The sequence below is a fragment of the Rhodobacter sp. JA431 genome, from assembly GCF_900217725.1.
Taxonomy (GTDB): domain Bacteria; phylum Pseudomonadota; class Alphaproteobacteria; order Rhodobacterales; family Rhodobacteraceae; genus Rhodobacter; species Rhodobacter aestuarii.
This window is the reverse complement of record NZ_OBMP01000006.1, coordinates 113,773-226,963: the sequence shown is the minus strand read 5'-3', so window position 1 is coordinate 226,963 and position 113,191 is coordinate 113,773. Positions and strand designations below refer to the sequence as shown.

106 protein-coding genes and 1 tRNA gene (2 of these 107 running past the window's edge) are annotated in these 113,191 nt (G+C 61.3%); 42 read left to right on the top strand and 65 right to left on the bottom strand.

The window, feature by feature from the left end:
* From CRO18_RS13655 to CRO18_RS13635, 5 genes are all read right to left on the bottom strand, one after another.
* Positions 1–1,063 carry the 5' end (the start) of a DUF3772 domain-containing protein gene (locus tag CRO18_RS13655; RefSeq protein WP_170952674.1) on the bottom strand. Its footprint begins 1,409 nt before the window's first position, so the window shows 1,063 of its 2,472 coding nt (coding positions 1–1,063); it begins with the start codon at positions 1,061–1,063; the stop codon falls past the left edge of the window.
* The gene (locus CRO18_RS13650; protein WP_076485318.1) at positions 1,063–2,091 is read right to left on the bottom strand and encodes a cysteine synthase A; all 1,029 of its coding nucleotides are present in this window, start codon (positions 2,089–2,091) and stop codon (positions 1,063–1,065) included. Before CRO18_RS13650 ends, CRO18_RS13655 begins: the two co-directional genes overlap by 1 nt.
* Before the next feature lie 74 nt (positions 2,092–2,165).
* A complete protein-coding gene (locus CRO18_RS13645) occupies positions 2,166–3,305 on the bottom strand; it encodes an NUDIX domain-containing protein (RefSeq protein ID WP_097082538.1) in 1,140 nt (379 codons plus the stop codon).
* Between the two features lie 33 nt (positions 3,306–3,338).
* Positions 3,339–3,815, bottom strand: a complete 477-nt coding sequence (locus CRO18_RS13640; protein ID WP_076485320.1) for a TrgA family protein — start codon at positions 3,813–3,815, stop codon at positions 3,339–3,341.
* Between the two features lie 114 nt (positions 3,816–3,929).
* Positions 3,930–5,345: a deoxyribodipyrimidine photo-lyase gene (locus CRO18_RS13635; protein ID WP_097082537.1), complete on the bottom strand. Its 1,416-nt coding sequence runs from the start codon at positions 5,343–5,345 to the stop codon at positions 3,930–3,932.
* A gap of 158 nt (positions 5,346–5,503) precedes the next feature.
* Here CRO18_RS13635 and CRO18_RS13630 point away from each other — a divergent pair, with 158 nt between their 5' ends.
* Positions 5,504–6,556 (top strand): PotD/PotF family extracellular solute-binding protein, encoded by a 1,053-nt coding sequence (locus CRO18_RS13630; protein WP_097082536.1) that lies wholly within the window; start codon positions 5,504–5,506, stop codon positions 6,554–6,556.
* A gap of 71 nt (positions 6,557–6,627) precedes the next feature.
* Here CRO18_RS13630 and serS read toward each other — a convergent pair whose 3' ends face one another.
* Positions 6,628–7,917 (bottom strand): serine--tRNA ligase, encoded by a 1,290-nt coding sequence (serS, locus tag CRO18_RS13625; RefSeq protein WP_097082535.1) that lies wholly within the window; start codon positions 7,915–7,917, stop codon positions 6,628–6,630.
* A 226-nt stretch (positions 7,918–8,143) separates the two neighbouring features.
* Between serS and CRO18_RS13620 the strand changes: the two genes are divergently transcribed.
* From CRO18_RS13620 to CRO18_RS13610, 3 genes are all read left to right on the top strand, one after another.
* A complete protein-coding gene (locus CRO18_RS13620; protein ID WP_097082534.1) occupies positions 8,144–9,124 on the top strand; it encodes an efflux RND transporter periplasmic adaptor subunit in 981 nt (326 codons plus the stop codon).
* 46 nt (positions 9,125–9,170) lie between these two features.
* Entirely contained in the window at positions 9,171–12,377 is a 3,207-nt protein-coding gene (locus tag CRO18_RS13615) for an efflux RND transporter permease subunit (RefSeq protein WP_097082563.1), read from the top strand.
* A gap of 168 nt (positions 12,378–12,545) precedes the next feature.
* Positions 12,546–13,799, top strand: a complete 1,254-nt coding sequence (locus CRO18_RS13610) for a calcium-binding protein (RefSeq protein ID WP_097082533.1) — start codon at positions 12,546–12,548, stop codon at positions 13,797–13,799.
* A 73-nt stretch (positions 13,800–13,872) separates the two neighbouring features.
* Here the strand turns inward: CRO18_RS13610 and CRO18_RS13605 are convergent, their stop codons facing one another.
* Positions 13,873–14,274 (bottom strand): winged helix-turn-helix domain-containing protein, encoded by a 402-nt coding sequence (locus CRO18_RS13605; RefSeq protein WP_076485326.1) that lies wholly within the window; start codon positions 14,272–14,274, stop codon positions 13,873–13,875.
* 125 nt (positions 14,275–14,399) lie between these two features.
* Positions 14,400–14,531 (bottom strand): hypothetical protein, encoded by a 132-nt coding sequence (locus CRO18_RS19155; RefSeq protein ID WP_283234896.1) that lies wholly within the window; start codon positions 14,529–14,531, stop codon positions 14,400–14,402.
* Between the two features lie 158 nt (positions 14,532–14,689).
* Between CRO18_RS19155 and CRO18_RS13600 the strand changes: the two genes are divergently transcribed.
* Entirely contained in the window at positions 14,690–15,658 is a 969-nt protein-coding gene (locus CRO18_RS13600) for a magnesium transporter CorA family protein (protein WP_076485505.1), read from the top strand.
* Between the two features lie 24 nt (positions 15,659–15,682).
* Here the strand turns inward: CRO18_RS13600 and CRO18_RS13595 are convergent, their stop codons facing one another.
* From CRO18_RS13595 to CRO18_RS13585, 3 genes are all read right to left on the bottom strand, one after another.
* The gene (locus CRO18_RS13595) at positions 15,683–16,258 is read right to left on the bottom strand and encodes a TIGR02281 family clan AA aspartic protease (protein WP_097082532.1); all 576 of its coding nucleotides are present in this window, start codon (positions 16,256–16,258) and stop codon (positions 15,683–15,685) included.
* 84 nt (positions 16,259–16,342) lie between these two features.
* Positions 16,343–16,966 carry a MarC family protein gene (locus CRO18_RS13590; protein ID WP_097082531.1) on the bottom strand — a complete coding sequence of 208 codons (624 nt, stop codon included), beginning with the start codon at positions 16,964–16,966 and terminating at the stop codon, positions 16,343–16,345.
* Between the two features lie 9 nt (positions 16,967–16,975).
* On the bottom strand, positions 16,976–17,362 hold the full coding sequence (locus tag CRO18_RS13585; RefSeq protein WP_097082530.1) for a YafY family protein: 387 nt from the start codon (positions 17,360–17,362) through the stop codon (positions 16,976–16,978).
* Between the two features lie 170 nt (positions 17,363–17,532).
* Between CRO18_RS13585 and CRO18_RS13580 the strand changes: the two genes are divergently transcribed.
* The 4 genes from CRO18_RS13580 to CRO18_RS13565 are packed head-to-tail and all read left to right on the top strand — an operon-like array spanning position 17,533 to position 19,837.
* Positions 17,533–17,745, top strand: a complete 213-nt coding sequence (locus CRO18_RS13580; RefSeq protein WP_076485330.1) for a twin-arginine translocase TatA/TatE family subunit — start codon at positions 17,533–17,535, stop codon at positions 17,743–17,745.
* A gap of 15 nt (positions 17,746–17,760) precedes the next feature.
* Positions 17,761–18,183, top strand: a complete 423-nt coding sequence (gene tatB / locus CRO18_RS13575; protein WP_076485331.1) for a Sec-independent protein translocase protein TatB — start codon at positions 17,761–17,763, stop codon at positions 18,181–18,183.
* Positions 18,180–19,001, top strand: coding sequence for a twin-arginine translocase subunit TatC (gene tatC / locus CRO18_RS13570; protein WP_076485332.1), 822 nt, complete (start codon positions 18,180–18,182; stop codon positions 18,999–19,001). The genes tatB and tatC overlap by 4 nt, the downstream gene beginning before the upstream one ends.
* On the top strand, positions 18,998–19,837 hold the full coding sequence (locus CRO18_RS13565) for an ATP-binding protein (protein WP_097082529.1): 840 nt from the start codon (positions 18,998–19,000) through the stop codon (positions 19,835–19,837). The genes tatC and CRO18_RS13565 overlap by 4 nt, the downstream gene beginning before the upstream one ends.
* Positions 19,838–20,003: 166 nt before the next feature.
* On the opposite strand, the gene CRO18_RS13560 is transcribed toward CRO18_RS13565, so the two are convergent.
* From CRO18_RS13560 to gltX, 9 genes are all read right to left on the bottom strand, one after another.
* Positions 20,004–21,683: a putative transporter gene (locus CRO18_RS13560; RefSeq protein WP_097082528.1), complete on the bottom strand. Its 1,680-nt coding sequence runs from the start codon at positions 21,681–21,683 to the stop codon at positions 20,004–20,006.
* A 180-nt stretch (positions 21,684–21,863) separates the two neighbouring features.
* Complete coding sequence (locus CRO18_RS13555) at positions 21,864–23,039, bottom strand: peptidoglycan DD-metalloendopeptidase family protein (RefSeq protein WP_097082527.1); 1,176 nt, start codon at positions 23,037–23,039, stop codon at positions 21,864–21,866.
* Positions 23,040–23,120: 81 nt separating this feature from the next.
* A complete protein-coding gene (locus CRO18_RS13550; RefSeq protein ID WP_097082526.1) occupies positions 23,121–23,771 on the bottom strand; it encodes a protein-L-isoaspartate(D-aspartate) O-methyltransferase in 651 nt (216 codons plus the stop codon).
* Positions 23,768–24,556: a 5'/3'-nucleotidase SurE gene (gene surE, locus CRO18_RS13545; protein WP_076485335.1), complete on the bottom strand. Its 789-nt coding sequence runs from the start codon at positions 24,554–24,556 to the stop codon at positions 23,768–23,770. The genes CRO18_RS13550 and surE overlap by 4 nt, the downstream gene beginning before the upstream one ends.
* A gap of 109 nt (positions 24,557–24,665) precedes the next feature.
* A complete protein-coding gene (locus tag CRO18_RS13540) occupies positions 24,666–25,325 on the bottom strand; it encodes an SDR family oxidoreductase (protein ID WP_097082525.1) in 660 nt (219 codons plus the stop codon).
* Positions 25,326–25,420: 95 nt separating this feature from the next.
* Complete coding sequence (locus tag CRO18_RS13535) at positions 25,421–25,735, bottom strand: hypothetical protein (protein WP_076485337.1); 315 nt, start codon at positions 25,733–25,735, stop codon at positions 25,421–25,423.
* A gap of 89 nt (positions 25,736–25,824) precedes the next feature.
* Complete coding sequence (locus tag CRO18_RS13530; protein WP_097082524.1) at positions 25,825–26,268, bottom strand: SRPBCC family protein; 444 nt, start codon at positions 26,266–26,268, stop codon at positions 25,825–25,827.
* 143 nt (positions 26,269–26,411) lie between these two features.
* On the bottom strand, positions 26,412–27,707 hold the full coding sequence (gene gltA / locus CRO18_RS13525; protein WP_076485339.1) for a citrate synthase: 1,296 nt from the start codon (positions 27,705–27,707) through the stop codon (positions 26,412–26,414).
* Positions 27,708–27,779: 72 nt separating this feature from the next.
* A complete protein-coding gene (gene gltX / locus CRO18_RS13520) occupies positions 27,780–29,180 on the bottom strand; it encodes a glutamate--tRNA ligase (RefSeq protein WP_097082523.1) in 1,401 nt (466 codons plus the stop codon).
* Positions 29,181–29,289: 109 nt separating this feature from the next.
* Between gltX and CRO18_RS13515 the strand changes: the two genes are divergently transcribed.
* The gene (locus tag CRO18_RS13515; protein ID WP_249276067.1) at positions 29,290–31,422 is read left to right on the top strand and encodes a ComEC/Rec2 family competence protein; all 2,133 of its coding nucleotides are present in this window, start codon (positions 29,290–29,292) and stop codon (positions 31,420–31,422) included.
* Between the two features lie 46 nt (positions 31,423–31,468).
* On the opposite strand, the gene lexA is transcribed toward CRO18_RS13515, so the two are convergent.
* The 6 genes from lexA to CRO18_RS13485 form a co-directional block, all read right to left on the bottom strand.
* Positions 31,469–32,185: a transcriptional repressor LexA gene (gene lexA, locus CRO18_RS13510; protein WP_076485341.1), complete on the bottom strand. Its 717-nt coding sequence runs from the start codon at positions 32,183–32,185 to the stop codon at positions 31,469–31,471.
* Positions 32,186–32,290: 105 nt separating this feature from the next.
* Positions 32,291–33,469 carry a gephyrin-like molybdotransferase Glp gene (gene glp, locus CRO18_RS13505; protein ID WP_097082522.1) on the bottom strand — a complete coding sequence of 393 codons (1,179 nt, stop codon included), beginning with the start codon at positions 33,467–33,469 and terminating at the stop codon, positions 32,291–32,293.
* Entirely contained in the window at positions 33,466–33,939 is a 474-nt protein-coding gene (gene moaC, locus CRO18_RS13500; protein ID WP_097082521.1) for a cyclic pyranopterin monophosphate synthase MoaC, read from the bottom strand. The genes glp and moaC overlap by 4 nt, the downstream gene beginning before the upstream one ends.
* The gene (trpC, locus tag CRO18_RS13495) at positions 33,933–34,727 is read right to left on the bottom strand and encodes an indole-3-glycerol phosphate synthase TrpC (protein ID WP_097082520.1); all 795 of its coding nucleotides are present in this window, start codon (positions 34,725–34,727) and stop codon (positions 33,933–33,935) included. Before trpC ends, moaC begins: the two co-directional genes overlap by 7 nt.
* Positions 34,724–35,734, bottom strand: coding sequence for an anthranilate phosphoribosyltransferase (gene trpD / locus CRO18_RS13490; RefSeq protein ID WP_097082519.1), 1,011 nt, complete (start codon positions 35,732–35,734; stop codon positions 34,724–34,726). Before trpD ends, trpC begins: the two co-directional genes overlap by 4 nt.
* Entirely contained in the window at positions 35,731–36,318 is a 588-nt protein-coding gene (locus CRO18_RS13485) for an aminodeoxychorismate/anthranilate synthase component II (RefSeq protein WP_097082518.1), read from the bottom strand. The genes trpD and CRO18_RS13485 overlap by 4 nt, the downstream gene beginning before the upstream one ends.
* 142 nt (positions 36,319–36,460) lie before the next feature.
* On the opposite strand from CRO18_RS13485, the gene CRO18_RS13480 reads away from it, so the two are divergent.
* A complete protein-coding gene (locus CRO18_RS13480; protein ID WP_170952673.1) occupies positions 36,461–37,873 on the top strand; it encodes a divergent polysaccharide deacetylase family protein in 1,413 nt (470 codons plus the stop codon).
* Positions 37,874–37,907: 34 nt separating this feature from the next.
* Here the strand turns inward: CRO18_RS13480 and trpE are convergent, their stop codons facing one another.
* The 6 genes from trpE to fabI form a co-directional block, all read right to left on the bottom strand.
* On the bottom strand, positions 37,908–39,416 hold the full coding sequence (gene trpE / locus CRO18_RS13475; RefSeq protein WP_097082516.1) for an anthranilate synthase component I: 1,509 nt from the start codon (positions 39,414–39,416) through the stop codon (positions 37,908–37,910).
* A gap of 11 nt (positions 39,417–39,427) precedes the next feature.
* Complete coding sequence (locus tag CRO18_RS13470) at positions 39,428–41,281, bottom strand: SurA N-terminal domain-containing protein (RefSeq protein ID WP_097082515.1); 1,854 nt, start codon at positions 41,279–41,281, stop codon at positions 39,428–39,430.
* A gap of 79 nt (positions 41,282–41,360) precedes the next feature.
* Positions 41,361–42,542 carry an aminotransferase gene (locus CRO18_RS13465; RefSeq protein ID WP_097082514.1) on the bottom strand — a complete coding sequence of 394 codons (1,182 nt, stop codon included), beginning with the start codon at positions 42,540–42,542 and terminating at the stop codon, positions 41,361–41,363.
* A 184-nt stretch (positions 42,543–42,726) separates the two neighbouring features.
* On the bottom strand, positions 42,727–43,233 hold the full coding sequence (gene gpt, locus CRO18_RS13460; RefSeq protein ID WP_097082513.1) for a xanthine phosphoribosyltransferase: 507 nt from the start codon (positions 43,231–43,233) through the stop codon (positions 42,727–42,729).
* Between the two features lie 10 nt (positions 43,234–43,243).
* Positions 43,244–43,861 (bottom strand): LysE family translocator, encoded by a 618-nt coding sequence (locus tag CRO18_RS13455; RefSeq protein WP_076485352.1) that lies wholly within the window; start codon positions 43,859–43,861, stop codon positions 43,244–43,246.
* Between the two features lie 18 nt (positions 43,862–43,879).
* Positions 43,880–44,701 (bottom strand): enoyl-ACP reductase FabI, encoded by an 822-nt coding sequence (gene fabI / locus CRO18_RS13450; protein WP_097082512.1) that lies wholly within the window; start codon positions 44,699–44,701, stop codon positions 43,880–43,882.
* Between the two features lie 139 nt (positions 44,702–44,840).
* Here fabI and pdxH point away from each other — a divergent pair, with 139 nt between their 5' ends.
* The 6 genes from pdxH to CRO18_RS13420 all read left to right on the top strand — a co-directional run bounded on the left by pdxH (position 44,841) and on the right by CRO18_RS13420 (position 51,860).
* Positions 44,841–45,464 carry a pyridoxamine 5'-phosphate oxidase gene (gene pdxH / locus CRO18_RS13445; RefSeq protein WP_097082511.1) on the top strand — a complete coding sequence of 208 codons (624 nt, stop codon included), beginning with the start codon at positions 44,841–44,843 and terminating at the stop codon, positions 45,462–45,464.
* A gap of 179 nt (positions 45,465–45,643) precedes the next feature.
* Positions 45,644–46,174, top strand: coding sequence for a cold-shock protein (locus tag CRO18_RS13440; RefSeq protein WP_076485510.1), 531 nt, complete (start codon positions 45,644–45,646; stop codon positions 46,172–46,174).
* A gap of 23 nt (positions 46,175–46,197) precedes the next feature.
* Positions 46,198–46,641, top strand: a complete 444-nt coding sequence (locus tag CRO18_RS13435; RefSeq protein WP_097082510.1) for a DUF192 domain-containing protein — start codon at positions 46,198–46,200, stop codon at positions 46,639–46,641.
* Between the two features lie 48 nt (positions 46,642–46,689).
* Positions 46,690–46,766, top strand: a tRNA-Pro gene (locus CRO18_RS13430).
* A 679-nt stretch (positions 46,767–47,445) separates the two neighbouring features.
* Positions 47,446–51,135 (top strand): vitamin B12-dependent ribonucleotide reductase, encoded by a 3,690-nt coding sequence (locus CRO18_RS13425; protein WP_097082509.1) that lies wholly within the window; start codon positions 47,446–47,448, stop codon positions 51,133–51,135.
* A 467-nt stretch (positions 51,136–51,602) separates the two neighbouring features.
* Entirely contained in the window at positions 51,603–51,860 is a 258-nt protein-coding gene (locus CRO18_RS13420) for a hypothetical protein (RefSeq protein WP_097082508.1), read from the top strand.
* Positions 51,861–51,985: 125 nt separating this feature from the next.
* On the opposite strand, the gene CRO18_RS13415 is transcribed toward CRO18_RS13420, so the two are convergent.
* The 6 genes from CRO18_RS13415 to CRO18_RS13390 form a co-directional block, all read right to left on the bottom strand.
* Positions 51,986–52,345, bottom strand: coding sequence for a cyclophilin-like fold protein (locus CRO18_RS13415; protein WP_097082507.1), 360 nt, complete (start codon positions 52,343–52,345; stop codon positions 51,986–51,988).
* Between the two features lie 142 nt (positions 52,346–52,487).
* Positions 52,488–57,167, bottom strand: a complete 4,680-nt coding sequence (locus CRO18_RS13410) for a PAS domain-containing protein (protein WP_097082506.1) — start codon at positions 57,165–57,167, stop codon at positions 52,488–52,490.
* Positions 57,168–57,279: 112 nt separating this feature from the next.
* Entirely contained in the window at positions 57,280–57,615 is a 336-nt protein-coding gene (locus CRO18_RS13405) for a dihydroneopterin aldolase (protein WP_076485359.1), read from the bottom strand.
* Positions 57,608–58,378: an SDR family oxidoreductase gene (locus CRO18_RS13400; RefSeq protein ID WP_097082504.1), complete on the bottom strand. Its 771-nt coding sequence runs from the start codon at positions 58,376–58,378 to the stop codon at positions 57,608–57,610. Before CRO18_RS13400 ends, CRO18_RS13405 begins: the two co-directional genes overlap by 8 nt.
* Positions 58,379–58,471: 93 nt before the next feature.
* Positions 58,472–59,578, bottom strand: coding sequence for a TRAP transporter substrate-binding protein (locus CRO18_RS13395; RefSeq protein ID WP_097082503.1), 1,107 nt, complete (start codon positions 59,576–59,578; stop codon positions 58,472–58,474).
* A 182-nt stretch (positions 59,579–59,760) separates the two neighbouring features.
* Positions 59,761–60,975 (bottom strand): TMEM43 family protein, encoded by a 1,215-nt coding sequence (locus CRO18_RS13390; protein WP_097082502.1) that lies wholly within the window; start codon positions 60,973–60,975, stop codon positions 59,761–59,763.
* A 319-nt stretch (positions 60,976–61,294) separates the two neighbouring features.
* Here CRO18_RS13390 and CRO18_RS13385 point away from each other — a divergent pair, with 319 nt between their 5' ends.
* A complete protein-coding gene (locus CRO18_RS13385) occupies positions 61,295–62,302 on the top strand; it encodes a sensor histidine kinase (RefSeq protein WP_170952672.1) in 1,008 nt (335 codons plus the stop codon).
* Between the two features lie 18 nt (positions 62,303–62,320).
* Here the strand turns inward: CRO18_RS13385 and purF are convergent, their stop codons facing one another.
* The 11 genes from purF to pyrC all read right to left on the bottom strand — a co-directional run bounded on the left by purF (position 62,321) and on the right by pyrC (position 73,427).
* Positions 62,321–63,802: an amidophosphoribosyltransferase gene (gene purF / locus CRO18_RS13380; protein ID WP_076485364.1), complete on the bottom strand. Its 1,482-nt coding sequence runs from the start codon at positions 63,800–63,802 to the stop codon at positions 62,321–62,323.
* Positions 63,803–63,917: 115 nt separating this feature from the next.
* A complete protein-coding gene (locus CRO18_RS13375; RefSeq protein ID WP_097082500.1) occupies positions 63,918–64,496 on the bottom strand; it encodes a CvpA family protein in 579 nt (192 codons plus the stop codon).
* Between the two features lie 33 nt (positions 64,497–64,529).
* Positions 64,530–65,900 carry a DNA repair protein RadA gene (radA, locus tag CRO18_RS13370; protein ID WP_097082499.1) on the bottom strand — a complete coding sequence of 457 codons (1,371 nt, stop codon included), beginning with the start codon at positions 65,898–65,900 and terminating at the stop codon, positions 64,530–64,532.
* A 45-nt stretch (positions 65,901–65,945) separates the two neighbouring features.
* Positions 65,946–66,371: a paraquat-inducible protein A gene (locus CRO18_RS13365; protein WP_170952681.1), complete on the bottom strand. Its 426-nt coding sequence runs from the start codon at positions 66,369–66,371 to the stop codon at positions 65,946–65,948.
* A complete protein-coding gene (locus CRO18_RS13360; RefSeq protein WP_097082497.1) occupies positions 66,371–67,141 on the bottom strand; it encodes a DNA repair protein in 771 nt (256 codons plus the stop codon). Before CRO18_RS13360 ends, CRO18_RS13365 begins: the two co-directional genes overlap by 1 nt.
* Before the next feature lie 136 nt (positions 67,142–67,277).
* Positions 67,278–68,021 (bottom strand): ABC transporter ATP-binding protein, encoded by a 744-nt coding sequence (locus CRO18_RS13355; RefSeq protein WP_097082496.1) that lies wholly within the window; start codon positions 68,019–68,021, stop codon positions 67,278–67,280.
* Positions 68,018–68,794 (bottom strand): ABC transporter permease, encoded by a 777-nt coding sequence (locus CRO18_RS13350; RefSeq protein ID WP_170952680.1) that lies wholly within the window; start codon positions 68,792–68,794, stop codon positions 68,018–68,020. Before CRO18_RS13350 ends, CRO18_RS13355 begins: the two co-directional genes overlap by 4 nt.
* On the bottom strand, positions 68,794–69,843 hold the full coding sequence (gene alr, locus CRO18_RS13345) for an alanine racemase (RefSeq protein ID WP_097082494.1): 1,050 nt from the start codon (positions 69,841–69,843) through the stop codon (positions 68,794–68,796). The genes CRO18_RS13350 and alr overlap by 1 nt, the downstream gene beginning before the upstream one ends.
* 85 nt (positions 69,844–69,928) lie before the next feature.
* Entirely contained in the window at positions 69,929–71,419 is a 1,491-nt protein-coding gene (locus CRO18_RS13340; protein WP_097082493.1) for a replicative DNA helicase, read from the bottom strand.
* Between the two features lie 240 nt (positions 71,420–71,659).
* Positions 71,660–72,340, bottom strand: coding sequence for an orotate phosphoribosyltransferase (locus tag CRO18_RS13335; protein ID WP_076485371.1), 681 nt, complete (start codon positions 72,338–72,340; stop codon positions 71,660–71,662).
* A gap of 46 nt (positions 72,341–72,386) precedes the next feature.
* Complete coding sequence (pyrC, locus tag CRO18_RS13330) at positions 72,387–73,427, bottom strand: dihydroorotase (RefSeq protein ID WP_097082492.1); 1,041 nt, start codon at positions 73,425–73,427, stop codon at positions 72,387–72,389.
* A gap of 127 nt (positions 73,428–73,554) precedes the next feature.
* Here pyrC and CRO18_RS13325 point away from each other — a divergent pair, with 127 nt between their 5' ends.
* From CRO18_RS13325 to CRO18_RS13315, 3 genes are all read left to right on the top strand, one after another.
* Positions 73,555–73,857, top strand: a complete 303-nt coding sequence (locus CRO18_RS13325) for a hypothetical protein (protein WP_097082491.1) — start codon at positions 73,555–73,557, stop codon at positions 73,855–73,857.
* Positions 73,858–73,990: 133 nt separating this feature from the next.
* Positions 73,991–74,227 carry a DUF1127 domain-containing protein gene (locus CRO18_RS13320; RefSeq protein WP_076485374.1) on the top strand — a complete coding sequence of 79 codons (237 nt, stop codon included), beginning with the start codon at positions 73,991–73,993 and terminating at the stop codon, positions 74,225–74,227.
* Between the two features lie 106 nt (positions 74,228–74,333).
* The gene (locus CRO18_RS13315; RefSeq protein WP_097082490.1) at positions 74,334–74,660 is read left to right on the top strand and encodes a hypothetical protein; all 327 of its coding nucleotides are present in this window, start codon (positions 74,334–74,336) and stop codon (positions 74,658–74,660) included.
* 44 nt (positions 74,661–74,704) lie between these two features.
* Here CRO18_RS13315 and CRO18_RS13310 read toward each other — a convergent pair whose 3' ends face one another.
* Together CRO18_RS13310 and CRO18_RS13305 are read right to left on the bottom strand one after the other, a co-directional pair.
* On the bottom strand, positions 74,705–75,268 hold the full coding sequence (locus tag CRO18_RS13310) for a response regulator transcription factor (RefSeq protein ID WP_076485376.1): 564 nt from the start codon (positions 75,266–75,268) through the stop codon (positions 74,705–74,707).
* Positions 75,261–76,535 (bottom strand): ATP-binding protein, encoded by a 1,275-nt coding sequence (locus CRO18_RS13305; protein WP_170952671.1) that lies wholly within the window; start codon positions 76,533–76,535, stop codon positions 75,261–75,263. The genes CRO18_RS13310 and CRO18_RS13305 overlap by 8 nt, the downstream gene beginning before the upstream one ends.
* 159 nt (positions 76,536–76,694) lie before the next feature.
* Here CRO18_RS13305 and CRO18_RS13300 point away from each other — a divergent pair, with 159 nt between their 5' ends.
* The 3 genes from CRO18_RS13300 to ribD all read left to right on the top strand — a co-directional run bounded on the left by CRO18_RS13300 (position 76,695) and on the right by ribD (position 78,771).
* On the top strand, positions 76,695–77,054 hold the full coding sequence (locus CRO18_RS13300; protein WP_097082488.1) for a hypothetical protein: 360 nt from the start codon (positions 76,695–76,697) through the stop codon (positions 77,052–77,054).
* A gap of 158 nt (positions 77,055–77,212) precedes the next feature.
* Entirely contained in the window at positions 77,213–77,683 is a 471-nt protein-coding gene (gene nrdR, locus CRO18_RS13295) for a transcriptional regulator NrdR (protein ID WP_076485379.1), read from the top strand.
* A complete protein-coding gene (ribD, locus tag CRO18_RS13290) occupies positions 77,680–78,771 on the top strand; it encodes a bifunctional diaminohydroxyphosphoribosylaminopyrimidine deaminase/5-amino-6-(5-phosphoribosylamino)uracil reductase RibD (RefSeq protein ID WP_170952670.1) in 1,092 nt (363 codons plus the stop codon). The genes nrdR and ribD overlap by 4 nt, the downstream gene beginning before the upstream one ends.
* Here the strand turns inward: ribD and CRO18_RS13285 are convergent.
* From CRO18_RS13285 to CRO18_RS13275, 3 genes are all read right to left on the bottom strand, one after another.
* The gene (locus CRO18_RS13285) at positions 78,768–80,807 is read right to left on the bottom strand and encodes a capsular polysaccharide biosynthesis protein (protein WP_097082487.1); all 2,040 of its coding nucleotides are present in this window, start codon (positions 80,805–80,807) and stop codon (positions 78,768–78,770) included. The two genes, ribD and CRO18_RS13285, sit on opposite strands and share 4 nt — an antisense overlap.
* Positions 80,807–81,904, bottom strand: a complete 1,098-nt coding sequence (locus CRO18_RS13280; RefSeq protein WP_076485381.1) for a polysaccharide biosynthesis/export family protein — start codon at positions 81,902–81,904, stop codon at positions 80,807–80,809. The genes CRO18_RS13285 and CRO18_RS13280 overlap by 1 nt, the downstream gene beginning before the upstream one ends.
* Before the next feature lie 109 nt (positions 81,905–82,013).
* Positions 82,014–83,300: a capsule biosynthesis protein gene (locus tag CRO18_RS13275; protein ID WP_097082486.1), complete on the bottom strand. Its 1,287-nt coding sequence runs from the start codon at positions 83,298–83,300 to the stop codon at positions 82,014–82,016.
* 223 nt (positions 83,301–83,523) lie between these two features.
* Between CRO18_RS13275 and CRO18_RS13270 the strand changes: the two genes are divergently transcribed.
* The 5 genes from CRO18_RS13270 to CRO18_RS13250 all read left to right on the top strand — a co-directional run bounded on the left by CRO18_RS13270 (position 83,524) and on the right by CRO18_RS13250 (position 86,788).
* Complete coding sequence (locus CRO18_RS13270) at positions 83,524–84,114, top strand: riboflavin synthase (RefSeq protein ID WP_076485383.1); 591 nt, start codon at positions 83,524–83,526, stop codon at positions 84,112–84,114.
* Positions 84,111–85,244 (top strand): 3,4-dihydroxy-2-butanone-4-phosphate synthase, encoded by a 1,134-nt coding sequence (ribB, locus tag CRO18_RS13265; protein ID WP_097082485.1) that lies wholly within the window; start codon positions 84,111–84,113, stop codon positions 85,242–85,244. The genes CRO18_RS13270 and ribB overlap by 4 nt, the downstream gene beginning before the upstream one ends.
* Position 85,245: 1 nt before the next feature.
* Positions 85,246–85,797, top strand: coding sequence for a 6,7-dimethyl-8-ribityllumazine synthase (locus CRO18_RS13260; protein WP_097082484.1), 552 nt, complete (start codon positions 85,246–85,248; stop codon positions 85,795–85,797).
* Positions 85,794–86,303, top strand: coding sequence for a transcription antitermination factor NusB (gene nusB / locus CRO18_RS13255; RefSeq protein ID WP_076485386.1), 510 nt, complete (start codon positions 85,794–85,796; stop codon positions 86,301–86,303). The genes CRO18_RS13260 and nusB overlap by 4 nt, the downstream gene beginning before the upstream one ends.
* Positions 86,304–86,443: 140 nt before the next feature.
* Complete coding sequence (locus tag CRO18_RS13250; RefSeq protein WP_076485387.1) at positions 86,444–86,788, top strand: hypothetical protein; 345 nt, start codon at positions 86,444–86,446, stop codon at positions 86,786–86,788.
* Positions 86,789–86,934: 146 nt separating this feature from the next.
* Here CRO18_RS13250 and CRO18_RS13245 read toward each other — a convergent pair whose 3' ends face one another.
* The 8 genes from CRO18_RS13245 to CRO18_RS13210 form a co-directional block, all read right to left on the bottom strand.
* A complete protein-coding gene (locus tag CRO18_RS13245; protein WP_373455192.1) occupies positions 86,935–88,398 on the bottom strand; it encodes a DegQ family serine endoprotease in 1,464 nt (487 codons plus the stop codon).
* A gap of 164 nt (positions 88,399–88,562) precedes the next feature.
* Positions 88,563–88,754: a DUF2065 domain-containing protein gene (locus tag CRO18_RS13240; RefSeq protein WP_097082483.1), complete on the bottom strand. Its 192-nt coding sequence runs from the start codon at positions 88,752–88,754 to the stop codon at positions 88,563–88,565.
* Entirely contained in the window at positions 88,754–89,653 is a 900-nt protein-coding gene (hflC, locus tag CRO18_RS13235; protein ID WP_170952679.1) for a protease modulator HflC, read from the bottom strand. Before hflC ends, CRO18_RS13240 begins: the two co-directional genes overlap by 1 nt.
* On the bottom strand, positions 89,650–90,765 hold the full coding sequence (gene hflK, locus CRO18_RS13230; RefSeq protein ID WP_097082481.1) for an FtsH protease activity modulator HflK: 1,116 nt from the start codon (positions 90,763–90,765) through the stop codon (positions 89,650–89,652). Before hflK ends, hflC begins: the two co-directional genes overlap by 4 nt.
* An 81-nt stretch (positions 90,766–90,846) precedes the next feature.
* Positions 90,847–92,199 carry a glutathione-disulfide reductase gene (gorA, locus tag CRO18_RS13225; RefSeq protein ID WP_097082480.1) on the bottom strand — a complete coding sequence of 451 codons (1,353 nt, stop codon included), beginning with the start codon at positions 92,197–92,199 and terminating at the stop codon, positions 90,847–90,849.
* 104 nt (positions 92,200–92,303) lie between these two features.
* Positions 92,304–92,783, bottom strand: coding sequence for a hypothetical protein (locus CRO18_RS13220; RefSeq protein WP_076485393.1), 480 nt, complete (start codon positions 92,781–92,783; stop codon positions 92,304–92,306).
* Between the two features lie 23 nt (positions 92,784–92,806).
* Complete coding sequence (gene rpiA, locus CRO18_RS13215; RefSeq protein WP_076485394.1) at positions 92,807–93,592, bottom strand: ribose-5-phosphate isomerase RpiA; 786 nt, start codon at positions 93,590–93,592, stop codon at positions 92,807–92,809.
* Positions 93,593–93,705: 113 nt separating this feature from the next.
* Positions 93,706–94,659 carry a Hint domain-containing protein gene (locus CRO18_RS13210; RefSeq protein ID WP_170952669.1) on the bottom strand — a complete coding sequence of 318 codons (954 nt, stop codon included), beginning with the start codon at positions 94,657–94,659 and terminating at the stop codon, positions 93,706–93,708.
* 270 nt (positions 94,660–94,929) lie between these two features.
* On the opposite strand from CRO18_RS13210, the gene CRO18_RS13205 reads away from it, so the two are divergent.
* Entirely contained in the window at positions 94,930–96,309 is a 1,380-nt protein-coding gene (locus tag CRO18_RS13205; RefSeq protein WP_097082559.1) for an L-serine ammonia-lyase, read from the top strand.
* Positions 96,310–96,400: 91 nt separating this feature from the next.
* Here the strand turns inward: CRO18_RS13205 and purD are convergent, their stop codons facing one another.
* Positions 96,401–97,663, bottom strand: coding sequence for a phosphoribosylamine--glycine ligase (gene purD / locus CRO18_RS13200; protein ID WP_097082478.1), 1,263 nt, complete (start codon positions 97,661–97,663; stop codon positions 96,401–96,403).
* Between the two features lie 75 nt (positions 97,664–97,738).
* On the opposite strand from purD, the gene xseA reads away from it, so the two are divergent.
* On the top strand, positions 97,739–99,220 hold the full coding sequence (gene xseA / locus CRO18_RS13195) for an exodeoxyribonuclease VII large subunit (RefSeq protein WP_097082477.1): 1,482 nt from the start codon (positions 97,739–97,741) through the stop codon (positions 99,218–99,220).
* Positions 99,221–99,229: 9 nt separating this feature from the next.
* Here xseA and CRO18_RS13190 read toward each other — a convergent pair whose 3' ends face one another.
* Both CRO18_RS13190 and CRO18_RS13185 read right to left on the bottom strand, forming a co-directional pair.
* Positions 99,230–99,640, bottom strand: coding sequence for a hypothetical protein (locus CRO18_RS13190; protein ID WP_076485398.1), 411 nt, complete (start codon positions 99,638–99,640; stop codon positions 99,230–99,232).
* A 73-nt stretch (positions 99,641–99,713) separates the two neighbouring features.
* The gene (locus CRO18_RS13185) at positions 99,714–100,907 is read right to left on the bottom strand and encodes an alkane 1-monooxygenase (RefSeq protein WP_097082476.1); all 1,194 of its coding nucleotides are present in this window, start codon (positions 100,905–100,907) and stop codon (positions 99,714–99,716) included.
* Between the two features lie 113 nt (positions 100,908–101,020).
* Here CRO18_RS13185 and CRO18_RS13180 point away from each other — a divergent pair, with 113 nt between their 5' ends.
* The 11 genes from CRO18_RS13180 to CRO18_RS13130 form a co-directional block, all read left to right on the top strand.
* Positions 101,021–101,662, top strand: a complete 642-nt coding sequence (locus CRO18_RS13180) for a lysoplasmalogenase family protein (RefSeq protein ID WP_097082475.1) — start codon at positions 101,021–101,023, stop codon at positions 101,660–101,662.
* A gap of 63 nt (positions 101,663–101,725) precedes the next feature.
* Positions 101,726–103,246 carry a signal recognition particle-docking protein FtsY gene (gene ftsY, locus CRO18_RS13175; RefSeq protein ID WP_097082474.1) on the top strand — a complete coding sequence of 507 codons (1,521 nt, stop codon included), beginning with the start codon at positions 101,726–101,728 and terminating at the stop codon, positions 103,244–103,246.
* 104 nt (positions 103,247–103,350) lie between these two features.
* A complete protein-coding gene (locus tag CRO18_RS13170; RefSeq protein WP_097082473.1) occupies positions 103,351–104,256 on the top strand; it encodes an EamA family transporter in 906 nt (301 codons plus the stop codon).
* Positions 104,257–104,269: 13 nt separating this feature from the next.
* Positions 104,270–104,881 carry an inner membrane-spanning protein YciB gene (locus CRO18_RS13165; protein WP_097082472.1) on the top strand — a complete coding sequence of 204 codons (612 nt, stop codon included), beginning with the start codon at positions 104,270–104,272 and terminating at the stop codon, positions 104,879–104,881.
* A 431-nt stretch (positions 104,882–105,312) separates the two neighbouring features.
* On the top strand, positions 105,313–106,200 hold the full coding sequence (nifH, locus tag CRO18_RS13160) for a nitrogenase iron protein (protein ID WP_076485403.1): 888 nt from the start codon (positions 105,313–105,315) through the stop codon (positions 106,198–106,200).
* Positions 106,201–106,283: 83 nt separating this feature from the next.
* Entirely contained in the window at positions 106,284–107,789 is a 1,506-nt protein-coding gene (gene nifD / locus CRO18_RS13155; protein ID WP_097082471.1) for a nitrogenase molybdenum-iron protein alpha chain, read from the top strand.
* A 94-nt stretch (positions 107,790–107,883) separates the two neighbouring features.
* Positions 107,884–109,422 (top strand): nitrogenase molybdenum-iron protein subunit beta, encoded by a 1,539-nt coding sequence (gene nifK, locus CRO18_RS13150; protein WP_097082470.1) that lies wholly within the window; start codon positions 107,884–107,886, stop codon positions 109,420–109,422.
* A 213-nt stretch (positions 109,423–109,635) separates the two neighbouring features.
* Positions 109,636–111,213, top strand: a complete 1,578-nt coding sequence (nifE, locus tag CRO18_RS13145) for a nitrogenase iron-molybdenum cofactor biosynthesis protein NifE (protein WP_097082469.1) — start codon at positions 109,636–109,638, stop codon at positions 111,211–111,213.
* 1 nt (position 111,214) lies between these two features.
* Complete coding sequence (nifN, locus tag CRO18_RS13140; protein ID WP_097082468.1) at positions 111,215–112,600, top strand: nitrogenase iron-molybdenum cofactor biosynthesis protein NifN; 1,386 nt, start codon at positions 111,215–111,217, stop codon at positions 112,598–112,600.
* The gene (gene nifX, locus CRO18_RS13135; protein ID WP_076485408.1) at positions 112,575–113,060 is read left to right on the top strand and encodes a nitrogen fixation protein NifX; all 486 of its coding nucleotides are present in this window, start codon (positions 112,575–112,577) and stop codon (positions 113,058–113,060) included. Before nifN ends, nifX begins: the two co-directional genes overlap by 26 nt.
* Positions 113,060–113,191, top strand: the start of a protein-coding gene (locus tag CRO18_RS13130) for a NifX-associated nitrogen fixation protein (protein ID WP_076485409.1). Its footprint extends 339 nt past the window's final position; the window shows 132 of its 471 coding nt (coding positions 1–132); its start codon is at positions 113,060–113,062; the stop codon falls past the right edge of the window. The genes nifX and CRO18_RS13130 overlap by 1 nt, the downstream gene beginning before the upstream one ends.

The following is a 113,191-nucleotide window of genomic DNA, read 5'->3' as shown; positions in this document are numbered from 1 at the left end:
GCGCTTTGTCAGCGGCCACATTGCCTGCGCCACCAAGGAAATTTTCAGCACGGGGGGCCACCCACAGCAACACCAACTGATGCGTGGCAAGGGCAAGCCCAAGCGACAGCGCGTGAATGCGCCCCTCGGCGCGGCCTTCCTCGCCCAATTTGAGCGCGCTTTCAACACCGCCCCGCATCGGGAAGATGCGGGTGCCGAGCCACCAAGCCATCATCACCGTAAAAAGAAGGGTGGGCGCAATTTCAAAAAGCTCGGTCAGGATCGGCCCGAAAAGGGAGGTCTGCTTGAGGGCAATGGTCAGCAAAATTGCGCCAAAGGTCGGCAAGATCACTTGGCCGAGTGAAACCAAAGCGGAAATCACGCCGCGCCCGCGCATCGCGGTTTTGCTCAGCAAGAAATCCGTCAGCCGTACCATCCAGCGCCGACCGCGGGCCAAAAGCACCAGCGCCATCAGCACAAGGCCCAAGATCACCGGGGCATTGTTGCGCAGCTCATCAAAATTGATCGGCTGGGTGAAGCGCCAGCGGGTCTCGTCATAGATCCATTCGCCCATCCAGCGCAGAAGCGAGGCGGCAGCAGGCCAGTTCACCGGGTTCGCAGCCGAAGGCGAAAGCCGCAGCATTTTATCGGCCTGACGTTCGCGGACCAATTTATCAATTGCGCGGATCGTGCTGTCTGCGCGGCTCGCAGCCTCTGTCGCGGTGATGCCGGGGGCTTGCAGTTTCGCCAGTTGCTCGCTGAGCTCTGTGCGGCGTTTCGCAATGGCCTCGTCTTCCGTTGCCCCTTCTTCGGGTGCGGGGCCAAGGGCGGCCAATTGGTTTTTGACCGTGGTGATCTGATCGGTATTGGCGCTTTGGGCTTCGGTCAGCGTCGCGCGCCATTTGACCATTTCAGCGCGCAATTCGTTGAGCTTTGCATCGCTCATCGTGGCTTCGGAAACGGCCTTTTCCACCTGCGTCGAAAGCTTATCGAAGGCTTTATAATCTGGTGCGACTTCGTCTTGCGCCACGACCGGCAGCGCCAAAACCAAAAGCAAAAGAAGGGTCTGGAGCCAAATCCGCATCAGGCAAAGACCTCCGGCAGGCGGCGCGCGGGGGCCGACATCCAGCCGGGAACGGGCAAGCCTTTCTCTGCCAAGAATGCCGGGTTGAAGAGTTTTGACTGATAGCGGGTGCCGTAATCGCATAGCACGGTGACAATCGTGTGGCCCGGACCCATTTCGCGCGCCATGCGGATCGCACCTGCGATGTTGATCCCCGCAGACCCGCCCACGCATAGCCCCTCTTCGGCAAGCAAATCAAAGATGATCGGCAGGGCCTCGGTGTCGGGAATGCAAAAGCTCATATCCGGCGTGAAGCCTTCAAGGTTTGCGGTGATCCGGCCTTGGCCGATCCCTTCGGTGATGGAGCTTCCTTCGGATTTCAGCGTGCCGGTGGTGTAGAAGCTGTGCAGCGCGGCGCCTTCGGGGTCGGCCAGCGCGATTTTCACGCCCTTCGGTTGCAGCGCCATACCGGTGCCTGCCAAAGTGCCGCCCGAGCCTACGGCGGCGACAAAGCCATGCACCCCGCCTTGGGTCTGCGCCCAGATCTCTGGCCCCGTTGTTTCGATATGGGCTTGGCGGTTTGCGGTGTTGTCGAACTGATTGGCCCAGATCGCGCCGTTAGGTTCGGTTTGTGCAAGTTCTTCAGCCAAACGGCGCGAATAGTGCACATAATTGTTGGGATTTGAAAAGGGGGCCGCGGGCACTTCGACCAGTTCCGCCCCCGCCAAACGCAGCATATCTTTCTTTTCTTGGCTTTGCGTCTTCGGGATCACGATCACCGTGCGAAAGCCCATCGAGGCCCCCACCAGCGCAAGCCCGATCCCGGTATTGCCTGCCGTGCCCTCGACAATCGTGCCACCTGGTGCAAGCGCGCCGCGCGCCACCGCATCGCGGATGATGTAAAGCGCGGCCCGGTCTTTCACCGATTGGCCGGGGTTCATGAATTCGGCTTTGCCAAGGATCGTGCAGCCGGTGGCTTCGGAGGCCTTACGCAGGCGGATCAACGGCGTGTTGCCGATCATCGCGGCAAGGTCGGGGGAGAAGGTCATGGTCTTCCTCGGCTCGTAAAGGGTCGCGGGGAAGAGTAGGGCGCAACTCCGCCTCTCTCAAGGGCAGAGGCTGTTCATCCGCCCAAAGCATCGGCGCGGAGCGGTTCGCGCATCCGCTCCAGCCAAAGCGCCAGCACGAGAAGCGGGCCGTTTTCCACCTCACCGCTTTCGATCAGCGCCATCAGATCGGCAAAGGAAATCCGGTGGGAGCGGATATCTTCGCCCTCGGCTTCCAGCCCGCCAAGCCCCGGCGCGCTGTCAGGAATGTCGCACAAGCCAATGAAACAATAGATATATTCAGATTTGGCGCCGGGGGAGGGATAGTGGTTCGGTGCCGCAATCAACCGTCCAAGCGTGATACCGGCTTCCTCGCCCGCTTCGCGCCTTGCGGCCTCTTCGGGTGTTTCACCGGCATCGACGCGGCCTGCGATCGCCTCCAAAGACCAAGGGTTCACATCCCCGCGCGCCAAGGGGCCGGTGCGGAATTGTTCGACCAAAAGCACCCGGTCGCGGATCGGATCATAGGGCAAAACCACCGTCGCATCGCCCGAGACGAACGCCGCGCGCTCAAGCGGTTGGGTCATTGTGCCGTCAAAGCGGCGATGGCGCAGGCGGTAATCCTCGACCGCAAAAAACTTCGCATAAGGTGTGCGCAAGCTTTCAATTTCAATATCTTCAGGGCCGGGTTGGAAGCGCAGTTTCGCGGGGCGAGGCGCTTCGGTCGCACGCAGGCGGGATGCCGCGCGCACGCGGATCATCGGATAGCGCGCCAAGGCTTGCTCCATCGGCACTTGCCCACGCAAAGCGATCACCTCGGCCACGGCCAAGGTGGCGAGCGGGCCTTTCTCTGCGGCCCAAGCCTCAAGCGTCCACAAATCGCCCACGCCCCAGCGCGCGGTGTCGGGGATGTAGACCCAAGCTTGATGTGCCGTTCCTTCCGCATCGGTCACGCTGCGCTGTTCCTTGCGGTAGCCGATCTCGTACCAATCCAGAAGTTCGGCCTCGGCTTCGCTGATCTGGGCGATGCCGCCGGTGGTCCCCGCAGGACCTTCCACCAGCAGCGGGTAGCCCAGATCGGTGCCGTCAGCATCAAGCGCGTGTCGGACCTCGTGGCCATCAAGGCGCGCGGGTTGCAAGGGCTTGGGCGCACCAAGCACAGCGGCAAGAAGCGGTTCATGGCACAAGGTGCCGTAAAAGAAATAAAGCTCGGTCAATGTTTTGCGCCCTGTTCTGCCTCGGGCGCGGGCTTAGTGCCAGCGTTTCCACGCCCATTCGGCCAAGATAGCCGAAACCATGCCGCCGAGAAAGAGCACCGCGATCGTGTCAAAGCGTAGCACGGCGCCAGCCATTGTCATGCCTTGCGAGAGCACATCAACCAGCGCTTCGTTGGGCATGTCATAGCGGCCACGCACCATATTGTGCATGACCTGCACCGCGCCAAGAAACAGCATGGTCCAGAACACAAGGTAAATGACGGCATGCAGACCCCGTTCGAGCGCCCGGACAACGCCACGTCCCGGGCGTAGGCCGATCACACGCCAGCCGACCATCAGCCCGATCGAGGCGGCAATGCCCGCAAAGCCATTCACCGCGGCGCTGATGGGCAAGTTGCGCGCCATCAACTCGGCCCCGAAAAAGCCCGTAGCCGCAAGACCTAAGCCACCAAACAGCTTCGCTGTGGTGGGCAGCTTGATCTGCGAATCGCGTAGAACAACTTTCTGCATGTCTTACCCCGGCCGACCCAACAAAATGCGCGTTGAAGCCTGAGCTTGCGGGCAGATTGTGGCGTGAATCGGGACGCAATCGTGGCAGGTTGGTAAACGATCCGTGTTCAGCGTTCAGTTTTTTTCGCGCGCCGCATAAGCATCGAGCGCGCGGGCACGCCCTTCGGCCAAATCAACCACAGGGTCGGGCAGCCGCGCGCCCGGCGTGAGGCCCCAGCTTTTGGGCACAGCGGCAAAGAAATCGCGCGCGGTATCGGGGGCGTGGCGGTTGCCCTCGGCAATCCAGCGGCGGCGATAGGCGCCGTTTTTGTCGAATTTTTCCGCCTGCGAGGCCGGGTTGAAGACGCGAAAATAGGGCGCCGCATCCGGGCCACAGCCTGCCACCCATTGCCAGCCCATCGCATTGGCCGCCGGGTCATGGTCAGTCAGGCAATCTTCAAACCATTTCAGCCCCACGCGCCAATCGGTCATCAGGTGTTTGGTCAGGTAAGAGGCGGCAATCATCCGCGCGCGGTTGTGCATCCGGCCTGTCACGTACAATTCGCGCATCGCGGCATCGACCAAAGGCTCACCCGTCATGCCGCGGCGCCAGCGTTCTGCATCGTCATTGTCGCCGCGCCAGGGGAAGGAGTTCCATTCCGAACGCCAGTTTTCCTGCGCCAAATTCGGGAAATGGGACATCAGATGCCAAGCGAACTCCCGCCAGACGAGTTCTTTGAGGAAATGCTCGGCGCCCGTCGCGCCCTCGTGCAGCGCGCGCTGGCCCGCGTGCCAGATTTGGCCGGGCGAAATCTCGCCCCAAGCAAGGTTTTCCGAAAGCTCGGAGGTCGCCGCCTCCCCCATGAAATCGCGCCGGGTCTTATAGTCTTCAATCGGGCCCTCAAGGAAACGTGTGAGCCGTGCCTGAGCGGCTGCCTCGCCGACGCGGGCGTGTTTCGCCACCACCGCCGCGCCGCGCCGCATATCGCGCCCAAGCGCTAAGTCTTCCAATGTTTCGCCGCGCAGGGCCGGGCCGGGGCGCAGCGATTTCACCGCTGCGAGGGGGGGGGCCACGGGAAGGCCGCGCACCGCTTTCCAAAATGGGGTGTAAACGCGGTATGGCCCGCCTTGGCCGGTTTGCACCTCCCACGGCGGGAACATCACTTGCCCGGCGAAAGAGCGCGCCTCGATCCCTTCGGCTTTCAAGGCAGATTTGATCTCGGTGTCACGCTTGATCGCCGCCGGGTCCAGATCGCGGCTCCACCAAACCGCCGCGGCACCCGCTTCCTTGGCAACCGCGCGCAGGGTCTCTAGCGCCGGGCCGCGGCGGATCACCACCGGGCAGCCAAGTGCCTCCAACCGGGGCAGGAAATCGGCCAAAGCTTCTCCCAAACGCCAGCGCGGCGCGGCGCCATAGCGCGCGGCGAGATCGTCCAAGATAAACAGCGCCAGCACCGGCCGGCCGGAAGTTTCCGCCGCGGTTAGCATCGGATGGTCCGCCAGCCGCAGATCACGGCGCAGCCACAACAAGATCGGTTTTGCGTCACTCATGCGCGCCAAATTGGGGGCGGGGAGGGCATTCGGCAAGGGCAAATGGGCAAATCGAGCCGTGCCTATCGCCTGCGACCAAGCGTTCAAACTTTCCCTTGTCGCCGCCTTTGGCGCGGTCTAGCGTGCGGCAAAACAACTTCAACAGGGAACCCCTCCGCATGAAAAAAACCTCTGTTCTGCTGGCCTCTGCCGCCTTGGCCACGGCGCTTTCTGCCCCCGTTCAAGCGGGTGATCCGGATTTTCTGGTCTTTGATTGGGCCGGGTTTGAGGTCGAAGGCATCTTGCAAGGCTTCATCGACAAAAACGGCGATCGCCCGAGCTATTCGTTCTATGGCGATGATGACGAGGCCTATCAAAAGCTTGCCTCGGGCTTTAAAGCCGATGTGGCTCACCCCTGTTCGCAAATGGTTTCCAAATACCGCGATGCCGGCCTGATCGAGCCGTGGGATGTGTCGAAAATCCCGGCCTATGCCACCATCGACCCGAAATTCCTGAAGTCGAAGATCTTTGCGGATGACGAAGGGGTCTGGTTTATCCCGACCGATTGGGGCGCGAGCGCGATTGCTTACAACCCCGAAGAAGTGCCCGCCGAGGATGTGGCCTCGCTTCAGGTCTTTACCAACCCGAAATATGCGGGCCGGATGTCGCTGCCGAACTCGTCGGATGATGTTTGGGCGCTTGCCTATTTGGCGACCGGCGTGACCGATTGGACCGAGGTCACCGAAGCGCAATTTGAAGCTGCCGCCGCGTGGCTGCGCGAAGTGCACCCGAATGTGCTGAGCTACTGGAATGACCCGTCCGAACAAGCCCAGACGATGGCTTCGGGCGAGGTGCTGATTTCGTGGTCTTGGAACGACGGCGTGGCCTATCTGCGCGCCGACAATTACCCGGTGGAGTTCCAGCGGGAGGCGGCGGAAGGCTCTTCGACGTTCATCTGCGGCTATGTGAACCTGAAAGATGGTCCCGGCGCGGAAGAAAAAGCCTATGACTTCATGAATTCGTGGCTGCGCCCGGAATCGGCGCCCGCGCTTTTGGAAGCGATTGGCTATGGTCACTCCAGCCTGACGGCGATGGAATCCATCCCGATGGAAGAACAAGTCGCAGCCGGTATCGGCCCGATTGATGCGCCGATCTTGCCGCAAGTGCCGAACGACCCGGAACTGCGCGAGCGCCAACTGGCCGAGTTTGAAAAGATCAAAGCGGGCTTCTGATCCCGATTGAGCAAAAAGAAGCCCCGGACAAGAGGCCTTGTCCGGGGCTTTTTCTATTTTAGTGCGGCGTCTTAGACGAGCTTGCCGTCCACCAACCGGGTTTTGCCGCCAAGGTAGGGGTGCAGCGCGGCGGGCAGGGTGACGGAGCCGTCTTCCTCTTGCCCGTTCTCCAAAACCGCAATCAAGCAGCGACCCACCGCAAGGCCGGACCCGTTCAGCGTGGCCACAAATTCCGGCTTGCCGCCCGCCGTGGGTTTGAAGCGGCCATTCATCCGGCGCGCTTGGAATTGCCCACAGGTCGAGACCGAGGAAATTTCGCGATAGGTGTTTTGGCCGGGCAGCCACACTTCCAGGTCATGCGTCTTTTGTGCGCCAAAGCCCATGTCGCCGGTGCACAGCACAATCCGGCGATAGGGCAGGTTGAGCCGTTCCAGCACCGCTTCGGCGCATTTGGTCATGCGCTCATGCTCAGCCAGCGCCTCATCGGGGTGGCAGATCGAGACCATCTCCACCTTTTCAAACTGGTGTTGGCGCAGCATGCCTGCCGTGTCTTTACCCGCCGAGCCCGCTTCCGAGCGGAAGCAATTGGTATGCGCGGTCATCCGGCAGGGCAGGGCGCTTTCCTCCCAAACCTCGCCCGCGATCACATTGGTCAGCGTCACTTCCGAGGTGGGGATCAGCCACCAGCCATTGGTGGTTTCATAGCTGTCTTCGGCAAATTTCGGTAGCTGTCCGGTGCCGAGCATCGCCTCCGAACGCACCAAAACCGGGGTGATGGTTTCTTGCAGCCCGTGTTCTTCGGTGTGCAGATCGAGCATGAACTGCGCCAGCGCTCGGTGCACCCGCGCGACGCCCGATTTCAGCACCACAAACCGCGCGCCCGAAAGTTTGGCGGCGGTTTCAAAATCCATGTTCCCGCCGACAGCCGGGAGCTCATAATGCTCTTTCGGCGTGAAGGCGAAAGTCTTGGGCGTGCCCCAGCGGTGCACTTCGACGTTTTGATCTTCATCCGCGCCCTCGGGTACTTCGGCGAGCGGGTTGTTCGGGATCGTTAGCAGAAGATCGCGAAGTTCGGCATCGAGCGCTGCGGCCTCCGCCTGAAGGGCTGCCACTTCGGATTTCTTTTCCGCCACCAGCGCGCGCAGGCGCTCAAATTCCGCCTCATCCCCCTTGGCTTTGGCGGCGCCCACTTGCTTGGCGGCGGCGTTTTGTGCGGCTTGCGCGGTTTCGGCCGCCAAAATCGCGGCGCGGCGCTTTTCATCAAGCGCGAGCACCGGGCCCGAAAGCGCATCGGCCCCCCGGCGCGCAAGGTCAGCATCGAACTGGGCGGGGTTTTCGCGAATGGCGCGGATATCGTGCATGGAAGCCTCCGAAACTGTTGCGAAGCGTTTAGCACAATTGCCGGGGCAGAAAAGCCCCGCGCGCGGGCAAAACGCGGCCCCTGTCATGCGAAAACATGGTGAAAAGAGCGACGGAAGTCATTGGCGGGGCTTGCGGGTCGGGCCTATACTAGCTTACATGCGCAGATATTCAAAAACCGGAATGTCAGGGCTTCCGGTCTGGCCGCCACAGGGAAGGGATGACGCCATGAAAGCTTTCGTCGTGACGTTGGTAGCGCTTGCGGTCTTGGGGCCGCAGATTGCGCGGGCCGAGGGGGGCTTCAAGGTTGAACCCTCGATGCTGACCGATTGGAAAACCGTCTACGGCCAAGTCGAGGCAAAGGATTCGATCCCGGCGCGGGCGCGGCTTGGGGGCACCTTGGTGGAACTGAGCGTGACCGAGGGTGATCTGGTCGAAGCTGGGCAAGAGCTTGGCCGCGTGGTCGATGCGAAGATTGCCTTTCAGATCAATGCGATCGACGCGCAAATTGCGGCGCTTGAAAGCCAGATGGCGAATGCCGAGCGTGAATTGACCCGTGGCGAAGAACTCAAATCCCGTGGCGTGATCACCACCCAACAGCTCGATGCCCTGCGTACCCAAGCCGAAGTGGTCAGCCAGCAGCTTGAGGCGCAGCGCGCGAGCCGCCAAGTGACCGAGCAACAAGCGACCGAGGGCGCCGTGCTCGCCCCCGTCGCGGGCCGTGTGCTAGAAGTCCCGGTCGCCAAAGGGGCGGTGGTGATGGCAGGCGAAAGCATTGCCACCATCGCAGGCGGTGGCTTCTTCTTGCGGCTTTCCGTTCCCGAGCGTTTTGCCGGCACGATGAAAGAAGGCGATGCGATCAGCATCGACACGGCTGCTGGCGAGATCTCGGGCAAGCTTGCCAAAATCTACCCGCTGATCGAAGGCGGTCGGGTGAATGCCGATGTGGAAGTGGCTGATCTCAATTCCGAATTTGTCGGTGCCCGTGTGCTGGTGAAGCTGCCGCTCGCCGCGCGCGACGCGATCTTGGTGCCCGCCGAGATGGTCAAAACCCATTCCGGGCTTGATTTCGTGATCGTGGCGACCGCGCAAGGCCCGATGGAGCGCGCGGTGGTGCCGGGGCCTGTGACCAAAGTGAACGGCCAGCCGATGATGGAAATCCTGTCCGGTCTGACCGGCGGTGAAGAGGTCTTGGCGCATGAGCACTAATCCTCCCCCCTCGACGGGCGATGAATTTTCCGAAGACGCGCCCGATATGGGCGATGCGAAATTGGGCATTGCCGGGCGGTTGACGCAAAGCTTCATTGGCTCGGCGCTTACGCCGCTGTTCATTCTGGCCGCTTTGGCGGTGGGGCTTGTTGCGCTCGTCAACCTGCCGCGCGAGGAAGAGCCGCAGATTTCGGTGCCGATGGTCGATATCCACCTGCAAGCCCCCGGGCTGAAGGCGGAAGATGCGATGAAGCTCGTCACCGAGCCGATGGAGACGATCATCACCTCGATCAATGAGGTTGAGCACGTCTATAGCCAGACGATGGATGATTACTCGCTCGTCATGGCGCGGTTCATTGTGGGCACCTCGTCCGATGCCGCGATTTTGCGCGTGCATGAAAAGGTGCGCGCCAATGCCGACCGCATCCCCAAGGGCATTGATGAGCCGATTATCGTCGGGCGTGGCATTGATGATGTGGCGATTGTCTCGCTGACGCTGTCGGGCAAGCCGGGCTCGGAAATCGGGGCGAATGACCTCACCCGCATCACCCGCGAATTGCAGACTGAAGTCACCAAAATCGAAAACGTCGGCCTGACCTATCTGGTAGGCGAGGCGACCGAGGCGATCCGTATTGCGCCCGACCCGGAAAAGCTCGCGCTTTACGGGATCACGCTGCAACAGCTTTCCTACAAGGTCGAGCAGGCCAACCGTAGCTTCAACACTGGCAAGCTGCGCGATGGCGGCGAGGAAATCGACCTTGTCGCGGGCAAAACGCTTGTGGCGCCCTCGGAAATTGCGGGTCTGCTGCTGACCGCGCGCGATGGACGCCCGGTCTATGTCGCCGATGTGGCCGATATTTCTTATGTGGGCGACACCTCGGACCATATCGTCGCCAATGTCACCCGCGAGGGTGACACCCTGCATCGTGCCCCGGCTGTCACGCTCGCCATTGCCAAGCGCGCCGGCGCGAATGCCGTGGTGGTGGGCGAGGCGATCTTGGAGCGGGTGCATGAACTGGAAGGGAGCCTGATCCCCGACAGTGTCGAGGTGCAGGTCACCCGCGACTATGGTGAAACCGCCAATGAAAAGGCCAATGAACTGCTGTTCCACTTGGGGCTGGCGACGATTTCTATCATCGCGCTGGTGCTGTTTTCGATTGGCTGGCGCGAAAGCATCGTGGTGGCGATTGTTATTCCCGTCACCATCCTGCTTACGCTTTTTGCCGCCAACACCATGGGCTTCACGCTCAACCGGGTGAGCCTGTTCGCGCTGATCTTTTCGATCGGGATCTTGGTCGATGATGCGATCGTGGTGATCGAGAACATCGCGCGGCATTGGGCGATGAAAACCCCCGGTTCGCGGGTCAAAAAGGCCATTGAAGCAGTGGCCGAAGTGGGCAACCCCACCATCGTCGCCACGCTCACCGTGGTGGCCGCGCTCTTGCCGATGCTGGCCGTGTCGGGGCTGATGGGGCCTTACATGTCGCCCATCCCCTCGGTCGCCTCGGCGGCGATGATTTTCTCTTTCTTCGTCGCGGTGATGATCACGCCGTGGCTGATGGTGAAGATCGCGGGCCGGGCCGATATGTCGGCGCATTCGGAGGAGGATGCCTATGGCGGGCATCATCACGGTGGCAAGCTTGGCGCGATTTATGCCGCCGTGGCACGCCCGATCTTGGCGACCAAGGGCACCGCGTGGATGTTCCTCTTGGCGACGATTGTGCTTTCTTTCGGTTCGCTGGGGCTGCTTTACACCAAGCATGTTACGGTGAAACTGCTGCCCTTTGACAACAAGTCCGAACTCGGCGTTGTGATTGACCTGCCGGAGGGATCGTCGGTCGAAGCTACCGATGCCGTTGCGCAAATGGTGGCCGCCGCGGTGACGGAAATGCCCGAGGTGATCTCGGTGCAAACGCATGCGGGCGCGGCCTCGCCGTTTAACTTCAACGGGCTCGTACGGCACTATTACCTGCGCGAATATCCGTGGCAGGGCGATGTTCAGATCAACCTCAAGGGCAAGGATGGGCGGGACCGCACCAGCCATGAAATCGCCCTTGAGGTGCGCGAACGCGTCACCGCGCTTGATCTGCCCGAAGGCACGGTGCTGAAAACGGTGGAGCCGCCGCCCGGTCCCCCGGTGATCTCGACCCTTCTGGCCGAGGTCTATGGCCCGGATGCCGAAACCCGCCGTGCCGCTGCGCGCCAGATTGAAGAGGCGTTCCGTTCGGTGCCCTTCATTGTGGATGTGGACAACAGCTTTGGCACGGAAGCCCGCCGCCTGCGCGCGACGGTGAACCCGGACAATCTGGAGTTCTACTCGGTGCAGGAAAGCGATGTCTTTGACACGCTGGGTCTGCTCAATGGCTCCACCACGGTTGGCTATTCGCATCGGGGCCAAGAACGCGCGCCGCTGCCGATTGTGATGGAGCGCGCCAAAAGCGCCAAGGTGATGGATGAGGCGACGCTCTCCACCCCGATTCCGGCCAATGTTCTGCCCGGCGCGCGCGGCGTGGTGGAACTGGGCGATGTGATCGAGGTGCGGGAGGAAAAAGCCTCTTTCCCGATCTTCCGGCACAATGGCCGCGAAGCGGAAATGGTCACCGCCGAACTTGCGGGCAGTTTTGAGGCACCGCTTTACGGCATGCTCGCCGTGGGCGATGCGATTGAGGCGATGGATTGGGCCGATGGCATGAAGCCCGAGATTAGCCTGCACGGCCAGCCCGAGGATGAAAGCCATGTGACGCTGTTGTGGGATGGCGAATGGGAAGTCACTTGGGTGACCTTCCGCGACATGGGCGGGGCGTTTGGCATCGCGCTGGTCGGGATTTACATCCTTGTGGTGGCGCAGTTCGGCAGCTTCCGCCTGCCGCTCGTGGTGCTGACGCCTGTGCCGCTGACCTTCCTTGGCATCATGCTGGGGCATATGATGTTCTCGGCGCCGTTCTCGGCCACGTCGATGATTGGCTTCATCGCGCTTGCCGGGATCATTGTGCGCAACTCGATCTTGCTGGTTGATTTCATCCGCCATGCAGACCGCACCGGCAAAACCGAGATCGACATTTTGATCGAGGCCGGCTCGATCCGCTTCAAACCGATCTTGCTCACCGCTGTGGCGGCAATGATCGGCGCGGCGGTGATTTTGGCGGACCCGATCTTCCAAGGGCTGGCGATTTCGCTCTTGTTTGGTCTGCTCAGCTCGACCCTGCTCACGGTGCTGGTGATCCCGGCGATCTACCGCATCTTTAAGACCTGATCGGCGCACCGTTTCCGGCCGCGTTACAAAACGCCCCCCGCTTGGGGGGCGTTTCCATTTGCGGCGCAATCATGGCGGGAATGCGGCAAAACCGTGGCGAAATCTTTGGACGAATCGCGCGTTAACCATTCTTAATTGGCCGGAATTTCAAAGACTTTGGAGAGTCTCATGGTTACCGCTGCAACCCTTTATCAAATCGGCACCGAAGGGGATGACTCCCTTGTCGGATCCAACTTTGACTTCAACGTACTTATTGGCCTTGGCGGGGATGACACGCTTGGTGTCCTTAACGGAGGAGACAACCTGCTTGATGGTGGGGATGGCAATGATCTCATCATCGGAGGCATAGGTGCCGATATCATGCTCGGTGGCAACGGCAACGATACGCTTATAGGAGGTAGTGGCTCCGACAGTCTTTGGGGCGATGACGGGGATGATATCCTCCGGGGGCAAAACGGAAGCGTGCTTGATGGCGGGGCTGGGGATGACGTCCTGAGCTTTATCCTGACCGGTATAGGGGCCCCTGTCGGCACAGGCGGGGCAGGGGCGGATACTTTCGTGCTTGAATGGGGCGGTCTCTATGCGGTTCATCATATGATCACTGATTTGACGATCACTGATTTTGATCCGAGCGAAGACACGATCGATTTCGGCTTGGGCAAATCTGACTTTGCCCCCACCGCTATCATCTCTGTGGTCGAGACGGGCACCGGCACCTTGGTCGGGTTTGACACCGGCTCCACCGTCACCTTTGAAGGGCTCAGCCTGTGGGACACGCTGCACTTGACCGGGGCAGATGTGGGCGGCGTTGCGCAGGGCACCGAGGGCGATGATCGGCTTTTGTTCGTTGACGGGCCGATCAATGGCGGGGCAGGCAACGATCTTATTCGCACCAATGCTGGCGATGACGTGATCTTTGGCGGGTCGGGCGATGACACAATCCAAGGCTTCCGTGGGAATGACTCGATTGATGGCGGGTCGGGCGATGACCTGATCTACGGCTGCGTTGGCAACAACGTGCTGCTGGGCGGCGAGGGGCAAGACACGATCCACTCCGGCAACCATAGTTCGCTGCTGGATGGCGGGGAGGGGGACGACCTGCTGGTGCTGCGCATGATCTCGGGCGGCGATCACACCGCCACGGGCGGTGCGGGGGCAGATACTTTCGACTTCAAAGATTTCACCAACAAACAGGGTGATGTGACAATCACCGATTTTGAGGTGGGTGTGGATAGCCTGTTGATCGAAAGCGTGGCCTTTGACGCCTATCTGCAGGGCGCGCCCACGACCACGCTCTTTGACACCGATGCAGGGCTGTTGATCACGCTGGCCGAGGGGGACACGATCTTGCTGCAAGATCTGACGCTCGCCGAATTCAACGGCACCCTTCTGCCCGCAAGCAATGACTTTATGACGTCCTAACCGTCAGTCTTGGTCAAAACGAAACCGGCCGCGGGGAACCGGGGCCGGTTTTTCTTTTGCGCGGGGGGCAAGCTTACGAGGCAGAGCAGAACTGCTCATAGACCGTTTGCACCACTTGGGCCGCACGCGGGTCAGACAGGGAATAATAGATCGTCTTGCCTTCACGGCGGCTGGTCACCAGCCCTTCAAGGCGCAGCCGTGCCAATTGTTGGCTGACCGCCGCCTGCCGCGTTTCAAGCCGGTTTTCCAGCTCGGTCACCGATTTCTCGCCCGAGGCGAGATAGCACATGATCATAAGCCGCCCCTCATGGGCGAGCGCTTTCAGCAGGTTGGAGGCGGCGCGCGCGCGGCCGATCATCTCCTCGGCATCAAGCGCGGCGCAGCGCTCATCCGGCGCCTCTTGCGACGGCGTCGCACCGGGCTGCGGGGTCACATCCAGCATATGTTCTTGTTGCGGGCTATCGCCCGATTCCATCTCCACGGAAACCGTTCCTCGATTGAGCGCGTCAGTCTATTAACTGACGAAATAACACGGTTACGCAGGGGAATCGAGAGGGCGACGCGAATTCGTCACCTGTAAACGCGCTAATTGACGCGGGTTTAGGCGCTGGCGGGGCCTTGGCTCGGTGCGCGGCGTGCAGCACGGATCAGGCGCAAGCGGGCCACTGTCTCGCGCAGGGCGACGAAAATGATGACCACAAGTGCCACCGTATCGAAACCGGGAATTGGCATTTCGCCCCCCTTCAGAACCGTTATTTCCCTAGGCGTGAACCGAAAATGTGGCGGATGCAGGGCGGGGGCGGGGCAAAACCGCGCCGGCTCTTGGTCTGGGGCTTGACCTTCGCCTGTCGCCCGCGCTTTTTGGCAGCACCCCAAATGTGAGCCCTTCCATGCTTCACGCTTATGTGTCCCAGTCTCCCGGTCTTGCACGGCTTGGCCAGCAAAGCCCGACCGACCCGCGCCCCGATCTGGGCCGCGCGATTTGGATCGACCTTTATCGCCCGCTCGACAGCCAGTCCGCGGCAGTGGAGGCGCTGGGACTGGAGGTGCCGACGCTCGCGGATATGGAAGAGATTGAGATCTCGAACCGGCTTTATCGCGAAGATGGAACCGATGTGATGACGGTGGTGATCCCCGGTCATACGCCCGATGGCGTGCAAGTCGCGGGCCCGGTCAGCTTTATCCTCACGCCCGAGCGCTTGGTGACGGTGCGCCACCATGCGCCGCGCAGTTTTATCACCTACCCAGACCGGGCCGCCCGCACCACGCCCGGCTGCGCCACTCCCGAGCGGATATTTCTGGGGTTGGTGGAAGAGATTGTGGCGCGGCTTGCGGACCTTTTGGAAGGTGTGGGCCGAGTGCTTGATGCGGTGTCCGCGCGGGTTTTGGGCGATGCAGGGCCAGAGGAACTCAAGGCGAGCCTTGGCGAGGTGGGGCGGCAAGGCGACCTTTTAGGCAAAATCCGGCTGGCGCTTCTGACCCTTGAACGTGCGCTGTCATTTTTTGATCAGACGCGGGCCGCGCAGGGGGCGGCGCATGAATTGCGCCCGATTATCAAAGCCTTGATGCGCGATATTGCGGCGCTTTCGGTGCATAATGACTTTCTGTCGTCGCGCGTGTCGCTCAGCGTTGATGCAACGCTTGGTATGATCAACCTCGCACAAAACAACACGGTGCGGATCTTGTCGGTCGTGACCGCGCTGTTCTTGCCGCCGACGCTCATTGCCTCGGCCTATGGGATGAACTTCGCCAATATGCCCGAGCTGAACCAAAGCTGGGGCTACCCGTTCGCTCTGGTGCTGATGGTCGCCTCTGCCGCGGGGACATGGGCGTTTTTCAAGTGGAAGAAGTGGCTCTAGCCTTCCGCCCGCGCAGGGCTTGGGTCAGCGAGTAAGGATCATCCGGTTGCCGTCAAACTCGACCTTGGCAAAACGGGTGAGGTAGCTCATCCCCAAAAGCGAATCCGTAAGCTCGCCCCGGTTCACCACGGCGCGGACATTGTTGTCGCTAAAGGGGCCAATCGCCACGCTGTCTAGCCGCACGGGCGCGGTGGCCACGGTGCCATTGGCGGTTTGCGCCTGCCCGATATAGGCAAGGCTGCCGGTATCAAGCCCCACACGCGCGGCATCTGCGCGGCTCAGCACGATGGAACTCGCCCCGGTATCCACCACAAAGCGGATCGGCGTGCCGTTCACCTCGGCGGTCAGGTAATAATGCCCATCCATCGCCACGGGCGTTTCAATCCGCCCATCTTGATGCACGGCTTGGCGATTGAGCAGCGTGCGCTCAAACTCGGGCCAAAGCCCCGCCACCGCGACCACGCCCAAAAAGATCAGCGCCCAGATCATCATCTGCTGTACGGTCTCGCCGGGGCGGTGGCGCAGCTTGGCAATGACCGAGCCTGCCAGCACCAAAAGGAGCAGCACCAGATACACAAGGCGTTCAGGATCGTCGATCATGGGCACTCCGGGCAAGGGTTTGCTTGGGGCAGGGCTTTTCTTTGATGTAGGCAGCCACGGCTTCAATGTCACCGGGGCGGTGCGTCACGGCGCGGTGAAGAGCCCCGCGCCCATCAGCCCGTCCAAAATGAATTGCACGGCAAGCGCGGCCAAAAGCATCCCCAAAAGCCGGGTGACAACCATCGTGCCGGTGCGCCCCAAAGCGCGCTCCAGCGGTGTGGCGAGCAAAAAGAGCACAAAGACACAGGCCAAAACCGCGAGCATCACCCCATGCACCGCAAGCAAATGCACCGTTCCGGTGCCAGAGCCCGCCAAAAGGATCATCGTCGCCATCGCGCCCGGGCCCGCCAAAAGTGGTGTGGCGAGCGGGAAAACAGACGGGTCGGGCGCATGCGGTTCGGCCGATTGCCCCTCACGCCGCTGGGTGCGGCGTTCAAAAAGCATATCAAGCGCGGTGAGGAACAAAAGCACCCCGCCCGCAATACGGAAGGCGGGCATGGAAATGCCAATGCCGCGCAAAAGCGCATCGCCAAAAAGCCCAAAGAGCGTGAGTAGCACCGTAGCAATGGCAAGCGCGCGCAGCCCCACGGCCCGGCGCATCCGGGCATCCATGCCTTGGGTCAGCGCCAAGAAAAGCGGCACGAGGCCGATCGGATCGACCACGACAAAGAGCGTGACAAAGGCGGTGATCAGTTCGGCGCTTCCCATGGGGGCAGATTAGCCGCTCGTCCCGGGGGGCGCCAGTGGGCTCTCGTCTTCCTCTTCGGGCTCAGGCGGCATCACCGCGCGGATTTTCGCGGCCAAGCTGCGCGCGCCGGTGCCAATGCGGGTATCGGCATGGGCCTCGGCCAGCCGTAAAACATGTTGTAGCGCGGCCATTTCATCGGCGGAAAGCACCAAGGGCGGCAGTGCCACCGCGCGGCGCAGCACATAACCCAGGCCGCGTTCACCCTCGACCGGGACGCCATAATCGACGAGCGTTTTCATATCGCGCCAGATCGTGCGCTCAGACACACCGAGCCGCGCCGCCATATCTTGCGCGCGCACCAATTGCCCGTCGCGCAAGAGCATCATGATCTGTTCCAATCGTTCATTGCGGGTCATAGTCTGCCTCCGCCTGCTTTCTAGCCGATCCGGGGGCAACTGACAAATAACTGTCAGTTATCTGGTGGCGCAGCGGGGGGCGCGCCCAAATGGCGCTTTGCGCCGCCGCGCGGGCTTCGTAAAACCAGATCAAACGCAACAGGCGCCAGCGCGCGTAAGGAGTGGAAAACATGTTCAACAATATTGGTGTGCCCGGTCTTTTGCTGATCGCCGTCGTGGTGCTGGTGCTCTTTGGCAAGGGCAAGGTCAGCTCGCTCATGGGCGAAGTGGGCAAAGGCATCACCTCGTTCAAAAAAGGTATGAACGAAGGCGCCAAAGAAATTGAAGAGGCCGCCGCCGAGGGGAGCAAAGATGCGACCCCCGAAGGCAAAGACAAGGTCTGAGGCTGAGCGCGGACCATGTTCGATATCGGGTGGAGCGAGCTTCTGGTGATTGGCGTTGTGGCGCTGATCGTGGTGGGCCCCAAAGACCTGCCGGTGATGTTCCGCAGCCTAGGGCGGATGACGGCGAAAGCCCGCGCGATGGCGCGCGACTTCACCCGGGCGATGGAAGATGCGGCCAAGGAAACGGGGCTGGATGACGCGGCCAAAGGCTTGGGCGACATTGCCCGTGCCAAGGCGCCGGGGATTTCGGCGCTGGAACGCGCCACCGAAAAATTCGAAAAATGGGAGCCGAAAATGTCTGCCGCCGCCAAGGCCGGTGCGGCTGCGGGGGCGGCGGCCTTTACGCCCGATCCGGAGTTGCAGGCGGAACTGGACGCGGCTGAACTGGCCGGAGAGCCGGAAGAGGCCCCCAAGCCCGCGCCGAAAGGTGATGCATGAGCCTTGATACCCCTGACGATACCGCCGCGCCGCTGATCGAGCATTTGGCGGAACTGCGCACGCGCATCTTGATTTCGCTCGGCGCTTTCGTTGTGGCGATGGTGGCGTGCTACGCGGTCTGGAAGCCGGTCTTCAACTTCCTGACGCAACCGATCTGCCATGCTTTGGCGGATCGCGGCCAGCAATGCGGGCTGTACCTGATCAAGCTGCAAGAAGGCTTCTTCGTTGCGGTGAATATCTCGTTCTTAGGTGGCTTTGCTTTGTCGTTCCCGATAATTGCTTGGCAGCTGTGGCGCTTCGTGGCGCCGGGGCTTTATCGCAATGAAAAGAACGCCTTCTTGCCGTTCCTCTTTGCTTCGCCTGCGATGTTCTTTGTCGGCGCGACCTTTGCCTATTTCGTCGTGCTGCCGATGGCGTTTCGGTTCTTCTTGAGCTTCCAGCAAGGGGATATGGCGGCCGCGAATGAACTGGCCTCGATCGGCTTCCAAGGCTCGGTGCAAGAATACCTGTCGCTCACCGTCAAGTTCATCTTGGCCTTTGGGATTTGCTTCCAACTGCCGGTGTTGCTGACGCTGATGGGCAAGGCAGGGTTGATCACCGCGGCCTCGCTCTCGGGCGTGCGCAAATACGCGATTGTGGCGATTTTGCTCGTGGCCTCGGTTGCGACGCCGCCCGATGTGATCAGCCAGATCATGCTCTTCTCGGCGGTCTATCCGCTTTTTGAAGTGTCGATCCAACTCGTCAAACGCATCGAGAAAAAGCGCGAGGCGCGGATGCGGGCCGAGGGCACTTGGTTCGAGGATGAGGACGAAGAATGAGTGATCCCCTAGAGCGGATCGCGGCGGCGCTGGAGCGACTAGCCCCAGCGCCCGAACCCGCGCCTGATTTCGCGCAGGCAGAGGCGTTTTTGTGGCACTCCGACCCCGACCGTTTGGTGCCCGTGCCGCAAGTGAGCCGGGTCGATATTGCGCTTTTGCGTGGCATCGACCGGGCGCGCGATACGCTGTTGGCCAATACGTTGCAATTTGCGCGCGGGGCAGCGGCGAATAATGCGCTTTTGTGGGGCGCGCGCGGGATGGGGAAATCCTCGCTCGTCAAAGCCGTGCAGGCGGCGGTGAATGCGCAGGGGCTCTCGCTCAAGCTGGTGGAACTGGCGCGCGAAGATCTGCCTTCGGTGGGGCGGCTGTTGAACCTGTTGCGTGCCGCGCCGCAAACCCGCTTTGTGCTGTTTTGCGATGATCTGAGCTTTAGCCATGATGATGAGCATTACAAATCACTCAAGGCAGTGCTCGATGGCGGGATCGAAGGGCGGCCCGCCAATGTGCTCTTTTATGCCACCTCAAACCGGCGTCATCTGATGCCGCGTGACATGATCGAAAACGAGCGCTCGACCGCGATTAACCCCTCAGAAGCGGTGGAGGAAAAGGTTTCGCTCTCGGATCGGTTCGGGCTGTGGCTGGGCTTCCACCCCTGCGATCAGGACGAGTATTTCGCGATGATCGAAGGCTATTGCGCGGCCTATGGGCTCGACATCGACCCCGAGGTTTTGCGCGCCGAGGCGGTAGAATGGTATCGCACGCGCGGCTCGCGCTCGGGCCGGGTGGCGTGGCAGTTCTTCACGGACCTCGCTGGGCGGCACGGCAAGTCTGTCTGACGGTGCGTCCGGTTTTCATGGATGAGAAGGGAGGGGGCGCTGCCCCCTCTTTTGCTTTTAGCAAAATTCACCCCTGGGATATTTGGACAAAGTCGAAGGGCTGTGGGGCGTGGGCGATGAAAAAGGGGGCACGTGGCCCCCTTTCGTTTGGCGATAGTTTGGCGCGCTAGACCATTAAGGTCAGCACAATGATCTGTGGTGCCAAAATCCGCATACACATCACCAGCGGATAGACCGAGGCATAGCCGATGGCCGCGGCAGAGGTGCTCGACATATTGGTGGCGAAAGCGAGCGCCGGTGGGTCGGTCATAGACCCCGCCAACACGCCCGACAGGCTGAGGTAGTTTACCTTCCAAATGATCCTCGCGGCAAAGCCAACGATCATCAGCGGGATTGCGGTGATGAACATGCCGTAGAACATCCAGCTAAACCCGTCGCCGTTCATCAGCGTGTCGACGAATTGCCCGCCCGCTTTGAGGCCAACAGCGGCCAAAAAGAGCACAATCCCCAATTCGCGCAACGCATGGTTGGCGACCGGCGGCATAAAGAACACAAACGGCCCCAAGAACCCAATCCGCGAAAGCACGATGGCGGTCACCAGCGGGCCACCGGCAAGGCCAAGTTTCAAGGGTGCCGGAAGACCGGGGAAGGCAATCGGGATGGAGCCGATGCCGATCCCGATCAAGATACCAAAGAACACGCCCGCGAATTGCACCAGTTCAAGGCTTTTCGCTTGGTTGCCAAAGAGCGGTTTGACGGCATCCACGTCACTGGGGTGCCCCACCACGGTAAGGATATCGCCAAATTGCAGCGTCAGGCTCGCCTCGACAGGCAACTGCGTCCCCGCGCGCGTGCAGCGCGAGATTGACACGCCGCGTTCTTCCAGCCCGAAATCGCGGATGCGTTTGCCAAGGGCTTTCTTGGTGGTCACGGCGATGCGTTGCCACGTCAGTTGCGAACCTTTGGTGGTGGTAAGGCTCACATCTACCTCTTCGCCCAGGATCAGCACCATCGCGTGCAGTTTATCTGCCGGGCCGACTAGGTGCAGCACATCGCCCAGATGTAGCACCATCTTGCGCGATGGGTGCATCAGCAGATCGCCACGTTTGAGGCGCGAGACCACAACGCCTTGGTCGTAAAGATCGGGCACCTCGCCCAAGGGCAGGCCCTCAAGGTTGGCGTTATGCACGACCACGTTGATTGCGGGCAGTTCTTGCGCCCCTTTTGCGCGGGCGTTTTCAAACTGCTCTTCTTCGATTTCGATCTTGATGCGCAACACGGTGCGCACGGCGATCATGGTGATCAAAATGCCGATGATCCCGAAAGGATAGGCCACCGCATAGCCAAGCGAGGCCTCGGATATCACCTCAGAGGGCACGCCAGCATCTTTGAGCACCTGCGTGGCGGCCCCAAGGCCGGGCGTATTGGTCACCGCCCCAGACATCAGCCCCACAAGCGCGGGCACCGGAATATCGGCGATAAAATGCAGCGCGACAGTGGTGGTCACGCCCAATAACACAATCGAGGCGGCGATCAGGTTGAATTGCAGCCCTGCCTTTTGCAGCGTCGCAAAAAAGCCGGGGCCGACCTGAATCCCGATCGTGAACACAAAGATGATCAGCCCGAATTCACGCACGAATTCCAGCATCTCGGGCGACAGGTGCAGCCCCGCCGCCGAGGTGAAATGGCCGACAAACAACCCGGCAAACAGCACGCCGCCGATGCCAAGCCCAATGCCGCGCCAATTGAGCCCTCCCAGCAGAAGCCCCAGCGCCCCGGCAAGCATCAATGCCGCCGATGCCAGAGCCACTTCTGACAGGGAATGTAGAAATTCCAATAGAGCCATGGTCACCCTCCTCCAGAGTGGCGCCCTCCCTGCGACAAAATGTGCCGAACTGCTAGGTTCAGGTCAACCCTTTGTTCCCCGATGAAAAAAGGTGCAGATATGACGCTTTTCAGGCCTCTCTTAGCGTGAGAGGCCCGGTTATGCCTTGCGCCAGATCATCCGGGGGAGGATCGGAGGGAATTATTGCAAATAGGGCATCGGATCGACCGAATCGTAGCCCTTGCGGACCTCGAAATGGACGAATCCGGTGTCGCCCGCGCGCACCTTGGCAATGGTTTGGCCACGGCTGACGCGGTCGCCTTTCTTCACCGTGATGCCGTCGATGTTGGCATAAACGGTGAGCAAGCCACCTTCGTGACGCAGCACCAAGATCGGCACTTGCTCGGTGTCTTTGGTGATCGCGGCGACGGTGCCAGCATCGGCGGCTTTCACCGGGGTGCCTGCGCTGGCGGAAATATCCACCCCGTCGTTTTTGCCCTTCACATAAGGCCGCAAGATCGCCCCCGAAACTGGCATGGCAAATTTGCCGCCACCAGAGGCCGCAGTACGGCTCGTGCCCAAATTGGGGGCTGCGGATCTATCAACCGGGGTCGATGCGGCGGGTGTGTGGTCCTCCGGCAGCGGTTGCGCGGCCGACGGCGGTTCGGGCGTGGGCGAGCCTTGCCCGGGTTGGGTAATTGCTGCTGTGGCCGGGGCCGGGGCTTTGCCTGCTGCCACGGGGATCAGCAGATATTGCCCCTCGCGTACGCTCATATCAGAGGGCAGGCCGTTCCATTCGGCCAAGGCTTTGGCGGAAACATTGTAATAGCGCGCAATCGAATAGGCGGTTTCGCCGCGCGCCACCTTATGGCGGATCGGCTCCGCGCCCACGGGCGGCGCCGGGGTGCTGGGCGCTGCGGCGGCTGTTTGCGTGCCCTCGGCACGGTCAATCGCGCCCGAAGCCAGCGAGGTGATATCAATCCGTTCCGTGCCTGCGCTTGTGGTCGCGGGCGCGCTCCCGGCCGGGGCATCGGCCACGCGGAACGGCAGCGAGACCACTTCGCCCCGGTTCAGCACGGTGGTCGGTTTGAGCGCGTTATACCGCGCCAGCCGCGCCCCATCGAGGCCAAGCCGGTTGGCAATATCGGCCACGGTGTCGCCTTGGCGCGCCACGGCAACTTGGTAATTCGGGTAAGAGATCACGCCGCGGCTATCAGGCTGGGGGCGCGCAACGGTGGCCTGGCGGGCGGCATTCGAAGTGTCGAAGCCCAAATCCCCAAAGCGGCGGAAATCCTCGTCCACGCAGCCCGCAACCGTCAGCAAAGCGATGCTGGATAGGGTCATGCGGATCATCGTCTTGCCGGGGAATGCTGGCATCGCTCGGTCCTCGTTCTTAGCCCCGTTACCCGGGGACGTTGCTCCATCGCGGTTTCTGTGCGGCCTTGGCCAGCCCATTACTCAATCGCCCGCCATGCCTTCAATCAACGGCACAAAGCGCACCGGGCGTAATTCTTCATAGTCAAACCCGTCTTCGGTCCGGGTCACGCGGATCAAGCTTTGCACGGTATCGGACTGCCCAACAGGCAAAACCATGATACCGCCGATCTTGAGTTGCGACAACAGCGGCCCCGGCGGGTCTTCGGCGGCTGCGGTCACGAGAATGCGATCAAACGGCGCCTGATCTGGCAAACCGCGCGAGCCATCGGTGGCGAGCGAAACGATATTGGCTAGATCAAGCGCTTCAAACACCGCCTGCGCCTCGCGCGCCAAGCGACGGTGACGGTCCACGGTATAAACGCGCCGCGCCAATATCGACAGTATGGCCGCCTGATAGCCCGAACCGGTGCCAATTTCGAGAACGGTATCGCGTGGGCCGACCTCAAGCGCTTGTGTCATCAGGCCCACGACCGAGGGCTGGGAGATGGTTTGCCCGCAAGCGATCGGCAGAGGCATATCTTCATAGGCGCGCTCGGCAAAGATGCCGCGTACAAAGGCGCCACGGTCGATGCGTTCCATCGCGGCCAGCACGCGTGCTTCGGTCACGCCCTTGGAGCGCAGCGCGAAAAGGAACTGCATCTTGCGTTGGGCCAACTCGTCCGCTTCGGTCATGCGAGCCGCCCCGTCAGATCAGTGAGCAGGTCATGCGCGGTAAGGTCCGCGCGCATCGGGGTGACCGAGGTATAGCCCTCTAGGTTGACCATTGCATCGGTGCCGGGCGCGGTGGCGCCATGCTGCGGGCCGCCCTTGATCCACAAAAACCGCCGCCCATTGGGCGAGTTTGCGGGCACGACGGAAAAGAAGCTGTCAGTGCGGTAGCCCTGCGCGGCGACGCGGTGGCCTTTCACTTGCGCGGCGGGCACGGGCGGAAAGTTCACATTGTAAAACACCCGATAGGGGCCATCATCCCAAATGCCGTTTTTCCAGATTTTGCGCACAAGTTCGGGGCCATGCACGCGTGCGGCCTCAAACGGGTCCAGCCCCGGTCCAAGGCAGGCGGGGCCAAGAAATTGGCTCATCGCAATCGCCGGGATGCCTTGCAGCGCTGCTTCCATTGCGCCGCCCAAGGTGCCGGAATAAAGCGCATTTTCGGCAGAGTTATTGCCGCGGTTCACACCCGATAGCACCAAATCGGGCCGCGCATCGGGCATGACCTCGTAAAGGCCCGCGAGCACACAATCCGCAGGGCTGCCCTCGGCGGCAAAGCGGTTCGGGCCGAGTTCGGCAAAAGACATCGGGCGATTGTAGCTGACGGCATGCCCCACGCCCGATTGCTCAAAGGCGGGGGCGACGGTGATCACCTCGCCCTCTGGCCCGGCCAAGCCGCGTGCAATCTCTTCAAGCACGGCCAGACCCGGCGCGTTGATCCCGTCGTCATTGGTGATGAGAATGCGCATATCCGCCCCTTCGCCGCCCTTTGGTTCTGCTTAGCAAGGCCCCGCAGGGGGAACAAGCAAAGCCAAACAATTGGCGGCAAGGTGTGCCCTTGTGGCCCCGGTTTGCGGCTTAAAGCACCTCGGCCAAAATCCGGCGGGCCTCTTCATGGCAATCATGCAGCGGGTCGCGGTCTTCGACCGGGTAAAACCGGGCCCGCACCGCCGTTTCCATCGGTTGCGGTTGCGCGATCACCACTTTCGGGCCGATTTTCGCGGTTTCAGCCTGCCAGCCGCGCACCAGCGACATTTGTGCGGCTTTGGTCGCGCCATAAGACCCCCAGAAGGGCTGGCCGGTGTGGTCATCGTCAAAGAAGACTGCCGTGCCATCAACCGCACGCAGCAGCGGCTCGACCAGCGGGATCAGCGTGGTGACGGCGACATAGTTCGTGTTGACCGAGTTTTCGACATCTTCGGCATCAATATGCCCGGTCGGGCAAAGCGGTGCGGCGTGAATGGCGGCATGCACCCAAAGATCGGCCCCGCCCCAGCGCGTGGCGATGCCCTGCGCCAACGTTAGCATTTCTTCGGGCTTGGTGATGTCGAGCGGCGCGAGCGTGGCCGAGCCGCCTGCGGCTTGAATGCGGTCATCAAGCGCCTCAAGCCCGCCCACGGTGCGCGCAACGGCCATCACATGCCAGCCTTGTTTGCCAAGCTCTTCGGCAATGGCAAAGCCCAAGCCGCGCGACGCGCCGGTGACAAGGGCGAGTTTCTTTTTCGGCTGGTTGGTCATGGCATTCCTCCGGGATTTGCCCGGTTTCTAGGCGGGGCAGCAGGGCCGTGCAAGCGTCGGTTTGGCGCAGGTGGGCAGATGGTACGATTTGCGGCTCAGACGCGCGCAGGCAGGCGTTGGCGCGCTACGCGGGCGGAGACCTCTTGCAGGCCATGCACCAGCGAGATGCCCATGAAGCCGTGATAAACAATCGAGGCACCAAGCAGGTGCAGGATGTAGATCCAGCCCGAGGAAATCGCGCCGCCAATGATCACGAAAATCGACACGACGACGGAGATCACGAGCGACAGCAGCATCGCCCGCCCATTGGGCCCGTAGCGGCGTTCATTGATCGCGCGGCGCTCAAGTTCTGCGGCGCCAAACAAAAGCCCCACCGAGAACAGCGTGTAGATCGTCAGCAGCCAGACCATGATCAAACTCCTTCGCGCCGCGAATATAGGCACCGCAGAAAACTAGCACCGGGGCGTCGGTTGCGCAACGGCGCGCGGGCCGTGGTTCTTCACGTTTGGGCGCTTGATGGGGCAGGGGGCTCGGTGCCCTCGCATTCGGCCTTCAGCCCGGCCAATGTCTGCGGCAAGCCCGCCTCAATCGACCGCCCCGCCGTCATCGCAAACAAAAACGCCAGCGGACCGGTAAAGCTGATCCAGTGGGTGGTGGTGCAGCCGGTGTCGGTCGCTTCTAGCCGGTGGTGAAACCGTAGCGCGCCAAAGGGCAGCGGGCTTTCCACGGTGAAAGAGCGCCCATGATCGACCTCGGTGACGATGATCGTGGATTTTGGCCCTTTGCGCGGTTTGAGCCAGCCGCGCGCCCCCGCCAGAAGTCCCTCGGGCAGATACACCTCAAGCACCTCCGGGTCCCAGCGCGGCCAGGTTTCGACCGCTTCATAGCGGGCAAAAACGGCCTGCGGCGCGGCGGAAATGGCGATGCTGTGCGGCTGTCCCATGCGATCCTCCGGTCGGTTTCCCGTTTAGAAGATAGCCGCTTTGAGCATCCGTCAAGGGCACCGATCCGCGCGATAAAATGCAAAAGGCCGGGTATCCCCGGCCTTTCGTCCCTTCCCCGTCTGTCGAAAACAGCGGTTCGGTTTTAGCGGTCTTTCACTTCCAGATAATCGCGCATCGTCTTGCCGGTGTAGAGCTGACGCGGGCGGCCAATTTTGCCCGTCGGGTCGCCAAGCATCTCTTTCCATTGCGAAATCCAGCCAACGGTCCGCGAAAGCGCGAAGATCGGCGTGAACATTGCAGTGGGGAAGCCCATCGCTTCGAGGATGATGCCCGAGTAGAAGTCCACGTTCGGGTAGAGCTTCTTGGAGACGAAATATTCGTCCTCCAGCGCGATTTTCTCAAGCTCTTTGGCGACTTGCAGGATCGGGTTATCGTGGACGCCGAGCAGTTCCAGCACCTCGTCCGCCGATTCCTTCATCACTTTGGCGCGCGGGTCGAAGTTTTTGTAAACGCGGTGGCCAAAGCCCATCAGGCGGAACGGATCGTTCTTGTCTTTCGCGCGCGCGATATATTCCGGAATCCGGTCGACCGAGCCGATTTCACGCAGCATTTCCAAGCAGGCTTGGTTCGCGCCGCCGTGCGCCGGGCCCCAAAGGCAGGCAATCCCCGCCGCGATACAGGCAAACGGGTTCGCCCCCGAGGACCCCGCCAAACGCACCGTCGAGGTGGAGGCGTTTTGCTCGTGATCGGCGTGCAGCATCATGATCCGATCCATGGCTTTCGCCAGTTCCGGTTTCACCACATAGGGTTCGGCCGGGACCGAGAAGCACATGTGCAGGAAGTTTTCTGCGTAGTTCAGATCGTTGCGCGGATAGACCATCGGCTGACCGATGGAATATTTATAGGCCATCGCGGCGATCGTCGGCAGTTTCGCGATCATCCGCATCGCGGCGACTTCACGCTGCCACGGGTCGTTGATGTCGAGGCTGTCGTGATAGAAGGCCGACATCGCGCCCACAACGCCCACCATCGTGGCCATCGGGTGGCTGTCACGACGGAACCCACGGAAGAACATGTGGATTTGTTCGTGCAGCATCGTGTGGCGGGTGATGCGGTACTCGAAATCGTTCATCTGTTTTTCGTTCGGCAATTCGCCGTTCAAAAGCAGATAGCAAACTTCGAGATAGTGCGATTTCTCGGCCAGTTGCTCGATCGGGTAGCCACGATAAAGGAGCTCCCCTTTATCGCCGTCGATATAGGTGATTTCCGACTCGCAAGCCGCAGTCGAGGTGAAGCCGGGGTCAAAGGTGAACACATCCGCTTGGCCATAAAGCTTGCGGATATCGAGCACATCGGGCCCCACACTGGGCGAAAGCACGGGCAGTTCGTAGGTCTTGCCGTCGAGCGTAAGCGTGGCAACGCGTTGGGTTTCAGCCATATGTCCCTCTCCTGTAGCCGGCGAGCGTGCCGGAGCATCTGATCCGGTTTCCCGGGGGAGGTGGGCTGAAAATTAGCCCACCTGATCTGCCAGCCGGGCCAGCACTTCTTCGCGGCCCAGCAATTCCATCATGTCGAACACCGAAGGGGTCGCGGTGCGCCCGGCCAGCGCCGCACGCAAGGGCGCGGCAATTTTACCGAGGCCCAGATCATGCGCTGCGGCAATCTGTCCTGCGACACTTTCGAGGTCTTCCCGCGTCCAGCTAGCAGTTTGCAACTGCTGCGTCAATTCTTTCAGTATACCACGGGATACCGGGTCCAGCGCTTTGGCCGCTTTCTCATCCACGTCCACCGGGCGCGAAATGAGCGCAAAGCGTGCCTTTTCAAGAAGTTGCCCAAAGGTTTTCGCGCCAGTTTTCACCAAAGGCAGTGCCGCTTTCAGCGCCACTTTCTGTGCATCGCTCAACGGCTCCTGTGCAGCTGCCGCAAGGTAACCTTCGATCTGCGCCAGCAGGCTGTCATCTTCAATCTGCGCCATATGCTGGCCGCAGATGTTTTCGAGCTTCTTGAAATCAAGCCGGGCGGGGGCACGACCGATTCCTTCAAGATTGAACCACTCGCGCGCCTGCGCATCGGTGAAGAACTCGTCATCGCCGTGGCTCCAGCCAAGGCGGGTCAGGTAGTTGCGCATCCCCGCTGCCGGGTAGCCCATCGCCTGATATTCCTCGAGCCCCACAGCGCCGTGACGTTTCGAGAGTTTCTTGCCATCGGGCCCGTGGATCAGCGGAATATGCGCGAAGGTGGGCACGTCCCAGCCCATCGCGGTATAGACCTGCACTTGGCGCGCGGCATTGGTCAGGTGATCATCTCCCCGGATCACATGGGTCACACCCATGTCATGGTCGTCGACGACAACCGCCAGCATATAGGTCGGTGTGCCATCCGAACGTAAACAGACCATGTCATCAAGCTGGTCGTTGCGGAAGGTTACATTGCCCTGCACCTTATCCTCAATCACCGTCGCGCCCTCATTCGGCGCTTTCAGGCGCACCACATAGGGCGCATCGGGGTGAGTGGAAGGGTCCGCATCACGCCAAGGCGAACGGAACAGGGTGGATTTGCCCTCAGCCCGCGCCGCTTCGCGGAAGGCTTCAATCTCGTCTTGGGTCGAGAAGCATTTATAGGCCATGCCTTTGGCGAGCATTTCATGCGCCACTTCGGCGTGGCGGTCGGCGCGCTCAAATTGGCTGATCGGTTCGCCGTCGTAATCCAGGCCGAGCCATTCCAGCCCCTTCAAGATCGCCGCCGTCGCCTCGGGGGTCGACCGCGCCCGGTCGGTATCTTCGATACGCAGCAAGAAAGTGCCGCCGTTGCCGCGGGCATAAAGCCAGTTGAAAAGCGCGGTGCGCGCGCCGCCGATATGCAGATAACCGGTGGGCGAGGGGGCGAAGCGGGTGACGATTTTTTGCGACATAGCGGCCTTTCTCGCAGGCCCCGATGGGGCTGCATTAACCTTTTGGAAACCATGATGCCCGTAGGCTTTCTTGAGGGGTTCTCTAATCCACGAAAGGGGGCCGGGACAAGTGGCGCGGGGGAGCGCAGCACAGCCCGAAGACCTGCCCAAGCGGCCCCAGCGCCGGGTGGTTCCCTTTTTTTACGCCGTTTCAAAGGCTTGTTTTGCAGGGCTTGACGACCCGTTTGGGGCGCTGGATCGGGCCCAAATCAACTGGGTGCTTTGGGCGCCCTTTGCCTTGGGGCTGGGGATCGGGTTTTATTTTGCACTACCTGTTGACCCTTCCGGCCCGCTCTTGTGGGGCCTTGGGGCTGCGGGCATTGGTGCGCTTTTGCTGTGGCTGCGCGGCCCGGGCTATACGCATCTGCCTGCGGTGTTTCTTCTGTTCGTGGCGTTGGGGCTGTTGCTGGCCAATCATCAAGCGCATTCCGTCGCCGCGCCGGTGCTAAGCTCTCGCTATTACGGCCCGGTTGAGGGGCGGATCATACGGATTGATCGGTCCTCGCGCGATGTGCTGCGGCTCACGCTCGATCAAGCCCGACTGCTCGGTAAACCCGCCAATGCAACACCCGTAAAACTGCGTATCGCCCTGCATGGGCCGCTGCCCCGCAACCCGTTGGAGCCGGGTCAGCGCGTAATGACCACGGCGCATCTGAGCCCGCCCAATGGCCCAACCGAGCCCGGCGCGTGGGATTTTCGTCGCAATGCGTGGTTCGCGCAGCTTGGTGCTTTGGGCTATACACGCAGCCCCGTTTTGCTGATTGCCCCGCCAAAATCAGATGATTGGGGTCTTGCCGCGCATCGTTGGCGCATGGCGCTTTCCTCGGCGATGCAGGCGCGGATTGCGGGGCAGGCGGGCGCTGTGTCCGCCGCGCTGATGACGGGAGATAGGTCGGGGATCACCGAGGCCACAAATGACATGATGCGGGCCTCAAACCTCTATCACATGGTCTCGATCTCGGGGCTGCATATGGGGATGCTCGCGGGCTTTGTTTTTGCCGCGATCCGACATGGGTTGGCGCTTTGGGGCTGGGGCGCGCTGCGCCTGCCCACGAAAAAGATCGCCGCCGCTGTCGCCCTTGTGGCGGCCACGCTTTACCTCTGGATTTCGGGGGCTGATATCGCCACGCAACGCTCGTGGATCATGATCGCGATCATGCTCACGGCTGTGCTGTTGGACCGGCGGGCACTTTCGCTGCAAACGGTGGCGCTCGCGGCGCTGGTGCTACTGGCGCTTTGGCCAGACTCGCTTTTGGGGCCGGGGTTTCAAATGAGCTTTGCCGCCACCACGGCGCTCATTTTGATCGCCAAGCCTTGGCCGCGGTTGCAAAATCACATCCCCCAGCTGTTGCGTCCGGTGGCGCTGCTGGTGCTGACCTCGGCTGTAGCGGGGCTTGTCACCGCGCCCATTGCGGCGGCGCATTTTGGCCGCATGGCGCATTACGGGATATTGGCAAACCTTTTGGCCGTGCCGGTGATGGGGCTTGTGGTGATGCCGGCTGGCGTGCTCGCGGCCTGTCTTGCCCCCTTTGGCCTTGCTGGCCCCGCGCTTTGGGCGATGGGCAAGGGCACAGATTGGGTGCTTTGGGTGGCCGACTGGGTCGCAGGGCTGGGCGGCGCGCAAACCGCGCTGGTTGCGCCGCCCGGATGGGTGCTGCCGGTGCTCGCTTTGTCGGCGGGGGGCTTGGTGCTGGGGCGCGGTATTTTGCGCCTGCTTTCGCTTGGCGCGCTCGTGGTTGCCACTTTGGGCTGGTCGCTCACCCCGCGCCCGATGTTGTTGATCGCGCAAGAGGGCGCGCTGGTCGGCCTGATGACGCCTGCGGGCCGGGTGCTTTCCAAAGCCTCTCCAAGCTACACGGCAGAGCGTTGGCTTGAGGCCGATGGGGATACCGCCGCGCCCGAGCAGGCGGCAGAACGCGCGGGCTTCACCGGGCCAAAGGGGCAGCGGCAGGCGATCTGGCAAGGTCGCTCGCTGATGCATCTAAGCGGCAAAGGCGCATTGGACGCGCTACCGATGGTTTGCCAAAACGCGGCTTTGGTGGTTTTGGCTGCCCCCGCGCCAAAAGGCTTCCAAGGCGATTGCACCGTGCTCGATACCCGCAGTTTGGCGCGCAGCGGGGCACTTGCTTTTGATGCGCAGGGCCGCAGCCATAGTGTTGCGCAATTGGCGGGGCAGCGGCTTTGGACGCGCCCGCAAAAGTAAAACCGCCGCCCCATAGGAGGCGGCGGTTTCGCATTTCTTTTTCCACTTAGTAGCTGCGGATCAGTCCAACAAGCCGCCCCTGCACCTTCACCTGATCTTCGCGCAGCATTCGCGTTTCATAGGCGGGGTTCGCAGCTTCCAGCGCGATCATCCCGCCGCGACGATAGTATTTCTTCAACGTGGCTTCATGATCTTCGACCAAAGCCACGACAATATCGCCGTTGTCGGCGGTGCCTTGGCTGCGGATCACCACGATATCGCCATCGTTGATGCCCGCCTCGATCATCGAATCCCCTTTGACCTCAAGCGCATAGTGCTCACCCTTGCCCGAAAGCATCGAGCCCGGTACCGCCACATGGTGGGAGACTTGGGCAATTGCTTCAATCGGCACACCCGCCGCAATGCGCCCCATCACCGGCAGTTCCATCGCGGTTGCCGTCACCTCCAGCGCGCCGCGCGGCGGATCCACCTTATCGCCCGCAATCACTTTCGGCGTGAAGCCGGGCGGTTGCGTGGCCTCGGCCTGCAGTTGCGCGGCGCGTTCCATTGACTCGGGTAGTTTCACGATCTCCAGCGCCCGCGCCCGATGCGCCATGCGCCGAATGAAGCCCCGTTCTTCCAGCGCGGTGATCAGCCGGTGGATGCCGGACTTGGAGCGCAGATCCAGCGCATCTTTCATTTCGTCAAAAGAAGGCGGCACTCCGTCGCGCGCCATCCGCTTTTGGATAAAATCCAAAAGCTCCAACTGCTTGCGTGTCAGCATTCCTGTATCCTCACTGGGGCCGCCGCTTCGGGCGTTCTTGTCTTGTTCTAACCCTGTTCTCGTTTCGTGTCAACGAATCCGAGGCGCAACCTGCAAGCCGATCCGTTAAAGCGGCAGGTAGGTGACGGTTTCGCCCGTGCGGCGCGCGCGATCTTGGGCTGGGCGAATAAGCAGCGCTTCAGACTCGGCCAACACGCTCAACAGCGCGGAATCTTGGCTTGAAAAGGGGGTGATCACGGGCAAGCTTTCGCCGGGTGTCAGGCGCGCACGCTGGTAATGCTGGCGTGGGCCTTCGGGCGGCAGGTCGCAGCCCAAAACCGCCTTGAAAAGCGTGAGCGGCGTCTCAAGCCCTTGGAATTTCATAAGCATTGGGCGCAAGAACACATCGGCACAAACCGCCGCTGCGACCGGGTTGCCGGGCAGCCCCAAAAGCGCCGCCTTGCCAAGCCGCCCCGCCATCAGCGGTTTGCCGGGCTTCATCGCCACTTTCCAAAACGACCGCTCCAGCCCCATCGTCGCGGCCACTTTCCCAACAATGTCATGGTCCCCAACCGATGCCCCGCCCGAGGTCAGCACCAGATCGGCGCCTTCGGCCTGATCCAGCACCGCGCGCAGGCTGGCCTCATTGTCGCGGGCAATTGGCAGCATCCGCGCCTCGGCCCCGTGGCGCTCCACCTCGGCGGCCAAAAGATAATTGTTCGAGCAGATGATTTGGTCCGCTCCCGGCGTTTCGCCCGGTTCCACCAATTCATCCCCCGTGGCGATAATCGCCACTACGGGGCGGCGATGCACCGCCACCTGCGCCACATTCATGGCCGCCAAGAGCCCGATGTCGCGGGCATTCAGTCGCCTACGTGGGAAATGCGCGGCTCCTTCCGCAAAGTCTTGCCCGCGCGGGCGGATGTGCGTGGTTTTGGGCAGTTTGCTCAGCGTGATTGTGTTGCCCGCGCGCGTCACATCCTCTTGCGGGATCACGCGGCCCGGGCGCGCTGGGCAGGGGGCGCCTGTGAAGATGCGCAACGTATGGCCGGGAGGGATCTCGCCACTAAAGCCATGGCCTGCTGCCGCTTCGCCTGCCACGGTAAGCGTGGCACCCGGCTGGGCATCGCTTTCGGCCAGCCAATAGCCATCCATGGCAGAGGCATCAAAGGGCGGTTGGGTGAGGCGCGCGATCGCAGGTTCCGCCAAAACCCGGCCTGCCGCTTGGGGCAAAGGCACGGTTTCGCACGGCAAAGGCGCAACGAGCGCCAAGACATGCGCAAGCGCCTCCTCAACCGAAATCACGGGGCCGCCTCATAGCGGCCCGATTTGCCGCCGTCTTTCATCACCAAACGGATGCCTTCAATCTGCATCCCCTTTTCGGCGGCTTTGAGCATGTCATAAAGCGTGAGCGCCGCACCCGAAACGGCGGTCAACGCTTCCATCTCCACCCCGGTCTGGCCCGAGGTTTTGACGGTGGCGCGAATGCGCACGCCGGGCAGGCTTTCATCGGGGGTGAGGTCCAGCGCCACTTTGGTGATCGGCAGCGGATGACAAAGCGGAATGATCTCGGCTGTTTTTTTTGCGGCCATGATGCCTGCCACACGGGCAATCCCCAGCACATCGCCTTTTTCGGCGGTGCCTTGGGTGACAAGAGCGAGCGTTTCCGCCGCCATCACCACGCAGCCCTCTGCCACCGCTTCGCGCGCGGTGACGGGCTTGCCGGAAACATCGACCATATGCGCTTTGCCTGCGCCGTCGAAATGGCTCAGCATGTAAGCAGCGCTTTCGTGGCGGCGGCGACATCGGCTTGCCGCATCAGGCTTTCGCCAATGAGGAAACGGCGCGCCCCCACTTCGGCCATATCGGCCAAATCTTGCGGCGTGAAAAGCCCGCTTTCACAGACCAACTCGCGCCCCTCCGCCAAGATCGTCGGCGCCAATGCGCGGGTCACATCGAGCGTCACCTCAAAGGTTTTGAGGTTGCGGTTGTTCACCCCCAAAAGCGGCGATTTCAGCACTTTGAGCGCGCGATCAAGCTCGGCCCCGTCATGCACCTCGATCAGCACATCCATGCCCCAACCAAAGGCGGCGTCTTCCAGTTCCGCAGCCAAGCTGTCCTCGACCGAGGCCATGATGATCAAGATGCAATCACCGCCCCAAGCGCGTGCCTCGGCCACCTGATAGGTGTCATAGAGGAAGTCTTTGCGCAAAGCGGGCAGGCTGCAGGCATCGCGCGCCGCGGTGAGGAACTCGGGCGCGCCTTGGAAGCTGGGCGTATCGGTCAAGACCGACAAACACGCCGCGCCGCCTTCCTCATAGGCTTTGGCGAGCGCGGGCGGGGCAAAATCGGGCCGGATCAGCCCTTTTGAGGGCGAGGCTTTCTTGATTTCCGCAATCAAGCCATAGCCTTGCGCGGCTTTTGTGCGAAGCGCCTCAGCAAAGCCGCGCGTGGGGGCTTGGGCCTTCGCGGCGGCTTCCACCTCCGCATAGGGCACACGCGCTTTGGCCGCAGCCACTTCCTCTAGCTTATAGGCTTTGATCCGGTCGAGGATATTGGTCATGCGCTCAGCACCGCTTTCAGTGCTTCAAGCTTGGCCGAGGCTGCGCCGCTATCAATGCTTTCGGCCGCGAGCGCTGCGCCCTCTTTCAGATTGCCCGCTTTGCCCGCCACAACGAGCGCCGCAGCAGAGTTCAGCAGCACCGCGTCGCGATAGGCATTGCGTTCGCCCGCCAAAAGCGCGCGGAACGCGGCGGCATTCTGGGCGGGTTCGCCACCGATGATCGCCTCGAACGGATGCGCTGGCAGGCCAGCCTCTTCCGGATGCACCTCAAATTCGGTGATCTCGCCATTCACCAGCGCCGCGACCCAGCTGACGCCACAGATCGACAGCTCATCTGTGCCGTCCGAACCATGCACAAGCCATGCGGACTCGGACCCGAGCGCCTTGAGCACCTCGGCCATCGGGCGGATCCAATCGCGCGAAAACGCGCCGGTCAATTGGCGCTTCACGCCTGCGGGGTTGGTCAGCGGTCCGAGCAGGTTGAAAACGGTGCGCGTGCCAAGCTCGACCCGCGCGGGGCCAATGTGCTTCATCGCCGGGTGGTGCATCGGCGCCATCAGGAAGGTGATGCCCACATCTTTCAGCGCTTGCTCGGCCAGAGCCGGGCCTTTCATCACATCGAGCCCCAGCGCGGTCAGTGCATCCGCCGCGCCCGATTTCGACGACAGGTTGCGGTTGCCGTGTTTGGCGACCGGAACGCCCGCGCCCGCCACGACAAAGGCCGTCGCGGTCGAGATATTCAGCGTGCCTTTGCCATCGCCTCCGGTGCCGACAATATCCATCGCACCTTCGGGCGCGCTCACACGGGTCATTTTTGCGCGCATCACGGAGGTGGCGGCGGCAATCTCGTCCACCGTTTCGCCACGCGTGCGCAAGGCCATCAACAGCCCGCCCATTTGCGCGGGCGTGGCCGCCCCTTCAAAGAAAATCTCAAAAGCGGTTTCGGCTTCGGCACGGGTCAGGGCACGGTCGGCTGCAAGGCCGATCAGGGGTTTCAACTCGCTCATGCGCTCACCTTCACCTTTGCTTCTTCGAGGAAATTGCGCAGCAACTGATGGCCGTGCTCGGAGGCGATCGATTCCGGGTGGAATTGCACCCCTTCGATCAGTTTTTCTTTGTGCCGCAGCCCCATGATCATGCCTCCGTCCAGCCAGGCCGTGACCTCTAGGCAATCGGGCAGGCTTTCGCGTTCCACAATCAAACTGTGATAGCGGGTCGCTTGGAAGGGCGAGGGCAGGCCGCGAAACACGCCTTTGTCGGCATGTTCGATTGTGCCCATCTTGCCATGCACGATCTCGCCCGCGCGCACCACTTTGCCGCCGAAAGCCTCACCAATCGTTTGGTGACCCAAACAGACGCCCATCAAGGGCACGCCCGCCTCTGCCGCCGCCAGCGTCAGCGGAATGCAAATGCCCGCTTGCGCAGGGTCACAGGGGCCGGGAGAGAGCACAATCGCCTCTGCGCCAAGGCCCATCGCCTCTTGCACATCCATCGCGTCATTGCGCACGACTTTTACCTCGGCCCCAAGGCCGCCAAAGTAGTGCACAAGGTTGTAGGTAAAGCTGTCGTAGTTGTCGATGAGCAGCAGCATGGGCTTTCCTTCCGTGTCCGGCGCAATCTGGGGGTGAACAGGGCCGGATGTCGCGGTATAGATGTTCAGAGCGCGCGGCCCGGGTCAAGCCCGCAAGGTAAAAGTGAGGCGCGGCCCGCGCGCACAGGCAAGGAGTGGCAGTATGGCACGTGGCATGATCGCGGGAATCTTTGCGGGGGTGGTTGTCTCTGGATTGGGGCTTTCCACGGCTGCGGTGATGGTGCCGCCGCCCGGTCGTGGGCCGGTACTCCCGGTGCCGGGGCAAGGGGCAAAGCCGGTTGCGCGCCCTGAGGTGGCCTCTCGCGCAGGTCCGGCAGAGGGCGTGCCGCTGCCCGCGGGTTCCGAATTCGCGCGCACGGATGGGGAGCAATTGCCCGCCGCCACAAGCGATATTCCGGCGCCCGATAGCCCTGAAAATCCGCCCAAAGCTCCGCCAAGCGAAGCGATGACCGGGGCAGAGATTGCCGCGCTTGACGATCCGGTGACCGCGCCGCCCGCGCGCCCGCAGCCCGATATTGCGCCACCAGTGGCCCCCGTGGCGCCGCAAACGCCCGAGGCAGCGCTGGAAAGCGCGCCTTCGGCGGAACCGTCGATGCCCGTGCCGCCGCCCGGTGAAGCGGTCGCGCCCGATCTGCCGCCTGCTGAGGTGATCCCCGAACCGGGGCAGGAAATCACCTTGATGCCCGATGGTGCCTTGGTGCCGGTGAGCCCGGCATTGCCGCGGATGCTGAACCCCGGTGAGGGGAGCGGCTTTGCCGATGCCGAGGGCACGAAGGTGAACCGCTTGCCGCAGGTTGGCGCGGATCCGCAAGCGGCCCCGGCCACAGCCACTGCAGAGCCGCAAGAAGATGAGACGGTCACTGCCGCCTCTGCGCCCGCCGCGCTTCCGGCGATTGAGCGTTTTGCCGCGAGTTACACCGCCAAACCGGATCAGCCGTGGTTTTCTGTGATGCTTTTGGATCAGGGCGCTGCTGTGGGGGGCTTGGATCGAGAGACGATCAAGGCGCTTGGCTCTTGGGTGACGGTGGTCATTGATCCGGCGGCCCCGGATGCCGCGCAAGCGGCGCGCGATTATCGCGCGGCCGGGATGGAAGTGGCGATCTTGGCCGATCCTTTGCCCGATGGGGCGGAACCGAAAGATGTGGAGATCGCCCTTGCGGGCTGGCGCGCTGCGGTGCCGGAGGCGCTGGCGCTCGTGGAGCCCGAACGCCCGGTGTTGCAAGGTCAAAGCCGTTTGGCCGAGCAGGCGCAAAAAGCGCTTGCCGCCGGGGGGATGGCCTATGTGACGCAATCGGTGGGCATGGGCGCGCGCACCGAGGGGGGCTTGCAAGCCACGATTTGGCGGGTGCTGGATGCGCGGCGTGACAAGGCGACGGTGATCGCGCGCACGCTGTCGCGCGCGGCTTTTGAAGCCAAGCGCGATGGATCGGTGGTGGTGATGCTGTCCGCTTGGCCGGAATCGGTGGCAGGGCTGCAAGAATGGCGCGCAGAAGCCGAAAACGGCCTGAACCTCGCGCCGCTTTCAGCGACGGTGCAAGCGATGGCCCGGCCCTAAGGGAGGCCCGGGCTTGTGGCCCGGGCGCATTGCCTTAGCTGTTGCCGCGCCGCACGAACAGGCCCGCATCCTCCGCCGCGCGGCGGAGCGCTTTGGATTTGTTCACGGTTTCTTGGAATTCTGATTCCGGGTCGCTGTCATAGACAACGCCGCCGCCTGCTTGGATGTAAAGCGTCTCATCCTTCACCACAGCCGTGCGCAGCGCGATGCACATATCCATCTCGCCATTGGCTGCAAAGTAACCCACGCCACCGCCATAGATGCCGCGCTTTTCGGGCTCTAGCTCGTCGATGATTTCCATCGCGCGGACCTTGGGCGCGCCCGAAACGGTGCCAGCCGGCAGACCGGCCAGTAGGGCGGACAGCGCATCTTCGCCCTCGGCTAGTTCGCCCACGACGTTCGAGACGATGTGCATCACATGCGAATAGCGCTCGATCACAAACTGCTCGGTCGGACGCACGGTGCCGATTTGCGCGACCCGGCCCACATCGTTGCGGCCAAGATCGAGCAGCATCAAATGCTCGGCCAGTTCCTTTTTGTCGGCCAGCAGATCAAGTTCCAGCGCTTTATCTTCTTCGGGCGTGGCGCCACGCGGGCGGGTGCCGGCAATCGGGCGGATCGTCACTTCGTTTTCGCGCAGGCGCACCAAAATTTCGGGGCTGGCGCCAACAATCTGGAACCCGCCAAAGTTCAAGAAGAACATGAAGGGGGAGGGGTTGGTGCGGCGCAGCGAGCGGTAAAGCGCAAACGGCGGCAGCGGGAAATCAGCCGCCCAGCGTTGCGCGGGCACGACTTGGAAAATATCGCCCGCACGGATGTATTCTTTCGCCTTTTCAACGGCGGCCTTATAGCCCTCGGGGGTGAAGTTTGACCGCATCGGGCCGACTTGCGCCGCCTCGCCCATTTCGCGGCCCTGCGCGGGGGAACGGTCCAGATCGCGCAGCGCATCCATCACCCGCTCTGCCGCTTGCGCATAGGCCGCGCGCGCGGTGAGCCCCGAACCTTGGAAAGCGGGCGCGCACAAGATCACATCGCCCTTCACACCATCGAGCACAGCCACGACCGAAGGCCGCATCAGCACCGCATCAGGCACGCCAAGCGGGTCGGGGTTCACATTGGGCAGATGTTCAACCAAGCGGATCGTGTCATAGCCCAAATAGCCAAACAGCCCCGACGCCGCCGCAGGCAGATCATCGGGAATATCAATCCGGCTTTCGGCAATCAGCGCGCGCAGGCTTTCAAATGGATGGCCGGGCAGGTCTTCAAAGGCATCATCAAACCGCGCTTGACGGTTGATGCGTGCCTGATTGCCCCGGCATTCCCAAATCACATCGGGCTTCATGCCAATCATTGAATAGCGCCCGCGCACCTCGCCGCCGGTGACGGATTCCAGCATGAAAGAGTTCTTCTGCGCATCCGCCAGCTTCAGCATCAGCGAGACAGGCGTGTCCAAATCGGCGGCGAGCCGGGCATAGACAAGCTGGTTTTTGCCCTCGGCCCAGGCTGCCTCGAACACCTCGTAACTGGGAGAAAGGGCAACCATTTTGGCCTCCGTTATTGAATTTGTGCCTGCACCGCGTTGATCGCAGCGCTATCAAGGGTAATGCCCGCTTCGCTTTGCGCGGCAGCGGCGTAAAAATCGACCAGATCATTGCCGATCATCTGCCCCAGTCGCGACGAGAAGGTCTGCGAAAGCTGTTGCATCTCAGGGCTATTCATATCAGCGGCATGCACGGCCATGGGCGTGACGACAAAGACGGTCTGTGCATCGCTCACCACCGCGCCTTTGCCCGGCTCCGTCGCAAAGGCGGTTTCGGCCAAGCCTTGCGGCGCGCCTTCCACAAAGGCCCCCCGGATCAGCGCATCTTCACTGCGCACCTCAAGCCCTTGATCGGCCAAGCTTGTGCCAGCCTCGAGTGCGGCCACAACTTGATCGGCTTGCTCTTTCTTCAGCCGCATCAGTTCGGCTGCTGCCCAAGCCTCACTCACCTGATCGCGGACCTGATCAAACGGGATCGGTGTGGCGGGAGTGATGCCATCAAGGCGCAGCGCGAACACGCCGCCATCGGCCAAATTGCCAAGCTCAGGGAAGTCTTGTGCGGTCACAGCCGTCGCCGCCTCGCGGAAGGCTTCATAGCCAGCAATGCCATCGGTCGTTTCCGCGCTAAACGCGATATGACCAAGCTGCATCGCGGTTTCTTTGTCCATTTCCTCAAGCGTTGCGCCCGAGGCGAGCCGGTCTTCCAGATCGGAGGTCACGTCGGAGATCATCCGCCGCCCGCGTTCCGCAGCGAGTTCTGCCGCAATGTCGCCGCGCGCATCTTCGAAGCTGGTTTCTTCCCCGGGATAAATCGCATCAACCGAGAAAAGCGCCGGGCCAAGGTCCGTTTCAAACGGGCCGATTGCGCCCAGATCGGTCGCCGCGAAAACCGCAGCCCCTGCCGTGCCGCCAATATCGGCTTCGCTTTGTTCGCTCAGGGAAATGTCATTGGCCGAAAGGCCGCGCTCTTCGGCCAGATCAGCCAAATTCGCTTCGCCTGCCGCGATGCGGGCCATCCCGGCATCGGCTTCCTCTTGCGTCGGGAAGACCAGCTTGGAGACATCGCGCCGCTCGGGTTGAACAAACTCGTCCTTGCGGCTGTCATAGGTTTCGCGCAGCGTTGCCTCGTCAATCTCGACGGTTTCGGCCATCATTTCGGGCGTGAGCCACGCATAGGTGATTTCACGCGCCTCGGGGCTGGTGAAATCCGAGATATGCGCCTCGTAATAGGCTTGCAGCGCCGCGTCATCGGGCGTGTCGACGGGGGCAGGCAGGCTGTCTTCCGTGATCTCAGCAAACGCGATGTCACGGGTTTCGCCCAAATAGGCGGTGTAGGTGTTCACCAGCACCTCGGGGGCAACCGCGCCACCAGCCACCGCGCCTTGCAAGATCGAGCGCGCAATATCGGCGCGCAGGCGCGCTTCAAAGGCAGCTTCAGTATAGCCCTGACGGCGGATCATGTCGCGGTAGGCGGTCCGGTCAAACTGACCCGTCGGGCCTTGGAAGGCTTGGGCCGAGGTGATCTGGCGGCCCACTTCTTCGTCCCCAACCGACAGATGCAGCCGGTTTGCCTGCTCGCTCAGCCCCGCAGCGCCAAAAAGCTGGCCTTGCACCGCACGGTCAAGCCCAATCGCGCGGGCTTCCTCCATGCGTAGCGGGCGGCCAAATTGCGCGGCTGCGGCGTTCATTTCTTGGCGCAGCGCATTGGCGTAATCTTGCACGGTGATCTCGGTTTCGCCCACCGTGCCGATGGATTTTACCCCGCCCGAGAAGTTGGAGACCCCATAGCCGCCCAAGCCGAAGATCAGCATCGCAAGCAAGATCCACACCACAACGCTTTTGCCGTGGCTGCGCAGCTTTGTCGACATCCCATCCTCCCGGTCTTTGGGGGCCCGTTTTGAGGGCCTTCTGGCGGTGTTTAGGGCTTTGGGCGCGGACCCGCAAGGCTCACAGCGGCAGGGCGGCAAGCCGTCTCATCAATTCCGCGATTTGTGTGGTGTCGATATTGGCAAAAGCGATGCGCAATTGGCGCTGCCCGGCGGGGTCGGTTTCGGGCATGAACATCGTGCCGGGCAGCAGCAAAACGCCCGCCTCATGCACCAAGCTTTTGGCAAAATCGGGCGCAGGCAGGGGGGAGGGGTGTTCGACATAGGCGAAATAGGCGCCGACGCCCATCAACCGCCAGCCCTCAAGCGCCTTGAAGCCCTCTGAAATCGCCGCGCGGCGGGCCAGAATTTCCGCCCGCTCGCCCGCCACCCATTGTGCGAGGTTCTGCATCCCCCAAAGCGCGCCAAACTGGCCTAGTTGGCTGGGGCAAATGGCGACGGTATCGAGGAATTTCTCCACCTCCGCCAAGCGCTCGCTTGAGGTCACAATCGCGCCAACGCGGTGCCCGGTGAGCCGATAGGCTTTGGAGAAGGAATAAAGCTGGATCAGCGTATCCGCCCAATCCGGGTCGGTGAACAGATCATGCGGCGCGCCGGTGCGGGCGTCAAAATCGCGATAGGTTTCATCGACAATGAGCGCGATCTTGTGTTTGCGGGCGAGGTCAAAAAACGCGCGCACCAATTCGGCCGGGTATTCCACCCCGCCGGGGTTGTTGGGGGTGACGAGCACAATCGCTCGCGTGCGGTCCGTGATCAGCGCTGCGGCGGCCTCTGGGTCGGGCAACAGCGTAGCCCCGGTGGGCAGCGGCACGCTGCGCACGCCAGCCATATCGAGCCACATTTTATGGTTGAAATACCAAGGCGTTGGCAGGATGACTTCATCCCCCGCGCCCGCCAAAGTGACGAGTGCTGCGCAAAAGGCCTGGTTGCAGCCTTGGGTGATCGCCACTTGGTTTGCCGCCACCTCTCCCCCATAGGCCGCCGACCATTGCGCCGCGACCTCTGCACGCAATTCGGGCAGGCCCAGCACCGGGCCATAAAGATGCGCGGCGGGGTTTTCGAGTGATGCAGTGGCAATCGCTTGGCGCAGGGCAAGCGGCGGCGGCTCCACCGGCGCGGCTTGGCTGACATTGAGCAAGGGCCGTTCGGGCGGAAAGGTGACCCCCTCAATCCAGCGCCGCGCCTCGATCACCGGGGGGGCAAAGGTGTTTGCAAGCGCGGGGTTGAGCGGCGAAAGGGTCATGGCATCCTCTGGCAAATGTTGCGCCACATGAGCATTGGGCCAAGTCCTTGGCAAGAGGTGGCGCCTCCGGCGGGGATATTTGCGGCAAGATGAAAGTCAAAGCATTCAAAATGAAACCGGCGCCTTTTGCGGAGCGCCGGTGCGGGTTCTTCTTGGCAAAAATACCTCCGCCGGAGGCTGCGCCTCAATCGGTGCCGCGATAGGGTTGAACGTATTGCAACGCCATATCCCAGGGGAAGAAAATCCACGTATCTTGGCTCACCTCGGTGATGAAGGTGTCCACCTGCTCGCGGCCTTTGGGTTTGGCATAGACGGTGGCGAAATGCGCTTTGGGGTAAAGCTTGCGCACCAGTTCCAGCGTTTTGCCGCTGTCGACCAGATCATCGACAATCAAAATGCCTTCGCCGCCATCGCCCATCAAATCTTCCTGCGGGGCTTTGATCACCATCGGATCCGATTGGGTTTGGTGATTGTAGCCTTTGACCGAGATCGTATCGATCACCCGGATGTTGAGTTCGCGCGCAACGATGGCGGCGGGGACCATGCCGCCGCGGGTGATGCCGACGATCGCGCGCCAATGGCCGTCGCCCGGGCCTTTGCCATCAAGCCGCCACGCGAGCGCCCGCGCATCGCGGTGCAACTGGTCCCAGCTTACGTGAAAGCCTTTTTCATGCGGCAGAAATTCGGCCATGGATGCCCCCTTAGGTGAGCGCGAGCTTGAGGCCCAACAGCCCCAAAAGCCCGCCAAAGACGCGGTCGATATGCGTTTTCAGGCCGATATAAATCGCCCGCGACCGCGCGAGTGAAAAGATACGCGCCATCACCACGTTCCAGCCCGCATCATTGAAGAACACGATCCCCAAGATCACCGCATAGGCCCAGACGGGCGCATGGGGCGGGATGAAGGTGAGGAAAATCGTGCCAAAGAAGACAGCGGGTTTGGGGTTGGCAAGCTGCGTGGCAATGCCTTGCCAAACCAGCCCAAGGTTGGAGCGTGCCGAGACAACCTCATCCAACTCCGTGGTCATCGGCTCGGCGGCATGGCGCCACATTTTGAAAGCCAGATAGAGCAGATAGGCCGCGCCCGCGAATTTGAGCGTGGTGAGCAGCGCGGGGGCGATCTTGAACAAGATCGCCAGCCCAAACATGGCTGCCGCCGCCCAAACACAAGCGCCAAGGCCGATCCCTACCGCCAGCCATGTGCCGCGCACAAAGCCTTCTCGCAGGCTGGTGCGCACGCCCAAAAGTACGGCAGGGCCGGGGCTCATCGCCGCCGCCAAATGCACGAAATAGATCGCAACGAAGGCGGCGAGCGTCATGTTTCTGGGTCTCCGGGCTTAGTCCTTGCGGCCCGTTACCACATCAATGTCGGGCGCATCCACCGCTTTCATGCCGACAACGTGATAGCCCGCATCCACGTGCAGGTTTTCGCCGGTGGTGCCCGAGCCCAGGTCCGAGCACAGGTAAAGCGCGGCTTTGCCGACTTCTTCTTGCGTCACGTTGCGGCGCAGCGGCGAGTTCAGCTCGTTCCACTTCATGATGTAGCGGAAGTCGCCAATGCCCGAGGCGGCGAGCGTCTTGATCGGGCCGGCCGAAATCGCGTTGCAGCGGATGCCGACTTTGCCAAGGTCTTCGGCGATATATTTGACCGAGGCCTCCAGCGCGGCTTTCGCGACGCCCATCACATTATAGTGCGGCATCACCTGTTCGGCGCCGTAATAGGTGAGCGTGAGCAGCGAGCCACCGTTGGGCATCAGCTCAGCCGCACGGGCGCAAACGGCGGTGAAGGAATAGACAGAGATGTCCATCGTCATGGTGAAGTTGCCGCGCGACGTGTCGACATAACGGCCGCGCAACTCGTTCTTATCCGAGAAGCCAATCGCATGGACCACAAAATCCACCGTGCCCCAAGCGTCTTTCAGGCCCGCAAACAGCGCATCGAGGCTGTCTTCATTGGCCACGTCGCATTCAAACAAAAGCGGCGTGCCAAGGGAGGCCGCCAGCGGCTCGACGCGTTTTTTCAGCGCATCGCCTTGGTAGGAGAAGGCCAGTTCCGCCCCCGCATCGGAGAGCGCTTTCGCGATGCCCCAGGCGATCGACTTGTCATTGGCCAGCCCCATGATGAGACCACGTTTTCCCGCCATCAGGCCCGTCGTCATATCGGTTTCTCCCGCTTCCCTCTGGTAAGTGCGCAAGCATTAGGCGAAGAATGAAACGGCATCAAGGCAGCTTGACGTTGGGGTAGGGGGGCCGCGTCGTCGCAGCCTGTGGGCGCTTTGCAGCAAGAAGGAGCAGGCGATGAGTGACAGAACCGGGATCTTCGCGGGCGAGGACCCTTTCGCTTTGGCGCAGGCGTGGCTGACGGAAGCCGAGAAAACGGAGCTTAATGACCCGAATGCGATCGCGCTTTCGACGGTTGATGCATCAGGGATGCCAAATGCGCGAATGGTGCTTCTAAAAGAGATCGAAGGCACCGATGCCCCCTCGGGTGGGGCCTTTCTGTTTTACACGAATTATGGATCAACTAAGGCGGGTGAGCTCGATCAGGCGGGCAAAGCTGCATTTGTGATGCACTGGAAAAGCCTGCGCAGACAGATCCGCGTGCGTGGACAGGTGAGCCGTGAAGATGGGGGGCAAGCAGATTCCTATTATGCAACACGGTCTCTCAAATCGCGACTCGGCGCTTGGGCATCTAAGCAAAGTCAACCACTTAGTTCGCGTGGGTCGCTGATGGCGGAAGTTGCAAAAGTGACGGCGCAGCATGGTCCGAACCCGAAACGACCGCCTTTTTGGGGTGGTTATCGGCTGATTCCGGCCGAAATTGAGTTTTGGGCGGATGGTGCCTTCCGTTTGCATGACCGATTCCGGTGGACTCGGGTAGATGCAACCGATACTTGGGAGGTGGTCCGGCTCAACCCGTAAAGCGTGTGCCCCGACTGCCTTCCACCCTTGCAAAGCTGCACCGTTCGCGCTTCGTGAATGGTTAATTGCCTTTAAGGACAGGCGATTTCGGCTTGAAACTCCCCGAAGAGATGTGACAAGTGGGCCTGCAAGCGCAAGAGACCGAACATGGCCAGCGCATAACAAGTGGACGGCAGCATATGGTCGAGACAGAGAGCACTTCCCGCGAAGTCAGCGGGCGCGTGAAATGGTTCGATGCGGGTAAGGGCTTCGGTTTCATCCTTGATGGTGAGGGTGGTCCGGATATCTTGCTTCACGCCAATGTTCTGCGGAACTTTGGTCAAGGCTCTGTTGCCGACAATGCTGGCATCCGCGTGATCGTGCAGGCGACGCCGCGCGGCGCGCAGGCGATTGAAGTGCTCGAAATCTCTCCGCCCGATCCGGAAACCCGTCTTGCCCCGATCGAGGATCTGGGCGATGCCGACCCGGCGATGGTGGCGGAACTGCCGCTTGAACCGGCGCGCGTCAAGTGGTTCGACAAGGCCAAAGGTTTTGGCTTTGCAAATGTCTTCGCCCGGCCTGAAGATGTGTTTATTCATGTCGAGGTGTTGCGCCGGTCTGGTTTTGCCGATCTGGCGCCGGGGGAGGCCGTATGTCTGCGGGTAATCGAGGGACGGCGTGGCCGCATGGCGGCGCAAGTCATCAGCTGGGAAGTGGCGTTGCGCCCCTAATCCTTTTCGTTCTTTTCCTTCTGATGAGCCCGGGGCTTGTGCAAGCGCAGCCTGCGGGCTGTTCGCATGTTGATGCGGCCCAAGCGCAAGAAAATGCGGTGCCGCTATGTGTGTTGTCGCCAGAAGGTGGCTTGGTTGCACGCTTCAGCGTTGAGATAGCCGATACGGACGAGAAGCGGGCTCAGGGGCTGATGGGGCGCACCCAGCTCAAGCCCGGGGCGGGGATGCTTTTTGTCTATCCGTCCCCGCGCCCAGTGGCGTTTTGGATGCACAACACGCTCATTCCGCTTGATATGATTTTTGTCGATGACGCCGGGTGCATTACCACTGTGCATGCCAATGCGCGCCCGCTTGATGAAACGCCGATCCCGTCGCGCGGCCCCGCACAATATGTGCTTGAGATCGGTGGCGGGCAGGCCGCAAGGCTCGGTTTGTTCCCCGGGATGGTGCTGCAACCGCTGCCGTGAGGCATTTCCTCTTTTCAGCGCCGCGCGCGACATATAGAGAGGGCGCATCGGGGCGTAGCGCAGCCTGGTAGCGCGTCTGTTTTGGGTACAGAAGGTCGTGAGTTCGAATCTCGCCGCCCCGACCAATCTCTCCACATGCTCAATTTTACATCATCCGGGATGTCCGGTGCATTTTGGCTCCGAATCTGGCGCATACGTCTTTTGGATAGCTGTGCGACCAAAGGGGTATACATACTACATATAGTATGTGATCTGGCGCGGTTAAGCGCGCGTTGCTGGCCCCAGATATGGTGTGTTTCGGCGAATCTCTCTTTCGTCATTTGCGCCGAATTTGCCAATTCTTACGCGATCCTGTGGCGTGAAAGCTGCAGTTTCGTGACAGGGCGACGAAAGCTGCACTGCAGCGCATAGTTCTCCACAACATCTTGGGGGGCTGTGGATAGCTTTGAAAAAGCTTGCAACTTCGCGCCGTAAAATAGGCGTTCCCAAGGGAAATTCGCCAATCTTGCAGGCTGTGGGCGGGGTGGGGGCGATGTGGAAGAATCTGGGCGAAATTTCCCCATCCCCCCGTCAACCGAAAAACGCACAATGAGAAGGTGAAAATTCCGTTGACGATATCAGTCGCACACGGCAGTTTGTGTCTCGTCGGAAGTTACTCCACCAGATATAGTATCGGCGGAAGATCGAGACAGCCAACCAGAACGGTCGGCCCTGACGGGCACGATCCATCCTTGCTGAAGGAAAGGCGAGGGGGGTTTGTCTTCGCATCTGCGCCGCAACCAGACAAAGGGACGGGACGGGCAGATGAAGATCGAGCGCAAGTTCACCACGGCGGAAAGCGGTGCTTATGGCACCATCGCCTTCACCACGACCACGTCTGAAATCCGCAATCCCGATGGCAAGATCGTTTTCCGCAACGATTGCGTCGAGGTGCCGGAGCAATTCAGTCAGGTCGCCTCGGATGTGATGGCGCAGAAGTATTTCCGTAAAGCTGGTGTTCCCGCAGCGATCACGCGTGTGGCCGAAGAGGGCGTGCCGGAGTTCCTGTGGCGCTCTGTGCCCGATACCGAAGTGCTTGAAGCGCTGCCCGAAGAGCAACGCTTCACCGGGGAAACCTCGGCCAAGCAGGTCTATGACCGGATGGCAGGCGCCTGGACCTATTGGGGCTGGAAGGGCGGCTACTTCAGCACCGAAGAAGATGCGCAAGCCTATTACGACGAAATGCGCTACATGCTGGCCACGCAAATGGCTGCGCCGAACTCGCCCCAATGGTTCAACACTGGTCTGCATTGGGCTTACGGCATCGATGGGCCGAGCCAAGGCCATTATTATGTGGATTTCGCCACCGGTGAGTTGGTGAAATCGGCGTCGGCCTATGAGCATCCGCAACCCCATGCCTGCTTCATCCAATCGGTGAAAGATGACCTTGTGGGGGATGGCGGCATCATGGACCTCTGGGTCCGCGAGGCGCGTTTGTTCAAATACGGTTCGGGCACCGGCACCAACTTTTCCAGCCTGCGTGCAGAAGGCGAGAAGCTTTCGGGCGGCGGCAAATCCTCGGGCCTGATGGGCTTCCTCAAAATTGGCGACCGTGCCGCGGGCGCGATCAAATCGGGCGGCACCACGCGCCGCGCCGCGAAAATGGTGATCTGCGATATGGATCACCCCGATATCGAAGAATTCGTGAACTGGAAGGTGATCGAGGAACAAAAGGTTGCCTCGCTCGTGGCCGGTTCCAAAATGCACGAACGCGAGTTGAACAAGATCTTCGAGGCGATCCGCGCATGGGATGGCACTGAAGACGGCCGCGTTGACCCGGCGGTGAACGAGGGGCTGAAAGCCGCGATCCGTTCCGCCAAAAAGGCGATGATCCCGGAAACCTATGTGAACCGTGTGCTGCAATACGCGCGCCAAGGTTTCACCTCGATCGAATTCCCGACCTATGACACCGATTGGGATTCTGACGCCTATATCTCGGTTTCGGGGCAAAACTCGAACAACTCGGTCCGCGTCACCAACGCCTTCTTGAAGGCTGTGAAAGATGATGCCGATTGGGAGCTGCTGCGCCGCACCGATGGCAAGGTCGCCAAAACCGTGAAAGCGCGCGATCTGTGGGATCAAGTCGGCCATGCCGCTTGGGCCTGCGCCGATCCGGGCATCCAGTTCCACGACACCGTCAACGAATGGCATACCTGCCCCGAAGATGGGGCGATCCGGGGCTCGAACCCGTGCTCGGAATATATGTTCCTGGATGACACGGCCTGTAACCTTGCGTCGATGAACCTGCTGACCTTCTATAATGATGGCCAGTTTGATGCCGATGCCTATGTTCACGCCTCGCGGCTTTGGACGGTGACGCTCGAAATCTCGGTCACGATGGCGCAATTCCCGTCGAAGGAAATCGCGCAGCGGTCCTATGACTTCCGCACGCTCGGCCTTGGCTATGCCAACATCGGCGGCTTGCTGATGAACATGGGCCTTGGTTATGACAGCGATGAAGGCCGCGCTTTGTGTGGTGCGCTCACCGCTGTGATGACCGGCATCGCCTATGCGACTTCGGCCGAGATGGCGGCGGAACTCGGCGCCTTCCCGGGCTATGCGAAAAACCGTGAACATATGCTGCGGGTGATCCGCAACCACCGCACCGCCGCCTATGGCAAGTCGCGCGGCTATGAAAAGCTTGAAGTGCTGCCGGTGCCGCTCGACCTTGCCAATTGCCCCGATGAGGCGCTGCTGACGCTTGCCAAAACCGCTTGGGATGAGGCGCTGGCACTGGGCGAGGCGCATGGTTTCCGCAACGCGCAAGTCTCTGTGATTGCGCCCACCGGCACCATTGGCCTTGTGATGGATTGCGACACCACCGGGATCGAGCCCGATTTCGCGCTGGTGAAGTTCAAAAAGCTCGCCGGTGGTGGTTACTTCAAAATCATCAACCGCTCGGTGCCCGGCGCGCTGGAAACTTTGGGTTATTCCTCGGCGCAGATCGCGGAAATCATCGCCTATGCGGTGGGCCATCAAAGCTTGGGCAACTGCCCCGGCATCAACCACACGGCGCTGATCGGCCATGGCTTTGGCCCGCGCGAGATCGAAAAGATCGAAGCGGCGCTGCCCTCGGCCTTCGATATCCGCTTTGTCTTCAACCAATGGACCTTGGGCGAAGAGTTCTGCACCAAAACGCTGGGCATCCCGGCGGAAAAACTCAACGATCCGACCTTTGATCTGCTGCGCCACCTTGGCTTTACCCGCGCGCAAATCGAGGCCGCGAATGACCATGTTTGCGGCACGATGACCTTGGAAGGCGCGCCGTTCCTCAAGCCCGAGCATCTGAGCGTGTTTGATTGCGCCAATGCCTGCGGCAAGAAGGGCAAGCGCTATCTGTCGGTCGAAAGCCATATCCGCATGATGGCGGCGGCGCAGTCGTTCATCTCGGGCGCGATCTCGAAAACGATCAATATGGCGAACGACGCCAGCATCGAAGATGTGAAAGCAGCCTACGAGCTTTCGTGGAGCCTTGGCATCAAAGCGAACGCGCTTTATCGCGATGGCTCGAAACTGAGCCAACCGCTCGCCGCCGCCTTGGTTGAAGACGATGAAGAGGCCGAGGAAATCCTCGCCACCGGTAGCCAAGCCGAGAAGGCTGCGGTGCTTGCCGAGAAGATCGTCGAGAAAATCGTCGTGAAAGAGATCGTGCGCTCGCACCGCGAGAAACTGCCCGATCGTCGCAAAGGCTACACGCAAAAAGCTGTCGTCGGCGGCCACAAGGTCTATCTGCGCACCGGCGAATATGGCGATGGTAGCTTGGGCGAGATCTTCATCGACATGCACAAGGAAGGTGCGGGCTTCCGCGCGATGATGAACAACTTCGCCATCGCGGTCTCGGTCGGCCTTCAATATGGCGTGCCGCTGGAAGAGTTCGTCGATGCCTTCACCTTCACCAAATTCGAGCCTGCGGGCATGGTGCAAGGCAATGATAGCATCAAGAACGCCACCTCGATCCTTGACTATGTGTTCCGCGAACTGGCGGTGAGCTACCTTGACCGCACCGATCTGGCCCACATCAAGCCCTCCGGCACGATGTTCGACGATCTGGGCGGCGGTAAGGACGAGGGCAAGCGCAATGTCGAGCCGGTAAGCGAAAGCGCCGCGTCGAAATCGCTTGAAGTGCTGCGCCAAATTTCTTCGACCGGCTATCTGCGCAAGCGCCTGCCGCAAGATTTTGTCGTGCTGCAAGGCGGGGCGGCAGAGCTTGATCCGGTGGCCGCGCTGAACACGCTGGTGCCCGAAACGGTGAAGGCGATGGCGGTGGGCAGTAATGTCTCTGTCACCTCTTCCACCGCGGTCGCTTCTGGCGTGGTGACGATGGATGCGCGCGCCAAAGCAAAGATGCAGGGCTATGAAGGCGATCCCTGCGGTGAATGCGGCAACTACACGCTGGTGCGCAACGGCACCTGCATGAAGTGCAACACCTGCGGCTCCACGAGCGGCTGTAGCTGAGAGATTGAAGGGTGGGGCGCAAAGGTTCGAGCTTTGCGCCCCGGCTTTCCGGCGGATGATTGGCACACCGTCGGATTACCAAATCTCGGCCCTCCCGGGTCGATAACTCGGGAAACCACGGCTGAGAGGCGGGATCAATGTCGTGTCGGTCTATCCACAGACCTATCCCGTGGAAAACGTGGGAAGCTGTGGGCAAATCGAAAGGAGGCCAAGAATGGCCAGGAAGAACACTGAAGTCACGAGCGCAAAGGCGGCTTCCGCCGCTTCGAAAGTGCTGAGGAACCCTAAGTCCAGTCCTGCAGCGAAAACTGCGGCGGCATCGGCTCTCGCACAGCGCCCGAACAAGAAGTGAAGCTTGGGGGCGGTTCGCCGCCCCCATAAACACCAGAGAGTTTCGACTTTCCGTAGATCCTCGAAGCCATGTCGGTAAGCCCCGGCAATTCCGAAGAGTTAAAAGTGAGCCCTAAATGCACCTGATCATCGGCACCCAGACCCTGCCCGAAATCGCCCTGCGCCGCATTCCCGGCGGCTATGAGGCCGTGGCGGCAGGCGACGCGTTGCGGCGTTTGATTGATGCGAGCTTTGCGGGCGCCTCGATCGAGGTGATGGGCGCGGGTGCAGAAGGGGCGGCCCCGGTGCAGGGGCTGGATGTGACCGATATCCGCATGGCGGGGGCCACCACCACGGTGACCTTGATGAAGAATACCACCCATGCGGTGCATTGAAATCCGGGGCAGGTGCGCTTGCCCTTGACGTCGAGAAGGCCCAGGCGAAACCAAAACCTCGGGCACCAATGATGAGCCTGATCGACGAACCTGACCCCCGTCTGCAAAGATGGGGGTCTTTTCCTTTAGCGCAGTGACAGGGTGAAGCTTTCGTTCGCCCCCAAAGCGCGCACACGCGCGAGTTCGCCTTCCTCCAAATGGCCGACAATCATTTGATCGCGGTAGCTTTTGGATTGCTCTTGGCCTGCGAACAAAATTGCGAACCAGCCGCCGCCGTAAAGCAGATCGCCGTTTGTCCAGCCGTCTTGCAATTCCGCCGGATTGGTCTCAAGCGCGGTGCGCGCAATGCAGCAATAGTCAAACTCGGCGCGCTGGCCTTCTACGGTCATCGGCAAACGGGCGGCCAAGGCGCGCGCGGTGGTTGTGTCGTTCAAAACGGCGTTCAGCACCGTTTGACCGGCGGTAATCTGGATCGGGGTCGGCATGAAGCATCTTTGCGTTGCAAGGCCGCCGCAGCGGCTGGAAGGGATGAGTTTAAGAATAACTCATCTCAACCAAAGCGTTAGAGGGCGATCTTGACTGCCAGTTATGAGCGGACTTCATAACGCCTGCGCAGGAAGCTTCGCGTCAGGCGATCTTTCGGGTCTTTTGCCGCATCGCCAAGAAGTCTTCCGCCGAAAGCGGCACCGAGAACAGATAGCCTTGCAGCACATCGCAGCCCAATGTGCGCAAAATCTCCGCCTGATCTTCGGTTTCAACGCCCTCGGCCACCGTGCCGATGCCCAAGGTCTCGGCGATTTCGACAATCGCTTTGACAAGGTTGGCCGCGCGCGGGTCGCGCGCCACTGGGGCGACGATGCGCTGGTCGATCTTGAGCGCGGAGGGCGCGATCTGCATCAGGCCAATGATCGAGGCATGACCCGAACCGAAATCGTCAATCTCGATCTCAATCCCCGCTTCGCGGATCGCATCAAGGTGGAAGCGGAACGCGTCGCTTTCCTCTTCGACAAGGATCGATTCCAAAAGCTCAAACGTGACATGGGTCTTGCCGCGCGCCAAGCTACGGGCCGATTCAACGACATCTGGGTCGTGCATCCGCCCTGCCGAGACGTTGAAGCTGATCTTCGGCATCAAGAGCCCGTTTTGCTCCCAGAAGCTCAGTGCATCGCGGGATTTTTCCATCATCACCCGGTCAATTTCGGGAACGATGCGGAGTTGTTCCGCGACATGCATGAATTTGTCCGGCGCAAGGGTGCCACGTTCCGGGTGGCGCCAGCGCAACAGCGTTTCGACGCCGGTCAGGCTGCCATCTTTGGCTGAAACCTGCGCTTGGAAGAACGGCACGAATTCAGAGCGATCCAGCCCCTCTTGCAATTCGGCGGCGATGCGGCGGTCTGCTTGCAGGTTTTGGTGCAGTTCGGGGGTAAAGAACTCGAGCCGGTTGCGCCCGCCTTCCTTGGCGCGGTAAAGCGCGGCATCGGCAAAAAGCTGAATTTCTGTGCCCATTTGCGCGATGTTATCCGCCACCGCGATCCCGAAAGAGGCCCCAAAGCGGCATTGCCGTCCTTCATACATCAGCGGTTCGGCCAAAGCCGATTGCATCCGTTCCACGATCTCTTCGGCATCGTGACGGCCACTGCCCGGTGCCAGCAAGATCGAGAATTCATCCCCGCCAATGCGCGCGGCAAAATCAGAGGCGCGCAGCGTCTTGCGCAGCACTTCAGCCACCCGCACCAGCACCAAATCGCCCGCTTCGTGCCCCAGCGTGTCATTCACATGCTTGAAGTGGTCAAGGTCGATGCGGATCAAGGTGCAATCTGGCGTCTCGCCAGCAGCGCCTTGCGCAATACGGCGCGCCAGCATTTGGTCATAATAGCGCCGGTTGGGCAGGGCGGTCAGCCCGTCGTGCAGCGCTTGATGTTCGTTCTCGGCACGCATGTCTTCGGCCATGCGGTGGGCGCGGCGCAGCTCCGCCTCGCGTCGCACATCGGCGGTGACATCATGGATCGCCCCGGTCCAGACCACCGAGCCATCGTCGAGCGTTTTCGGCGTGGCGGAATTGGCGAGCCAAATCTCGCCCCGCGTCGGATGGTTGACGCGGAACCGCTGGCTCCAGAATTCGAGCGTTGGGTCGCGCTCGTTATCGGCGGCAAGGAAGTTCGGCAGATCGTCGGGGTGGACATTGGCAAAAATATCCGTGGTCGCGCTGCCTTCGGCAAAGACGCCATAGCCCACGCCCATCAGGTCTTCGAAGAACGGGCTGGCATAGGGCACCGAAGTGGTGCCATCGGCGGCCAGTTTGAATTCATAAAGACCCACGGGGGCGATATTGGCGATCCAAGCAAGCCGTTCATGGGCTTGGCGCACGGTCTCTGCGGCAGCGGCTTCGCGTTGTTTCGCGGCGACGCGCGCGGTGATGTCGGTGGCGTTACCGTACCATATGGTGCCACCAGTATGCGCCGGGACCGGGCTCGCCATGAGGTGGATCCAACGCGGGCCCTTTTCCGGGTGCTCAAGGCGGAACCGCATTTCAAAGCGCGAAAGCTCGACCGCCGTGCGTGCCATTTCAGCCGCGATCTGCTCGGCATCTTCTGGCGGGATATGGGTGAAGACGCCGCTGGCATTGGCTTCCAACGCTTCGCGCGACACGCCTGTCAGGTCCGACAATTGCCCCGTGAAGAAGACCAGTTTGTCGACGCCGTCAAGATTGCGGTGCCATTCAAAGAGCGCCCCGGGGGCGTTTTCCGCCATCGTGACCATACGTTCATGCGCCACGCGCACCGCTTCGGCGGCTTCACGGGCGCGCTCTTCGCTGGCCACGCGCTCGGTCACATCCATCGTGTTGCCATACCAGATGATCGTGCCATCGGGCTGGGCAAAGGGTTGGGCGGAAACGTGGATCCAGCGCGTACCCCGTACCGGATGATTGATCCGGTGTTGTGTTTCGAACCGGGTCAGGTTTTCAACCGATTCCATCACCGCAGCTTGCACCGGGGCGATGTCTTCTTGCGGGAAATGGGTGAAGACAGCGGCGCCGCTTTCTTCCAATGCCGCGCGGGTCACGCCCATCAATTCCGGCAAAGCAGCCGAGAAGAACTCAAACTCAAAATGGCCATCGGGCGTGCGGTGCCATTCGAAAATCGCGCCGGGCGCGTTTTCGGCCATGGTCATCATCCGCTCGTGGATGCGATGCACCTCTTTCGCGGCGTCACTGGCCTGTTTTTCCACCCGCATATGCTCGGTGACATCCAGCACAGTGCCAAACCAGACCGTTGAACCATCCGACTGTCTGAACGGGATCGCTGAAATCGAGATCCAGCGCTGTCCGAGCTCGGGATGTAGAACAGAGAGTTTGGCGAGGTATTCGGTGCCGTTGCGCCGCGACTCTTCGATCTCGCGGTTGATTTCCGGCATGTCCTCGCTGGGCACATTGGTAAAGGCCAAAGCGCCATCGCGTTCAAGCATCTCGCGCGTGACGCCCAGCATCTGTGGCAGCTTGGCACTGAAATAGGGGAGGTTTTGGTTCCCCTCCGTATCGATGCGGAATTCAAAAAGCGCACCGGGCGTGTTGTCGGCCAAGGTGTCAAGGCGCGCGCGCGCGGCCTCGGCTTCATGGGCAGCGGTGGCCAGGCGGGCTTCGTTTTCTTTTACCGCATCAATATTGATGATTGCGCCTGCCAGCAGATAGGGCAGCCCCTTGTCAGAGCGGTCCACCCGGCGTGCAATGGCACGATACCAGTGATAGCTGCCATCGGCGTGTCGACGACGATGTTCATGGGCATAAAGCGCGATCTCGCCCGATTGCAGCTTTTGCATCTCGGTGGTGGCTTCGGAAAGATCATCGGGATGGATCAGACTGCGCCAACCCGCGTCGGTCGAGGGGAAAGCGCCCGGTTCATAGCCAAAAAGCCGATAGGTCTCGTCCGGTGCCCAGCCTTCGTTCAGGTCAGGGCAGATCGAGAAATGGCCAATCTGTGCGCAAAGCCCGGAGGTGCGCAGCAGTTCGGCGCGTTCCTGCGCCAGTTCGCGGGTATGTTCCGCATCGGCCAGCGCCTTAGACAATTGGCGCTCGTTTTCCTTGAGATGGTCGATGCAGGTCTGCGCGCCCGAGACTTGAAACGGCAGCCCCTGTGCGCTGCGGTCGATCTTACGCGCAACGCAACGATACCAGTGATAAGAGCCATCTTTGTGGCGTAGCCGCGCGGTATTGTCGAACACCTCGGATCGGTCGAAGATCAAATCTTCCATCAGCACGATGGCGGGCGGAAGATCATCAGGGTGGTAAAGGCTGCGCCAACCCTCGTCATCGGGCCTAAACTCGCCCGGCGCATAACCCATAGCGGTATAGCCTTCGTCGTTCATCCAGGCTTCGCCGCGCTCTGCGCAGACCACCCAAACCCCGAAGCCGCCGCAGGCCATCGCAGTTTTCATCAGTTCCGCCGAAGTCGCCGCCGCATTGCGCGCCGCCTGCGCCTCGTTAAAGGCTTGCAGAACCCAAGCTTCGCTTTCCTTGCGGTCGGTGATGTCGGCAAAAGACCCGCACAGCATATCGGGCAAGCCTCGGTCAGATCGGTCCACCCGGCGCCCGCGCGAGGTGATCCATGCCCAAGTCCCGTCGGCGCGCTTGATCCGAAAGTCGTGGCTGAAACTATCTGTCTCGCCAGCGCGCATCGCTTGGAATTCGGCACTCGCTGTCGGCTGATCATCGGGGTGCATCAGCTCGCGCATCGATTCCAGCGAGACCTCAAACCCTTGCGGATAGCCCAGCATTGGCCCGAAATGCGCACCAATCTCGCCGATGCCGGGATCGGGAAACAGATGCCACGCGACGGTATTCGAGCTTTCCGCGGAAATACGCAGCACATCGGCACGTTCTTGCACCGTGCGAAGCTGCGCCTCGGTGGCAAGCCGCGCCTTGGTGGCCACTTCAAGCGCGCCTTCAAGCCGGTTCACCTCGGCTTGGCTGCGCAGATCCATGACCGGTTCGGCCATTTGCACCACGCAAAGACCCGGTGCAAAGCTCCATGTGGTGATTTCAAGCGGCCGGGGCGGGCCGGAGACGGCTTCTAATTCAATGCGGAACCGGTTGGGCGTGGCGCAAGCCTCCTCCAACCGTTGGGCAAGCCGGTTTCCCAGTGCATCGGGCAATACCGCAAAGACGCTGCGTCCAGCCAAGTCGACCCCGCCGCCAAAGGCGCGCGTGGCAACTGGGTTGCCCCAGACCAGCTCTCCGCCATGTGTGCAAAGCACCACGGCCCCGGGAAACCCGGAAAGCACGGTCTCGACGGATTTGATTGCCCCCGACATTCATAATCCTGATACTGGTACGCCCTCGCGGGAGTAGCATCAGGGGGAAAGGTTAAGTTCGGGCTTCAGCGCAAAGGACGACCTTGAATAATTCGACTTAAGGTTAAAACTCTCAGCCGCGCAGCACCACGCCCACCGCTTTCGCATCTGGGTAGACATCGGGCTTTTTCGACCAGATCGCCGCATGCACCACCCCCTCGCGCGAATGCACGAAAGCGTGGATGCGGCTCACCAGTTCCTCTTGCGTGTCAATCCGTGTGCCGTTGAAGGCGCGCACGAATTCTGCGACCGGGTCATAGTCGAAGAACTTGCCTGCCTGCCAATCGGTGCCGGTCACGGTGATCTCGGCGGAGATCAATACCCGCTGTGGGCGCGCACGTTCAAAGTCGTGGATGCCTAAATACATTGTGATTTCAAGCTCTTCGAGGCGGATAATCATCTCAGCCATGCACGTAACCCTCTTTGACCAAAAACGCGACATCGCGGGGCAATTGCCAAAGCGCCTGCCCACCATCGACCGCGATCACCTCACCCGTGGTGCCTTTTGCGGCCCAAAGATAAAGCGCGGCCCGCACGAGGTCTTCGGGTTGCACTTGAATGTGCAGAGGGTTGATCCGGCTCGATTTTTCAAAGTTCTCTTGGGTTTGTTTGCCGGAAATCAGCGTAATGGACGGGGCGATCCCGTTCACGCGGGGCTGGCCCGCGAAGCGCATCGCCAGCATTTCGGTGGCCGCATGCAACGCCGCTTTGGAGAGCGTGTAGGAAAAGAAATCGGGGTTCAGCGCCAGAACCTTGTTGTCGAGCATGTTGATCACCAGCCCGTCTTCACCGCCCATGTCTTGCGCCGCAAGCCGCGCGGCAAGCGCCACCGGGGCTTTCAGGTTAACCGCGAAATGCGCGTCCATCTTGGCGTCTTCAAGCGTGAATACATCATCATTCATGAAGTTCGACGCATTGTTGAGCACGACATTGACCCGACCGAGCCAAGCGGCCGCCGCGTCAAACACCGCCTGCACATCGGCGGGGTTTTCCAGATCGCCCTGCACAAGGCGGCAAATCTCGCCCTGCGTGTTCAATTCTGCCGCCAACGCCTCGGCTTCTTCCGCCGAAGACCGATAATGCAGCATGATCCGAAAGCCCGCCTCGGCAAAGCCGCGCGCCATCGCCGCGCCAATCCGTTTCGCGCCGCCGGTGATCAAAATTCCGGGCATTTGTCCCCCTTTGTTTTCCCTTATCTAGGGGGCGGCCTGGCGAAGGAAAAGGCCCCCGGTGCCGGGGGCCTTTCGGTTCTCGCACGAATGAGATCAGAGTTTGCCGTTGCGCTGTTGGATCATCATGTAGGTGTCGAAGTTGTATTCCGACAGTTGCATCCACAGATAGGCTTCCTTGCGGAAAGCCCATTGGCTGTCTTTGATTTTCTTGAATGCCGCATTCGAGGCATCCAGCTCAGCATAGACCTCATTGGCCGCGTTAAAGCAGCCATCAAGCACTTCTTGGGTGAAGGGGCGGAGTTGCGCGCCATTCGCAATCAGCGATTGCAGAGCTGCCGGGTTTTTCCAATCGTAGCTTGCCATGGCATCTTGGTTCGCCGCTTCGCAGGCGGTGGCCAGCGCAATCTTGTAATGTTCGGGAAGCGCCGCATGGGCATCGTTGTTGAACATCGCATGCAGGCAGGCGCCGCCTTCCCACCAGCCGGGATAATAGTAATAGGGCGCGACCTTATAAAAGCCGAGCTTCTCATCATCATAGGGGCCGACCCATTCGGTCGCGTCGATCGTGCCTTTTTCAAGCGAGGGGTAAATATCGCCGCCCGCGATTTGCTGCGGCACGCCGCCCAGCCGTTCCAGCACCTTGCCGCCAAAGCCGCCGATCCGCATTTTCACGCCTTTAAGGTCATCAAGCGTGTTGATCTCTTTGCGGAACCAGCCGCCCATCTGCGCGCCGGTGTTGCCGCAGGGCAGGGCGGAGATGTTATAGTTCGCGTAGAACTCGTTCATCAGGTCATTGCCGCCGCCATAGTAGAACCAGGCGTTTTGCATCCGCATATTGAGCCCGAAGGGCACGGCGGTGGCCAATGCAAAGGTCGGGTCTTTGCCCCAGTAATAGTAAGAGCAGGTATGACAGGCCTCTACCGTGCCGGAGGAAACCGCATCCATGGCTTGAAGGCCGGGAACGATCTCGCCACCGGCAAAGACCTGAATGTTGAATTTCCCATCGGTCATGCCGCGCACGAAATTCGCCATCGTTTCGGCGGCACCGTAGATCGTGTCGAGCGATTTCGGGAAAGACGAGGTCATCCGCCACGTGATGGTCGGGTTTTCCTGTGCAATGGCGGGGGCAGCAAGTGTAGTTCCGGCGGCAGCGGCAACAGTGCCGAGCGCGCCCTTCCGAATGAAGGTGCGACGATCCATCTAAAAACTCCTCCCAAGTCGTCTCTATGCGACGGTTTCCCCAGGGTCCGGCGAACCGGCCTCCCCCCTAGGATGTGGGTAGGTTAGCAAGGCCGCAGGGCCTGTAAACAAAATCTTCCGCCGCAGCGCGGCACTGCGGCGGAAGAACGTAGCGTCACACGCGACGGTATCGGCGCTTTTCTTTAGGCGCTTGGGGCTGCACCCGGTGCGGCGGGGGCCTTGCGCGCGCGCAAAACAAGCATCACGGCCCCAATCACCACGCCGCCGCCAATCAAGAGCCCGCCCAAAAGCGGGCGCACCGCGAGCCAAGACAGGCCAATGGTGAGCGGGGCGAGAACCATCGTCAGCGCCACCGACACAAGGGTCGTGCCCATCCGCACGATGCTGCCCACGAATGGGATCACAGAGCCGATCACGCCAAAGATGCTCAGCATCAGCTTGAAGCCAGCAAGCATCGCCAGCACGCCTGCGGCGCGCAAAATCCACGTCAGCGTGCGGTTCGAGGAAAGCTCCTCTTCAAAGATTTGCGCGGCGGGCACATCGCCCGTGCGGATCAAGAAAATCTCGCGCCCGTTGGAGCTTTGCCACGGCGCAAAGGCGCCCGACGCATCACGCGCGACGACCGAGGCACTATCGGCCTGTGCGACGCGGTAGCTGATCCGCAAATCCCCCACCTGCGGAGAAAGCGGGTCAAAGCCCACATAGGCCGCCCCTTGCGACAGCTTCACCGGACGATAGGTGCCAAGCCAGTCTCGCACGCCGCGCAGATCGTCTTGGCCCAGCGTCAAATCGCTCACATGGCCGACACGGCGCACCAGTGTGGCGGGCAGTTGCCAGTCGCTTTCGCCCACAGCCAAACGGCGGTCTTTGACGATCTCTTCGCCTTGCACTGGCATTTCAGGGTTTTGATGGCCCGAAGGTTCGGCAAACCGCGCCGAGGTGATGGGGCGGTTCGACCAGATTTTTTTGTAGCTATAGGTGGTGACGGTTTCGGTGCCGCCCCCCAGCTTTTCACGGGTTTCGGAATGCTTGTCCTCATCCCATTGATACATTTCCACGATGCGTTCGAGTTTTGTGGCATTGGCCGGGACATTGCTCGGCAAGCCATTGGAATCTATAAGCTCCCCGCCTTCGGGAACGACAATCTGGCCAAAGGCGTGCACCAGCAATCCGCGGGTGGGCCCGCCGCCCGGGGCAAAGCCATTGGCATCAAGCGAGATCACAGAACCCGCCCCTTCGCGCAGCGCATTGGCGGTTTTGACGGCGCGGCTTTCATTCATGGCAAGGCCGATGATGGCTGCGATCACCAGAATGAAGCCAAAGAAAATCCCCATTAGAGATTGGCCAATACGGGAAAACCAAGATTGTGACGTGGTGCGTGTGACCTGATCGTTCATGGCGAATGCACATCCTTTCAAAAGCACCGGCGGGGCCGGGCGTGATTGGGGCTCAAAAGGCAGGGGCACCTTTGCGGTGCCGCAAAAGAAATCTCGATAACCGGGCCAGCTTAGGCCAAGCGCGCCAAACGGGCAATCATTGCGTCAAAGGGGGCAGGGCGACTTTCGGCGAGGGTTGCACAGCGTGCAAAGCAGACTGTCTCAACTGTGCGAAATCGCGAAGAATTCGGTTTACAACACGGGTGTTTGGCCTAGTGATGGGGTGTCCACTCCGCCTTACAAAGACCGAAAACCGATGAGATTGCTGCGATCCTTGACCGTGAGCCCGCATGGCCCCCTGCTGGAATGGGGGGCAAGTGCAGCGGTCTTTGCGCTGGCCCTTGGCACGCGGTTCTGGATTGTCCCGCATCTCCCGCAGGGCTATCCGTTCCTGACCTTCTTCCCGGCCGTCTTCCTGACCGGGTTCTTCCTCTCGACGCGGGCGGGGATCGCCATGGCCATTGCATGTGGCATGGCGGCATGGTTCTTTTTCGTGGGGCCAGCGGCGAGCTTTTCGCTTGGGCTGCATGGCATCGTGCCGATGCTCTTTTACGTCTTCATCACCGGGACCGAGCTTTTGGTGATTGAGATGATGCGGCTCGCGCTCCACAAGCTTGAAGACGAGCGGGGCGACTGGGCGCGCCAAGCCAAGCAAAACACCCTGATGTTCCATGAGCTGCAGCACCGCGTCTCGAATAACCTGCAAGTGATCGGTTCGATCTTGCGGATGGAAGAGCGTAAAGCGCGCGACGAAGTGGCGAAGAAAGCGCTCAATACCGCTGCCGCCCGGCTTGGCGTGATCGCGACGCTGCAGCGCCAATTGCATGACCCGCGCCGTCAGGTGACCGAAATCGGCGCGCTGATGCAAGGTGCACTGCCCGAGATTGTCGCCGCCGCGAACCTGAGCGACCGGGTCCGGCTGCACTATGATCTGCAAGACCTGCAAGTCCCGGCGGAACAAGCCACCCCGGTCGCGCTGATTGTGGTGGAGATGGTTTCCAACGCGCTTGAACATGCGCTGCGCGGGGCGACGGGGCGGATCACCGTCTCGCTGTCCACCCGGCGCACGCCGCGCGCCTCGGGCGATTTGGGGACGATTGTGATTGCCGATGACGGTGTCGGCTTGCCGCCCGGGTTTGATCCTGCTGCTTCGAAAAGCTTGGGGCTAAGGCTTGCGCGGCAATTCGCGGCGCAGTTGGAAGGCGAGCTGACCTTTGGCCCGCGCCAAGGTGGCGGCACCGAAGTGCGGCTGCGCTTCCCGATCAAACCGATCACCCAAGCCGAATAATGCGGGAATGGGGCGGCCCTACTTGGCCGCCTTCGCCGTTTTCATCGTGAAGCCCTTGCCGATCTGGTCAGACGGGGCCACCGGATATTCGCCGGAGAAGCAGGCATCGCAATATTGCGGGCAGCTATTGTTGCGGCCATCGGTCTCGCCCGCCGCACGGTAAAGCCCATCAAGCGAGATGAACTTAAGCGAGGTGACGCCGATCCAATCGCGCATCTCTTCTTCGGTCATGCGCGCGGCCAGCAGCTTTTCACGGTCGGGCGTGTCCACGCCATAGAAGCACGGCCAAGCGGTCGGCGGGGAGGCGATGCGGAAGTGCACCTCAGCCGCGCCCGCATCCAAGATCATTTCCTTGATCTTGCGTGAGGTGGTGCCACGCACGACCGAGTCATCGACCAAGATCACGCGTTTGCCCTTCACGAGCGATTTGTTCACGTTGAGCTTGAGACGCACGCCCATGTTGCGGATGTGCTCGGTCGGCTCAATGAAGGTCCGGCCCATATACTGGTTGCGGGTGATGCCAAGCGCAAAGGGAATACCCGATTCTTGGCTGTAGCCAATCGCTGCCGGGGTGCCGCTGTCGGGCACGGGGCAGACAAGGTCGGCTTCCACCGGGGCTTCACGCGCCAATTCGACGCCAATCTGGTGGCGAGTCTCATAGACCGAGCGGCCCCCGATTTGGCTGTCAGGGCGCGAGAAATAGACATGCTCGAAGATGCAAAAGCGCGGCTTGGCATCATGGAAGGGGCGGGTGCTTTCGATCACGCCATCTTGGATGATCACCATCTCACCCGGCGCAACTTCGCGCACAAACTCGGCGCCGATGATGTCCAGCGCGCAGGTTTCAGACGAGAGCACATAGCCATTGTCGCCGATCCGGCCCAGAACCAGCGGACGCACGCCCAGCGGGTCGCGCACGCCAATCAGCTTGGTGCGGGTCATGGCGATGACCGAGAACGCGCCTTCAACGCGCCGCAACGCATCGGCGATCCGGTCGGCATGGGTTTTTTGGAACGAGCGCGCCATCAGGTGGATGATGCATTCGCTGTCCGAGCCGGATTGGAAGATTGCCCCATGTTCGATCAATTCGCGGCGCAGCGACTCGGCATTGGTGAGGTTGCCGTTATGCGCAATCGCGCAGCCGCCCATCGAAAACTCACCAAAGAAAGGTTGGATGTCGCGGATCACCGCCGCTTTGGACCCCGCCGTGGAGTAGCGCACATGGCCGATGGCCAAGGGGCCCGGCAGGCTTTCCATCAAGGAGGCCTTGGTGAAGTTGTCGCGCACATAGCCAAAGCGATGGGCGGAGTTGAAGCCTTTTTCCGGGTCATGGGCGACGATGCCCCCGGCTTCTTGGCCACGGTGTTGCAGGGCGTGCAGGCCAAGCGCCACGAAGTTCGCGGCATCGGCCATGCCGATCGCGCCAAAGACGCCGCATTCCTCCTTCAGCTTGTCGTCGTCGAACGGGTGCGACAGGAAGGTTTTTTCGGCAGCTGTCATGGGAGGGGCTCCAGATCCGGCGGGCTTGGCGGCGCTATAATGCGAAACGAGAGGGCTGTTAAGCCCTCCCGCTCCAAAATCGTCATCTCTGCGTCACGTTTTCGCGTTTGCTGTCTCAGTTCGAGGCAGGCGTTATCGTCGGCGCAGCACATTTCGAGACCAAATCTTCGTAGCGCGCGACGATCCAGCCCGGCGCGTCTTCGGGCATGCTTTCGTCCATCTGGCCGGAAAGTTTCATGAAAACCGTGGCCGAGCGGGATTTGTCGACAACCGGAATAGCTTCGCTGCTGACCAGACGGTCATAGACCACGAAAGCCGCGCCCACCAAGATCACCCCACGCAGCACGCCAAACAGGAAGCCAAGCCCCTGATCAATGCCGCCAAGCGCCGAGCGCTGCACGGCCGAGGCAAAAAGCGGGGTCAGGATCGAGAAGACCACGAGAGCGAGTGCAAAGACCGCCGCAAAGCCGCCAATCGTCGCCAATTCGCAGCTATCGGCGAGGAATTTGTTCAGCACCGGAAGCTGCGCAATCAGCGGGCGGGCGGCATCGGCGAAAGTGTAGGCGACGATGGCGGCGGCAATCCAGCCGACAATGGCGAGCCCTTCACGCACGAAGCCACGGCTGTAGGCGAGGATCGCCGACAGGATGATGGTGACCGCCACGATGGCGTCGACGATGGTGAAACCTTCCATGGCCCTGCTGCCCCTGCTTTGTGCTTTTTGGCGCTAGCCTGCGCCGAACATGTCCCCAACGAATGTCACGAGGTCGGGCAATTTGCGTGTTGCCATCCCCGCGCCGCCCTCGACTTTTGTGCCGACGGGCAGGATCGCCTGTGAGAAACCAAGTTTCTGGGCTTCTTTCAACCTGTTTTCGGCCTGACCCACCGGTCTGAGCGCGGCAGATAGTGAGATTTCTCCGAAAATCACCATATCCGCAGGCAGCGGTGTGTCTTCGCGGGCACTGAGCAACGCCGCCGCCAGCGCCAGATCTGCGGCGGGTTCAAGCACTTTGAGCCCGCCTGCCACGTTCAAAAACACATCCAGCCCGGCAAAGGGAATGCCGCAGCGGCTTTCCAGTACCGCCAAGATCGTGGAGACGCGCCCCGAATCGAGCCCGACCACCGTGCGGCGCGGTGAGGCAAGCGATGAGGGCGCGACGAGGGCCTGAATTTCCGTGAGCACGGGCCGCGTGCCCTCGATCCCCGCAAAGACCGCAGAGCCCGGGGCAGGCTGGCCGCGCTCGCTCAAGAACAGGGCAGAGGGGTTTGCCACCTCCGCCAAGCCGCCGCCCGTCATTTCAAAGACGCCAATTTCTGAAGCCGGGCCAAAGCGGTTTTTCACCGCGCGCAGGATGCGGAACTGGTGCCCGCGCTCGCCCTCGAAATAAAGCACGGTATCGACCATATGTTCGACCACGCGCGGGCCGGCGATCTGACCCTCTTTCGTCACATGGCCGACAATCACCACCGAAACGCCGCGCGATTTGGCAAAGGTCACCAATTCATGCGCCGCAGCCCGCACTTGGGAAACCGACCCCGGCGCGGCTTCGACCATATCGGCCCACATCGTCTGGATCGAATCGATCACCACCAGATCGGGCCGTTCAGCCTCCAAAGTGGTGAGAATATCGCGCAGGTTCGTTTCGGCCCCCAATTGCACCGGCGCATCAGCCAGCCCCAGTCGTGCCGCGCGCATCCGCACTTGGGCCGAGGCTTCCTCGCCTGAGATATAAAGGCATTTGAGCCCCTTACGGGCGAAAGCGGCCACGGCTTGCAGCAACAGTGTCGATTTGCCAATGCCCGGATCACCGCCCACCAAAATCGCCGAGGCAGGCACCAGACCGCCGCCCAGCACCCGGTCAAACTCATCCATGCCGCAAAGCGTGCGCGGGGGCGGGGCTTCCTCGGTGGCAAGGGTTGTCAGGTCGATGCGCTTGCCCTTCGCGCCGCCAAGGCTTTTGCTGGCGGGGCCGGAATTGGAAAGCGGCTTTTCCTCGATGATCGAGTTCCAAGCGCCGCAAGCGTCGCAGCGCCCCGACCATTTGCGATGCGCGGCACCGCATTCGGTGCAGGTGAAAGAAGCAGATGTTTTGGCCATGCGCCTTTGTGTCAGAGCGCCGCGCGCCCGGCAAGCGGGGAGGGCTTAGCGCCGCTTGCCCAAATGCGAAAGCGCGTAAGAGGCCAGCACGCAGAAGGTGAAGAGGTAAAGCCCCCAGCCGGTTTCCAACCGTCCGATCCCGGTGCCTTTGGCCAGCACAATATAAAGCGCCACCAGAAAGATATCGGCCATCGCGAGCCGCCCCAAAAACCGTAAGGCGGGCAAAAGCCGGGGCGAGGCCAAGCGAAACTGCACCAGCGTAAGCCCCACCACCTTTGCCATTGGCGCAACAAGCGCGAAAAAGGTCACGAGCAGCGCCAGGAAAATATCCTTGCCCCAAAGGATCGACAGGCCCGACAGGATCGAGATTTCATCCAACTCGAAAAACGGCAAGATCCCGGCGCGCAAAAGTGGGGCGGTCCAAGCCACCGGAAACAGGATCAAAAGCGCCAGATTGGCATATTTCAGGATCATTTCTGCGTCTTCGGCAGGGCGACGACATTGTCGGGCGTGGGGCCTTCTTCCAACTCATAGCCAAGGCCCGGCAAGACCGCTTTCAGATCACGTTCCAAAAGCTTGAATTCCTCTGACAATTTGCGTTCTTCGGCCTCTACATCGGTGAGCCAGCTGCGCAGGTCATCGCAGATCGACCGGGCGATGGTGAGGCGATCTCGCGCGGTGTCCACCTCGTGTTGGCGGGCGCGTAGAAAGTCGCGCGCGCGGGCGACCTTTTCATCCGAATAGACCTGCGCCAGATCACGGCTTTGCAGGCTCATTTGCGCGGCAAGCTCCAATAGCTCGGGTTCCAGATGCCCCAAATCGGGGTGCTTTCGCAGCCATTCCATCCGCTCCCGCATCGCGTCAAACTCGCCCGACAGCGCAAAGACCCCCTTGCGGTCGGCAGCGTGAATGGTGCGGTAGGCGCTCGCCACATCTTCGGTGCCAATGCGGAAATTGCGGTGGCTGCGTTCAAGCGCCATCACCCGGCGCTGCGCGGGAAGATACAGCAACAGCACAAAGCCAAGCGCGGCCACCCCGGCCTCGATCCAGATCCCGGCATTTGGCAAAGGCGTATCGCCGAAGCGCAGATCCAGCATGAGCCAAGGCGCAAGCCCCGTGGCAGAGGCCCCAAATAGCAGCAAGGCCGCGAAGGCAAAGACAAACACCGCCCCAGAGAGCAGGTTTTGCAACATATCATTCAGGCGCGCTTGCGCCTCGCGGCGCGCGGTCAAATTGGACATGGCCCAGCCCCCCAATCAGGCAAGGAGAAATTGGCGATATATGAAATGCGCCCCACCGACGGTATTTTCGACCCAAAAGGCCCCGAAGATCAACGCCTTTGGTGTATCTAACGTTTCTTGTTTGGAAACGCCGCGTTCACCGAATGGCGGCAATCGGCCCTTCGGCGCGGCCATGGATGAACTGGCTCACGTAAGGGTCGTCAGTGGTGTCCATCTCGTCAATCGGGCCGTGCCAACGGATTTTGCCATCATGCAGCATCGCCACCTTATCGGCGATGGCCCGCACCGAGGACATATCATGGGTGATGGTGATCGCGGTCGCGCCCATTTCTCGCACGACCGAATTGATCAGGTCATTGATCACCCCCGCCATGATCGGGTCGAGCCCGGTCGTCGGTTCGTCAAAAAAGATCACCGTCGGGTCGGTGGCAATGGCGCGCGCAAGGCCCACCCGCTTTTGCATCCCCCCCGAAAGCTCTGCCGGAAACAAATCCGCCACCTCGGGGCCAAGGCCGACGCGGGCGAGCTTTTCCACGGCGGTTTTGCGGGCCTCTTCTTTCGTGCGCCGCTCGGGGCCGCGCAGCAAACGAAACGCCACGTTTTGCCAAACCGACAGGCTGTCAAAAAGCGCCGCGCCCTGAAACAGCATCCCAAAGCGGGACAGAAATACCTCGCGCGTTTCCGCGACCGGGGCTCCATTTACCGCAATCGTGCCGGCATCGGGGCGCACAAGGCCAAGGATGCATTTCAAAAGCACCGATTTGCCGGTGCCCGACCCGCCAATCACCACCAAGCTTTCACCGCGCGCGATATGCAGATTCACACCACGCAGCACATGCTTGGACCCAAAGGATTTTTTCAGCCCGTCAATCTCGATCATGCGGAGAAAAACACCTCTGTCAGCAGGTAGTTGGCGGCCAAGATCAAGACCGAGGCCGCGACCACGGCGGATTTGGTAGCGCGCCCCACGCCTTGTGCGCCGCGGCCCGAATTCATCCCATAGTAGCAGCCCATCAGCGCCACGATGAAGCCAAAGGCGGCGCCTTTCACGATGCCGGAGCCGACATCCCACAGTTCAAGATATTCCCAAGTGTTGCGCAGGTAAGTGGCGGAGTTGAAGCCAAGCCGCTCTGTCCCCACAAGCCAGCCGCCCATCACCCCGATCACATCGCCCACAGCCACCAAAAGCGGCAACGAAAGCGTGGCCGCCAGCACCCGCGGCACGGCCAAATATTTGAGCGGATTGGTGGAAAGCGTCACCAAAGCGTCGATCTGCTCAGTCACTTTCATCGTGCCAATTTCAGCGGCAATCGAACTGGCGACCCGTGCGGCGACCATCAGGCCCCCGAGCACCGGACCCAATTCGCGTACCATGCCAATGGCGACAATCGAGGGCACCACGGATTCCGCAGAAAACCGCGCCCCGCCCGCATAGATTTGCAAAGCCAGCGCCGCCCCGGTGAAAAGCGCCGTCAGCCCCACCACGGGCAACGAGAGCCAGCCAATTTGCATCAGGGCGACAAAGAACTCGCGGCGGTAAAACGGCGGGCGGAGCAGATGGCCCAGCACCGCGCCCGCATAAAGCGCGACCCGTCCGGTGCCCGCAAGCCCGCCCAATGTGCCCCGCCCCAGCGCGGCAAGGGCGGAAGCGATCACGCTTGGCCCCCGGCGTAATGGCGCTGATAGCGCGCGCCGAGCGAGGTCAGAATTTCATAGCCGATGGTGCCGGTCAGCTCCGCCAGTGCTTCGATCCCCTGATGGGGGGCAAGGATGTCGAGCGATCTTGGCACTTCGGTCAGGTCCGTGACATCAACGGTGATCAAATCCATCGAAACCCGGCCCACAAGCGGGCAGGGGGTGGCGCCGTGGTAGAGCGTGGCCACGCTTGAAAGCCGCCGCGTCAGCCCATCGGCATAGCCTGCCGCCACCGTAGCAATGCGGCTGTCGCGCGGGGCGGTCCACGTGTTCGAATAGCCCACCGTTTCGCCCGCAGGCACATCGCGGATTTGCACCACCGGCAGCGAAAGCGTGGCGACCGATTGCGCCTCGGTGAAGGGCAGCCCGCCATAAAGGCCAATGCCGGGGCGGGTGACATCAAAATGATAATCCGGCCCCAGCAAGATGCCGCCCGTGGCGGAAAGCGAGCGCGGCACATCCATCCCGTCGGTCATCGCGCGGAAGGCGGCAAGTTGCTGCGCATTCATCGGATGCGCGGGTTCGTCTGAGCAGGCCAAATGGCTCATGATCAGTTTCGGTCCCGCGCCCAGAACCATCGGCGCGACGGCCTGCCATTCGGCGGCCTCCATCCCGAGCCGGTTCATCCCGGTATCAAGCTGCACGCCAAAGGGGGCGCCGGGCAGGGCTTCCAGATGCCGGGTCACTTGTTCGACCGAGTTGAGCATCGGCGTCAGCGCCAGATCGCCCACCATTTCTGTGTCGCCCGCCATATGGCCTGAAAAGACAAAAATCTCAGGCCCTTCGCCCAAGGCTTGGCGCACGGCGGCACCTTCCTCTGTAGCGGCAACAAAGAATTTACGCACCCCGTGGCGCGCCAGCATCCGCGCCACCTGCGCGGCGCCAAGGCCATAGCTATTGGCCTTCACCACGGCGCCTGTTTCGGTCGCGGCAGAAGTCATTGCGTCAAGCGCGCGCCAATTGGCGAGCACGGCGTCAAGGTCGATACGGAGCGATGCAGTAGCCATGGGGTTTTCTCTTGTGCGGGGGGCCTAACGTCAAGCGCAAACAATCGTGAACGGAAAACGGGGGCGTGCCGCCCCCGATGTCAGATCAGAACCCGTCTGAGCCGTCGCCCTGCCATGCTTTGGCAAGGTCCGAGAACCGGGTGAAACGGCTTTCAAAGGCCACTTCCACGGTGCCAATCGGCCCGTGACGCTGTTTGCCCAAGATCACCTCGGCCTTGCCATGCACGCGCTCGGCCTTTTGGAGCCATTCGGCAAATTTCGGGTCATCTTCTGGCGGCTTCATCCGCTCGTGGTAATATTCGTCCCGATAGACGAACATCACCACGTCGGCGTCTTGCTCTATCGAGCCCGATTCCCGAAGGTCGGAGAGTTGTGGCCGTTTGTCTTCGCGGCTTTCCACCGTCCGGCTAAGCTGGGATAGCGCCACCACGGGAATGTTGAGCTCTTTCGCAAGCGCTTTCAGCCCCATCGAAATCTCGGCGATTTCCTGCACCCGGTTGTCGGTTCGGCCTGAGCCGCGCAGAAGCTGCAAATAGTCGACAAAGACCACATCCAGCCCATGCGTGCGCTTGAGCCGGCGGCAGCGTGCCGCCACCTGTGCGATGGGGAGCGCGGGCGTATCGTCGATGTAAAGCGGGCAGGTTTCGAGCGCTTTGGCGGCTTCCACAAAGCGGCGGAACTCGGCCTCGGTCATATCGCCGCGCCGGATCTGTTCTGAGGGGACTTCGGAGGCCTCAGAGAGCACCCGCGCGGCCAGCTGTTCCGCACTCATCTCGAGCGAGAAAAAGCCCACCGCACCGCCTTCCACCGCGCCTTCGGTGCCATCATGGCGGATGCCGCGTTTGTAGGCCTTGGCGATGTTGAAGGCGATGTTGGTGGCAAGCGAGGTTTTCCCCATCGAGGGACGACCGGCCAAGATCAAAAGGTCAGACGAATGCAGCCCGCCGAGCTTCTTATCAAGGTCGCGCAAGCCTGTGGAAACGCCCGCCAGACCGCCTTCGCGCTGATAAGCGGCATTGGCCGATTGCACGGCTTCGGTCACCGCTTTGAGAAAGCTCACAAAGCCCTTCTCCGCCGTGCCGGTTTCCGCGAGCTTATAAAGCGCACCTTCGGTCTCGATGATCAGCTCTTCGGGTTCGCGGCCAATCTCCACCTTTTGCGCGGAAGCAGAAAGGTCTTTGCCGAGCCGAATGAGTTCGCGCCGCAGCGCGAGGTCATGGATCATCTGCGCATAGTCGCGCGCGGCATAAGACGAGATCGCCGCACCCGCGAGCCGCGCAAGGTAAGCGGCCCCGCCAAGCGCCTTCAGCCCCTCATCGTCTTCAAGATAGGCTTTGAGCGTGACCGGCGAAGCGAGCGCGTTTTTTTGAATCCGCGCCACGGCCACTTCGTAGATCGTGCGGTGCACCGGCTCATAGAAATGCTCCGCCCGCACCACAGAGGCGATGCGGTCAAAGATGTCATTGTTCGTCAAAATCGCGCCCAGCAATTGCTGCTCGGCTTCGATGTTATGCGGCAAGGCCTCTTCTTCAGCGCCCGCCGGTTGCTCCGACGTTATCTGTGCAATCGTGTTCATTTCTGCCTCTCGGCCCCACCAGCGGCGTTCTTAACGATTCCTGATCAAAAGCCCAAGCGGCCCGCGCAGGGGATAACTCTGTAGAGAACCCGTGGTTTGACGTTAAGCTTAGCGCATTTATGGGGGTTTGCGTAGCACGCCCCACAAGATTTGGGCGAAACTTCGCTTGTGGCGCGAGTCGCCCCAAGTTGTCCCATTTTTTTCCACAACTCTTGGGGAAACTTATCCCCAGAAATCGGGTCAGCCTTTTTGACGGGCTTCCTGCCACGGGCGCGGCGCTTTCAAAAACGCCTCCACCTCATTGAGCGTCTCGGCGCTAAACGCGCCTTGGGCGCGCGCCTCGGCCAGCACATCCCACCAGGTGCAGAGGTAATGCAGCTTCACGCCATGCTTTTCGAGGTTCGGCTCTGTCTCGGGGAAGATCCCGTAGTAAAAGATCACGGCGGTATGCGCGCAGCTTGCCCCGGTTTCGCGGATCGCATCGACAAAGCTCAGTTTCGAGCCGCCATCGGTGGTCAGGTCTTCGACCAGAAGCACCCGCTCACCTTCCGACATCGCCCCTTCAATCCGGGCGTTGCGGCCATAGCCTTTGGGCTTTTTGCGCACATAGGTCATCGGCAGCGCGAGACGCTCTGCCACCATCGCGGCAAAGGGGATGCCCGCCGTTTCGCCGCCCGCAATATTGTCAAAAGCCTCAAAGCCCGCGTCGCGCAATACCGTCACGGCCATAAAATCCATGAGCGTGGAGCGGATGCGCGGGTAAGAGATCAACTTGCGGCAGTCGATATAGGTGGGCGAGGGCAGGCCCGAGGCGAGCGTGAAGGGCTCGTCAGCATTGAAATGCACCGCCTTGATTTCCAAAAGCATCCGCGCCGTGAGACGGGCGATTTCTTCTTTCGCGGGGTAGGAGGAGGGGATCATCTGTGTCGTCCTGTTCTGTGCCTATGCGGGGCGCGCCGCAGTCGGGTCAGTTCTTTACATGCCAGTAGACCGGGAAGCCCGGGTTGAAAACAGTCACGGGGCCCGCACCGGTGATAATCTTGTCGGGCCAAGCTGCGGGTGTGTCAGTCTTGATCAGCGTCAGCGTCTCTTCATTGACCGGCATCCGATAAAACGCGGGGCCATTGCGCGAGGCAAAGGCTTCAAGCTTTTGAAGCTTACCCTCTTCCTCAAACACATGCGCGAGAAGCTGCATCGTATTCGTGGCGGTAAAGCAGCCCGCGCAGCCGCAGGCGTTTTCTTTCAGATCATCAATATGGGGGGCGGAATCCGTGCCGATAAAGAAGCGCGGATCGCCAGAGGTCGCCGCCTCGCGCAGCGCCAAACGGTGCAATTCTCGCTTGGCCACGGGGAGGCAATAGTAATGCGGTTTGATCCCGCCCACGAGGATGTGGTTGCGGTTGATGATCAGGTGATGCGTGGTGATCGTCGCGCCCAAAGTGTCATCTTGGCTGCGCGCGTAATCCACCCCGTCTTTCGTGGTGATATGTTCCATCACCACCCGCAGCCCCGGCGTGGCACGGCGGATCGGGTCGAGCACGGTGTCAATAAAGACCGCCTCACGGTCGAAAATATCGACCTCGGGCGTGACCACCTCGCCATGCACGCACAAAGGTAAGCCGATCTCGGCCATCATTTCCAGCACGCCGCGCACTTTATCAAAGTCACGCACGCCTGCATTGGAGTTGGTGGTGGCGCCTGCCGGGTAAAGCTTCACCGCTTTCACCAGCCCGCTTTCGGCCGCGGCGCGCACATCTGCCGGGTCGGTCGCCTCGGTCAGGTATAGCGTCATCAGCGGCGTGAAGGCTGCCCCCTCTGGCAGGGCTGCCAGAATACGGTCGCGATAGGCCGTGGCCTCGGCGGCGGTGACCACTGGCGGCACAAGGTTCGGCATCACAATCGCCCGGGCGAAGTGATGCGTGCTCTCGGGCAAGATACCTTGCAGCATCGCACCGTCGCGCAGGTGCAAATGCCAATCGTCGGGTCGGGGGAGCGTGATCTGGGTCATGCGTTTCGGTTACACCTGATGGGCGCGTATTTCCAGTGGCAGCTTTGCGCCGAAACCGCCCGCATGGGCTGGACAGCGGCCCCGCTTCTGCGCCAGTTTTACGCCCAAACGGGAAAAGGAGGAAAAAATGAGAGCAGCCCTTCCGTTGATCGCCGGTCTTGCCCTTCTGGGCTGTAACGATCCGGGCTTTCGCGGTGTGCCCGAAGTGCGGGTCGCGCAAGAAAACGAGGTGGCAAGCTGCCGCGCCGTTTCCATCATCACCAATGAGCCGGGGCTTTATGGCCCGGTGCTGGGCGAGGAGGCGCTGCGCTATGCGCGCAACAAGGTGCTGGAAACCGCCAAGGCCGATGGCGCGGATACGGTCGTGTTCGACGAAGCCCCGCCGGGTGTGCCGGTTTCGCTCGTTCGCGCCCGCGCCTTCGACTGCTAAGGAATTAAGCGTTTTGTTAATGCCGCGTTGCAGAAAATGCAGGGCGGCATTGCCGGATTGTCGGTTCATGGGACAACGAGTCTGACTTATATAGACCTCAAGGGGGGAAACACTCTGCCCTAAGGAGGTTTCCATGGCTTACACAACGACATTCATCGAAAAAGAACTCAACCTGTTCAAAGACATCGCAGCCCAGATCGGGCGTTTTGCGGCGTCGTTTGGCGCACGGCTCGTGGAGGCGACCGAAGCGCATGAACGGATGCAGGAAGTGCTGCGGCTATCCGATATGTCGGATGAAGAACTGGCGGTGCACGGGCTGACCCGTGATGACATTGTCAGCCACGTCTTCCGCGATAAATTCTGCTACTGATTTGTCGCATTTGTGCAAGGGATCTAGGTGCAACAAAGGGTTGCGCCGATCCACATGCGGTTCAATACTGCCTCGGAAGTGAAAGACTTCAGGCGGGGTTGATCGGATGAAGCACGAGACACTGACAGAGGTGCGTGGAGATTTGGTGCTGGCCGCGCTGTGCGTAGGCCAGTTTCGCGCGCCGTGTCAGATAGATACATCGCGGCTTTTGGTCCGTGCGGATGAAGCCTTGATCCAAGCGCTCCATGCCCTCGGGCTTGAGACGGCGGCGGTGGTTGAAGATTTTACCCCCGTTCCGCTTTTCGCACCCGAAGAGGTGATCTTAGATCAGATCGCGCGTGGCTTGGGGCGGCGGCAGGTGCAAACCCATGTGTTTGGCCCGCATGACGAAGAAGGGGCCGAGGGCGAAGAAAGTTCTAACGCTCCGGAGTGACCTGCCGCGCCGTCAAGTCGCGCGGCCCTCTTATTCCGCGCCCCTTATTCCTCGACGGTTTCTTGTCCTTCGGCGGCGGCACGATGCGCAGCGAGTTTGCGCGCCAAGGTGCGCCGATGCATGCCAAGCCGCCGCGCGGTCTCGGAAATATTGAACCCGGTTTCCGCCAAAGTGCGCTGAATCAGTTCCCATTCTTGCGCTTTTACCCCCACCTGCGGCGCCTCAATCTCGGGCATCGCCATGCCGGCGCGGTGGCCAAACGCGGTTTCAATCTCGCGCGCGGTGGCGGGTTTCGCCAAATATTGCGTCGCGCCAAGCTTGATCGCCTCCACCGCGGTCGAGATCGAGGCGAAACCCGTCAGCACCACGATGGCGGGCGGATCTTCCTTTTCCCCCAAGACTTTGACGACCCCAAGCCCCGAACCCTCGGCCAGCTTCAGATCGACAATCGCATGGGTGAAGGCATAGCGCTGCGCCAACCCGATCGCGGCTTCCTCGCGGGTGGCGGCATGCACCTCATAGCCGCGCCGGGCAAAGGCGGCAGCAAGCGTTTCGGCCAGATGCGGGTCATCTTCAACAACCAAGAGGCAGCGGTGGTCTTCACTCATGGCGGATCTCCTCGGGCAGGGAACGGCTAAGCAGCGGCAGGCTCAGCCGCACCTCGGCACCGGTGGGGGTATTGCGCAATTCCATCCGGCCGCCAAGGCGGTCAATCGCATTGCGCGCCAAAAAGAGCCCCAATCCGCGCCCCGGTTGGCCGGAGCCAGATAGAAATGGCGCGCCGGGGTTGGCCAGCACGCTTTCGGGAAAGCCGGGGCCACGGTCTGTCAGCGTGAAAACGAGCAGGTTTCCCTCGCGGTTGAGGCTGGCCTCCAGCGTGCCCGGAGCCACGCTTTCAGCATTGTCGAGCAAGTTCACGAGCGCAGCTTCAAAAATTGGGGCGGTCAAAATGCGGGTGCCACGGAGCGCGGGGGTGGTTTGCACGGGCACCCGGGCGCGACCGCGCGAGCCGCTCCATATCGCCAGAATGCGGCGGATTTCGGCTTCGGCGGGCACATCGGCAGCGGCTTCAAGCCGCTCGCGCCCCGCCGCTTGCAATGTGCGCGAAACAATTGCCCGGCAGCGGCGCAATTGCGTGATCATCCGGTCGAGTTCGGGGGCAAGGGCATCGCCCTCAGGCGGGCCAATCTCGGCCCAATCATCAAGCGTCACCGCCAGCGTTGTCAGCGGTGTGCCGAGTTCATGCGCCATACCAGAGGCCAAGAGCCCAAGGCCAACCAATTGATCCGCCTCGGCTTTGGCGCGCCGTAGCTCTTCAATCGCCCGCTCCCGCGCGGCCATGCTGAGCCGCAACCGCAACACGAACCAGACCATCAGCGTAGAGGTCAGCACAAAAGCCAAAAAGAGCCCGGTCGGTGCGGGCCCGGCCTCTGCCGTCAGCGCAACAAGGCCAAACATCGCAAGGTTGCTGAGCAAATAAATCGGCAGCGCATAAAACGGGGTGCAAAGAGAGACCGCCAAAAGGGGGGGCACCATCAACAGCATCGTAAAGGGGCTCGCCGCGCCACCGGAAAGCGCCAAAAGTGCCGTCAGCGCGCCAGTGTCGAGCGCCAATTGCGCAAGGATCACCCAATCGGGCAAAACCGTGCGGCGGGTGACTGAAACTGCGGTGAGGAGGTTGTAAAAAACCAGCAGCACCGTCACCACGCCAATCGGTTCATAAGGCAGATCAAGGCGCAGGATCTTGAGCGCATAAACAAGCGCAACGATCAGGCTAATGATCCCCACCCAACGGATTTGCACCAAAAGCCAAGCCGTTTCGCCCTGTTTGGGGGCGCGGATCGGGGGCGTTTGATCGGGTGCTGGCGCGCGCATTTTTGAACCTTTCCGGATTGGCGCGACCATGCCGCATGTCTTCGGGCAGGGCAACTCTGTGCAAAAACTTCTGCGCTGGGCGTGCGCGTGGCGGCGGCAATTCCTCTTGCTCCATGCGCGCAGGCTGCTACCGTGGCGCTGTTAAGAAAGAGGATTTGCATGCCCCCGTTCGCCCAAGTCTTGCCCCGCTTTTTGCTCGTGGCCCCCGTTGCGCTGGCCGCCTGTGTTGAGGGCATGCCCGCCGATCCCAGCGCCCCGCGCATCTCGCAACGTGGCACGTGTTTCGCCTATGTGGCGGCAGAGGCCGGTGGTCAATATGCGCTTGTGACCGGCAAGGGGGATGGCACACGTGAGCCGCCTGCGCTGAAAACCAACCCGATGGGGGCGGCCGCGGTCGACGCTGCTTTTGCGCGTGAACTCAAGGCGATGCAGGTGATGCCGGAGTGTTTGGCCATCTATGCCAAATCCCGCGCTGAAGCGGCCCCCTATGTGGCTCCGGAGCCCGCCACGAAATCCTAACCGCCTGTGGGGGCATGAGACCGTGCCGCCACACCTTTACCCCTGTATTTGGTAGGGCGATCTTTTCGCTACCCGAATTCTCGCATCCCCCCTATAGTCTGTGGATAACCGGGGCGTCAGACCCCAACATGAGGCGGAACAGGAAGAAAGGGGAGGCCATGCGCTGCCCATTTTGCGGGAACGTTGATACTCAAGTGAAAGACAGCCGCCCGGCAGAGGATCATGTGGCGATCCGGCGTCGGCGGTTTTGCCCGGCCTGCGGGGGGCGTTTCACCACCTATGAACGCGTGCAATTGCGCGATCTGGTCGTGATCAAAACCTCTGGGCGGCGCGAAGACTTTGACCGCGACAAGCTTGAGCGTTCGATCCGCATCGCGATGCAAAAACGCCCGATCGACCCGGAGCGGATTGACCAAATGATCTCGGGCATCGTGCGCAGGCTCGAAAGCTTGGGCGAAACCGATATCCCCTCGCGCTCCATCGGGGAGATCGTGATGGAGACTTTGGCGCGGATCGACACCGTCGCCTATGTGCGGTTTGCAAGCGTTTACAAGAACTTCCAAGCCGCAGATGATTTTGACAAATTCGTCTCCGAGCTGCGTCCCAATGTGAGCGGAGAGCCAGAGTGAGCCAAGCTGACAGCCGCTTCATGCGGCTGGCGCTTAGCCTTGCCGCGCGGGGTTTGGGCAATGTCTGGCCCAATCCTGCGGTGGGCTGTGTGATCGTGAATGCGGGGCGGATCGTTGGGCGCGGTTGGACGCAGCCGGGCGGTCGGCCCCATGCGGAACGCCGCGCGCTGGATCAAGCGGGGGTGCGGGCGCGCGGGGCCACGGCCTATGTGACGCTTGAACCCTGCGCGCATTACGGCAAGACCCCGCCCTGCGCCGAGGGGTTGATTGAGGCTGGCGTTACCCGTGTTGTGTCTGCCCTAGAAGATCCCGATCCGCGCGTTTGTGGCAAAGGCCACGCCATGTTGCGGGCCGCTGGAATTGAGGCGATCACCGGCGTGATGGGGGCGGAGGCGCGCGCTTTGCAGGCGGGGTTCTTGAGCCGTGTGGAACAGGGACGACCCTGGCTCGCGCTAAAACTCGGGGCCAGTTTTGATGGCCGGATTGCACTTTCCAATGGCGAAAGCCAATGGATCACCGGGCCGCAAGCCCGCGCGCGCGTACAAGCTTTGCGCGCACGCTATGACGCGGTTTTGGTGGGCGGCGGCACGGCGCGGGCGGATGATCCGCTGCTGACGGTGCGCGCTTTCACCCCTTTGCGCGCGCCGGTGCGCGTGGTGGCTAGCCGCTCCCTTGATCTGCCGCGCGGGCGTTTGGCAGGCTCGCTGGATCAAGCGCCGCTGTGGCTGGTGCATGGCCCGCAAGCCTCTGAAGAAGCGCGGTCTTTTTGGTCTGGCCTTGGGGCGGAGCTGATCGAAGTGGGCGAGAGTGCGGCTGGGCTTGATCCGGTCGCGGTGATGCACGCCCTTGCCGAACGTGGGCTGACGCGGGTGTTTTGCGAAGGCGGGGGGCAGCTTGCGGCCAGCCTAATGGCAGCGGGGGTGGTGGACGAGTTGATCGGCTTTACCGCGGGGGTGGTGTTGGGCGGCGATGCGCGCCCGGGCATTGGGGCGCTGGGGTTGGAGCGCTTGGCGGAGGCGCCGCGCTATACGCTTTCAGATGTGCACCCCATTGGTGGCGATGTGCTGGCCCGCTGGCACCGCAGCTAACGCCATAGCGCGGCGTAACTCACGAAAATCCCTTGCAGTTTTGCCAAGGCGCGGTTGATCGGGCCGGGCCGGGGCAGCGGGCCATTTGCGAGCCGTTCCAGAACCACCTCAGGCGGGCAGGGGCGGCGGCTCACCGGGTCATAATAGCGTGGATAGGCAATCAGGCTGGCGTAGACAAGCTGGTCAAGGCTGACCTTTTGGCTCCGCCTGTCGGGGATTGCCCCTAGGTCGCGCGTCAGCCCCCAGCCCGCATAAAAGGGCGCGCCTGTGGTGGTGACGGGCTTGCCCCGGATCAGGGCTTCAAACCCCAAAAGGGAGGTCATCGTCCAAATCTCATCAACCTGTTCAATCAAAGCGATTGGGTCAGATTTGTGCAAGATGGCATCGGCGTAACGCAACGCCTCCGCCTCGGGAATGGCACCTGGGCGCAATCCGGCTTCCACATCTGGATGAGGTTTGAAAAGCACAATTGCATTGGGGTTTTCGGCGCGGACCTTCGCCAATAATGCGAGATTAGTGCAAATCTCGCCCGCGCCCAAATGGATTGAGGCATCATCCTCAACCTGCCCCGGCACGAGGATACGCTGTCCTTGTGGGAGGGGGGGCACCGCGCCACCAAGGTTGTATTTTGAAAGGCCCGCCTTGCGCAAAGCCGCGATCAGCCGCTCTGCCCGCTGCGCGCCGCCAGCGGGCATGGCAGTTTTGATCAGGTCTTCCAAATCCGACGGGCGCGTCGGGTCGTAATAAATGCCTTGGCTATCTGTGACGAGCGAGAGCGGCGGCACCAGATCGGCCCCCAAGCCCCGCGAGCGCAAAAAACCGTCTTCCACCCGCAGCGCCGGGGCCGCAAAGCCAGCGGGTTCCTTACCTGCCCAAAGCAAAAGTCTGCGCCCGCTACGCTCGGCCACCTGCGCGGCCTTTTCTGGAGGGTCGATAAAGCGCAGCGGTTGTTCCCGCCCAAAGAAAGCGTTTAGGGCCCCGCGTTTCCAAAGCCGCATGCCACTTGCCACATGGCCGAAGCGGTCAGCACGATAGGCGCGGACGTCGGCTTCAAGTTGGTCCACCGCTTCTTCAAAACTGCAGCCACGTTCCCGGCACGGGTCATACCATTGCGGAGCCAAGAGGTGGCTCACGGCGAAGAGTTGCGCCCGTGTCAGGCGGCGATTGCGGCGTGGCACCGGGTTTTCATCCAGCGTGAGCCCCCAACCCGCATAGAAGGGTTGGCCAAAGACGCGCGGCTTGTGGCCTGCCAAAATCGCCTCATAGCCCAGTTGCGAGGAAACTGTGTAAACCGCCACCGCGCCTTCCAGCAATTTCCAAGGCGAGACGGGCGCTTCGTAAAGTGTGGTGCGCGCGTCTTCATGCGCGGGGCCAAAGTAGCCGCCGCGCAGCCCGGCGCGGGTTTCGGGATGGGTCTTGATCAAAATGCGCGCGCCGGGGTTTTCGATTTGCGCAACGGCGAGCATTTCGCGAAAGGTGCCCGGCGTCGCCCCGCCATAGCGCACCGAAGCATCGCCTGCTGTTTGATCTATCACCAGCACATAGCCCGGCGCGGGTGGTTCAAGGTCGGGGTCGAAATTGTTGTATTTTGAAAGTTCCAGCGCCTTCAGCCGGGCAATGCCGTCGCGCGCACGGTCCAAAAGGGCTGTGTCATCAAGCGGTTCGCGCGCCAGCATCCGTTCAATGAGGGACGGGCGCGCAGCATCAAAATGCACCCCGTCTTCGTCAATCAAGAGCCCCAAAGGGCCATCTGCGCCGCGTGCGCGCCCCGGATGGACCGAGCGTAAAAAGGCATCTTCAAGCCGTACCAACCCCACCCCTTGCCGCGCGGCGACCCGTTCACCGCGGGCGGCATAGGGCGAGCGCCCCCAAACCACCACGCGATCCTCCGGCCCCGGCAGGCCCAGATGCAAAGACCAGCCTGCCGCATCCAGAATGCGCCCAAGCTGTGGGTTTTGCCAAAAGCCCGCCGTGTAATAGAAAAGCCGCCGGGAGGCGGCCCCTCCGGCGGCTTGGCCTTGTAAGGCGTTTGGCATCAGTTGCCGAGGTTTTGCAAGGAATCCGCGGTTGCAGCCGAGCCCGTCAGCGCCGAAAGCGACTTTTGCCACTGCACATAGGGGGCCTCGGTCACATAGACGGTATCGCCATCACGGATCACAAAATCACGCGCCATGAACATGCCATTGGGTTCGGTCAGATCGAGCACATAAATCATGCGCTGATCGCCCACGAGGTCATTGCGGCCCAGCACCACAGACGCAATATCGGCCGGTTCGTTGCGGAACACGAAGACCCCGGTCGGATCGGCGAGGTTGGAATTGAGCCCGCCTACGGTGGCGATGGCTTCCAACGCAGACAGTGTTTGCGTTTCAAACGGCACACGGGCTTGCGCGCCGGTCGCGCCAAGCGAGGTGAAGGCACGGGTGTCTTCCTCCACCAAAATCACATCGCCCGAACGCAGCGCGATGTCCATTTTCGGGTTCTGGTAGAGGTCTTTGAGCCAGACCGTGCCTTTGTTGTTGCCGCGTTTGACGGTGATCTTCGCAATCTCAGGCTTGATCGTCACGCCGCCCGCGCGCGCGAGCATGGCCGAAAGCGTGCGGGTGGGGCGTTCAATCGCATAAACGCCTTGGCCACCCACAGAGCCCATCAGCGAAACGGTCGAGCCATCGCCCGCCGCGCGCGACACCAGCACCTGCGGGTCCGGCGTTTGCGCATCCAGTTTTTCGGTGATGATCTTGCGCAGCGCATCGGGTGAATTGCCTGCCGCTTTGATCTTGCCCGCATAGGGCACGAAGATATTGCCCGCGCCATCAACCTGCACTTCGGTCAATTGCGTGGCCGAGGCGCCTTGCGGGGCCAAAAGTCCGTTGTCGACGTTTTCCCAGATCGTCAGCATCAGCGTGTCGCCGGGGTTGATCGTGTCTGACCCCACAACGCCCGCGCGCTGGAATGCGGAGGAGAAGCCAAGCGACGGCTGCACCGAAGTGGCGCGCGTCACATGGTCATTCACGGAAATGACGAAGGCATCGCCTTGCTTCATGACCGAGCCAGAAAAGATTTCACGCTTGTTCGGGCCAGACCGGGGCAGGCCACAGGAGGCGGTCCCAAGAAGGACGGCCGAAAAACCCATCAACAGGGTTCTGCGGGTGGTTTTGGTGCTCACTGCTCGGGCTCCTGTGCGGGATTGCCGTTCATTTTTTTGCTACCATAACGGGCAAGGCAGAAAAAATCCAGCATAGTCAACTTACAACGCGTAACTGTTGCCGTGGTGCCGCGTTTCCGGCGACCAAAGCATCATAGGGATCTTCGGGCGACAACATCATATCAACCACCTGCCGAAGCAAGATGCGCCGACCGCGTGCGGCATAAAATCCGCCCGGAACTTGCGATGTTTCCAACAGGTAGTGTCTGTAGTCGCGGTAGCCCCGTGTATCTGGTCTCGCAGGTGCAGCATAAAACGCGTCGAGCGGTTGGGCCGAAACGAACTCTGGCTTGTCATAAACCGCGCGACCAAAGATACGCAGCGGCAGCCCGCGCCAAAGCACCTGTTGGCCCGCGGTGGAGTTGATTGTCACCGCAGAGCGTGCTTGCGCCAAAAGGGCAGCCAATTTGCCACCGCCAATAAAATGCACCCGGCCAGCCAATCCGTGGCGCTTTGTGGCTGCGCGGATCGTTGCGGCGAGCGGTGCACGGCCATCTTCAAGCGGATGCGCTTTGAAGACGAGGTGATGGTGGCGCGGCGCGCCTTTGGCAAACCCCTCGGCCACCAGCTCGATGAATTCGGCCTGACTTTGGAAGTTGGAGTGCATCCGCAAAGAGGCATCATGCTCAAGCTGCAACAGCACCAAATGGATCGGATGGCCCGTCAACCGCACCTTCGCGGTGGCCAAAGTCCGCTCCAGTGCCTGCCACGGCATCCAAAACAGTCGTTTGAAATAGATCCGCGCCTCATCAAAGACGGAAATCCCGCGATGCGGCGTGAAACTGCGGTAGTCGTGGTTCAGGGCGAGCACGAAGAAATGATAGAGTGCGCCATAAAAAATGTGCTGCCGGGTATCGCCCCAACGTGGCGGCGCATCGGGAAAGTCGATCTCGCTTTGGGCAAGGGCCGCGCGCATTTCGGGCAGGCTCAGCCGCATCAGCCGCGAATGGCCGTTGGCCCCGCCGCGCTCATAGGTCACCCAATAGGGGCGGAGATAGCCTTCCTCAAACACATGCACGGTGATGCCGCGCGCCTTTGCCTCGGCCACGGCTTGGGCGTGAATGGGCCGGGTATCGCCATAAAGCACAAGATCGGTGGCAGCTTTTTCATCCAAAAGCGCGGCAAACCGTGCGGGCCAAGCCTCGGGCGTGCCGTTGTAGCGGATGAAATGCGCCTTATCGCGCCAAAATGCCTGATCGCCCCGGTTAAAGCCCACGCGCCAGACCTTGGCCCCGGTCAACCGCAGCATCTGCCCCAATTGATCAAAGAAAGGCCCATGCGGACCTTGCAGCATCAAAAAGGTACGGGCGAGGGCGGCAGTCATTGTCTCTCCGGGGTGGGCGATCCCTTTTGGCCTGCCCGCGTGGCAGAGTCACGGAGAAATCGGGGCGAAAACCGGATCATCCCGCTCTTGAGGGCCGCAAATGGGCTTCCGCGACGGCAAGACGCATTTTCGCGCCGGTCTTGTGCACCCATGCGTCGGGGCCAAGCCTTGCGCGCAAGGCCTGCGCAAGCTAGGCAGGACCAAATCAGGCAGAGGAAAAGCCATGTTCACCGGAATCGTCACCGATCTGGGCGAGATCGTCAGTCTTGAAAAAACCGGCGACCTGCGCGCCCGCATCCGCAGCAGCTACGATATGGCCACGGTCGATATTGGCGCCTCGATTGCTCATGCAGGCGTGTGCCTGACGATCATCGCCACCGGCGCCGATTGGTATGATGTGCAAATCTCGGGCGAGACGGTCTCTAAAACCAATATCGGTGATTGGGCTGTCGGCAAACGCATCAACCTAGAGCGCGCGCTGAAAGTCGGCGACGAGCTGGGCGGCCATATCGTTTCGGGCCATGTCGATGGCGTGGCTGAAATCACCGCGATGGTGGACGAGGGGGAAAGCACCCGCTTCACCTTCCGCGCCCCCGAGGCGCTGGCCAAATATATCGCGCCGAAAGGCTCGGTCGCGCTTGATGGCTGCTCGCTCACCGTGAACGAGGTGGACGGGTGCAGCTTTGGCATCAACTTCATCCCGCACACCAAGGCCGTGACCAGTTTTGGCGCGTCCAAGGTGGGCGATAAGGTCAATTTGGAAATCGATACGCTCGCGCGCTATGTCGCGCGGCTGACGGAGTGGAAGGCATGACGAACCCGGTGGACAAGTCCGGCGCACACGACAAACCCGGCCCGGTGGAGCAAAGCTACCACGACGCCATCTCGACGATTGATGAGATCATCGAAGACGCCCGCAACGGCAAGATGTTCATTCTGGTCGATCACGAAGACCGCGAGAATGAAGGCGATCTGATCATTCCGGCGCAAATGGCGACGCCCAATGCGATCAACTTCATGGCAACGCATGGCCGGGGCCTTGTTTGCCTCGCGCTGCCGGCGAGCCGGATCGAAGCTTTGGGCCTGCCGCTGATGGCCTCGTCGAACTCGTCGCGTCACGAAACGGCTTTCACCGTGTCGATTGAAGCGCGTGAAGGCATTTCGACCGGCATTTCGGCGCATGACCGCGCCCGCACTGTCGCTGTCGCCATTGATCCGACCAAAGGCCCCGCCGATATTGCAACGCCGGGGCACCTGTTCCCGCTGCGCGCGCGCGAAGGCGGCGTTCTGGTGCGCGCGGGTCATACCGAAGCGGCTGTCGATATTTCGCGCCTTGCCGGGCTGAACCCCTCGGGCGTGATTTGTGAAGTAATGAACGAAGACGGCACAATGGCCCGTCTGCCCGACCTCATCGCCTTCGCGCAGATGCACAATATCAAAATCGGCACGATCTCGGATCTGATCGCCTATCGTCGCCGCTATGACAGCCTCGTGCGCGAAACCAAACAACGCGCCGTGACCTCGATCTACGGTGGTGATTGGTCGATGCGTGTCTTTACCGACCAGACCGAGGGTGCCGAGCATATCGTTTTGTCCAAAGGCGATATTTCGACCGATGAGCCGGTGCTGGTGCGGATGCATGCCCTTGACCCGCTCGCGGATGTGCTGGGCCTCAATGCTGCCAAAGCGGGCGATCTGGGCCGCGCGATGGAGGCGATTGCCGCCGAGGGGCGCGGCGTTGTCGTGCTTTTGCGGGAAACCTCCGCCAAAATGGTGCTGCCGGGCGAAGCTAGCCCGCAAACCTTGCGCCAATACGGCTTGGGCGCGCAAATTCTGCTCGCGCTTGGTCTGACGCATCTCAAGCTGCTGACCAATTCGCCCGCGCCGAAACTGGTGGGCATCGAAGGCTATGGCCTGATCATCGAAGAAACGCGGGGCTACTAAGATGGCGGGGAATGAAAGCCACCACGTCTTGGACCTGCCGAGCTTCACCGATCCGGTGAAAATGCTGATCGTGGTCGCGCCTTACTATAAAGACATCGCTGACAATATGATTGCCGGCGCCAAGGCCACCGCTGAAAAAGTGGGGGCCTCGGTCGATATTGTGGAAGTGCCCGGCGCGCTCGAAATTCCGACCGCGATTGGCATGGCGAGCCGCATGGCCGATTACGATTGTTATGTGGCGCTGGGCTGTGTGATCCGGGGCGAGACCACCCATTATGATACTGTTTGCAATGATAGTTCGCGTGGGCTGACGCTTTTGGGGCTGCAAGGGCTTTGCATCGGCAATGGCATCCTGACGGTGGAAAACCGCTCGCAAGCCGAGGTGCGCGCAGACCCCGCTGATCAAGATAAGGGCGGTGGCGCTGCTGCTGCGGCCTTGCATCTTGTCGCGCTCTCGCGCAAATGGGCCAACCGGACGAAGGGAATCGGCTTCCGCCCCGCAGGCGAAGAGTTCCGCATCGCCGGTGAGACCGAAGGACCGAGCCGCGCATGACCGATACTGCCCCCGAAACGCCGAACGAACCCCCGAAGAAACTGAGCCCGGAAGACAAACGCCGGATGCGCTCGGCTGCGCGGCTGTATGCTGTGCAGGCGCTGTTTCAGATGGAAGCGGCGGGGCAGGGGGCAGATCGCGTGGCGCGCGAGTTTGAAAGCTTCCGTTTTGGCATGGTCACCGAAGAGGGCGAGGAATTGGCAGAGGGCGATTATTCGCTTTTCCGTCGCGTGCTCGACGATGCGGTGATGTGGCAGGCAAAAATCGACCAAGCCACCGACCGCGCGCTGGTGGCGAAATGGCCGATTGACCGGATCGACCCGGTGATCCGTGCGCTGTTCCGCGCGGCTGGGGCCGAAATGGTCAACCCGGCGACACCGATCAAAGTGGTGATCAACGAATTCGTGGACGTGGCCCGTGCCTTCTTCCCGGAAGGCCGCGAGCCGAAATTCGTCAATGCGGTGCTTGATCACATGGCGCGCGAAATCCGCCCCGAGGCGTTCTAAAACGCGCCTCGCTGCTTGTTGTATCGGCCACATATCTTATTTTGTCGATATTTTGTGACGTTGGTGCGGCATTTTGGCAAAATTGCGGTATCAATCTCACAAATCTGCGCTAGAATGATTCCAACGCAGGAGGAATCGACATGCCGCAGTTGGTGCGTCTGTACATCCGGAACGTGATCTTCGGGGCCGGTCTTTCGGCCGTCTTCGTGGGTCTGTTGCTTGGGTTCAATGTGGCGAACCTCCGCCACCTGATCTTGTCCTCCGATATTGGCTATATCGCTCTGGCGCTGCTGTTTGTGTTTAACGCAGTGGTTTTTTCCGGCGTGCAATTCGGCATTGCTGTGATGAGCATGGCCGAAAAAGAAGACCCGCCGGGGGGTGGCAAACGCGATGCGATCCCGCTGGGGATGGCGCGTGACATGGTCGCCATTCCGGTCCCGGTCGACAGAAATACCCGATACAAGAACGTCAAGAAGCCGTACTGAACCCTCCGGACAGAAAGGCCCCTCGCTACCAAGCGGGGGGTTTTTCTTTGTGTGGGAAGACTGCGGGACAGTGCTGACGGCAAATGAAAAAGCCGGGGGCAGGGCCCCCGGCGGATCGCATGTAAGATTGGTCTCGGCTGCGTGGCTTAGTTCACCGGCACGGCGACAAAGCGCGGCTCGCCGCCACGGCGGATCAACAGCAGAACCGATTTGCGGCCTCCCTCACGCGCCTCGCTCACCCGAGCGTGCAGATCGGACACATCCAAAACAGGTTGTTGCCCGGCCTCGACGATCACATCGCCCTGACGCAAACCTTTGTCGAAAGCTTCGCTGGTTTCGTCGATATCGGTCACCACCAGACCTTTGGTATCGGCAGAGAGGTTCATTTCAGAGCGCAGCGCATCCGAGAGCGGGCTGAGCGACATGCCCAGCACTTCGCCCTTGCTCGCCTCAGGCGACATCCCCTCGCTGCTGCCACCATCGGCGCCTTCGGCCAATTCGCGTTGGCCGAGCGTCACCAAAAGCGTTTGCTCTTTGCCGCCGCGCATCACCACAACGCGCACGGCTTCGCCCACCGGGGCATCGGCGACACGGCGCACCAGATCTTTGCTGTCTTTGACCGGATTGCCATCAAAGCTGATGATCACATCGCCCGATTCCATGCCTGCATCATTGGCCGGGCCGGGGGGCACATCGGAGACCATCACACCCTCAGGTGTCGTCAGCTCCATCGCCTCGGCCATATCGGGGGTCACATCTTGGATCTTCACCCCAAGCCAGCCGCGCCGCGTTGCGCCAAATTCTTTCAACTGGCTGACGACCTTGGACACGACATTCGAGGCCATCGAGAAGCCAATCCCGATCGAGCCGCCGTTGGGCGACATGATCGCGGTGTTGACGCCAATCACCTTGCCATCGGTGCTAAAGAGCGGCCCGCCCGAGTTGCCCCGGTTGATCGCCGCATCGGTCTGAATGTAATCGTCATAGGTCCCGGAAAGTTCGCGGTTGCGCGCTGAGACGATGCCGACCGAGGTCGAGAAACCCTGGCCCAGCGGGTTGCCCATCGCCATTACCCAATCGCCTTCGCGCATCGTGTCACTGTCGCCAAAGGTGACGAAGGGCAGGGGCTTGTCGCTTTCCACCTTCAAAAGCGCGATGTCGGTTTTCGGATCGGTGCCGACCAGTTTTGCGTCAAGCTTTTGGCCACCCGAAAACTCGATCGAGATTTCATCGGCATTCTCGATCACGTGGTTGTTGGTGACGATGTAACCGTCTTCCGAGATCACAAAGCCAGAGCCAAGCGCATCCGAGCGGTGCGGGCGCGAGGGCATGTTGTTGCCCGGCCCATTCGGCATGCCAAACTCACGGAAGAAATCTTCGAAGGGCGAGCCTTTGGGGAAGCCCGGCATGCCCCCTGCAGGCTCGGTCACCACAGTGGAGGTGGTGATCATCACCACCGCCGGTTTCACCTGTTGCACCAGATCGGCAAAGCTTTCGGGTGCGGCGAAGGCATGGGCCGGGTCAACCGGGCTCAGCACCAGCGCAGTTGACAAAAGCGCAGCACCCAGAAGCGATTTCGCCAGCCGCGGCGCGGTTTCCAGCTTCAGCATCCGTAGGGGGGCGGTGGTGGTCATTCGGCGTTTCTCCCGTTAGTCGTCTTGGCCGGGCGGTTCCGGCGTCGCGTCGATAAAAAGCCTAAGCGGCCTCGGGTTCAAATGAAAGCCCGTCGCGGTGCGTAAATTCGCTGTGAAACATGTGAAACGAAGCAAAACACTCAGATAACTACGCGCACAAGTGCCACAATGGCCACGCCGCCCGCCACAGAGATCAGCCCAAGGCGGCGCCGCGCCTCTGGCCCGAGGCTCACCAAAAAGGCCAAAACCTCTTCAAAACGCGAAGGGGCCAGCGCAAGCGCCAGCCCCTCGATCACGAACACAAGCCCCAAGGCTGTGAAGATCGCACTCATCAGTTTTCGCTACCCGTTTCCGGTGCGGCCTCGAGCGAGCGTACGAACCGTTGATAGTCGAAGTACAGGCTATCGGGTTCGGTAACGACCGAGGTCGAGTTTGCCTTCAAGCTGTCGGCATAGAATTGCAGCGCGCGGGTGAAGGCAAAGAAGCTTTCATCCTTGCCATAGGCTTCGGCATAGATCGCGTTGCGTTCCGCATCGGCCTGACCGCGCACGATCTCGGCTTGCTTGCGCGCTTCCGAGGTCAGTTCCACCACTTGACGGTCGGCGGAGGCACGGACGCGTTGCGCCGCCTCGCCACCACGGGCGCGTTCATCCGCCGCTTCCCGCTGCCGTTCCGCCCGCATCCGCTCATAGGTGGATTGCAAGTTTTGGTCGGGCAGGTCGGTGCGAGTCAGACGCACGTCGATCACGTCAATGCCAAGCGCATTGGCTTCGCGCCGGGCGATATTGCGGATCTGGTTCATCAACGCGGTCCGGTCATCCGACAAGACGGCGGTCGACGGCACAGAGCCCATCACTTCGCGGATCGCATTGTTCAAGATGCCATCAAGACGGTTCTTGGCAAAGCCTTCGCCGCCGCCGCCCACCGCTTCGCGGAACTTCACCGCGTCAACGATGCGCCAACGCGCGAAAGCATCCACGACAAGGCGGCGGTCATCCAGCGGGGTCACTTCGAGCGGTTGCGTCGATAGCGCCAAAATCCGGTCGTCATATTTGACGACATTTTGGAACAGCGGGATCTTGAAGCCAATGCCCGGTTCGGTGCGTGAGGACACGACCTCACCGAACTGCAGCACCAGCGCCTTTTCGCGTTCATCCACGGTGTAGATGGACGACAGCGCCACGCCGAGCGCGATCACGCCCACCGGAATAAGCAATTGTGCGCGCATCAGTTGTTCCCCCCGGTGCTCATGGGCCGCAGACGGTCAAGCGGCAGATAGGGCACGGTGCCCGCCTCGCCGTCGATCACCACCTTGTTCACGCCGCCAAGGGTCTGGCTCATGGTTTCGTAGAACATCCGCCGTTTCGTCACGTCCGGCGCCTTGCGATATTCCTCATAGACCGAGGTAAAGCGCGCCGCTTGACCTTGCGCATCGTTCACCACTTGGGCGCGATAGGCTTCGGCCTGTTGGGCGATTTGCGCGGCTTGACCGCGCGCCTCTGCCGTCACTTTGTTGGCATAGGCATCGGCTTCTTTTTCCAGCTTGTCGCGCTCTTGTTGCGCGGCTTGCACGTCCCGGAAGCTGTCAATCACCTCGCGCGGCGGGTCAGCGCGGTTAAAGTTCACCCGCACGATATTGATGCCCGCTTGATAGCTATCGAGCGTGCCCTGCACGGCGGTGCGCAGATCGGCGGCAATCACACCGCGGTCACGGTTCAGGATCGGCGCCAGTTCCGAACGTGCGATGATGTCACGCATCGCCGATTCCGACACCGCACGGATCGTGTCTTCCGGGTCGGCAAGGTTGAACAGGAATTTTTGCGGGTCCGAGACGTTCCAGACGATCTGGTAGTTCACATCAACGATGTTTTGGTCGCCCGTCAGCATCAGGCCCGAATCCATATCACCGCCGCGCCCGGTGCCAATTTCCGTGGTGCGTTCGTCGGTCACCGGGATCACCTCGGCCGTGACAACGGGCCAAGGCGCGAAGTTCAGACCCGGATTGCCGGTGGCATTGTATTTGCCGAACATCAGTTCGACCGAGCGTTCGTTTTGCTGAACGGTGTAAAAGGAGCTCCACGCCCAAACCGCCAAAAGGGCCAAGGCCCCAATGCCGAGCGTGCCGAGCGTGAAGGCGGGGCCATTGCCGCCACCGCCACCCGAGCGGCCCCCATTGCCAGAACGCCCGCCCATCAGCACGCGCAGGCCCTCGGAGCCCTTTTTCATCAGCTCATCAATCTCGGGGATCGAATTGTTGCTGTCTTGCGGGCGGCGCGGGCCGGGGCGGCGCGGCGGTTCGCGGTCATCGCCGCCGCCAGAGCCCCAAGGTCCTCCGTTGGTCATTGTTTCCTCACCTTTGATCTCTCTGCCCCGAAGTGGGGATCATCTGCTGAAATTCAAGCGTTTTCGTCATGTTTGATGCGGTTATTGATGCCGCACGGGCGACCGCATCGTCACCAATTCTTCCGCCATGGTCGGATGCACGGCGCAGGTTTCGTCAAACTGGTCTTTCGTGGAGCCCATCTTCATCGCGATGGCGGCCAGTTGGATCATCTCGCCCGCTTCCGGGGCGACGATGTGGCAACCCAAAACCTTGCGGCTTTCTTTGCAGACCACAAGCTTCATCAGCACGCGGTCGTCGGCCCCTGCAAAGGCGGAGCGCATCGGCCGGAACGCCGAGACATAAACCTCGATCGAGCCTTGTTTTCGTGCGTCTTCTTCGCTCAAACCACAGGTGCCAAATTCCGGCCGGGTAAAGACCGCCGAAGCGATCAGATCATGGTCGATCTTGCGCGGCGTTGCGCCAAAGATCGTATCGGCAAAAGCATGGCCCTCGCGGATCGCCACCGGAGTGAGGTTCACGCGGTCGGTCACATCGCCCACGGCAAAGATCGATGGCACATTGGTTTGCGACCATTCATCCACCACGATCGCGCCGTTGTGGGCTTGCGTCACACCCGCGCTTTCAAGCCCAAGGCCTTCTGTATTCGGCACGCGGCCCGTGGCATAGACGACGGCGTCAAATTCCTGCACCCGGCCATCGCCCGCATGGGCGGTCAAGCCGGTTTCGGTTTTCGTCACCCGGTCGATGATCACGTTTTCATGCACGTCAATGCCACGCGCTTTCATCCGCTCGACAATCAAATCGCGGCATTCGGTGTCAAACGTCCGCAACAGCGGCGAGCGGTTCCATTGCGCGACTTGGCTGCCCAGCCCTTGGAACACACAGGCAAATTCAGAGGCGATATAGCCCCCGCCCACGATCAACAGCCGCTTCGGCAGCGTCTCAAGATGGAACAGATCGTTTGAGGTGAGCACATGTTCACACCCCTCAAAATGCGGCACAAAGGGGCGCCCGCCGACTGCGACCAGAATATGCTTGGCGCTGACGGTCGTGCCATCGGCCAATTGCACCTCATGCGGGCCCGCGATGGTGGCGCGCTGGTTGTACACGGTGACCCCGGCATTTTCTTGCCCCGCGCGGTAAACGCGCTCCAGCCGGTCAAGTTCGGCATGGAGTTTGGCGCGGAGGGCGAGCCAGTCAAAGGTGCCGATCTCGGCGCTCCAGCCGTAAGCTTGCGCTTCTTCCACCGCACCGGGCATGGAGGAGGCGAAAACCATCAGCTTTTTCGGCACACAGCCCCGAATGACACAGGTGCCGCCCATGCGGTCTTCCTCGGCCAAGGCCACCTTCGCGCCGTAGCCTGCCGAAATACGAGCCGCGCGCACGCCGCCCGACCCGCCGCCGATCACGAAGAGGTCGAAATCGAAGCTCATTTGCCGTCCTTTCCCTGCGCGGCTCTGATACCGCCCCAAGGATTTAGCCCTGCCTGCCCCGAAGAACAAGGCAAGCGCGCAAATGTGCCGGGTTTTGACGGGCTTTACTGGCCTGCGGCCCCAAGGCTCGGGACACGCGCCACCAGTTCCGCGCGCCAAGCGGCGTTTTCTTCCTTGGTCATCACCCAGCCGGGGATGGACAATTTGCGCAGCCGCACCGCCGCTTTGCCGCCTGCGGTGGCGGGGTCTTCGTCTTTGTCGTGCAACTCGCTGTAGCTGACCGAGGTGTATTTGCCCCAAAACCGCGCCACTTCCAGCCGATCATGGCGGAAGACGAGCGCCGGGCGCGGCATCGACCACAGCACCCAAGCCAAAAAGAAGCACAAGACCGCGCCGACAAGGCCCGAGACCGAATGCCAGATCATCCCGTCTTCGCCGCCCCCGCGCAGCATCTCGACCAGCCCCAAAACCGGCGAGATCGCCTGCACAAGGCCAATCAGAATGATCCCCGCCGCCCAAAGGTGGGGCATGAGCGCGCGGCCCTGTACAACAAGGTCTGGGCGATGATCTGCTTGCGGGGTCATGTCAGCCTCGTGTCAACCTGCGGTCAATCAAGGTCCGCAAAGATATTGGCGTCTTCGGCAAAGTCGATGCGTTCTTGTGTCACCGAGCCAGCGTTGATGTCGCGCAACTCCACCGCGCCATCGGGCCCGCCAATGATCACCATGTCGCAAATGTCGATGAAAAGCCCGTTTTCCACGACACCCGGAATTTGGTTCAACGCCATCGCCAATTGGCGCGGGTTGGAGATGCGGTTGAGGTGCAAATCCACAATGTGGTTGCCCTCATCCGTGATATAGGGCTGCGAGCCATTGAGGCGCAGCGTCGTTTGCCGCCCCAAAACCTCGACCGAGATCAGCATTTCTTCAATCAGCGCGCGGGTGGTCTGCCAGCCAAAGGGCACCACTTCCACCGGCAACGGGAAAGCGCCAAGGCTCACCACTTCTTTCGACGCGTCCGAAATCACGATCATCCGGTCAGAGGCCGTAGCGACGATCTTTTCTTGCAACAGCGCCCCGCCGCCGCCTTTGATCAGGTTCAACTCGCCGTCAAATTCATCAGCGCCGTCAATCGTCAGGTCGAGCCATTTCGCTTCATCAAGCCCGACAACCGGAATGCCCACTTGCCGCGCAAGGTCGGCGGTGCGGCTCGAGGTCGGCACGCCGGTGATCCGCAGCCCCTCTTCGCGCACCAATTCGCCCAAGCAGCGCACCATCCAAGCGGCGGTCGAGCCCGTGCCAAGGCCCACCTTCATCCCGTCTTCGACGAAATCGACAGCACGGCGCGCGGCGGCGAATTTCGCCTTATCGATGGGGGAAAGCTCGGCGGGCATGGGCAACTCCTTGGTCAGAACGCGCGCAAAATGGTTACCCGCGCGTTATAGCCAAGCGATTGCCCCCGTGCGAGCGATATTTACCCCATTTCTGCGGCTTAAGTGCCGCTGCGTCAGGTGCCGAGGGTGAGCTTGAGCCCCGCCACGGCGGCGGGCCCCTTGCCGCCGCGATAAGAGAGGATCATCCGCTCCACCTTGGCGGGCGGTACAATCGGGCGCGCGGGCAGGCCATGCAGCGGATCTTCTGCCAATTCACGACGCAAAGCCTGCGCCTGCTGCGGTTCAATCAGCGACAGCGCGCGCGGTCCGGCCAAAAGGCTTTCCGCACGCGCATTTTCGGCGAAAATCACCTCATGCTCGGGCATCAGCACATGCACCCATTCGATGCGTTTGCACGGCAGCCGTGTGATCCCGGGTAGGCCGACAAGCGTTTTCGCCGCCACCAACACCTCTTCGCCGACCAAAGGTCCGGCGGTCGGGCGCAACAGCACCCGATGCTGACCAGAAAGATAAAGCGCGCGGTCATTGTTCAGCACACCCGGCGCGATCCGCACCGGGGCGGAGCGTCCGCGCCCGTTCACGCGCCAGCGCCCAACCCAATCCACCGGGCGAAAGCCATTGTCAGAGGTTTGCAGCTTGTCACCGGGTTGCAGCGTTTCCACGGGTTTCGGCCCACGCCGGGTGGCGATCAGCGTGCCCGCCGCAAAACAGACGGCCATCGCCGTATAGGCCACCGTTGGGTCATCCGATTCGATGGCGACGATCTGGTAGTCGCGCCCCGCCAAAAGCCGCTCAGAAGAGGCGATGCCATGCACATCACCTTCAAATTCAAGCACATAGATCGTGATGTTGTCCGCCGGGTCGCTTGAGCCGACGGGGCGCACGACATAGGAATATTCCGTCTCCACATCGCCTGCGCCCCCGGAGCCATAACTCACCCCATCAAACACCATCGGCGCCACCAGTTCCTGATCGCCATCCGCATCTTCAAAGATCGAGTCGTCATCAGACAGCGTGACAAAGCGCAGGCTGGCGGCCGGGTTAATGGTAAAGGTCGTGGCGCCCACGGTGTCAGGATTCGCGACAGCATTCGACCCGAAGGGATCCGGGCCGGAAATAATCAAATCCGATAGTTGCCAAGCGCCAAAAGTTGGCATGACTGCTCCATTCTTTAGGGGCAGTTTGCCGGGCAAGGGTGAAATTGCGCTTAACGCATTTACCGATTTACTATGGTCATGCGCCGCAAACGTGGCTCACCGCTTGCGTGCGTGCAAATGTCGCTTTCGCACCTGCTGAAAGCCACGCAGCAGTGCAGCATGGCGCAAAGGGAGTGCGCGATGTTTCTGAGCGTTTTCGATATCTTCAAAGTCGGCGTCGGGCCGTCTTCTTCGCATACGATGGGGCCGATGGTGGCAGGCGGGCGGTTTTTGGACGCGCTCCGGGCCTCGCCGTTTCATCCGCAGTCTTTGCGGGTGCATTTGCATGGGTCACTGGCCTTCACCGGCAAGGGCCACGCCACCGACCGCGCCACGATTTTGGGGCTCGCGGGCTTTTTGCCCGAAAGCTACGATCACGAGGCGGCAGAGGCGGCCTTGGCCGAAAACCGCGCCACGCATCTTCTGGTGCCCGAAGGGCTCGCCGCGCTGCAGTTCGACCCCGAGCATGATCTGATCTTTGATTACGGCGCCCCGCTGCCCGGCCATGCGAATGGCATGGTGATCGAGGCGCGCGACGCGCAAGGCGACGTGATCTTGCGCGAGACTTATTATTCCATCGGCGGCGGCTTCGTGCTGACGGAGGCGGAACATACGGCGGTGGATGACCGCGCGCTTTCTACCCCTTCGGCGGTGCCGTTCCCGTTCCGCTCGGCGGCGGAAATGCTGACGATGGCCCATGCCTCTGGGCTGTCGATTGCGCAGATGAAATGGCGCAACGAATGCCGCTTCCGCTCAGAGCAAGAAATCTCCGACGGGCTCGCGCGGGTTTGGCAGGTGATGAACGATTGCCTCAACCGTGGTTTGGAGCTTGATGGCGAGCTTCCGGGCGGGCTGCGGGTGAAGCGTCGCGCCAAAGCGATTCACGAGGCGCTTTTGGCCGAGCGCGGCATGAACCTTGCCGCGCCGCATACGATCAACGACTGGATTTCCTGCTACGCGATGGCGGTGAACGAGGAAAACGCCGCCGGAGGGCAGGTGGTAACGGCCCCCACCAATGGCGCGGCGGGGGTGCTGCCTGCGGTGATCCGTTACTGGCTCGACCATGTGCCGGGCGCGACCTCCAGCCGGGTGGGGGAGTTTTTGCTCACCGCAGCGGCTGTGGGGGGCATCATCAAAACCAATGCCTCCATCTCGGGCGCGGAATGCGGCTGTCAGGCCGAGGTCGGCTCGGCGGCCGCAATGGCAGCGGCGGGTTTGGCGGCTGTGCTCGGCGGCACGCCCGAGCAGATCGAAAACGCGGCTGAAATTGCGCTTGAACACCATTTGGGGATGACCTGCGACCCGGTCAAAGGGCTGGTGCAGGTGCCCTGCATTGAGCGCAACGGGCTTGGCGCGATCAAGGCGATCTCGGCGGCGTCTTTGGCGCTGCGCGGCGATGGCACGCATTTCGTGCCGCTGGATGCGGCAATTGAAACGATGCGCCAAACGGGCCGCGACATGCATGAACATTACAAAGAAACGAGCCTTGGCGGGCTCGCCGTCAACGTGCCGAACTGCTGAGATCGAGGCTCAAGGGGCGCTGCCCATCTTTGCCTTCGCGTTGGTGAGAATAACCTCGGGGAGCAGACAGCCCCCCAAGGTTTGGCTTTGATTACAGCGCGCGCCACCCAATATCGCGGCGGAAGAAGCCCTCTGGCCAGTCAATTTGCGCGACCATTTCATAGGCGCGGCTTTGCGCCTCTTGCAGGGTCACACCGCGCGCGGTGACATTGAGCACGCGGCCCCCGGTGGCGATGATCTGGCCGTCTTTCGAGGCCGTGCCCGCGTGGAAGACCATCTGGCTGGAGGTCTCAGGAAGGGCGTCGAGCCCGTTGATCACGCTGCCTTTTTCATAAGCGCCGGGGTAGCCTTTGGCGGCCATCACCACGGTCATCGCGTGATCCTCGGCCCAAGTGGCTTGCACCTCATCAAGGCGCCCTTCGGCGCAGGCTTGCATCAGGTCCAGCGCCTGCGCGCCAAGCCGCATCATCAGCACCTGGCATTCCGGGTCGCCAAAGCGGACATTGTATTCCACAAGCCGCGCATTCCCATTTTCGATCATCAGCCCGGCATAAAGCACGCCTTGGAAGGGGGTGCCGCGCTTGGCCATTTCCGCCACCGTGGGGCGGATGATTTGGTCAAGCACCTGCTCTTGCAGCTCGGCGCTTAGCACCGGGGCGGGGGAATAGGCCCCCATGCCGCCAGTGTTCGGCCCGGTATCGCCTTCACCCACACGCTTGTGGTCTTGCGCGGTGCCCACGGGCAGCACGTTCACGCCATCTGAGAGCACAAAGAAGCTCGCTTCCTCGCCCGCCATAAACTCTTCAATCACCACCTCGGCCCCGGCGTCGCCAAAGGCCCCGCCGAAAATCTCGCGCAGGCCCGCTTCGGCTTCTTCCAGCGTCATCGCGACGATCACGCCTTTGCCCGCCGCCAGACCATCGGCCTTCACAACAATCGGCGCGCCTTGGGTGCGGACATAGTCAAGCGCCGGGTCCAGTTCGGCAAAGCGTGCCCAAGCGGCGGTGGGGGCGCCGCAGGCATCGCAAACCTCTTTCGTGAAGGCTTTGGAGGCCTCAAGCTGGGCCGCCGCCGCAGAAGGGCCAAAGCAAGGCACACCGGCGGCGCGCAACGCATCGCCCACACCCGCAGCCAAGGGGGCTTCCGGCCCAATGATCACAAAATCAATCGCGTTTTCTTCAACACAGGCAAGCACTGCCGAGGTGGAGCACGGATCAATCGCCGCGAGTTCCGCCAGCAGCCCAATCCCTGCATTGCCTGGGGCCACAATCAGCCGGTCGCATTTCGGGTTTTGTTTCACCGCCCAAGCAAGCGCATGTTCGCGCCCGCCGCTGCCCAAGATCAGAATGTTCATGCCTATGTCCCCTTTCGGCTCTTGGCCTCGGCTTTCGGGTCTTCTAGGGTTTCGCCACCCCACAGGCAAGGCAACATGGACCTGATCGACGACAGCCCCGGCCCAGACGGCCCCTCTAACGCCCATGATTATACCGTCTCAGAAATTTCTGGTGCGGTGAAACGGGTGATTGAGGGGGAATTTGGTCGTGTGCGGGTGCGCGGGGAAGTGGGGCGGGTAAGCCGCCCGTCTTCGGGTCATATGTATTTTGACCTTAAAGACGCCAATGCCGTGATCTCTGCCGTTAGCTGGAAGGGGCAGGTGGCGCGGATGCAAATCCGCCCCGAAGAGGGGATGGAGGTGATTGCAACGGGCAAGCTGACCACTTTCCCCGGCCAATCGCGCTATCAGCTGATTGTCGAGACGGTGGAGCCCGCAGGTGCGGGCGCACTGATGGCCATGCTTGAAGCACGGCGCAAGCAATTGGCGGCTGAGGGGCTTTTTGACCCTGCGCGCAAACGTGCGCTGCCCTATCTGCCCGAGGTGATTGGGGTGGTGACCTCGCCCTCTGGTGCGGTGATCCGCGATATTTTGCACCGTCTACGCGACCGCTTCCCGCGCCGGGTGCTGATTTGGCCGGTTGCTGTGCAAGGCCAAGCCTGTGCGGCGGAAGTAAGTGCCGCCATTCGCGGGTTCAATGCGCTGACCCCGGGCGGGCCGATCCCGCGCCCGGATTTGTTGATTGTTGCGCGCGGCGGTGGCTCGCTGGAAGACCTTTGGGGCTTCAACGAAGAGGCTGTGGTGCGCGCGGCGGCAGAAAGCCAGATCCCGCTGATTTCCGCCGTGGGGCACGAAACCGACACGACCTTGATTGATTACGCGTCGGATCGGCGCGCACCCACACCGACGGCGGCGGCAGAGATTGCGGTGCCGGTGCGGGCAGAGCTTTTGGCGCGGCTCAACGAGATGGAGGCACGCTCAAAACGCGCTTTGCTGCATCGGCTCGATGCGCGCCGCCAACGGCTTTCGGACCTTTCGCGCGGTTTGGGGCGGCCACAGGCGTTGATTGCGCCGAAACGTCAGCGCTTTGATCTGACAGCCGACCGACTTTTGCCCGCGCTGGATCGGTTGGTGGTGAAGAAGCGCGCAGCTTTTGCCACGCTTGCCGCGCAGGTCTCTCCCCGGCTTTTGCAAAGTTATCTGCGGCACGAGGGGCAAAAACTTGCGGGGCTCTCTGAGCGGCTTGCGCAGGCGCAAAAGGCGCGGCTCGTGCAGGCGCATGAGCGGCTGGAACGGCTCGAGCGGCTGCGTCAAACCTTGGGCTATACCGAGACCTTGCGGCGCGGTTATGCCGTGGTGCGGGGCCCCGGCGATACGGTGCTCACAACCGCGCAAGCGGCGGGGCAGGCCGGAGCATTTGAGGTGGAATTTGCCGATGGGCGCTTGGCAGTGAGCGCCGGGGCGGGCGAGGTGGGAACGCGTGCCCCAGACGCGCCGAAGGCTCCAACGCCCAAACCCGCGCCAAAGCCGCGCGCCAAGAAAAAAGACACCCCGCCAGAGCAAGGCTCGCTTTTCTAAGCCCGCCGATCAGACCCCGATTTCCGGGCCAGGGCAGTTGAGCGGTGTGTTGACCTCTTCCAGCGAGACAAGCGGCGCACCTTCGCGATTGCCCTCGAACCACGCAACCAGCGCATCGCCGCTTTGGTGGAAGGTCCAGCATTGCAGGCCCACTTGCTGGGAGTGGTAGTCAAAGCAAATCTGGTCATTCATCGCAAACCAGTCGCCTTCCTCGCATTGTCCTTCGGCAAAGGCCCATACGACTTTGCGACCGGGGCGGTATTGCTCCACCCCATAGACCTCGCCGCCCGAGGAATAGGTGATCGTTTTGCCAAGCGTCAGTTGGTCAAACTGATCCGCGCTCAGCGGCGGGCCGACCTCTTCCGCCGTGGCGGCAAGCGGTGCAAGGCAGAGGGCAAGGGCAATCAGGCTGGGGCGCATGCGGGACTCCTTTTGCGCAAGATAGCGTCAAAGGGGGCACCCCGCAAAGCCACGGCTGCGTGAGGGGGCATCCTCACGCTTGCGGGGCGATGGTGACCTTGGGCACGTCCTCTGCCACCGCTTTGCGCAAAGCCAGCACCCGATGATCCATCACCGAGAACCATTTCGCGGGCCAAAGCGCGAGCGCCGACATCACCCGCAGGCTGCGCGGCAAGATCGGGCGGCCTGTCGCCTCCGTTTCGCCCAGTTGCAGCGCGGGATAGGGGCGCGCGGGATGGGCATGGTGGTCGGCATGGCGCGGCGCATTGAGCATCATCAGCGAGGAGGCGGTTTCGCGCGCATCCCAGCTGTGCAGTTCGGTCGCTGGTTCATATTGGCCGGGGGTGAGTTCGCGGCGCAAAAGGCCGTAATGCTGCACGTAATCGCTGAGCAAAAGCTGCATCTGAGCCAATGTGCAAAGCGCGACATAGGCGATAAGCCCCGTCCAACCAAAGAAAAGCACCGATCCGATCAGGAACCACGATCCGCCCAAAACGTAGATCACGTAAGGATTGAGCGCCTTGATCCGCTGTTTGAGCGTGGGCTTTCGCCCCAAAGCGTCGCGGCGTTGTGCATCGCGCGCCTTTTCTACCGCCAAGCCCGCCTCAAAGCCGCCACGCCATGCGCGCGGCAGGTAGGCCCAGAAGCTTTCGTTCAACGTGGCGGTGGCCGGATCTTTCGGGGTGGCGACGGCAGTATGGTGCACCAGCCGATGCGCGCTGACGTGGTGGCCGTAAAGCAGCGAGATATAGACCCATTTGCCAAGCGCAAAGAGCTTGCGCTCGCCCCGGTGGATCAGCTCATGCGCATTGGCATTAGAGACTTGGCCAAACCAAAGACCCGCAGCCAGCAGGACCAAAATCCGGTTTGGCCACCCAAGGCCCGAAAAGCCCGCAACCGCGCCCACGGTCGCAACCAATAGCACGAAATGCATCACCGCCACCGCTTGGGAGAGCAAATCGGCTGCAGGAAACGCGGCCCCTTCGGGCGCATCCGGGGCGGGTTTCGGCAGGCGATGGTCCAAGTAATCAACGCCCAGCAAAATCCACAAAAGTGCGATCGCAGGCCAAACCCCGCCATAAAGCGCGCCAAGCAAGATCAGCGCGGCAGGCGTGAGCGACAAAATCGCAAAGGATTTCACATCAGGAATATCGCGCCCCAGCGTGCGCAAACCGCGCAACGCGCCCGTCAGGGCGGAAAAGGGCAGTTCTTTCGGGGAGTCGGTCATAGCTTTTTCTCCGGCAGGGAAAGGGCCGTGCTTTGCCCCTGCTTACTCAAAAAGACTGGCGTGGAGGGGGGTGACGACTTGCCGCGTCAGCGCTTTTGTGGCCCATTGCGTGCATGTCTGCTGTTCCTTTGCTCGCCTTGCCGTTTTTCTGTGCTGCGTTGGTTTTGGCGCTTTGGCAAGGAGTGGCTTTTGTGGGGGCGCCTGCATCGTGGCGCAAGTCTTTCGTCAAAACCGGGGCGGTTTGGGCTTTGGCGGCGGGGCTTGTGCTTTCTGCGCCTGCGGGCACGGGGGCGGTGATCCTTACTGGTCTTGTGCTTGGAGGTTTGGGGGATTTCTTTCTGTCGCGTCCGGGGCAGGGGGCGTTTTTGGCGGGCATGGTCGCCTTTGCCTTGGGGCATCTGGCTTATGCGGCGGCATTTTTTGCGCTGGGCAGGGCTTGGCCCGATCTTTGGCCCGCGCTGGGCGCAGGGGCATTGGCCGCGCTGGCCTTTTTGTTCCTTGCGCCGCGTGCGGGGGCGCTCAAGCGACCGGTGCAACTCTATATCGGCGTGATTTGGATCATGGTGCTTGCCGCCTTGCGCGTTGATGATCCGCGCATCTTTTGGGGTGCGCTATGCTTCATGGCCTCTGATTTCATTCTGGCGCTGGAGTTGTTTGCACTGCCGCCGGGGCGGGTGCGGCGTGCGGCCTCTTACGCTGTTTGGGCGCTTTATTGGCCCGCGCAGGCGCTGATTGCTTGGTCTGCGCTGGGCTAAGGCGGCTTCACTCTTTTCTCCCCCGCCCTGATCCGTTAGGGATTTTGCAAAACGGAGGCCTCGATGTCGTTCTTCAACAAGCTCAAATCGCGGCTCACCCGCTCTTCCTCGAAACTGGAAGAGGGGCTTGATGCGCTTGTCAACGAGGCCCCCGCGCCGGAGACCGAGGAAGACAACGCCCCCGATGTGGCGCTGGAACTGCCGCCGCAGCCGGAACCCGCGCCGGAGCCGGAACCCGAGGTCGCGCCGGAGCCTGTGGCTGCGGACCCCGAGCCGGAACCCGAACCCGTTTTGGAAACCCCGCCCGCGCCGGAATCGGTGCAAGTGGTGGCCCCGGAACCGGTGATCGAGCCCCCGCCGCAAGAAGACGTGGCGACTGAGGTTGTGATCGCGCCGGAGGTTGTGGCGGAACCTGAGGAAGATTCCGCGCCCGTGGCAGAGGTGGTTGCCGAGCCGGCCCCGGTAGAAGAAACGCTTCCTGAGCCTGAGCCTGAGCCTGAGCCTGAGCCTGAGCCTGAGCCTGAGCCTGAGCCTGAGCCTGAGCCTGAGCCTGAGCCTGAGCCTGAGCCTGCTCCGGCCCCAGAACCCGAAAAACGAGGTTTCTTTGGCCGGTTTATGGGGCGCGGCGGGGCCGAGGTTGCGCCTGAACCGGAACCCGAACCCGAAGCGGTCCCCGCACCGGCACCGGAGCCCGAAGCGGCCAAGCCCGGCTTCTTTGGCCGGATCGCGGCGCGGGCCGATGTGCCGCGCCGGGTGCTAGATGATGAGATGCTCGAAAGCCTCGAAGAGGTTCTGATCGCCGCCGATATGGGGGTGGAAACCGCTTTGCGCGTGACCGCCAACCTGGCCGAGGGGCGGATGGGGCGCAAGCTTTCGGTGCCCGAACTGAAAGAACTGCTCGCGGCAGAAATCGCGCGGATCATGGAGCCGGTGGCGAAACCGCTGCCGCTTTATGCGCGCAAGCCGCAGGTGGTGTTGGTGGTGGGCGTCAACGGGTCGGGCAAAACCACGACGATTGGCAAGCTTGCGAGCCAATTCCGTGCGGCGGGCAAGAATGTGGTGATCGCGGCGGGCGACACCTTCCGCGCTGCGGCGGTTGAACAGCTCAAAGTCTGGGGCGACCGCGCTGGCGTGCCGGTGCTGACCGCGCCCGAAGGCTCGGACCCGGCGGCGCTCGCTTATGATGCGCTCAAACGGGCCACCGAAGAAGGCGCTGATCTGTTGATGATCGACACCGCTGGGCGGCTGCAAAACCGCTCTGACCTGATGGAAGAACTTGCCAAGATCGTGCGGGTGATCCGCAAGCTTGATGACAGCGCGCCCCACAACACCTTGCTCGTACTAGATGCGACCACCGGGCAAAACGCGGTGACGCAAGTGGATGTGTTCCGCAAAATCTCTGATGTGTCGGGGCTTGTGATGACCAAGCTTGATGGCACCGCAAAGGGTGGCGTGCTCGTGGCGCTGGCTGACCGTTTTGGCTTGCCGATCCACGCCATCGGCCTTGGCGAACAGATCGACGATCTTTCGCCCTTTGACCCGGAAGAATTTGCCGCAGCGCTTGTGGGGATTGAAACCGAGTAACAGAGCGGGGCGCTGCCCCCCTTTGGCTTGGCTTAACCCCCTGAGGGGAGGCCGCTTGCGGCCGGGGGCAGAGCGCCCCCTTTTGTCTGTAAAGAAGACCCAACGTGATTGAGTATATCAACGCGATTTCCGGCACGCCCACGGGGCATAATGTGGCGATTGGCCTTGCGCTGATGGCAGCGTTTTTGCATGCGCTTTTTGGGGCGCTGCAAAAGGGGCGGCATGATCCTTGGCTGAGCCGCGCGGTGATTGATGCCTCTTACGGGGTGATTGCCGCGCCTTTTGCACTGTTTGTCGTGCCGTGGCCCGAGCCGCATATGTGGCCGATTTTCGCGGTCGTGGTGATCATTCACATTGGCTACAAGCTTGCGCAGGCGGCCAGCTACACGCGCGGGGCTTATACAGTTGTCTATCCTGTGGTGCGCGGCACCGGGCCCTTATTCACCGTTATGGGTGCGGGGCTTTTGTTCGCGGAGCATTTCACGCCCGGTCAATGGGCGGGCGTGGCGCTTTTGGTGGGCGGCATCTGGGGGCTGGCCCTTTATAACCTGCGCACGCTCACCGTGGGGCGCGAAACCATGGTCTCGGCGCTTGCGCTGGCGGTGCTGACGGGGGGCTTTGTGGCTGCCTATACCACGGTTGATGCTTATGGCATTCGCGCAACGGCCAACCCGTTCACCTTTTTGGCGTGGTTCTTCTTCTTGGATGGTTGGTTCATGCCGCTTTTGACCTTGCGGCGCTGGGGCCACATCCCAAAGGCCGAATTCGCGCCACTTCTTAAAAGGGGTGTCACTGGCGCGATCGTGGCCTATTTCTCCTTCGGCGCGGTGATGATGGCAACGCGCATCGACCGGGTGGGGGAGGCAGCGGTGCTGCGGGAAACCTCGACCGTGTTTGCCTCGCTGATTGGCTGGCTGGTGCTGGGCGAGAAAGTGGGGCCACGGCGCACCGGGTTGATGGCGCTGATTGCCCTTGGCGCCGTTGTGGTGGAATTTGCGGGCAACCGATAGGAAAGAGGCAGGCATGGCACAGAAAAAAGAGATTTCCGCAAAACTGAAAGCGGCGCTCGATTTTGGGCCTTTGCTGGTCTTCTTTGTCGCGTTCTTTCTGTTCAAAGATCACCCGGTTGAACTTTGGGGCCAAAGCTACGGCGGCTTCGTGCTTGCCACGGCGGTCTTTGTGCCGGTGTTGGTCGCCTCGATGGCGGTGCTTTGGCTGCTCACCGGGCATTTGGCGGCGATGCAGATTGCGACCTTGGTTTTGGTTGTGGTCTTTGGCGGGCTGTCGATCTGGTTCAATGACCCGCGCTTTTTCAAAATGAAGCCGACACTGATCTATATGCTCTTTGCCGGGCTTCTGGGCTTTGGGTTGTGGCGTCGTAAGCCGTGGCTGCAACTTGTCATGGATGGCGCGATCCCGATGCAGCCTGCGGGCTGGACGATCCTGACCAAGCGACTGGTGGTTTTCTTCCTGTTCTTGGCGGTGGCCAATGAGGTCATCTGGCGGAATTTCTCGGACACCGTCTGGGTGAACTTCAAAACCTTTGGCCTGACGATTTTGTTGATGGGCTTCTTTGCCGCGCAAGCGCCGCTTTTCTCGCGCTATGGCGTGGAAGAGGACAAAGGCGAGAAGTGATTTCCCTTTGATTTGCCCGGAACGGCCGCGCCAGCGGCCCGGGCAGCGCCCGACCGCCCCCTTGGGCGGGCGCTTTGCGGCGGTGGTGCCCCGCGCATCCGCACAAGATTTTTCAAGATAAAGCGCACAGCTCATGCGCCAGACGCCCACCCGGCGGTCTGGCGCGGCCCTTTTGTGGTGCTCCTTTTAAATCGTCAGGCATCTGACCCCCGAAATTTCCCGCCAAAAGGCGCATTTTTTCCGACGTTCTGCGCGGAACCGACAATTTGTAAGCTATGCTCCAAATCTGACAATTTCTGCAAGCATCAGAAATAAAAGGGATATTTCCTGAAATCCGACTTGGCACACTCCCTGCTTATTACTCTGTGAGCGCGGTCGCGCACCGTCTCGACCCACAGATGAACGCACCAAACCTTTAGGGAGCCAGACCAATGAGCCAACTCCGTCAGATCGCCTTCTACGGCAAAGGTGGTATCGGTAAATCCACCACCTCGCAAAACACCCTCGCCGCCCTCGTCGAAATGGGTCAAAAGATCCTGATCGTCGGCTGCGACCCCAAGGCGGACTCGACCCGTCTGATCCTCAACACCAAACTGCAAGACACCGTGCTGCACCTCGCCGCTGAAGCCGGTTCAGTGGAAGATCTCGAAGTCGAAGACGTTGTGAAAATCGGCTACAAAGGCATCAAATGCACCGAAGCCGGTGGTCCGGAGCCGGGGGTTGGCTGCGCTGGCCGTGGCGTTATCACCGCCATCAACTTCCTCGAAGAAAACGGCGCCTATGACGACGTTGACTACGTCTCCTACGACGTTCTGGGCGACGTTGTGTGCGGCGGCTTCGCCATGCCAATCCGTGAAAACAAAGCGCAAGAAATCTACATCGTCATGTCGGGCGAGATGATGGCGCTTTACGCCGCCAACAACATCGCCAAGGGCATTCTGAAATATGCGAACTCGGGCGGTGTGCGTCTGGGCGGCCTGATCTGCAACGAGCGTAAAACCGACCGCGAACTCGAGCTGGCCGAAGCGCTGGCCGCGAAACTCGGCTGCAAAATGATTCACTTCGTGCCGCGCAACAACGTGGTGCAACACGCCGAGCTGCGTCGTGAAACCGTGATCCAATACGATCCGACCTGCCAACAGGCGCAAGAATACCGTGAATTGGCCCGCAAAATCCACGAGAACTCGGGCAAGGGCGTGATCCCGACCCCGATCACCATGGAAGAGCTTGAGCAAATGCTGCTCGACTTCGGCATCATGCAGTCGGAAGAAGATCGCGAAAAGCAAATCGCTGAAATGGAAGCGAAAATGAAAGCCTAAGGGCTGACTTGCTGACCGGGTGGGCGCTTTTCGCCCACCCCACCTCCCAAATCAAACACGCCAGTGAGAGGAGCGCCAAAAGGATGGCCAAAGATCACGTGAGCGGCCCGGAAGAGCTTGAGAGCCTTATTCAAGAAGTGCTCGAAGCCTATCCCGCGAAGGCCCAGAAGAAACGCGCCAAGCACCTGTCGGTGACCACCGCGACCGATGAAGATCCCGATCCGGTGACCGGTATCGCCTCGAAATGCGACAGCACCAAATCGAACATCAAATCCGTTCCGGGCGTGATGACGATCCGTGGTTGCGCCTACGCCGGTTCGAAAGGCGTGGTCTGGGGCCCGATCAAGGACATGGTCCACATTTCGCACGGCCCGGTCGGCTGCGGCCACTACTCGTGGAGCCAACGCCGTAACCTCTACACCGGCACCACCGGCGTGGACAGCTTCGTGACGATGCAGTTCACCACCGACTTCCAGGAAAAAGACATCGTCTTCGGCGGTGACAAGAAACTGGAAAAAACCATTGACGAAATCAACGAGCTGTTCCCGCTCGCCAACGGCGTCACCGTGCAATCGGAATGCCCGATCGGCCTGATCGGCGACGACATCGAAGCCGTTGCGAAGAAGAAAAACAAAGACATCGGCAAGACCATCGTGCCGGTGCGTTGCGAGGGCTTCCGCGGTGTGTCGCAGTCGCTCGGCCACCACATCGCCAACGACGCGATCCGTGACTGGGTGATCGAAGCGCCGGAAAGCGAAGCGAAGAAAAGCTACGAGCCGGGCCCCTACGACGTCAACATCATCGGTGACTACAACATCGGTGGCGACGCCTGGGCTTCGCGCATGCTGCTCGAAGAAATGGGTCTCAACGTGATCGGCTGCTGGTCGGGCGACGCGACGCTGGCGGAAATGGAACGTGCGCCGAAAGCGCAACTGAACCTGATCCACTGCTACCGCTCGATGAACTACATCTGCCGTTACATGGAAGAAAAGTACAACATCGGTTGGATGGAGTACAACTTCTTCGGCCCGACGCAGATCGCCGCCTCGCTGCGCGCCATCGCCGCCAAGTTCGACGAGTCGATCCAAGAGAAAGCGGAAGCCGTCATCGCCAAGTATCAGCCGCTGGTTGATCAGGTGCTGGCCAAATACAAACCGCGCCTCGAAGGCAAGTCGGTCATGCTCTACGTCGGCGGCCTGCGTCCGCGCCACGTCGTCACCGCTTATGACGACCTTGGCATGGTGATCGCCGGTACGGGCTACGAATTCGCCCACAACGACGACTACAAGCGCACCGGCCACTACGTCAAAGAAGGCACGCTCATCTATGATGACGTGACCGGCTACGAGCTTGAGAAGTTCATCGAGAAAATCCGTCCCGACCTCGTCGGCTCGGGCATCAAAGAGAAGTATCCGGTGCAAAAGATGGGCATTCCGTTCCGTCAAATGCACAGCTGGGACTACTCGGGCCCGTACCACGGCTACGACGGCTTCGCGATCTTCGCGCGCGACATGGACATGGCGATCAACAACCCGGTTTGGGGTCTGTTCGACGCGCCGTGGGAAACCTCGGCTGTCGCGGCTGAGTAATCGATTGAGCTTGCGGGGGGCGCTTTGCCCGCCCCCCTTCCTCCCCCCTTTGGCCACGTCCCGGAATGCGGACGGCCCATGAAAGGACAGACCCATGCCCCAGTCGGCAGATAAGGTTCTCGACCATTCGAAGCTTTTCCATGAGCCCGAATACAAAGACATGCTCGCCAACAAAAAGGCGACCTACGAATGCGGTCACACCGCCGAAACGATCCATCAGATCGGCGACTGGACCAAATCCTGGGAATACCGCGAAAAGAACCTCGCCCGTGAAGCGGTGACGATCAACCCGGCAAAAGCTTGCCAACCGGTTGGCGCCGTGTTCGCCGCCCAAGGCTATGAGGGCACGCTGCCCTTCGTGCACGGTTCGCAAGGCTGCGTGGCCTACTACCGTTCGCACCTGTCGCGCCACTTCAAAGAGCCCTCGGCGGCTGTGTCCTCGTCGATGACGGAAGACGCCGCGGTGTTCGGCGGCCTGACCAACATGGTCGAAGGTCTCGCCAACTCCTATGCGCTCTACAAACCGAAAATGATCGCCGTTTCGACCACCTGCATGGCCGAAGTTATCGGTGACGACCTGAACTCCTTCATCATCCAAGCGAAGGAAAAAGGGTCGGTTCCGGAAGACTTCCCGGTGCCGTTCGCGCATACCCCGGCCTTCGTGGGTTCGCACGTTGATGGCTACGACAACGCGCAAAAAGGCTTCCTCGACCTGTTCTGGGAAGGCGCGGAGCGCAAAGCGGGCGACAGCATCAACATCATCCCGGGCTTCGACGGTTATGCGGTTGCCAACAACCGTGAAATCAAGCGCATGCTCGACATGATGGGCGTTGGCTTCACCATCCTTGGCGATGTGTCGGAAGTTTATGACACCCCGTCCGATGGCACCTACCGCATGTATGCGGGCGGCACCACGCTCGAAGACGCGAAAGCCTCGATCAACGCCAAAGCGACGATCTCGATGCAAGAATGGTGCTCGCCCAAGACGATGGAAGTCGTCGAGAAAGTGGGCCAAGAGACCGCCGTCTTCAACTATCCGATGGGCGTTTCGGCGACCGACAGCTTCTTGATGAAAGTCTCGGAACTGACCGGCAAAGCGATCCCGGATGCGCTGAAACTGGAGCGTGGCCGCCTCGTCGACGCTATGGCCGACAGCCAAGCCTACCTGCACGGCAAAACCTTCGCGATCTTTGGCGACCCGGACTTCGTGCTCGGCATGGCCAAATTCGTGATGGAAATGGGCGGCGAGCCCAGCCATTGCTTGGCCACCAACGGGTCGAAAAAATGGGCCAAACAAATGCAAGCGGTTCTGGACGCCTCGCCGTTCGGTGCCAAAGCGCAAGTTTGGGCCGGTAAAGACCTGTGGCACATGCGTTCGCTGCTCGCCACCGAGCCGACCGACTTCCTGATCGGGTCGTCCTACGGGAAATACCTCGAGCGTGACACCGGTATCCCGCTGATCCGCTTGACCTTCCCGATCTTCGACCGTCACCACCACCACCGCTTCCCGACCTGGGGCTACCAAGGTGGTCTGACCGTCCTCGTGAAGATCCTCGACGCGATCTTCCTGAAGGCCGACCAAGATGCCGGCACGCTGGGCGAAACCGACATGAGCTTCGACCTGACCCGCTAAGGGACAGGGCTTTGCCAAGGGGCCGGCGGTACGAACCGCCGGCCTTTTTCTATCTGTAGGGCGGGGTTTTCGTGCGCTGTCGTGAACCCGACAATCCTACAATTTTCGGGCCAAGTCGGAAAATTGCATTAAAGCAGGGGCTTGGCAGGCATTTTGCGTGAGATCCAGCTTGGCACGCTTCTTGCTTCATCTTCTGTAACAGGGAGACGCCTCATGTCCGAAGCCTTGAAGAACAAAGTCGCCGAAGTCCTGAACGAACCGGGCTGCGCCACCAATACCGCGAAAGCCGACGGAGCGCGCAAGAAGGGCTGTACCAAACAGCTCACGCCCGGCGCGGCTGCGGGGGGCTGTGCCTTTGACGGCGCGATGATCACCCTGCAACCGATCACCGATGTCGCCCACCTTGTGCATGCGCCGCTGGCCTGCTGGGGCAATGGTTGGGACAACCGCTCTGCCGCATCCTCCGGGTCGGACCTTTACCGCAAGGGCTTCACCACCGATCTGAGCGAGCTTGATATCGTGATGGGGCATGGCGAGAAGAAGCTGTTCCGTGCGATCCATGAGGTGATCAAGGAACAATCCCCAGCAGCGGTGTTCGTTTATGCCACCTGCGTTACCTCGCTTGTGGGGGACGATATTGAAGTGGTCTGCAAAGCCGCCGCAAAGAAATGGGGCACGCCCGTCATTCCGGTGAATGTGCCGGGCTTTGTCGGCTCGAAAAACCTTGGCAATAAACTCGGCGGTGAGGCGCTGCTGGACCACGTGATCGGCACGATTGAGCCGGAAACGACCACGCCTTACGACATCAATATCATTGGTGATTTCAACCTGTCGGGCGAGTTGTGGCAGGTCAAACCGCTGCTGGATAAGCTGGGCATCCGTATTCTTGGCTCGATCTCGGGCGATGCGCGCTATCGCCAAGTGGCGCAGATGCACCGCGCCAAGGCGACGATGCTTGTTTGCTCGCAAGCGCTGGTCAATGTCGCGCGCAAAATCCAAGAGCGTTGGGGCGTGCCGTATTTTGAAGGCTCGTTTTATGGCATCGCCGATACCTCGGAGGCGTTGCGCAAAATTTGCGGGCTGCTGGTAGAGCAGGGCGCTGATGTCGAACTGCTGAGCCGCTGCGAGGCGCTGATTGCCGAAGAAGAGGCGAAGGTTTGGGCGGCGCTCGAACCGCTGCGCCCCCGTGTCGCGGGAAAGCGCGTGCTGCTTTATACCGGCGGGCATAAAACCTGGTCGGTCGTCGCCGCGCTGCAAGAATTGGGCATGGAGGTGGTGGGCACCTCGATGCGGAAAGCGACCCAAAACGACCGCGCCCGCGTGGTCGAGATCATGGGCGACGCGAACCATATGTATGAAAACATGGCCCCGCGCGAGATGTATGACATGCTGCGCGATGCGGGCGCGGATGTGCTTCTTTCGGGCGGGCGCAGCCAGTTTGTGGCGCTCAAAGCGCGGATGCCTTGGGTCGATGTGAACCAAGAAAAGCACGAGCCCTACGCTGGTTACATGGGGATGGTCGATCTTGTCCGCGCCATCGACCGGTCCGTGAACAACCCGATCTGGGCCGATTTGCGCGAACCCGCGCCGTGGGATGTGCCGCTGACGGGGGGCGCTGTGTTGCCCGCGCCGTCTGGGGCGTGCCCGGTCACCCATGTTTCCGCGCCGATGGGCCGCGCGCCGACCTTGGTGCCGCAAACGCCTGCCAGCCCGGAGGTGCAAACCCCGCAAGCCGCGGCCAATCCGCTTGAGGGTTTGGCCAATTCCGCCACCGATTTCGAGGATTGCTGAGATGGCTTGCCTGACCCACCCGCGCCGCGCGCTGTCCACCAATCCGCTCAAAGCCTCGGCTCCCTTGGGCGCGGCTTTGGCTTACCTTGGGATCGAGCGCGCCGTGCCGCTGTTTCATGGCGCACAGGGCTGCACCGCCTTTGGCATGGTGCATCTGGTGCGCCATTTCAAAGAGGCGATCCCGCTGCAAACCACCGCGATGAACGAGATCACCACGATCTTGGGTGGGGCCGATCAGCTTGAGCAAGCAATTGAAAACCTGCGTAAACGGGCGAACCCGAAGTTCATCGGCATTGCCTCCACCGCGCTCACTGAAACCCGCGGCGAAGATGTGGCGGGCGAATTGCGCGATATCCTGTCCCGCCGCAAAGACTTTGCCGAGACCAAGGTTGTATATGCTGCCACGCCTGACTTTGAAGGCGGGATGCAAGATGGCTGGGCCAAGGCGATTGAGGCTTTGGTCACCGCGCTTGTCCCGGTGACGCCCGCGCCCGACCCGGATTTGCGGCAAGTCACGCTTTTGCCCGGCGTGCATGTGACGCCCGCCGAGATTGAGGAACTGGTGCGGATGATCCGCGCTTTTGGCCTTAATCCGCTGGTGCTGCCCGATATTTCCACCTCGCTTGATGGGCACTTGGCCGAGGATTGGTCTGGCTGCTCGCTTGGCGGCACGCCCGTTGATCGCATTGCCGATGTGACGCGCTCCGCCTGCACGCTCGCGATTGGCGAGCAAATGCGGGGCACCGCGCAAATCATCGAAGACAAGGCCGCGGTGCCCTATCGGGTTTTCCCCTCGGTGACGGGCCTCAAGGCGGTCGATGCCTTCGTGCGGGTGCTGATGGAGCTTTCGGGCACGCAAACCCCGCCGCCCTCCCTTCAGCGTGACCGCGCGCGTTTGCAAGATGCGATGTTGGACGCGCATTTCTTCACCGGCGCGCTCAAAGTGGCGATCGGTGCTGAGCCTGATTTGATGTTCGGCTTGGCCAGCACACTCACGCAAATGGGCGCGGAAATCGTCACCGCCGTGACCACCACCCAGCACAGCCCCGTCATTGAGCGGATGCCGTGTGACGAGGTGATCTTGGGCGATCTGGGCGATTTTGAGCGCGGCGCGAAAGCCGCGGGCGCGCAAATTTTGCTCACCAACAGCTATGGCCGGATGGCGGCGGAAGCGCTGCATCTGCCGCTCGTGCGCGTGGGCTTTCCGGTCTTCGACCGGATCGGCGCGCAAGATGCCTGCCGCGTCGGCTATCGCGGCACCCGCGCCTTTTTGTTCGAAATCGCCAATGCCGTGCAATCGGTTCACCACACCCCAAGGCCGGAAGATTTCGGCGCAACCCCCCTGCCTGAGGAGTTCTCCCATGTCCCGCACCCTGCGTCTTGTTGAGGAGTCGGATGCCCCCGCGCCCGGTGAAAAGCCGCTGCGCGTGGCCATTGCCTCAAACGATCTTGAAAACCTTGATGCGCACTTTGGCTCGGCCCGCAAAATCGCGGTCTACGAGGTCTGGAAAACCGGCGCGCGTTTTGTCGCCGCGCATGAGTTTTCCACCGCGACCGAGCAATCGGGCAAGCATGACGACATTGACGACCGGATCGCCCCCAAGGTCGAAGCGCTTGAAGGCTGCGCTTTGGTCTTTGCGCTGGCCATCGGGGGCCCGTCTGCGGCGCGCGTCGTGAAAATGGGCTGCCATCCGATCAAACGCAAAGAGCCCGAGCCGATCGCCGATGTGATCGCGCAGGTGCAAGAAATGCTTTCGGGCAGCCCGCCGCCGTTCCTACGCAAAATCCTTGGCACTTATCAAAAACCCGATTTCACCGCCGATTTCGACGAAGAGGAATCCGTTTGATGGACACTGAAACCGAAGCGCCGCGCGGCGGCGAAATGGTCGAAAGCCCGTTCCTGAAACAACTGGTCGCCGTGATCCGCGCCGAGGATACGCATGGCCAATGGGACAACAAGACCGACATTGACCTGCTG

Excerpts from the sequence above, each read along its gene's own strand:
- CRO18_RS13650 (WP_076485318.1), bottom strand. The coding sequence starts at position 2,091 with ATGACCTTCTCCCCCGACCTTGCCGCGATGATCGGCAACACGCCGTTG.
- CRO18_RS13640 (WP_076485320.1), bottom strand. The coding sequence starts at position 3,815 with ATGCAGAAAGTTGTTCTACGCGATTCGCAGATCAAGCTGCCCACCACA.
- CRO18_RS13635 (WP_097082537.1), bottom strand. The coding sequence starts at position 5,345 with ATGAGTGACGCAAAACCGATCTTGTTGTGGCTGCGCCGTGATCTGCGG.
- CRO18_RS13630 (WP_097082536.1), top strand. The coding sequence starts at position 5,504 with ATGAAAAAAACCTCTGTTCTGCTGGCCTCTGCCGCCTTGGCCACGGCG.
- serS (WP_097082535.1), bottom strand. The coding sequence starts at position 7,917 with ATGCACGATATCCGCGCCATTCGCGAAAACCCCGCCCAGTTCGATGCT.
- CRO18_RS13620 (WP_097082534.1), top strand. The coding sequence starts at position 8,144 with ATGAAAGCTTTCGTCGTGACGTTGGTAGCGCTTGCGGTCTTGGGGCCG.
- CRO18_RS13615 (WP_097082563.1), top strand. The coding sequence starts at position 9,171 with ATGGGCGATGCGAAATTGGGCATTGCCGGGCGGTTGACGCAAAGCTTC.
- CRO18_RS13610 (WP_097082533.1), top strand. The coding sequence starts at position 12,546 with ATGGTTACCGCTGCAACCCTTTATCAAATCGGCACCGAAGGGGATGAC.
- CRO18_RS13605 (WP_076485326.1), bottom strand. The coding sequence starts at position 14,274 with ATGGAATCGGGCGATAGCCCGCAACAAGAACATATGCTGGATGTGACC.
- CRO18_RS19155 (WP_283234896.1), bottom strand. The coding sequence starts at position 14,531 with ATGCCAATTCCCGGTTTCGATACGGTGGCACTTGTGGTCATCATTTTC.
- CRO18_RS13600 (WP_076485505.1), top strand. The coding sequence starts at position 14,690 with ATGCTTCACGCTTATGTGTCCCAGTCTCCCGGTCTTGCACGGCTTGGC.
- CRO18_RS13595 (WP_097082532.1), bottom strand. The coding sequence starts at position 16,258 with ATGATCGACGATCCTGAACGCCTTGTGTATCTGGTGCTGCTCCTTTTG.
- CRO18_RS13590 (WP_097082531.1), bottom strand. The coding sequence starts at position 16,966 with ATGGGAAGCGCCGAACTGATCACCGCCTTTGTCACGCTCTTTGTCGTG.
- CRO18_RS13585 (WP_097082530.1), bottom strand. The coding sequence starts at position 17,362 with ATGACCCGCAATGAACGATTGGAACAGATCATGATGCTCTTGCGCGAC.
- CRO18_RS13580 (WP_076485330.1), top strand. The coding sequence starts at position 17,533 with ATGTTCAACAATATTGGTGTGCCCGGTCTTTTGCTGATCGCCGTCGTG.
- tatB (WP_076485331.1), top strand. The coding sequence starts at position 17,761 with ATGTTCGATATCGGGTGGAGCGAGCTTCTGGTGATTGGCGTTGTGGCG.
- tatC (WP_076485332.1), top strand. The coding sequence starts at position 18,180 with ATGAGCCTTGATACCCCTGACGATACCGCCGCGCCGCTGATCGAGCAT.
- CRO18_RS13565 (WP_097082529.1), top strand. The coding sequence starts at position 18,998 with ATGAGTGATCCCCTAGAGCGGATCGCGGCGGCGCTGGAGCGACTAGCC.
- CRO18_RS13560 (WP_097082528.1), bottom strand. The coding sequence starts at position 21,683 with ATGGCTCTATTGGAATTTCTACATTCCCTGTCAGAAGTGGCTCTGGCA.
- CRO18_RS13555 (WP_097082527.1), bottom strand. The coding sequence starts at position 23,039 with ATGCCAGCATTCCCCGGCAAGACGATGATCCGCATGACCCTATCCAGC.
- CRO18_RS13550 (WP_097082526.1), bottom strand. The coding sequence starts at position 23,771 with ATGACCGAAGCGGACGAGTTGGCCCAACGCAAGATGCAGTTCCTTTTC.
- surE (WP_076485335.1), bottom strand. The coding sequence starts at position 24,556 with ATGCGCATTCTCATCACCAATGACGACGGGATCAACGCGCCGGGTCTG.
- CRO18_RS13540 (WP_097082525.1), bottom strand. The coding sequence starts at position 25,325 with ATGACCAACCAGCCGAAAAAGAAACTCGCCCTTGTCACCGGCGCGTCG.
- CRO18_RS13535 (WP_076485337.1), bottom strand. The coding sequence starts at position 25,735 with ATGGTCTGGCTGCTGACGATCTACACGCTGTTCTCGGTGGGGCTTTTG.
- CRO18_RS13530 (WP_097082524.1), bottom strand. The coding sequence starts at position 26,268 with ATGGGACAGCCGCACAGCATCGCCATTTCCGCCGCGCCGCAGGCCGTT.
- gltA (WP_076485339.1), bottom strand. The coding sequence starts at position 27,707 with ATGGCTGAAACCCAACGCGTTGCCACGCTTACGCTCGACGGCAAGACC.
- gltX (WP_097082523.1), bottom strand. The coding sequence starts at position 29,180 with ATGTCGCAAAAAATCGTCACCCGCTTCGCCCCCTCGCCCACCGGTTAT.
- lexA (WP_076485341.1), bottom strand. The coding sequence starts at position 32,185 with ATGCTGACACGCAAGCAGTTGGAGCTTTTGGATTTTATCCAAAAGCGG.
- moaC (WP_097082521.1), bottom strand. The coding sequence starts at position 33,939 with ATGCTGAGCCATTTCGACGGCGCAGGCAAAGCGCATATGGTCGATGTT.
- trpC (WP_097082520.1), bottom strand. The coding sequence starts at position 34,727 with ATGACCAATATCCTCGACCGGATCAAAGCCTATAAGCTAGAGGAAGTG.
- trpD (WP_097082519.1), bottom strand. The coding sequence starts at position 35,734 with ATGAGCGAGTTGAAACCCCTGATCGGCCTTGCAGCCGACCGTGCCCTG.
- CRO18_RS13485 (WP_097082518.1), bottom strand. The coding sequence starts at position 36,318 with ATGCTGCTGCTCATCGACAACTACGACAGCTTTACCTACAACCTTGTG.
- CRO18_RS13480 (WP_170952673.1), top strand. The coding sequence starts at position 36,461 with ATGGCACGTGGCATGATCGCGGGAATCTTTGCGGGGGTGGTTGTCTCT.
- trpE (WP_097082516.1), bottom strand. The coding sequence starts at position 39,416 with ATGGTTGCCCTTTCTCCCAGTTACGAGGTGTTCGAGGCAGCCTGGGCC.
- CRO18_RS13470 (WP_097082515.1), bottom strand. The coding sequence starts at position 41,281 with ATGTCGACAAAGCTGCGCAGCCACGGCAAAAGCGTTGTGGTGTGGATC.
- CRO18_RS13465 (WP_097082514.1), bottom strand. The coding sequence starts at position 42,542 with ATGACCCTTTCGCCGCTCAACCCCGCGCTTGCAAACACCTTTGCCCCC.
- gpt (WP_097082513.1), bottom strand. The coding sequence starts at position 43,233 with ATGGCCGAATTTCTGCCGCATGAAAAAGGCTTTCACGTAAGCTGGGAC.
- CRO18_RS13455 (WP_076485352.1), bottom strand. The coding sequence starts at position 43,861 with ATGACGCTCGCCGCCTTCGTTGCGATCTATTTCGTGCATTTGGCGGCG.
- fabI (WP_097082512.1), bottom strand. The coding sequence starts at position 44,701 with ATGACGACGGGCCTGATGGCGGGAAAACGTGGTCTCATCATGGGGCTG.
- pdxH (WP_097082511.1), top strand. The coding sequence starts at position 44,841 with ATGAGTGACAGAACCGGGATCTTCGCGGGCGAGGACCCTTTCGCTTTG.
- CRO18_RS13440 (WP_076485510.1), top strand. The coding sequence starts at position 45,644 with ATGGTCGAGACAGAGAGCACTTCCCGCGAAGTCAGCGGGCGCGTGAAA.
- CRO18_RS13435 (WP_097082510.1), top strand. The coding sequence starts at position 46,198 with ATGAGCCCGGGGCTTGTGCAAGCGCAGCCTGCGGGCTGTTCGCATGTT.
- CRO18_RS13425 (WP_097082509.1), top strand. The coding sequence starts at position 47,446 with ATGAAGATCGAGCGCAAGTTCACCACGGCGGAAAGCGGTGCTTATGGC.
- CRO18_RS13420 (WP_097082508.1), top strand. The coding sequence starts at position 51,603 with ATGCACCTGATCATCGGCACCCAGACCCTGCCCGAAATCGCCCTGCGC.
- CRO18_RS13415 (WP_097082507.1), bottom strand. The coding sequence starts at position 52,345 with ATGCCGACCCCGATCCAGATTACCGCCGGTCAAACGGTGCTGAACGCC.
- CRO18_RS13410 (WP_097082506.1), bottom strand. The coding sequence starts at position 57,167 with ATGTCGGGGGCAATCAAATCCGTCGAGACCGTGCTTTCCGGGTTTCCC.
- CRO18_RS13405 (WP_076485359.1), bottom strand. The coding sequence starts at position 57,615 with ATGGCTGAGATGATTATCCGCCTCGAAGAGCTTGAAATCACAATGTAT.
- CRO18_RS13400 (WP_097082504.1), bottom strand. The coding sequence starts at position 58,378 with ATGCCCGGAATTTTGATCACCGGCGGCGCGAAACGGATTGGCGCGGCG.
- CRO18_RS13395 (WP_097082503.1), bottom strand. The coding sequence starts at position 59,578 with ATGGATCGTCGCACCTTCATTCGGAAGGGCGCGCTCGGCACTGTTGCC.
- CRO18_RS13390 (WP_097082502.1), bottom strand. The coding sequence starts at position 60,975 with ATGAACGATCAGGTCACACGCACCACGTCACAATCTTGGTTTTCCCGT.
- purF (WP_076485364.1), bottom strand. The coding sequence starts at position 63,802 with ATGACAGCTGCCGAAAAAACCTTCCTGTCGCACCCGTTCGACGACGAC.
- CRO18_RS13375 (WP_097082500.1), bottom strand. The coding sequence starts at position 64,496 with ATGGAAGGTTTCACCATCGTCGACGCCATCGTGGCGGTCACCATCATC.
- radA (WP_097082499.1), bottom strand. The coding sequence starts at position 65,900 with ATGGCCAAAACATCTGCTTCTTTCACCTGCACCGAATGCGGTGCCGCG.
- CRO18_RS13360 (WP_097082497.1), bottom strand. The coding sequence starts at position 67,141 with ATGTCCAATTTGACCGCGCGCCGCGAGGCGCAAGCGCGCCTGAATGAT.
- CRO18_RS13355 (WP_097082496.1), bottom strand. The coding sequence starts at position 68,021 with ATGATCGAGATTGACGGGCTGAAAAAATCCTTTGGGTCCAAGCATGTG.
- alr (WP_097082494.1), bottom strand. The coding sequence starts at position 69,843 with ATGGCTACTGCATCGCTCCGTATCGACCTTGACGCCGTGCTCGCCAAT.
- CRO18_RS13340 (WP_097082493.1), bottom strand. The coding sequence starts at position 71,419 with ATGAACACGATTGCACAGATAACGTCGGAGCAACCGGCGGGCGCTGAA.
- CRO18_RS13335 (WP_076485371.1), bottom strand. The coding sequence starts at position 72,340 with ATGATCCCCTCCTCCTACCCCGCGAAAGAAGAAATCGCCCGTCTCACG.
- pyrC (WP_097082492.1), bottom strand. The coding sequence starts at position 73,427 with ATGACCCAGATCACGCTCCCCCGACCCGACGATTGGCATTTGCACCTG.
- CRO18_RS13325 (WP_097082491.1), top strand. The coding sequence starts at position 73,555 with ATGAGAGCAGCCCTTCCGTTGATCGCCGGTCTTGCCCTTCTGGGCTGT.
- CRO18_RS13320 (WP_076485374.1), top strand. The coding sequence starts at position 73,991 with ATGGCTTACACAACGACATTCATCGAAAAAGAACTCAACCTGTTCAAA.
- CRO18_RS13315 (WP_097082490.1), top strand. The coding sequence starts at position 74,334 with ATGAAGCACGAGACACTGACAGAGGTGCGTGGAGATTTGGTGCTGGCC.
- CRO18_RS13310 (WP_076485376.1), bottom strand. The coding sequence starts at position 75,268 with ATGAGTGAAGACCACCGCTGCCTCTTGGTTGTTGAAGATGACCCGCAT.
- CRO18_RS13305 (WP_170952671.1), bottom strand. The coding sequence starts at position 76,535 with ATGCGCGCGCCAGCACCCGATCAAACGCCCCCGATCCGCGCCCCCAAA.
- CRO18_RS13300 (WP_097082488.1), top strand. The coding sequence starts at position 76,695 with ATGCCCCCGTTCGCCCAAGTCTTGCCCCGCTTTTTGCTCGTGGCCCCC.
- nrdR (WP_076485379.1), top strand. The coding sequence starts at position 77,213 with ATGCGCTGCCCATTTTGCGGGAACGTTGATACTCAAGTGAAAGACAGC.
- CRO18_RS13285 (WP_097082487.1), bottom strand. The coding sequence starts at position 80,807 with ATGCCAAACGCCTTACAAGGCCAAGCCGCCGGAGGGGCCGCCTCCCGG.
- CRO18_RS13280 (WP_076485381.1), bottom strand. The coding sequence starts at position 81,904 with ATGGGTTTTTCGGCCGTCCTTCTTGGGACCGCCTCCTGTGGCCTGCCC.
- CRO18_RS13275 (WP_097082486.1), bottom strand. The coding sequence starts at position 83,300 with ATGACTGCCGCCCTCGCCCGTACCTTTTTGATGCTGCAAGGTCCGCAT.
- CRO18_RS13270 (WP_076485383.1), top strand. The coding sequence starts at position 83,524 with ATGTTCACCGGAATCGTCACCGATCTGGGCGAGATCGTCAGTCTTGAA.
- ribB (WP_097082485.1), top strand. The coding sequence starts at position 84,111 with ATGACGAACCCGGTGGACAAGTCCGGCGCACACGACAAACCCGGCCCG.
- CRO18_RS13260 (WP_097082484.1), top strand. The coding sequence starts at position 85,246 with ATGGCGGGGAATGAAAGCCACCACGTCTTGGACCTGCCGAGCTTCACC.
- nusB (WP_076485386.1), top strand. The coding sequence starts at position 85,794 with ATGACCGATACTGCCCCCGAAACGCCGAACGAACCCCCGAAGAAACTG.
- CRO18_RS13250 (WP_076485387.1), top strand. The coding sequence starts at position 86,444 with ATGCCGCAGTTGGTGCGTCTGTACATCCGGAACGTGATCTTCGGGGCC.
- CRO18_RS13245 (WP_373455192.1), bottom strand. The coding sequence starts at position 88,398 with ATGCTGAAGCTGGAAACCGCGCCGCGGCTGGCGAAATCGCTTCTGGGT.
- CRO18_RS13240 (WP_097082483.1), bottom strand. The coding sequence starts at position 88,754 with ATGAGTGCGATCTTCACAGCCTTGGGGCTTGTGTTCGTGATCGAGGGG.
- hflK (WP_097082481.1), bottom strand. The coding sequence starts at position 90,765 with ATGACCAACGGAGGACCTTGGGGCTCTGGCGGCGGCGATGACCGCGAA.
- gorA (WP_097082480.1), bottom strand. The coding sequence starts at position 92,199 with ATGAGCTTCGATTTCGACCTCTTCGTGATCGGCGGCGGGTCGGGCGGC.
- CRO18_RS13220 (WP_076485393.1), bottom strand. The coding sequence starts at position 92,783 with ATGACCCCGCAAGCAGATCATCGCCCAGACCTTGTTGTACAGGGCCGC.
- rpiA (WP_076485394.1), bottom strand. The coding sequence starts at position 93,592 with ATGCCCGCCGAGCTTTCCCCCATCGATAAGGCGAAATTCGCCGCCGCG.
- CRO18_RS13205 (WP_097082559.1), top strand. The coding sequence starts at position 94,930 with ATGTTTCTGAGCGTTTTCGATATCTTCAAAGTCGGCGTCGGGCCGTCT.
- purD (WP_097082478.1), bottom strand. The coding sequence starts at position 97,663 with ATGAACATTCTGATCTTGGGCAGCGGCGGGCGCGAACATGCGCTTGCT.
- xseA (WP_097082477.1), top strand. The coding sequence starts at position 97,739 with ATGGACCTGATCGACGACAGCCCCGGCCCAGACGGCCCCTCTAACGCC.
- CRO18_RS13190 (WP_076485398.1), bottom strand. The coding sequence starts at position 99,640 with ATGCGCCCCAGCCTGATTGCCCTTGCCCTCTGCCTTGCACCGCTTGCC.
- CRO18_RS13185 (WP_097082476.1), bottom strand. The coding sequence starts at position 100,907 with ATGACCGACTCCCCGAAAGAACTGCCCTTTTCCGCCCTGACGGGCGCG.
- CRO18_RS13180 (WP_097082475.1), top strand. The coding sequence starts at position 101,021 with ATGTCTGCTGTTCCTTTGCTCGCCTTGCCGTTTTTCTGTGCTGCGTTG.
- ftsY (WP_097082474.1), top strand. The coding sequence starts at position 101,726 with ATGTCGTTCTTCAACAAGCTCAAATCGCGGCTCACCCGCTCTTCCTCG.
- CRO18_RS13165 (WP_097082472.1), top strand. The coding sequence starts at position 104,270 with ATGGCACAGAAAAAAGAGATTTCCGCAAAACTGAAAGCGGCGCTCGAT.
- nifH (WP_076485403.1), top strand. The coding sequence starts at position 105,313 with ATGAGCCAACTCCGTCAGATCGCCTTCTACGGCAAAGGTGGTATCGGT.
- nifD (WP_097082471.1), top strand. The coding sequence starts at position 106,284 with ATGGCCAAAGATCACGTGAGCGGCCCGGAAGAGCTTGAGAGCCTTATT.
- nifK (WP_097082470.1), top strand. The coding sequence starts at position 107,884 with ATGCCCCAGTCGGCAGATAAGGTTCTCGACCATTCGAAGCTTTTCCAT.
- nifE (WP_097082469.1), top strand. The coding sequence starts at position 109,636 with ATGTCCGAAGCCTTGAAGAACAAAGTCGCCGAAGTCCTGAACGAACCG.
- nifN (WP_097082468.1), top strand. The coding sequence starts at position 111,215 with ATGGCTTGCCTGACCCACCCGCGCCGCGCGCTGTCCACCAATCCGCTC.
- nifX (WP_076485408.1), top strand. The coding sequence starts at position 112,575 with ATGTCCCGCACCCTGCGTCTTGTTGAGGAGTCGGATGCCCCCGCGCCC.